The organism is Paenibacillus sp. SEL1, from assembly GCF_054602535.1.
In genome coordinates this window covers 519,043-607,500 of the sequence record NZ_CM137723.1, presented here as the reverse complement: position 1 = coordinate 607,500, position 88,458 = coordinate 519,043, and the positions used below count along the sequence as shown (strand labels likewise).

Sequence of the window (88,458 nt, the reverse complement as noted above, 5' to 3'; positions counted from 1 at the left end):
CAATCGAACCCGGAGATAGCTGGTTCTCCCCGAAATAGCTTTAGGGCTAGCCTCGGAAAGAAGAATCGTGGAGGTAGAGCACTGATTGGGTGCGGGGCCCGCAAGGGTTACCAAGCTCAGTCAAACTCCGAATGCCATCGATTTAGTTCCGGGAGTCAGACAGTGAGTGCTAAGATCCATTGTCGAAAGGGAAACAGCCCAGACCATCAGCTAAGGTCCCCAAGTGTGTGTTAAGTGGGAAAGGATGTGGAGTTGCACAGACAACCAGGATGTTGGCTTAGAAGCAGCCACCATTGAAAGAGTGCGTAATAGCTCACTGGTCGAGTGACTCTGCGCCGAAAATGTAACGGGGCTAAACACACCACCGAAGCTATGGCTTGATGCTTGCATCAGGGGTAGGGGAGCGTTGAATGCGGGTTGAAGGTGTACCGTAAGGAGCGCTGGACTGCATTCAAGTGAGAATGCCGGTATGAGTAACGAAAAGATCTGTGAGAATCAGATCCGCCGAAAGCCTAAGGGTTCCTGAGGAAGGTTCGTCCGCTCAGGGTAAGTCGGGACCTAAGGCGAGGCCGATAGGCGTAGTCGAAGGACAACAGGTCGAAATTCCTGTACCACCGTAATCCGTTATGAGCGATGGGGTGACGCAGTAGGGTAGTGACGCGGACTGATGGATGTCCGTCTAAGCAGTGAGGCTGATGTGTAGGCAAATCCGCACATCGTAAGGCTGGGCTGTGATGGGGAGCGAAAATTATAGTAGCGAAGGTCATGATCTCAGACTGCCAAGAAAAGCCTCTAGCCAGGAGAAGGTGCCCGTACCGCAAACCGACACAGGTAGGCGAGAAGAGAATTCTAAGGCGCGCGGAAGAACTCTCGTTAAGGAACTCGGCAAAATGACCCCGTAACTTCGGGAGAAGGGGTGCCTCGGTAGGGTGAATAGCCCGAGGGGGCCGCAGTGAAAAGGCCCAAGCGACTGTTTAGCAAAAACACAGGTCTGTGCGAAGCCGCAAGGCGAAGTATACGGGCTGACGCCTGCCCGGTGCTGGAAGGTTAAGGGGAGTGGTAAGCCCTTCGGGGCGAAGCTATGAACCGAAGCCCCAGTAAACGGCGGCCGTAACTATAACGGTCCTAAGGTAGCGAAATTCCTTGTCAGGTAAATTCTGACCCGCACGAATGGCGTAACGACTTGGGCGCTGTCTCAACGAGAGATCCGGTGAAATTTTAATACCTGTGAAGATGCAGGTTACCCGCGACAAGACGGAAAGACCCCATGGAGCTTTACTGCAGCTTGATATTGAATTTGGGTACGATCTGTACAGGATAGGTGGGAGCCGTAGAACTTTGAGCGCCAGCTTGAAGGGAGGCATCCTTGGGATACCACCCTGATCGTATCTAGGTTCTAACTTGGTACCGTAAACCGGTGCGAGGACAGTGTCAGGTGGGCAGTTTGACTGGGGCGGTCGCCTCCTAAAGAGTAACGGAGGCGCCCCAAGGTTCCCTCAGAATGGTTGGAAATCATTCGAAGAGTGCAAAGGCAGAAGGGAGCTTGACTGCGAGACCTACAAGTCGAGCAGGGACGAAAGTCGGGCTTAGTGATCCGGTGGTACCGCATGGAAGGGCCATCGCTCAACGGATAAAAGCTACCCTGGGGATAACAGGCTTATCTCCCCCAAGAGTCCACATCGACGGGGAGGTTTGGCACCTCGATGTCGGCTCATCGCATCCTGGGGCTGAAGTAGGTCCCAAGGGTTGGGCTGTTCGCCCATTAAAGCGGTACGCGAGCTGGGTTCAGAACGTCGTGAGACAGTTCGGTCCCTATCTGTCGTGGGCGTAGGAAATTTGAGAGGAGCTGTCCTTAGTACGAGAGGACCGGGATGGACGTACCGCTGGTGTACCAGTTGTTCCGCCAGGAGCACCGCTGGGTAGCTATGTACGGAAGGGATAAGCGCTGAAAGCATCTAAGCGTGAAGCCCCCCTCAAGATGAGATTTCCCAGTATGTAAGACCCCTTGAAGACGACGAGGTAGATAGGTTGGGGGTGGAAGTGCAGTAATGCATGGAGCTGACCAATACTAATCGGTCGAGGGCTTATCCTAAGATAAAACGCAAATAAGTTTCGGATCCAGTTTTCAGGGTGTAACCTTGAAGGTGTGTAGAAATACATACAACAAGCGCATGGCTATTCATTCACACGATAAGTGATGAACTGAATAACCGTACGGTAGAATTTACGATGTAAATTCATGTTTGGTGGCGATAGCGGAGGGGTTCCACACGTACCCATCCCGAACACGACCGTTAAGCCCTCCAGCGCCGATGGTACTTGGACCGCAGGGTCCTGGGAGAGTAGGACGTCGCCAAGCAGAGCTTTATGATTAATATTCCCTGATAGCTCAGTTGGTAGAGCACTCGACTGTTAATCGAGTTGTCACAGGTTCGAGTCCTGTTCGGGGAGCCATATGGAGAGGTGTCCGAGTTGGCCGAAGGAGCACGATTGGAAATCGTGTAGGCGCCAAAAGCGTCTCGAGGGTTCGAATCCCTCTCTCTCCGCCATAATTATTTTATTGTATGGCCCGTTGGTCAAGGGGTTAAGACACCTCCCTTTCACGGAGGTAACAGGGGTTCGAATCCCCTACGGGTCATAAGTAGTATGGAGGCTTAGCTCAGCTGGGAGAGCATCTGCCTTACAAGCAGAGGGTCGGGGGTTCGAGCCCCTCAGCCTCCACCATTTATTTAAAAAGCAGTACCTAATATTATCGCGGGGTGGAGCAGTTCGGTAGCTCGTCGGGCTCATAACCCGAAGGTCGCAGGTTCAAATCCTGCCCCCGCAACCAATTAACTTTTGAATGTAAACTGCTATGGAACTGTGGTGTAGAGGCCTAACATGCCTGCCTGTCACGCAGGAGATCGCGGGTTCGAATCCCGTCAGTTCCGCCATTTTTACAAAGTTATATTACCCTGTTGGGAGCCATTAGCTCAGTTGGTAGAGCACCTGACTTTTAATCAGGGTGTCGAAGGTTCGAGTCCTTCATGGCTCACCATTCATGAACTTATATGTCATGGATATAATGATATTGCGGACGTGGCTCAGCGGTAGAGCATCGCCTTGCCAAGGCGAGGGTCGCGGGTTCGATTCCCGTCGTCCGCTCCATATTTGCGCCCTTAGCTCAGCTGGATAGAGCGTTTGACTACGAATCAAAAGGCCGGGAGTTCGAATCTCTCAGGGCGCGCCATTAACTTCATAAGCCGGTGTGGCGGAATTGGCAGACGCGCGCGACTCAAAATCGTGAGGGAAACCGTGGAGGTTCGAGTCCTCTCACCGGCATGTATTTCGGGATGTAGCTCAGCTTGGTAGAGCACCTGGTTTGGGACCAGGGGGTCGCATGTTCAAATCGTGTCATCCCGATTCAAAAGGAAAGTCGCTGGAAGCAGCGGCTTTTTTTTATATTCATATCTTTTTGTATAAATCAGTAATCCTCAGGTCACACTAACACAAAAAGTGGGACGGAAGGGATTACTGTGAAGCGATTAAGTTGGAAAAAACAGATGAAACGGCGCTGGAAGCAGTGGAGAAGAACAGTGTGGGCATGTAGCATTTTTGGTGCGGCTTGTTTGCTGGCAGGGTTGGGTATTCTGTTTTCGAATTATTTGCAGGCTATGTTGTCACAGCCACTCGCTACTACCGTCATGGCAGAGGAGAGCTTGGAGGAGGCTTCACATCTGAGTCCAACTGGAGATCACTCCTCACAGATGCAACTATTGCAAAGTCTTCGTGCTTCCGGTATAAGCAGGAAGACCCGTCTGTTAACCACCTACGTGTGTGGTACGGAAACACTTTCCTTGGGAACGCTAAGTTCACAGCAGCTAGAGACCTTACTGAAGCAACATCCCGATTGGAAGGGACGACTTAATACCAAAGGAGAGATGTGGCTGGAGCGCAGGGTGGAAGACTTGTCAGAGTCATGCAAAGAGCATGGATACATGGGGTTAAGCACTGACGGGCAGCTTACACTGTATGAAGGGCTACCTAAAAAGGAAAAAGTTATCCGCACTTTTTTTCAATTGGATGTGGGTTCCATGGAGACGGCCTTGCCAGAAGGGGTATATAAACAACTTCAGCAGGGAATACGTGTACAGGATATAAATGAGTATAACAGTGTAATCTCCACTTTTAGTGACTTTGCCCTGGAGCGAACACAAAGGGTATTAAAGCAGCACTATTGATTACAACTACGAGACGTTAGGCATTGCCCATGTGGTGAGGCTTGAAGCGTCTCTTTTTATGTTTTTACTCTGTTTAAATTTTTTCCTCTATTAGATACAAAGTTTTGTTATAATGAAAAGAACGACACATATGTTCGCTTTATATGGTATTTGGCCATGATTATATTCAGAATAACGCTGGCTTTTGGTTAGGTACGCCATGTTTGAGCGATAGGGGAGAGATTTTTTTGCGTTTTTTAGGAATTGATCCGGGTATTGCCATTGTGGGCTTCGGATTTGTAGACAAGATTGGCAGCAAGGTGGTTCCTGTGCAGTATGGCTGTATCCAGACTGAGGCTCATACACCGGAGGAAGAAAGGCTGCTTCATGTGTATGAAGGCATGTTGCAATTAATAGATAAATATAAGCCTGATGCGGTAGCACTGGAAAAGCTCTTTTTTAATCGCAACGTTACAACCGCTATGTCTGTAAGTCAGGCACGTGGGGTGCTGGTACTAGCTGCAAAACAACGTAATTTGCCTATAGGTGAATACACGCCGATGCAGGTAAAGCAGGCTATTGTAGGGTATGGTAAGGCTGAGAAGAAACAGGTACAAGAAATGGTTAGAATGTTCCTAAAGCTTCAAGTTGTGCCCAAACCGGACGATGTAGCGGATGCTTTGGCGGTGGCTATTTGTCATGCGCATTCCTATGGACTAAATTCAAAATTAAATGAGGTATTGCGAAAATGATAGATTTCTTGCGTGGTTCTGTGGCCCATTTGGAAAATGAATATGTTGTTTTAGATGTGCAGGGTGTAGGGTATAGGGTATTTTGTCCGAATCCTTACGCGTTCGCCAAAACTGAAGGTCCAGTGGTTATTTACATTCACCATCATGTAAGAGAAGATGCTATTTTACTGTTCGGTTTTGCGACCCGTGAGGAGCAGCAGCTTTTCCGTAAACTGATTGATGTATCTGGTATTGGGCCGCGTGTTGCGCTTGGTATTTTAGGAGGCGGTACGCCTGCTCATGTGGTAACGGCGATTTATCAGGAGAATATCACATTTCTCACCAAGTTACCGGGGATCGGTAAAAAGACGGCACAACGTATGATTCTGGATTTGAAAGACAAGCTGGACGGTATTGGCTCGTTGGGGATGGCAACCGGATTGTTTGCTGAGCCTGTCGTAGAAGAAGGCGAAGGTTCATATTGGGGCGAGGCCCGTGAGGCGCTCAAGGCGCTCGGTTACACGGATGCTGAGTTGGATAAGGTATGGAGCAGAATGAAGAAAGATGCGAAACCTGATGAATCTGCCGATATTTTGATGAAGCGGGCTTTGCAACTGTTGTTTGCCGGATAGGACGATGATGTCCGTTAACAAATGTCTGGTGAAAAGAGGAGCGATGGAACATGGATGACCGGATTATTTCCGCCAATTTGATGATGGAAGACCAGACGGCGGAGCTAAGCCTTCGCCCCCGTTATCTAAATGAATATATCGGGCAAAATCAGGTTAAGGAAAATCTGAAAGTATATATTGAAGCGGCCAAAATGCGTAAAGAAGCGTTGGACCATGTACTGTTGTACGGGCCGCCTGGGTTGGGTAAAACAACTCTTGCTAACATTATCGCCAATGAGTTGGGGGTTAATTTGCGTACGACTTCAGGTCCTGCAATTGAAAGACCGGGAGATTTGGCAGCATTGCTGACCAATCTTCAAGAGGGTGATGTTTTGTTCATTGATGAGATTCATCGCCTTCATCGTACGGTGGAAGAAGTCATGTATCCGGCGATGGAGGATTTTGCGCTGGACATTATGATTGGCAAAGGCCCGAGTGCACGTTCGGTTCGTCTGGATTTGCCACCCTTTACCCTTATAGGGGCCACTACGCGCGCTGGGCTGCTCTCTGCGCCATTGCGTGACCGGTTTGGTGTTATTAGTCGATTAGAGTTTTATACGACAGGCGAGCTGGCTTACATCGTGTCCAGGAATGCGGATATTATGGAGATTGAGATTGTTGGGGATGCGGCGGAGGAAATCGCATTGCGTTCACGGGGGACCCCGCGTATTGCTAACCGACTGTTAAAAAGGGTGCGTGATTTTGCCCAGGTTGCGGGAGACGGTATTATTCATTCTGAGTTGGCTGCAGAGGCGCTAAAGAGACTTCAAATAGATCCACTCGGGCTGGATGAAATTGATCATAAAATGCTTAAGGCCATGATTCATTCATTCCGGGGCGGGCCTGTAGGATTGGATACCATTGCTGCAACCATTGGTGAGGAGAGCCAGACAATTGAGGATGTGTACGAGCCCTATTTGTTACAAATTGGCCTTTTACAAAGAACACCTCGGGGACGAACAGTGACTCCGGCGGCATATGGCCACCTTGGAATCCCGATGCCAACGGATCCACGGTGAGTAGGAAACATGATGCACTTTTCAAAAAATCATTGCATGGTTACACGCAAGTATGGTGAATACGATATCGGCTGACGGATGATTGAGGGAAGTGAGAGTGTAAGTAAGATTCGAGCGGGTTCATATTTTGGTTTATTCCGCCGATGTATTTAAAGGGATAGACAAGGGTCGAGATCCCGATAAATTACGCAATATAAGTGCTAGACAGCTAGATTGGGGGAGCCAGAAATGAGTGGAGAAGCATTTAACCGAAAAAGTATTTTCGGTGCATGGATGGGCCGGGCCAAACGAGCAGCAGCGATTATGGTATTAGCTACAGTGTGCATACCTTGGTCTTCGGGCGTTCACGCTGCTGCCGCCCAAGAGGATATTCGTGTAGTGATTTTTGCGGATCTAGGTAGCAAATATAAAGCGACAGTCCCCGCTGTAACCTTGAAATCATCAGGAGGTCTGAGTGTTGGACAGAACAGTGGGGGCAGTTTTCAAACTTGGATGGGACTGCCAGACAGTACGGCTCGTTTTAGTGTAGACAGCTATCGGGTGAAGGTACTTGAAGGAAATGAAGCAGCGGCGATAAAAGCGGCCCAAGCCCTGCAAAAGACTAATGATAAACCTACGGTTTTTATCGGTTCAAAAAATGGTAGCTCAGTGTATCAAGTGTACGCGGGAATATATGCTAGTGAGCAGTCTGCGCAGGCTGCTGTACAGCGGATTTCCTCCGCAACCGGAGCGCAGGCCGAGGTTAAGGGAAACAAGCATTGGTCCACAGGAAGCTACGGAAGCGAGCAGGAAGCTAATCTCGTTCGAACGACAATTGCTGCGGCAGGCTTTGATGCTTTTACTGTAATTCAATCAAGAGGCCAGTATGCTGTATGGGTTGGAGAAGAAAGTAATGACAGCAAGCTGTCGGCTTTGAAAACAGAGCTGGAGAGCAAGCAGCCGAGACTCACGCTGTCTAAAGTTAATGCTACTCAAACCGGCCTCATTATAAGACAGGAAGCAGGAGTTACGACTGGCTCGCAGGTGATGTCTCATTACATGCTAAGTGGTTCTGATCATAGCAAGGTAATTGTCAACGGCGGTAATGATGGAATACAAGTGATGGAAAGATCACAGCGTACATATCGCGGCGAGATGGAGATTGGCATGACGTCAGGCCAGCTGGCGCTTGTGAATGAAGTTCCTTTGGAGCAGTATTTATATTCCGTGGTAGGAGCAGAGGTCTATTCCTCATGGCCAGATGAAGCGCTCAAGGCTCAAGCGGTAGCGGCTCGTAGCTACGCGCTTGCCCAAGGCAATCGGTTTCAGATCGGCAATGTAGTAGATGGCACGTTAAGCCAGGCTTACAACGGTAAGAGCTCGGAACATGCCAATGTCAATGAGGCTGTAGATGCAACAGCTGGTGAAGTCATTAAAAGTGGCGGCAAAGTGATCGAAGCTGTATTTTCATCTAATGCGGGCGGTGTGACAGCAGATGCTTCCGAGGTGTGGAACAGTGGTGGCGAAGCCTTTGCCAGCGTAGACAGCTCGGGAGATACTTCGGCGCTAAAAGGAGCACAGGAGTGGTATCATGTACTTCTCTCCAGTGGCAAGACAGGGTATATTCGTGAGGATAATGCTAAGGAACTGGAGGGTGTCACAGAAGCGGGGTTAGACAAAATCACCGTCACTGCGGAAAATACAAATGTGCGTCCTATTCCCCAAATTCAATCGACGGTTACCCCAATAGCCAAGGCGCAGCCGGGCGAAGAGATCATTGTATTAGAAAAGGTGCCTCAGTCCGGAGACTATGCATGGGTGCGGGGGCCCTTTACGTCAGCTCAGCTTGCTAAATCCCTGCAAGGGAAAGTAACGGGCACTGTGCCATCCTCTATTGATCACCTCGATGTCACCAAACGTGGTCCATCAGGGCGAGTGTTGGAGGTTGAAGCGAACGGATCCCCTTTGAAAGTGAAATACCCGGATATGTTTCGCTCAGCAATGGGCGGACTCCCGAGCACACTGTTTGATATTGCGAGTACCGGAAGTTATACTGTATTAGGCGCTGATGGGGCTACTTCTCATGTAAGTGGTACACAAGGCACTCAAATCCTGTCCGCATCTGGCAGCAGTACTTCAAGTGGTAACGGGGTGATCGTCATGAATGAAGATCGTCATGCACGAGTCATTGACAAAACACAAAGCTTTATTTTTACAGGTAAAGGAAATGGTCATGGTTTGGGCTTATCCCAATGGGGTGCCAACGGTTTGGCCGAGCAGGGGTATGATTACAAGAAAATTTTGCAACACTATTACAAAAATGTGGATATAGTTAAGGACTGACCAATATATGAATGTAAACGACTACGATTTTGAACTGCCTGAAACATTAATTGCACAGACACCTTTGCTTGATCGGAGCGCTTCCAGATTACTGACGTTAAATAAAAATAACGGTGAAGTGGGTCATCATACGTTTTCGGATATTGTGCAGTATCTCCAACCAGGGGATACGCTGGTATTAAACGATACGAGAGTGATTCCTGCACGCTTGTTTGGCATCAAGGAAGACACGGGAGCTAAGGCTGAGGTTTTGTTGCTTAAGCAACTGCAAGGGGACCGATGGGAAGCATTGGTGAAACCCGGTAAAAAGCTAAAAAAGGGTGCTGTTATTGTTTTCGGTGATGAGCTGAAAGCAGTAATTGAGGAAGAAGGAGATATGGGCGGAAGGGTGCTTTCATTTTCATATGACGGTATTTTTCAGGAGATCTTGGACCGTCTGGGGCAGATGCCGCTTCCGCCGTATATCAAGGAACAACTGGATGACCGCGAGCGTTATCAGACCGTTTATGCTCGACATGAAGGTTCGGCTGCGGCTCCAACGGCAGGGCTGCATTTTACAGAAGAATTGCTGGACCAGATTAAAAAGAAGGGCGTTACCGTTGCCTTTATCACACTTCATGTTGGCTTAGGGACGTTCAGACCGATGTCTGTGGATACGATTGAAGAGCATGTCATGCACGAAGAGTATTATTCATTATCACAGGAAACGGCAGATGTACTTAATGCAACCAAGGCGCGCGGTGGGAGAATCGTGGCAGTGGGAACAACCAGTTGTCGAACGCTGGAGACGGTGGGCAATACATTCGCAGATGGAGTGCTGCAGGCCAGCAGTGGCTGGACACAGATTTTTATTTATCCAGGCTACGAATTCCGTGTGGTGGATGCGATGATTACGAATTTCCATTTGCCTAAATCCACCTTGGTTATGCTGGTCAGCGCACTGGCGGGCAGGGAGAATATTATGCATGCTTACCAGGAGGCGATTGACCGACAATATCGGTTCTTCAGCTTCGGGGACGCAATGTTCATTTATTAATTAAGGATGGTAGAGAAAATATGGCACCAGCAATAAGATACGAACATATTAAAACCTGCAAGCAATCGGGAGCTCGTCTCGGGCGTGTACACACACCTCACGGAGTTATTGAGACACCAACCTTTATGCCGGTGGGAACTCAAGCGACTGTTAAAACGATGAGTCCTGAGGAACTGAAAGCGATGGATGCTCAAATTATTTTGAGTAACACGTACCATTTGTTTCTTCGTCCCGGCCACGATATTATTCGTGAAGCGGGTGGACTGCACAAGTTTATGAATTGGGATCGCCCTATTTTAACAGACAGCGGCGGATTCCAGGTGTTTTCTTTAAGTGAAATGCGTAAAATTTCAGAGGAGGGTGTTCATTTCCGCTCTCATTTAAATGGAGATAAGAAGTTTCTTTCACCAGAAGTGGCAATGGAAATTCAAAACTCGCTTGGCTCAGATATTATGATGGCCTTCGATGAATGCCCGCCGTTTCCTGCTGAATATGAGTATGTGAAAAAGTCACTGGAACGCACCAGCCGTTGGGCTGAGCGTTGTCTAGAGGCACACGCGCGTCCTCATGATCAAGGTCTGTTTGCCATTGTTCAGGGAGGCATGCATGAAGATCTGCGCAAGCAAAGCGCTGCGGATTTGACTTCCATGGATTTCCCGGGGTATGCTATTGGTGGACTGAGCGTAGGTGAACCGAAACATTTGATGTATGAAGTGCTCGATTATACGGTTCCTCTGCTTCCCACCAACAAGCCACGTTATTTGATGGGCGTGGGTTCGCCTGATGCTTTGATTGAAGGCTCTATCCGTGGTGTGGATATGTTCGATTGTGTACTTCCAACCCGAATTGCTCGCAACGGGACAACGATGACCAGCCAAGGTCGTCTTGTCGTTCGCAATGCCCAATATGCAAGTGATTTTGGCCCGCTCGATCCCGCTTGTGATTGTTATACCTGTCGCAATTATTCACGTGCTTACTTGCGACATTTGATTAAAGCGGATGAAACCTTCGGGCTCCGACTGACAACGTATCATAACTTGCATTTCTTAATACAATTGATGCGTAATGTCAGACAAGCGATTATGGATGACAGGCTGCTTGATTTCCGAGATGAATTTTTTGAGCAGTACGGTCTTCATGATAATGATAAAGGCTTTTAAGTTTTAGGGAGAGTATACGAAAGGGGGATTTAACATGTTTCATTTTGCTACAGCCGCTACTGCACCCGGTGGAACTGGCGGACTTTTCCAAATGATCTGGCCACTGGCTCTGATGTTTGTAATCTTCTATTTCTTGCTGATTCGCCCGAATCAGAAAAAACAAAAGCAGCGTCAAACGATGCTTCAAGCTTTGAAAAAGGGAGATAAAGTAATTACAATCGGAGGTCTTCACGGTACAATTATGGAGATTACGGATGATGTAGTAGTTTTGCGTGTGAATGATGTCACGAAGCTGACCTTTGACCGCAGTGCAATCAGCAATGCGATTGCAAAAGACACGGCATCTGAGGAAGTTGTTTCCAAATCGTAAAATGCTGGTGACCGTTATGCAAAAACCGAGCCTTTGAGGAGGCTCGGTTTTTTTGTGTTGTTTTATTACATGGATACAAACATTTTGATTACTTGTTGAGATTAATGCCAAACATCCCACCACCTGCGCCTATGACAAACGCGAAACCTAAGTGTAACAGGTCCTTGCCGTTCATGCCCGCATCCAATGCCAGAAAACCGACCAGAAGAACGATTAGTCCATACAGGATGCCTGTAATACCGCCTTGATACCAGCCTTTGTTTGTGGATCTTTTACCGGCGACGAAGCCGCCAGATAGCATGGCGAATGCATGGACGATGTACGTATACAATGATAAGTCCTGTTCCTGCATCTGTGTCAGCCACAAGAGTAGTGAAAGAATCAATGCGCCAAGCAGCATCCATGCAAAAGCATAAAATAAGCCGGATAAAATGGGATGGGCCAGACGAAACGAACACCAGCGGCGAATGAGCTCCATTGATAATTCCTCCTGTACCAAGGTTTGAACTATTATCATTCTATGGCCAAGCCTCCCGGCTTAGTACCAAGTCGCAAGCAGTCTTTCTCTTTATTTCAATAATTTAGCCTTTTGTTTTTTGTATGAGCCAACTGAGGAACGGTCAGAATACGTGTACAATGAACGACTAATGTCTTATTGCAAGTACAGGGGAGGAGGCGAACATATTGAGTCACGATATTTTTGCTCATATTTTTCGGACGCTGCTCATGTATTTTATTGTATATCTGGTGATGCGCTTGATGGGTAAAAGGGAGATCGGCAAATTGTCTGTTTTCGATCTCGTCATATCCATTATGATTGCAGAAATTGCTGTATTCAGCCTGGAGGATATAAAACGTCCACTTTATGAAGGGTTGATTCCTTTAGGAGTGCTGTTAATTTTGCAAATAGGTATTTCATTTTTCAGTCTGAAAAGTCGGCGACTGCGCTTACTATTTGATGGTAGGCCCAGTGTATTGTACTCTAATGGACAATTAAACAAGGATGAAATGGTAAAACAACGTTATAATTTAGATGACTTGCTGTTACAACTTCGCGAACAAAATATAGAAAGTCTGGACGAAGTTGAATATGTTATTTTGGAAACGACAGGTAAGCTAACGGTTATAGGTAAGGATGATAATAATGGAGTGGAGCACGAAAAAATGAAGCAGGAATTAAACGGAACAGATTTGACAAACAAAGAGCAACAGGTGAATAAAGTCCATCCTTCTCCACAAATCGGTGGAAAGTTTAGATATGAGGGACTGCCTATTCCATTAATCATGGATGGCAAAGTGCTGGATAGAAATTTGGAACGGATGGATATGAACCGTTTTTGGCTTAAGAATCAAATTCAAGCGAAGGGACACAAAGATTTTAAGGATGTTTTTTTATGCTCGGTTAACCATAGAGGTGATGTGTACATTACACCACCGGCCTATGGAAAATCTTCAGATTAGGTTTCTTATGCTTTAAACCATCTTCTCAGGATTGGAATGCGTGTAAGGTTGTCCCAGTCGATCATTTTGATTAAGGTCATCAGGAAAAGGTACAGTATAATTCCCAATCCTGCGGCAAAAATAAACTGAAGCCACATTTGGTTGAACATCGTTAGATGTCTGTAGGTATATAATACTGCTGCTGCCATGATGATCATGCCTATCCCGGTCTTCCAGAAATCGAGCAAACGTACGCGGAAGCGAAGCAGTCTGCTGACACTGAAGCCGTGAAGGAGAGTAACAATGGCACTGTTAATACAAATGGCGATGACAGCTCCATAGATACCATACTGAGGTTGGGAAGCAAGCCAGACGATCAGTACAATTTTGATAACGGCTCCGATAAAGGTATTTAATAAGGCACTTCCAGGACGGTCTAATGCCTGAAGTGCTGCCTGAAGCGGGGCCTGAATGTACATAAAAAGAGCAAAAGGTGCCATAAGCTTAAGCATGCCTCCAATATCGCCATTATTGTAGAGTAGCAGACACAGAGGTTCTGCCAATACATACATGATAACGGCAAATGGGGCTCCTGCAACCAAAGCGAGCCGAAGCGATTGATGTAGACGTTTGTGAATGGCTGTAATATGTCCCTTAGCTGCTGCTTCGGATAACGAAGGAACGAGTGAAACTGCTAGCGAACTGGTTAGAACCCCAGGTAGTAATAACACAGGAATGACCATGCCCTGCATGGCTCCATATTGTGCGGTTGCCACGCCAGTTGCGATGCCTGCTACGGCAAGGCTGCGCATGCACAAGATAGATTCGAGCAAATAGGATAAGGAACCGACAAGCCTTCCAGCAGTAACGGGAACGGAAATAGACATAAGACGTGACAAAACGGATGATTGCTCGGGATGAACTTCAGAGGAGGGGACAGGCGACTTTGGCTGAAGGATGCGATCTTTTCGCTGGTTACACACGTATTGCCATAGCAGTACAATCATGCCAATGAATTCGCCTGCCAGAGCACCGAGCATGGCACCTGCAGCAGCGTATTCTACCCCATGGGGAAGTAACAAGTAAGCAAACCAAATGACGCAAAAAATGCGTATAACGGTCTCCGCAATGGAGGAGCTGGCGGAAGGGATCATATTTTGCTTTCCCTGAAAATAGCCCCTATAAGCTGAAGAAACAGCTACAATGACAATCATTGGGCTCATGCTCACAAATGTATAATACACGCGACTGTCGGTCAGGAGATGGCTTGTGATCCAAGGCGCGAACACAAGACAGAGCACCATGGCGATCAGACTGAGTATAATGGTGAAGCGCAGGCTGGTGTGCAAAATACGCCGCGACATTTCGGGCTGTCCAGCCGTTTCAGCTTCGGCTACAAGCTTGGCTACCGCAAGAGGGATCCCCCCTGTAATAAGCGTCACCAGAACGATAAAAAAGGGATACCCCTGTTGGTATAAGCCAACTCCTTCGGGGCCGATGATACGCGGGAGTGCGATTCGGGGAATAAAACCAAGTATCCGGTTAATAACTCCCGCTGCCAATAAAATGATTGCTCCATGGATGAAAGTCTGCTTTTTCAATCGCAACTCCCTCTTCCCAAAATGTAATTCTGCGTCTATGCATTACTTTAGAAGATATGCTGGACCTGTCCATGTTCATGACAAGCTTTTCCGTTCAGAAACAAAGTGATTTAGACAACAAGAGGGCGAGTGGTGAATTCTGCTATTGACGAGCGAAATGAATGCATATATTGTTGATTTAAGGCTATTTTCAACGAAAAGAAGGGTTTTCCAGGATCAGGACAGAAATGTTCTACAAAGCAGTCAATAACCCCGCTAATTGCTGATCTGCGGAACCGGTAGTCGCTGGGAGGAGGAACGGCCATCGTGGGTATGGAAGAGCTGGATGAGCAGGATTGGGATGACGCAATTGAGATGCTCTGTCAAAGTAAGGCGGACGAGTTGATTCTCGTAGGCTATGAGCATGTCACAAGTAAGGACGTGTGGAATTGCGTCAGCCATAAATATGAAAAGGAGGGTATCCCTCCGCTGCACAAGCTCGTTAATGATATTCTTTCCCTTAAAGCGACGAGCTTTATGAACTATTTGACGATGTCCGCATTACGGGGCTCCACTTTCGAATAGAAGGGGGTCTTTTTTTGCGTTCAAATTGACTGCTTTTTGAGGGGTAGCTATAATAGGAATATTGAGAATGAAAGGGGAACATGGGACGGAATGAAGAGAATTCTAAGTTTCATCGTGGTCGTGCTCATAACTACTGGTGTTATGATCGGGACAAGCCCGGGCCTACTGAACAGTTTAAAATTAGGCCTCGATTTAAAGGGAGGCTTTGAAATTTTATATGAAGCCCAGCCTTTGGAAGCCGGGCAGAGTGTAACCAGCCAGTCTCTTATACAAACAGCTCAAAGTCTGGAGAGACGGATAAACGCGCTTGGTACAACTGAGCCGGAAGTAACAACAGAGGGTACCAACCGTATTCGTGTGCGGCTTGCTGGTGTCTCTAATGAAGCAGAAGTCCGCTCTATGCTGAAAAAGCCTGCCGAGTTGACCTTCCGCAGTGCAACGGCAGCGGATGCTAAAAAGCCAGGCCAATACAGCAAAATTGAGCTCCGCGGTAATGATTTTGTGGAGAATGGCGCTGTTGTCGGCTATGATCAGCTGAACCAACCTGAGATTAGTATCAAAGTGAAGGACAAAGCTAAATTTGCAGAAATCACAAAGCGACTTCTGAATAAAGAATTGGCTATTTTCCTCGATCAGGAATTGCTGTCTGCACCTACAGTACGTGGGGAATTAACGGACGGTAGCGCGTCAATCACAGGTAGCTACACTCGTGATGAAGCGAATAAACTGGCGGATACGATTAATCTGGGTGCCCTTCCGCTCAAACTGACGGAAAAATATTCTCAGAGTGTAGGTGCTACGCTGGGTCAATTGTCACTGGATCAGACGATTCGTGCTGGATTGATCGGCTCGATCATTATTCTGGTATTTATGATTGCAATGTTCCGTGTACCGGGATTAGTGGCCAGTTTCTGTCTCATCGTTCATACCTGGGTAGTGCTTGCCATCTTTTATTTGGGTGGATTCGTGCTTACGCTTCCGGGTATTGCAGCCTTCGTGCTCGGGATCGGGATGGCGGTCGATGCCAATATCATTACGTATGAACGGATTAAAGAAGAAATCAAGTCAGGCAAAACGATTCGTTCTTCTGTCATTGCAGGTAGTAAGGCCTCGTTCCGTACCGTTATGGATGCCAATGTTACGACAATTATAGCAGCAGCGGTGATGTTTGGTCTGGGGACAGGCTCCGTTAGAGGTTTCGCTCTGGTGCTCATCGTTGATATTGTCACCAGTATTTTGACGAACATCTTCTTCTCCCGCTTCTTGCTAAATCTGCTGGTTAAAGCGGATGTTGTGAAGAAGCCAAAGTATTTTGGTGTGAAGGAGAGTGATATCAGTGCGCTTTAATTGGAACTTGAAATATATCAAGATGAGCAAGTGGTTTTACACGTTCTCGATTATTATCACACTGCTTGGTATTCTGAGTTTGTCGATATTTGGCTTGAATTACGGAGTAGACTTTCGTTCCGGTTCCAATGTGGATGTCAATTTGACTAAAGTTGTTACACAGGAACAGATTCAAACTTTGCTGGATAAGCAGGGGATCGGCAAAGAGGTGGATTATACACCGGGTAAAGAGCGTTTCGGCATTCGCTTCTCACAGGTTTTGACGGATCAGCAAGTGAATGACTTTAAGATTTCTTTTAACAAACAGCTGGATCCGAAGGCTTCCTTTGAGGTTAATACAGTGGATACGGAAATGGCGCAAGAACTGGAGCGGAATGCAATATGGGCGATATTGCTAGCATGTGTAGCCATCGCGGTCTATATTTCGATCCGGTTTGAATGGCGGTTTGCCATTGCAGCAATCGTTTCGTTGTTGCATGATGCCTTCCTCGTTATCAGTATTTTCTCGATTTTCCGTCTTGAGGTGGATTTGACCTTTATTACGGCAATTCTGACGATTGTCGGTTTCTCCATTAATGACACTGTCGTTATTTTTGACCGTATTCGGGAAAATCTACGGTTTGCGAAGAAGAAGTCCAGGGACGACTTAGAGCAGGTAGTTGATCACAGTATTGCGCAGACAATGACTCGTTCACTTGCAACTGTGTTTACGGTGTTTATTGCTTCCTTATGTTTGTTCATATTTGGCGGCGAATCGATCCGTATGTTCTCACTTGCGATGGTTATTGGTTTGTTGTTTGGTGCTTATTCCTCCATTTTCATTGCCAGTCCGCTGTGGGTAGCTTTGAAAGGAAAACAAAAATCTCCGACAGCTGGCGGGGGCGCGGTCAAAACTGCAAAGTCTTAAGTTACGCAAATACCAGTAGTATAAATTAAAGAGAAAGCCGCGTCTGCTTGGGCGCGGTTTTCTAAGGTTTTGAGATTTACCTTGAGTAAGGCACAATAGTGGGCACTTAATGTGAATGGTTTTTGCTTTTAAGAAATTCGGTTATTTTAGAATGGAGCTTTATTGGAAAAGGGTTAGTTCAGGATTGAGGGGGAAACGTTGTGAATAGCGAACGCAGCCGATCATTGGAAACTGCGGCGTTGAGCGGGATTGTAGGCAATCTCGCGCTGGCTGTTCTAAAGGGAACCGTCGGTTATGCGGCAAACAGCAAGGCGTTGTTGGGGGATGCACTGCACACGGCTGCGGATAGTGCTTCCCGTTTGCAGGAGCTTCTGTTTTCCAAGGGTGCTACAGGGCACGGAATGCTGGCACGGTTGCGGAACGGTGAAAAAGTTCGGACGGTCATATCTGTGGTGCTGGCTATTTTAGTGCTGATGAGTGGTCTTCAGCTAGCTATTTCGGCGGTTCGTTCATTAAGCAGTTCGGAACCGCAGGCTCCCGGTCTGTATGCATTAATTACCGTATTTATTGCGTTGGTGTTGAGAGAGGCGTTATTTCAGTTTCAATATCGCTACTCGATTAAACATGGTCATAAAGCGGAAGCAGATCGGTACGCTAACCATGAACGTTACTCGCTGTATGCATCGTTGATTGCATTGATCGGCATGATCGGTGCAATGACTGGCGAAGCAATGGAATGGCCTGCATTATTATATCTTGATCCAACCGCAGCTTTGCTGGTAGCCTGTCTGGTGCTGCGCAAAGGATATTTGATGGTAATGAATACCGCTTACCAGGTTCCTGCACAGCCCTTGCAGGAGGAAGACTCCCGACGCTTTATGGAGACGATTCAACGGGTGTATGGTATTGTAACGGTTGAGCACTTACATGCCCAGGAAACAGGCCATTTCATAACAGTGGATGTAACGATAAGTGTGAACCCGCGGATTACGGTACAGGAAGCGCAGGAAATCGCCGATCGAGCCAAAAATCTACTGTTAGCCCGTTTTCCACAGGTGACCCATGTACAAATGCAGTTCATTTCTTATCAAGCCGGGTATCCTTACAAATCCAATCATGAACTGCCAGATAATGATGTGTCGTCGTTGCTTCAATAGAGTAGGACGACTATGAAAGAAAGGTGAACAGGATTGCTTCATTCGCAGTACAGATGGAAGACCCCAGAGGCTAACCTGGAAGCGGCTCAGCTGTTGACAGAAGAGCTGGGGATTTCACCATTGTTGTCCCGGCTTTTAGTGAACCGGGGCGTCACTACCGCCGGGGAAGCAAACCGCTTTTTGTACGGAAGTGTGGACGATGTACACGACCCTTATCTGCTTCTTGGTATGAAAGAGGCCGTACCGAGAATTCGCCAGGCTCTGGAACGTGGCGAGCATATATTAATCTATGGCGATTATGATGCGGACGGCGTGTCCAGTACATCATTGATGATTCAGCTCATGCGTTTTCTCAAGGCTTCTTATGATATTTATATTCCCCATCGTTCTAATGAGGGATATGGTCTGCATAACCATGCCCTTGATTGGGCTCATCAGCAGGGAGTTACGCTGGTCATTACGGTAGATACGGGAATTAGTGCAGTCGAGCAAATTGCTTATGCAACTTCCTTGGGGATAGATGTTATTGTGACGGATCATCATGAGCCGCCTGCTGTACTTCCCGAGGCATATACTTTGATTAATCCAAAGCTACCCGGTTGCCCATACCCATTTAAAGGTCTTGCAGGTGTTGGTGTTGCCCTGAAGCTCGCTCAGGCGCTGTTGGGTGAGGTGCCAGAGGAATGGTTTGAAATCGCTGCTATCGGCACGGTAGCCGATCTGATGCCACTACATGGTGAAAATCGGACGATGGTACGCAGAGGGATTCAATCCATGAGAAACTCTGCATTTCCGGGTATCCGTGCGTTGCTCCATGTAGCGGGCGTGGATATATCTACAGTGACTTCAGTCAACATCGCATTTGCATTGGCTCCGCGGATTAATGCCAGCGGGCGCCTGGATCATGCGGGACGAGCAGTTTCTCTGCTGACGACAGAAAAAGAGGAAGAAGCAGACCAACTTGCGCATGCGCTGGACCTGCTCAATCGTGAGCGTCAACAGGTGGTCGAACGTATTGTGGAGCAAGCCGAGCAACAATTAGCATCCAAACTGAATGGAGGCAAGCTACCGTCAGTTATTGTGTTGGCTGGTGAAGGCTGGAATGTCGGCGTTGTCGGAATTGTGGCATCCAAGCTATTGGATCGCTATTATCGACCGACCATTATTCTTGGTATAGATGCTGAGACAGGCACGTGCAAAGGTTCTGCCCGGTCTATTCCTGCATTGGATATTTACAGTGCTCTTACGGACGCCCATGAGCTTATGGAGCATTTTGGTGGTCATCCTTCGGCTGCGGGTATGACGCTTTCCCGTGACAATCTGAAATTGTTTGAAGAGCAGCTGAACCGCTATGCGGGTTCCATTCTGACACCAGAAGATCTCATTCCTGTAGCTGAAGCTGATATGGTCTGTCGTTTGGACGAGGTATCTTTGCAAGTGGTTGAAGAACTGGAATTGCTTCAGCCTTTTGGTATGGGGAATCCTTCTCCACGATTCGTATTACAGGGTCTGCAATTGCGCGAGGCTCGTAAAATGGGACGTGAGAAAAATCATGTGAAGCTCCTGCTGGAGCAGAACGGTATATCGCTGGACGCGATTGCCTTCCGTCGTGGCGATTTGGCTGATTTTTTACAGCAACAAACGGAGATAGATCTGCTGGGTGAATTGTCAATTAACGAATGGAACGGTAGACGGTCTCTTCAGCTAATGATGCAGGACATTCGAGTGCAGGCGCCACAAATTTTTGATTATCGTGGAGCGTCGGACCCTTTTGCCGAATTAGAGCGGGGACTGAAGATTTTTCATCCACGTATTGAGGAAAGAAAGAAAGACGTTGCGGTGTTGATTCATCCGTCATCCAGGCTTCGTCCATCGAGCTCCGTGGACGCTGAATCCTTATGGTTATACGATAAAGATGGCAGCGTTATTCCCAGTGATGGTCAAAGAGATGCACAGCACTCTGTAAAGTCGCTGTTCGTACTGGAGCCGCCGGATACACCGGATCAGTTTCAGGCATTATGGTCTACCTTTGAGAATGTAGAGAACGTATTTCTCCTTCATTCGGTCAGTGAGCGTGGCGGTCGACTCGTAAGCCCCGACAGAGAGCTGTTCAAGCGCATTTACGTTGTGCTTTCCCGAATGGGAACACAGCCTATTGATGAAAAGGCAATGCTGCCTGCTCTTAGCCGACAGTGTTCCTGTTCAGTACGCATGTTATCCAAAGTATTGGACATCTTCGAAGAGCTTGAGTTTATGACGCGTACAGATGGTCAATTCCGTTTTGTATCCAATCCGCCTAAGCGGGATTTAACCGCTTCTCCACGCTATCAGGAATTGTATAATATGGCTGAAATGGAGAAGTATTTGCTGGATGCGGACACTACCCAGATGACGAGCTGGATTATGTCGCTTATGAAGGGTGCGTCTTGAGATACTATTTCGCAATTTATGTTGTAAAATGTATATACTAATTTGAAGTTACAGTAGGAGGAACTAAGTTGGACTACAAAGAATATATTCGGGTGATTTCCGATTTTCCACAACCAGGGATTAGTTTTAAGGACATTACGACTCTGATGAAAAATGGTGAACTGTATCGCAAGGCTATCAACGATATGAAGGAACTGGTATCGGATTTGAAAATTGATTTGATTGCAGGGCCAGAAGCACGTGGGTTCGTTATTGGTGCTCCTTTGGCTTATGCGCTTGGTGTTGGTTTTATTCCCATCCGTAAAAGTGGCAAGCTCCCTGGGGAAACCATTGAGGAAGCATACGGTTTGGAGTATGGTAAAGATACACTGGCGATGCATAAGGATGCTATAGAGCCAGGCCAAAATGTTCTCATTGCTGATGACCTGCTTGCTACAGGTGGAACTATTGCTACATCCGTGAACTTGGTACGCCAGCTTGGTGGCAATGTGGCAGGGGCTGCTTTTCTTATCGAGCTGTCTGATCTAAACGGTCGGGCGAAACTGCCTGATGTAGATGTATTCACTCTGATTACGTATTAAGTATTTCGAAACCTGGGTTTCCCGGGAAATAATTATGAACGGATTGCCTAAATAGTCCGATGGAACATCTCTTTATCTAAAGAGTTGCTCCATCGGACTATTTTGTTTAGCAGTGTTTTAAGTTTGGGCTTTGTTTAATTGGTTCAAAATACCATGTATTTTATTGGAAATAGTAATAAAAAATCTAAAAATAACTGTCGATAAATAGTTAAAAGGGAACAGGGGGGGTCATATTGGGTTTATTTCGATTTAAGAGTTTACAGGCACGGACATTTTCTACCTTGATTCCGCTTGTACTTATAACGCTGATTTTAATCAGCTTTTTGTCTTATTTTTTTGCCAAGCAGAAGCTGGATACGGAAATAAGCCAAAATGCTGCTCATTCCTTGTCGAGGGTTAAAGCGGATATTGCAGCTAACGTAGATCGTCATGCTTTACTTGTTTCGATGCTGACTAAGAGTGCGGAACAACTGGGAGCAGGAATGAACATTGAGGGTTATGGACGTTTTTTGAACAAGAGCTGGCTTTAAATGATATGTCATACGGGTTGGGCATTTATTTTGCTAAAGGTGCGTATGATCCGGGAGTGACTTACCGTTCCATATATGTGCATAGAGATGGCCAGCTAGTGAAGCAAACGATTGAATATGATGATCCACAATATGACTACTTAACACAGCCATGGTATACAGAAGCCGTGGAACGTGGTAAGGATATAAATTTTACGGAGCCTTTTTACGATAGCAGACTGAAAATCAATATGATTACTGCAGGGAAAGCATTTTATGACAGGGAAGGGAAGCTGTTAGGTGTCATTACTGGCGACCTGAACATGACAAACATTCAAACGTTTATTGAAAAAATGAAGTTTGGTGCTAACGGTAGTGCGATCTTGATGGATAAGAATGGAGCCATTTTGTCATCCGGTCTTCCGTCCTTAAAAGCAGGCGAGCCGTTAACAAACACGATGAATGCGGAAGCAGCACAATCTGTTCAAAGTGGTACGTCCAGGCAACTATCCGTATCCATTGATAATGAGGAGTACCGGATAATGTACGAAACACTCCCACAAACCGGTTGGAAAATCGGCGTATTACTGCCAGAATCCGATTTGAACCGCTCTGCGAACGAAATGCTTACACTTCTTCTTATTGTTAGTGTTATAGGCATCTTGCTAATTATGGGAGCGTTATTACTTAACAATTCAGGTATGATCAAAGAGATTAAAAAAATTATGCACATAACCAATCGTATGGCTCTTGGGGATTATAACGTTGAACTAACACATCAACGTAAGGATGAATTTGGCCAAATGGCTGACGGGATCAATAAGGTGATTGCGGCAACTAGAGGAATGGCATCACGTTTGAGCGAAGAGTCAGATGTTATCTCAGGCGTATCTATAAAAATTTCCCAAGAGATTTCTGGGACGACTAAAGATGCGCAGCACAATGCAGGAGAACTGGCTAAGGTGAAGGAAGGGGCCGAGCTTCAGTTGGCTGCCGCAGCCGAGAGTGCGACAGCGATGGAGGAGATGGCAGTTGGCATACAACGTATTGCTGAATCTATCCAGCATGTATCCGAGGATACCACTGAGATTGAGCATAAGGCACAACAAGGAAATGAACAGTTGACCGTGGTCAACCAAGGAATGCATAAAGCGAAAATGTCTATGGATGAGGCAGGCAGGGTAGTAAGCTCATTGAATGAGCGGTCCGCCCAAATTGGCAGCATAATTGGAATGATTCAGGAAATTAGTGGGCAGACCAAGTTGCTATCACTGAATGCTTCCATTGAAGCCGCACGTGCAGGGGAGCATGGCCGAGGGTTCGCTGTGGTGGCTTCAGAAATCGGCAAGCTGGCTGTAAACGTGAGCGAGTCTGCGGAACAAATTACGAGTCGAATCCGATCCATGCAGGAAGAAACCAAATTAGCTTTGGAAGGAATGCAGCAGGGTGCTCTGGAGATGGATGAAGGAGTATCTATTTTACTTGAGGTGGAAGAACGTTTTATTGCGATGAATCAAGATATTCAGCAGGTGGCGATAGAAGTGCAGGAGGTTTCATCTGTCTCAGAAGAAATGTCGGCAGGTTCAGAGGAAGTTGCAGCCTCTATTGGATATCTTGCAGACATTGCGAAAGCTTCAGCTAAACGTACAGGGCAAGCCGCGGAACGATCCGAACGGCAGCTTAAGGATCTGGAAGGTATGGACAGCTCTGTCAAGACGCTTACAGGTGTTTCTGATACGCTTAATCAGGTCGTATCTCGCTTTCGTGTGTGATATCTTTAGAAAAAAAGGCCGTGCATAAAAAAAACGCCGCTCCATGAGATATGGATCTTTACACGCTTGTCTATACAGCCTAAGCGTATTGATCCGTGACCTCATGGAGCGGCGTTCTAAAGTTTAAGAACAGATATCAATCGGGTGTTTTCTCGGTTAAAGGTTCCTGCGATTTATCGTTGGACCAGCCGAGCACGTCAATCAGCTTAAAGAACAAGCTGAGGATGATGCCGATGATTGTAGCCAATGCCATACCTTTCAAGGTTACAGCGCCCCAAGTGAGCGTAGTACCGCTGATTCCGACAACAAGCACGATGGTCGCAAGCAGCATGTTGGTTGGCTTGGCGAAATCAACCTTTTGCTCAACGAAGATTCTTAGACCGGAGGCAGCGATGACACCGAATAATAGTAAGGATACGCCACCCATAACTGGAGCTGGAATATTAGAAACAATAGCTGAGAACGTGCCTGAGAAGGACAATAGGATGGCAATGACAGCCGCTCCGCCAATGACCCATACAGAGTACACTTTAGTTAATGCCATGACACCAATATTTTCACCATAAGTCGTATTAGGTGTAGAACCCACAAAACCGGAAATGACGGTGGAAATACCGTTACCTAGCAGAGAGCGATGGAGACCAGGATCTTTGGACAGTTCGCGCCCGACAATGTTGCTAGTCACAAGCAAGTGACCAATATGCTCTACGATGACGACCAGAGCAACAGGAAGAATCGTCAGCATAGCAGAGGTATTAAAAACGGGAGTGGTAATTGCAGGATGTCCGAAAAAAGGAGCGTCTGCAATGGCTTGTGTATTGACCATGCCCATAAAATAAGCAAGTACATAGCCCACTACGATACCGATCAGAATATGAATGATTTTGGCAAAGCCGCGAAACAATACCGCACCCAGAACAGTGACCCCGAGTGTAACGAGCGAAAGAGTAATCGTTTTGGGATCTGGAGTCCAGGCCTTAGTAGGATCGGCATTGATAATGCCTGCCATACCTCCTGCAACCGGAACCAGTTCCAGACCGATTAAGGCTACGATGGAGCCCATAACAGCTGGAGGAAAAACGACGTCCAGCCAACGGGTTCCGGCATATTTGATCACCAGTGCGACGAGGCAGAAAATAATACCTGTAACGATGAAAGCACCGAGGGCCATAGCATAGCCGTTGCCGCCGGGATTGTTTTTAAGCACAAGACTGACGGGAGCGATAAAAGCGAAGCTGGAGCCGAGATAGGCGGGAATTTTGCCGCGGCAGATCCATATGTACAACAATGTGCCAATACCGTTCATTAGCAAAATCATGCCGGGATCGACGCCGAAAATATTCGGCACCAGCACAGTGCTACCAAACATGGCAAACAAATGCTGTACGCTGAGCAGGAACCCAGGTCCTGCCGGTAGCTTTTCATTAACTTGAATTTCGCGTTGCAACGCAGTTCACTCCTTAGTTCTTTCAATTATTCTTATATACATTAATTACTTTTCGTAATTTTTTCAATATAATTCGTTTCATTTCGTCAACAATCCTGATTTTACTTACCATGTGTGACAGAATAATGCGACAATGCCAAACCTGTAATAGTTGACGTGTGACGTGCTAACCGTCATAATTGTAGGAAATCACTTTTAAAAGGGAACCTTTGCGCGACATTGATCGGCGGGTTCCATTTTGCATAGAAAGGACACGGAATAGAGCAGAATGGGGATAGAGCAATTACTTAAAAAGGCCGGGACCTATACCAGAGAAGCAGATCTTATCCGCATCAGGGACGCCTATGATTTTGCCGAGCAGGCCCATTCCGGCCAGACTCGTAAGTCCGGTGAACCTTATATTCTGCATCCGCTTGCGGTTGCTGATATCGTCGTTAATATGCAGATGGATACCATCTCCATTATCGCCGCTCTTTTACATGACGTTGTGGAGGATACAACGGTGTCTTTGGCGCAGATTCGCGAGCATTTTGGCGATACATGTGCGATGCTTGTCGATGGTCTGACGAAGCTGGAGCGTATTCAGTTCCGTTCCAAGGAAGAACAACAGAACGAAAATTATCGAAAAATGTTTATTGCTATGGCGCAGGACATTCGTGTCATCGTCATTAAGTTAGCAGATCGTCTGCATAACATGCGTACTTTGAAATATCAGTCAGAGGAAAGCCAGCGTCGGATTGCTTATGAAACGTTAGAGATTTTCTGTCCGGTTGCAAACCGACTGGGTATTTCAGCCATTAAATGGGAAATGGAAGATATTGCTTTACGCTATCTGAATCCCCAGCAGTATTATCGCATCGCCAATTTGATGCATAAAAAGCGGGCAGAGCGGGAGCAGTTTATTGATAATGTCATACAGCGTATCAGAGAAAAGCTGGAAGAGATGGGTATTCAGGCTGATCTGTCCGGACGCCCTAAACATATTTACAGTGTGTTTAAAAAAATGACGACGAAGAACAAGCAATTCAATGAAATATATGATTTGCTGGCGATTCGAATTATTGTGGATAACATTAAAGACTGTTACGCCACACTGGGGATTATCCATACGTTGTGGAAGCCGATGCCGGGGCGGTTTAAAGATTATATCGCTATGCCTAAGGCCAATATGTATCAGTCCCTTCATACGACAGTAGTAGGTCCCAACGGGGAGCCTACCGAGGTACAAATTCGCACAGTGGATATGCACCGTACCGCTGAATTCGGGATTGCGGCCCATTGGGCCTATAAAGAAGGCAACGGAGCAAACAACACTAACTTTGAGGATAAAATCACCTTTTTTCGAGAAATTCTGGAGCTGCAAAATGAAGCGAAGGATGCGTCGGAATTTGTGGAATCGCTCAAAATGGACTTTTTCTCAGACCTTGTGTTTGTGTTTACTCCTAAGGGAGAGGTCATTGAGTTGCCGGCCGGATCCGTTCCGCTGGACTTTGCTTTCCGTATTCATACCGAAGTTGGCAATCGAACGATTGGCTCTAAGGTAAATGGAAGAATCGTACCTTTGGATTATCGGCTTAAAACCGGTGATATTGTCGAAATTATGACGTCCAAGCATTCTTATGGACCTAGTCAGGACTGGCTCAAAATTGCTCAGTCCTCTCACGCGCGCAGTAAAATCAAACAATGGTTCAAGAAAGAAAAGCGTGAGGAGAATGTTGAAAAAGGCCGCGAAAGTCTGGAACGTGAACTGAGAAAACGTGATATCGAGCCATCGGTGTGGATGAGCGACGACAAGCTTCAGGAAGTGGCACAGAAGTTCTCTTTTAACGATTCCGAAGATATGCTGTCTGCGATTGGCTTTGGTGGTATAACCGCAGCGCAGGTCTGTACACGTTTGACAGAGAAGCTGCGTAAGGAACAAGAAGAGGCACGGTTGATCGAACTGACGACCGAGGTCAAGGAGTACAAGCCGCAGGGCGAACGGAAAAAAACACCGACCAACGGTGTCAGCGTCAGAGGCGTCGATAATTTACTCGTTCGTTTTGCACGATGTTGTAATCCCGTACCGGGAGATGACATCATTGGCTATGTAACACGTGGACGCGGCGTATCCGTTCACCGGACGGATTGCCCGAATATTCCTTCGGGTACGGGCGAAGACCAGGCACGTGTGATTGAAGTAGAGTGGGAAGAAGCAGCGGAAGTCAACTACAGTGTCGATATTGAGATTACGGGGCATGATCGCAACGGTTTGCTGAATGAAGTGCTTCAGGCCATTTCTGAGAACAAAACCAGCTTCTCGGCCGTTACAGGTCGTACAGATAAAAATAAAATGGCGATGATTCACATCACGATTCTCATTCGCAACACGGATCATTTGCATTCTGTAGTCGAACGGATCAAACGGGTGAAGGATGTATACACTGTGCATCGGATTATGCAATAACCTTATTAAGCGTACAGATAGGTTTATAACCTTTGTAACACATCTTGGGTAGAAAGACCCATGGGTTGCTAAAAGAGCCATAATACGGCTGTGAGCACCTTTTAAAAGGGAAGGTTAAAGGAGATATCGGATAGGCGATGAAGATCATTATTCAGCGCTGTAAAGACGCTCAGGTAACGGTAAATCAAAAGGTGGTCGGCAAGATTGGAACCGGATTAATGCTGTTGGTTGGTATTGGTCAGGGAGATACAGCAGCTGATGCCGTTTATTTGGCGGATAAAACAGCAGGATTACGTATATTTGAGGATGCTGAAGGTAAAATGAATGACAGCGTTCTGGATGTCGGTGGAGCCATTTTGTCTGTCTCTCAATTTACGTTGTATGGTGACTGCCGTAAAGGAAGAAGGCCTAACTTTATGGGGGCGGCCAAACCTGAGGAAGCGGAAAAGCTGTATGATTTCTTCAACAGTCAGCTTCGAGCCAAGGGCCTGAAGGTCGAAACGGGAATTTTTGGGGCTATGATGGATGTTTCATTGACGAACTGGGGCCCAGTGACACTGATTTTGGATACCGAACGTTCGTAACTATACATTCACGGCGTGGTCTGAGTAGAATAAAATAGCTGTTCAGAGGGACCATAATGTCATCCCGATTGGTGATTAACCAGGCGGATAGCCTAAGGGTGACAGGAGAGACGAAGCTATGCGTCAAACCCCAAAAATGGACGGGCCTCGAAGCACTGTGCTGCTTTTTCCCGGTAGCATGCAGGAGGCAATCAGCCTTACTCGTAATGCTGATACGTTATTACAGCATGTTGCAGCAGCCATCGACAAGCCGGGACGCGGTGCCTTGCCACGCAGGTAACATCGGGTTAAATGTAGCGTTATGAGGTGCTACCCGAAAGTAGCACAAAGAGGCCAAAAATAAAATATGTAGCATTGAATTAGTGCAGGAGCCGAAAGGCTCCTTTTTCTTTTCCGCCGCTGCGATTGTTATAAAAACAGATCAAGCGGGTAATAACAAATCGTGGTAGACAAACAAACTTAATTTTAACTTGTTTCGAGGATAACCGGAAAGGAGATCTGAACATTAATGAGTAAAATTGCATTTTTATTAGCTGACCAATTTGAAGATTCTGAAATGAAGGTACCTTATGATGAATTAAAAAAGGCTGGACATGAGGCAGATATTGTTGGGCTGAAGCAAGGTGAGAAAGTGAGCGGTAAGCAAGGTAAAGCAAGCTACACTATTGAAAAAGCCATTGCAGATGTGAAATCAAGTGACTATGATGCAGTTGTTATTCCCGGCGGATCCTCCCCGGAAAATCTGCGATTGGATGCACATGTTCTGAAATTTGTGACTGAAATTAACGAGGCCCAAAAAACGATTGGCGCTATCTGTCACGGGCCACAAATTTTGGCGAGTGCCGATTTGTTACAAGGCCGGACGATTACTGCTTATCCTCCGTTGAAAGATGACTTGATTAATGCGGGTGCTCATTTTGAGGATCGAGAGGCGGTTGTGGACGGTAACTTTATTACGTCTCGGACCCCTAAGGATGAGCCTGCCTTTGTGCGTGAGTTATTAAAAGCGTTGTAATTTGAACGTGAATATTTCCTTAGATTAATGCCAGTACAATTCCCAAACGAGGAGGATTTGATATGGCAAAACAGATTCAGGCTTATTTTCGCACAGAAGATGAAGCTGAGGGTGCCAGAGCCTCGCTTCAAGCTTATAGAACCGAACATTTGGAAGTAGGTGCCTTGGATGATACGCTCGGTCGGGAGACGAGAGTTTTAATTCCGTTGATCCCCTATAACAATACAGGTTCTGTGAGCACAGGAGGCTCTGCAGGTGCGGCAATCCCTGCGGCGGGTGCTTATGGCGAGAATATTCTACCAGATGCGAAGGATGACCAGATTAACTCTGGCTCAGCCCAAAGGGATCTGAATGAAGATCGGGGTGGAACAACGAATCATGACGGAGGGTTGCTCCGTGCGACAGATGTGTATATTAACGGTGATCAAGATGAATTACGGTATGTATTATCAGCAAAGGTGAATGATGCCGATTATGATGAGGTCATTTATAAGCTACGTTCCAATCGTGGATATGTATCGCAGTTGGATTAAAGCTGAGAGCGCGACACAAGAGATTGTCGATACTGGAGAAATTCAGCTACAAAAGAGTGACTGTAATACAATTGTAATATTCGAAACATCATTCCTTAATATTCGTTGTTTATAATAACAGCATGACCCCCTTTTGATATATCTTTTTGAACCTGCGGACCGTTTCCGCAGGTTTTTTCTTTTTATAAGCCTTATTTGTCCGATTATAGGGAGAATGTCTTGACTTTGTCGAAGCGGTTCATTAAAATCATAAAATAATGAAAAATGATTTGATGACGGGACCAAGTACTCCGAACCCACAAGCGCAGAGAGGAATTTCCAGGCTGTAAAAATTCCCTTGATGAGCGGATGAATGACCTCCCCGAGAACAGGCGGCGAACAATTGAGGAAACCCTACTGAAAGTACATTGCAACTGTGCCGACAGTGGATGGTCCTGCATAATAGCCGTACTGCGCGTTACGGGCGTTATACGTATGAGCGGAGTCAGTATAATGCTGACGGGCAATGAGTGATTCTTATGCTGGTTGTCTGGGTAAACTCCGGAATGTGGGTGGTACCACGGGTGATTTGTAAACGACAATCCCTCGTCCCTGTTAATGTTAACAGGACGAGGGATTTTTTGTTTTATTTGAAAGTGGAGCAATAAGAAGTGCACAATACGAAATACAACGATGGGGGGATACGTTAATGGCCTTTCAAAAACCGACGGGAACACAGGATTTGCTGCCGGGCAGTGTAGAAAAATGGCAAGTTGTCGAGGAAAAAGCCCGTGAGATTAGCCGCCGCTTTAATTACCGAGAGATTCGTACACCCATGTTCGAACAAACGAATTTGTTCGTTCGAGGTGTGGGTGAAACGACGGATGTGGTGGAAAAAGAAATGTATACTTTTGAGGATAAAGGAAAGCGCAGCATGACTTTGCGTCCAGAAGGAACAGCAGGGGTTGTCCGCTCCTATGTGGAGAACAAACTATACGGGGAGCCGGATGTAACTAAGCTGTATTATATCGGCCCGATGTTCCGGTATGAGCGTCCACAGGCTGGGCGTCAGCGCCAGTTTCACCAATTTGGAATTGAAGCATTTGGTGCGGTCGATCCGGCGTTGGATGCAGAAGTTATTGCTTTCGGGTATCAATTCTGCCGTGAACTGGGCTTGAAAGGAGTACAGGTGGAGATTAACTCCGTCGGTAATGCAGCCAGCCGGGCAGCTTATCGTCAGCATCTGGTAGACTTCTTGATGCCAATTAAGGATACGTTGACCAAGGAGAGCCAAGCACGCATTGAGCGTAATCCGCTACGAGTGCTGGATAGCAAAGATGACCAGGACAAATTTGGAGGTGCACCTTCGATTTTGGATAGCTTGGACGAGGAATCCCGCACACACTTTGAGAAAGTGAAGCAAAATTTGGATGCCATGGGCGTGGAATATACAGTTAACCCTCGCTTGGTACGGGGGCTGGATTATTATACGTTGACAGCGTTCGAATTCAAAGCCGAAGGAATTGGTGCCATAGACACGATCGGTGGAGGCGGCCGCTACAACGGATTGGTTGGGGATCTGGGCGGACCGGATCAGCCGGGCATTGGTTTTGGCATTGGACTGGAGCGAATTCAGCTGATCTTGGAGCATCAAGGTGTCAAACTGAACGAAGCCAAGCCGTTAGATATCTATATGGTAGCGTTGGGAGAAGCAGCAGAAACGGAAGTAACTAAACAACTATTCAAGTTGCGTCAAGCCGGATTTTCCGCAGAACGAGATTATCTGGGGCGTAAAATGAAGGCGCAGATGAAATCAGCCGATCGCTTTAAAGCAAGGTATACTGCGATTCTGGGTGAGGATGAGCTGGTTCAGGGTGAAATTGCACTGAAAAACATGGAAACCGGCGAGCAGCGTACCGTTAAGCTGGATCAGCTGGTGGAAGAATTAGGATAAACAAAATAATGTAACATCAGTCAGGGGAAGTTTCCCTCTGGCTGTCATATAGCATTAACTACTAAACATAAACAGGAGTGTGTATTATGAAAAGGAGTCATCAATGCGGCGCATTGACTCATGCGCATATCGGAGAAACAGTTACATTGAACGGTTGGGTACAAACTCGTCGTGATTTGGGGGGCGTACTTTTTATAGACCTACGTGACCGTAGCGGAATTGTACAAATCGTGTTTAATCCGGCATATTCCGGTGACGCACTGCAAATTGCGGATCGTGTCCGTAGTGAATACGTGCTTGAGGTTACCGGTACTATTGTTAAGCGTGATGCAGAAACGATTAACCCGAACCTGCCTACAGGTGAAATTGAGGTACGCGTCACTGAAATCGAAGTATTGAATGCATCTAAAACACCTCCGTTCTTCATTGAAAATGGTGTAGAAGTGGACGAGTCTCTGCGTTTAAAATACCGTTATTTGGACCTGCGTCGTCCGGAAATGTACCAGACCTTGAAACTGCGCTCTAAAGCAGCAAAAATATTCCGTGACTTCCTGGACGGAGAAGAGTTCGTCGAGGTGGAAACACCAATTTTGACGAAAAGCTCCCCAGAGGGCGCACGTGATTATCTGGTACCTAGCCGGGTGCATGAGGGTGAGTTTTTCGCCTTGCCGCAATCGCCACAACTGTACAAGCAATTGCTGATGGTGGGTGGCCTGGAGCGCTACTACCAAATTGCACGTTGTTTCCGTGATGAAGACTTGCGTGCTGACCGCCAGCCTGAATTTACGCAGGTCGATATTGAGACCTCCTTTATGCAACAGGATGACTTGCTGCCAATGATGGAGCGTCTTATGGTGAAATTGTTCAAAGAAACCGTTGGGGTAGAACTGGAAACACCGTTCCAACGGATTACACATGCAGAGGCAATGGACAAGTATGGTTCTGACAAGCCTGACCTGCGTTTTGGTCTTGAGCTGATAAATGTTAATGATATCGTGGCGACCAGTGGTGTGAAAGTATTTGCTTCCGTAATTGAAAAGGGTGGCGAAGTTAAAGTCCTTAATGCCAAAGGATGTGGCACGTGGAGCCGTAAGGACATTGATGACCTGGGTCCTTTTGCAGCGCGTTATGGAGCAAAGGGCTTGGCTTGGATTCAAGTGAAAGAAGGCGAATTCAAGGGGCCTATCGTTAAATTCTTCACACCGGAAGAAATCGAAGCATTGAAGGAGCGCACAGGAGCCGAAGAAGGCGATCTGTTACTATTCTCTGCGGATAATAAAAAGGTAGTTGCTGATGTATTGGGCGCACTTCGTCTGAAAATTGGCCGTCATTTGGGACTGATCGACGATAACAAATTCAAATTTGCCTGGGTTGTAGACTTCCCGCTTCTGGGCTATGACGAAGAACAAAAACGTTATGTAGCGGAGCACCATCCGTTCACTCGTCCGAAGGAAGAAGACCTGGCCCTTTTGGACACAGATCCAGGTCAAGTTCGTGCTCAGGCCTATGATATCGTGCTGAACGGCTACGAAGTGGGTGGTGGCTCGATGCGGATTTTCAAACGTGAAGTTCAGGAAAAAATGTTCAAAGCGCTCAACCTGCCGCCTGAAGAAGTGAAGGATAAATTCGGTTACCTGCTGGATGCATTTGAATATGGTACGCCTCCACATGGTGGTATTGCCTTCGGTTTTGACCGCCTTGTGATGCTGCTTGCAGGTCGTACAAATCTGCGTGAAACTATTGCATTCCCGAAAACAGCCAGCGCGACAGACCTGCTTATGGATGCACCAGCCGAAGTGGATCAAGCTCAATTGGATCAGCTTCATATTCGTCTTGCTCCGAAGCCTGTTGCGCCTAAAGCTTAAGACGAACATTTGGCTTAGCAAGTGCCATCCATTGGCATGAGATAGCTTATAGAATGCCATGAACCCGTTACCCTCATATGGATAATGGGTTCGTGGTTTGTATGCTGGAGTTCAGGCATAGAGTTTAAATCAGTGAGGGAGGATATACCATATTGTTGCATCAATTTTCACGAACGGAACTGGCCATTGGAACTGAAGGTCTAGAGGTTATGAAAAATAGCACGGTGGCCGTGCTGGGTATTGGCGGTGTCGGTTCGATTGCAGTGGAAGCACTGGCGCGCACGGGTGTTGGACGCATCATTTTGATTGATAAAGATGTTGTAGATATCACCAATATTAATCGCCAGATTCATGCGTTGACAACGACGGTAGGTCAAAAAAAGGCTGATCTGATGGTAGAGCGTGTGAAGCTGATTAATCCTGAATGTGAAGCGATTGCACTGAACATGTTTTATACAGAAGAAACATATGAGGAACTGTTCAAGTACGAATTGGATTATGTGCTGGATGCTTCGGATACGATTATATATAAAATTCATTTGATTAAGGAATGCCTGAAACGGGGGATTCCGATGATCTCCAGTATGGGCGCTGCGAATAAAATGGATCCAAGTCGTTTTCAAGTTGCGGATATTTCCCAGACGAGAATGGACCCGATTGCCCGTGTCATCCGTACCAAGTTGCGCAAGGAAGGCATTACCAAAGGCGTCAAAGTTGTGTTCTCCGATGAGGAACCGATGAAGCCACGTGAAGAAATTACAAAAAAAATTGTACCTGCAAACGCGCCTGAAATTCGGAAGGCGAAGCAGCCGCCTGCAAGCAATGCATTTGTACCTCCTGTAGCAGGACTGATCATGGTTAGTGTAGCCGTGAAGGATTTGTTAGAACACGCTGGTGTGTAAGTTGCAAAAATAGCATGGCAGTGCATTCGTAGATTTACATCAGTATGTATTCACTTTAAGACCTGTAGTTCTGTGCATCACATCCTTTGTGTCACAGTTGCTACAGCTCTTTTTTGTTTTGAAAAAGCGCAGCTTACTGCAAAAAGATTGAACAACTTGCTGGAGGGTTTTGGTATGAAGGATGGACTATGGTCCAGAAGTCTCGGTTTCAAGCCCGAGCATCATTGGAAAAAGGAATTAGCCGCTGGGGCCATTTCTTATTTTTCCGTTGTATACATTGTTATGGTTAATGCAACTATTTTGGCAGATGCCGGGATTCCCCTCCAAGGGGCGATGCTCGGGACGCTGCTGACATCGATGATCGGCTGCCTGCTTATGGCTTTTGGTGGGAAATCTCCAATGGTCGTTGTACCCGGGATGGGAATTAATGCTTTTTTCACATATACGCTCGTACATTCTATGAAGCTGAGCTGGCAGGAAGCGCTGATGGTGGTTGCCGTCACAGGGATTTTATTCGCCATTGTGGCTTTTACATCATTGTACAAGCTGATTAGCCAAGCGATTCCCCATAATTTGCAGCACGGAATTACGGTGGGCATTGGGTTGTTTTTAACCTTTATCGGATTGCAAAAAAGCGGCATCGTGATTGCTCATCAGACGACTTTTGTGGCTATTGGCCATTTTAATGATCCCAAGGTAATTACGGCTTGTGTAACGTTGCTGCTCGCTATTGTATTGTTTGTGCGTAACGTTCAGGGAGGTTTACTAATTAGCATTTTGGCGGGAACTGGCCTTGCTTATATACTAGGAGCTGTAGAGCCTACAAGCACGGTACGAACCTCTGAAACGGTGCGACAGTATGGGCAATTGTTTGGAGAGCTTTCCTTTTCAGGCATTGTCTCGGTAGCTTTCTGGATTGCTGTCTTTTTGCTCCTACTCATTGTGCTATTCGAGAATATTGGTATGATTACTGCACAAACCAACATGATTGGAAGACCGGATTTATTTAAAAACAGCTTGCGTGTGTTGGCTGTAACCAATATCTTTGCCGGTATTTTGGGTAGCAGTCCGGCGGTAGCCGCTGCGGAATCGACGGCTGGCATTGCAGCAGGGGGACGCTCGGGAATGACACCGCTGGTAACTGCTATTTTATTCGGAGCGACGTTTTTCTTTATTCCTCTGTTGGCTTATATTCCTGACAGTGCCATTGCGCCCGTGTTGATCATCATTGGGGGGCTAATGGTGCAAAATGTGCGAGAGATGGATTTCAGTGATTTTACTGAAGCGTTTCCTGCATTTCTGATCATGGTGATGATGCCCTTTACTTACAGTATTGTAGACGGGATGGCCTTTGGTTTTATTGCATACCCCGTAGCCAAGCTGGCAGCAGGACGGGGCAAGGAAGTGCCTGTTGCATTATATATCATTTCTGTACTGTTTGTGGCTAACTTTGTGCTTCATTCTCTGGTGTAGTAAACTCGAAGATAGATTGTACTGTTCATACCCGCGCAGAGCGCGGGTGTTGTTGTTTGAACAAGAATGGTCAGACAGGAAGCGAGGTTGATGGCATATGGAAAAAGAACATCATACACACCAAGATGAGCAGGAGGACCAGATGAAGGAAAAACCGGGTAAAAGACCGGATAAGGCTGGCATGGGGCGGTTTATCAAATTGATTGCGAGTGCGCATCCGCCCAAGGCAATTCTGATCATCGCCCTGATTCTGACGCTGATTCAGACCATTGCTGGTTTAATCGTACCCATGATGACCAAAGGGTTGATTGATGGCTTGACCTTTTCTTCACTAAACCGTATGGTCATTGTTGGTCTGCTTGGCGCTTTTGTGCTTCAAGCGGTGGCTTCGGCGGTTTCTATCTATATGTTGAACTATGCCGGGCATAAGATTGTGGCTAATTTGCGCAAACGTTTATGGCATAAAATCTTATCTCTACCTATCCCTTACTTTGATCGGAATCGGTCAGGAGATACGATGAGTCGCGTCACCAATGACACAAGCCTGATTATGAACTTAATTACGGAGTATCTAGTCAATCTGATTTCTAATGTGATCGCAATTATTGGTGGTATTGCATTGTTATTTTATCTGGATTGGGTGATGACGCTCATTATTATGGCCATTGTTCCGCTAACAGCCCTGATTTTATTTCCGGTAGGCAGAAAAATGTACCGCATCTCCAAAAAACAGCAGGATGAGATGGCAGATCTGACCTCAGTGTTGAGTCAGGTTATCGGCGAAATCAGACTGGTGAAGGCCTACGGAACCGAAAGCAGAGAGGCTCAGGCCGGTGAGGATCGTATTTACCGGATGTTCCGCTTCGGTTTGCAAGAGTCACGTATCCTGGCCCTTGTAGGTCCCATTTCTACCTTCTTGCTGACTGCAGTGCTGGTCATTATATTGGGTGTTGGTGGTGTTCGTGTCGCATCGGGTGTGCTGACCGCTGGGGATTTGGTGGCTTTTATTTTGCTGCTGTTTCAGGTGATCACACCGATGGCACAATTCACGACCCTGTATTCACGTCTGCAAAAGGTGGTTGGGGCTACTGAACGGATTCAGACGATTTTAGATCATGAAGAAGAACCGCTCGAGTTGAAGCAGGAAGCGGCAAAAGAGAGCAGAGATATTATACTTCGTGATGTTGCCTTTTCTTATACCGAAGGGGAAGAGGTTCTTCATAATGCGAACTTGGTCATTCCGGCTAACCGGACGACAGCATTCGTGGGACCGAGTGGAAGTGGGAAGTCCACCTTGTTTTCATTGTTGGAACGCTTTTATGTGCCAGATACAGGTGAAATTCGTTATGGAGACGAACCGATATCGTCATATACACTTTCCTCCTGGCGCTCCAAAATTGGTTATGTATCGCAGGAAAGCTCAATGATGACCGGAACGGTCAGAGATAATATTACATATGGCTTGGGGCGCGAAGCTGACTTGGAAGAAGTGAGACGAGCAGCCACGATGGCGTATGCGGATACATTTATTATGGATCTACCTCAAGGCTACAATACTGAGGTGGGAGAACGGGGAATGAAGCTGTCCGGAGGGCAGCGTCAACGGATCGCTATTGCGCGTGCGCTTCTTCGTAGCCCTGACATTCTCATGCTGGATGAGGCTACATCTAGTCTGGACAGCTCATCTGAGCATGAGGTACAGAAGGCCCTAGCGAACTTGATGGAAGGACGCACGACAATTGTCATTGCTCATCGTTTGTCTACAGTGGTTCACTCCGATCAAATTATCGTGTTGGACAAGGGCAAGGTGACCGGTGCAGGAACTCATACGGAGTTATTAGAGTCCCATCAGGTGTACCGTGAGCTGGCTCAAAAGCAGTTTGTGGAGATGGGGGAGAGGAGTATGGAGCATTAGAGGCCGCTGCGCGTGTGATTTGATCCTCCGATCGCTGTTGCCTCTGAATTCCTCTCATTGTAATGAGGACAGGGGGGAATTCAGAGGCAAAGGCGAACGCTCCGCTTCTTCGGATTCAAATCACCCGCTCCACTGGTGCCGCAAAGCTTCATACTTTTGTGAAAGAGTAGGGAAATAGGCGTATTAGGAAATAAGGTTGGATTTTTATGGTTAAATGTGTTACGCTTACTTTCCTTTTTTTGTGTCGGAGCAAGTGAATGCGATGCAGAAATCGAGACTTGATATTCTTAGGAGGTAACTGAAATGGAGAATGAGTTTCAAAGTGCCTATCAAGAAGAACAGCACAGGCTGTCGCTTGCTATGGAGGAAATTGATCGGAGATTGGAACGGCTTCGCAATACGCCGGTGTACACCGGGCATGATTTTACGGAGCAAGTGCTAGAATCGGCACGGGAGGAAAAACGTCAGGCTTTGGCCAAAAGCTCGCAGGAGCCTTATTTTGGTCGTATGGATTTTGACGAACGTGGCAGAGGGCAGCGGAAGCCACTTTATATCGGTAAAATTGGAGTGGAGCGTGAAGAAACGTCAGCGTATCCGCTGGTGATTGATTGGCGCGCACCGATTGCCAGCTTGTTTTATTCATTTACAGGTGGTGAAGAAACTGCGTCCTATGAGGCTCCCGAGGGAACCATTGAGGGCTTGGTCTATCTGAAGCGCAACGTTGTCATTCGGAAAAGAATCCTGGAACGGGTAGCCGATACGTATAATCGTGAAAGCGACGAGCCGGCCGTTTCCGATGAGTTTCTCGTTTATCGTTTGGGAGAAAACAAGGATAACCGTTTACGGGATATCGTATCTACCATTCAGGCGGAGCAGGATCAGATCATCCGTGCGGCTAAAAATACAGCCCTCGTTATTCAGGGGGTGGCGGGTAGTGGCAAGACGACGGTAGCGCTGCATCGGCTCGCATTTTTGCTGTATCAATACAAGGATCAGGTATCGGCCGACAAAATGGTAATTTTCGCACCAAACCATATGTTCCTTGACTATATTTCAGATGTACTTCCAGAGCTGGGGGTCGGGAATATTCAGCAAAGTACATTTGCAGACTGGGCGCTGGATTTGTTGGGTTTGGATTTACCTTTGGCTGATCCTGCCGAAACATTATCTTATTGGTTTGAGAGTGGCAGTCTGAGAAAGGAATCCATGGATGAGGCGCCGGGAAGATTCAAGGGTTCGGTTCATTTTATGGAGCTGCTTCAAGCTTTTGTTGAACGACTGGAGCCCATTTCCGTGCCAGAGGATGATTTTTCACCATGGGATGGGGCGGTGCTACCGCGAGCTGAGATTTTGAATTGGTTCAATGAGGAATATAAGCCTTATCCGCTCGCGAAGCGGAAGGAGCGTGTGCTCGCAAGAGTGCACCGCTGGATTGAAATGGAGCTGAAAAAGTCGCCTTCGGCGGCAGCGCTCAAGGAACGCAAAAAAAAGGCAGGGGCACGTGAAAAGGCATATGCTAAAAAATGGCCACAATATGACGCACTGACGCTCTACAAGCAGCTTTTTCAGGCAGCTAAAGGGTTACCCGCAGATAAGGCTGCGGAGATGAAGGCTTCTCTGCCGCCTGCTATTTTTAAGACCACACAGTCGGATTTGCGAAAACAGATTATCCGTGAAGAAGATCTGACTGCGTTAGTGTATCTTCACGTGCTGATTCATGAGGTAGAATCATCCCAACGTTTTGACCATGTGGTCATTGATGAAGCCCAGGATTTTTCACCTTTTCATATCGCATTGCTGGATTTGTTCGTGAAAGGGCATTCCTTTACGATATTGGGCGATTTATCGCAGGGCATTCATGAATACCGTGGTGTGCATGCGTGGGAGGAAATGAGTTCTCTTTTTGCGCCGGAACATACCGGGTATTTTGCACTTACGCGGAGCTACAGATCAACCTTGGAAATAATAGAATTTGCAAACACGATTTTGGAGCAGGGAGTTCGCGGCGGTATTACGGCAGTTCCGGTATTTCGTAGTGGCGATCCGGTGCGCACCTTGTCTTACGACTCATCCGTGCGTGAGCAGAGTTTGCTCACCGCTCTAAAAGAGCTGTCCTCCAAGGAGTATCGTACTGTTTCTGTGCTGACACGCACCTTAAAAGAGGCTGTGGAACTGCATGAGGTTTTCATAAGCGCGGGGTTGGATGTGAATTTGATTGACGGTGGTAAAAAGCAATATGAAGGTGGTTTGTCGGTACTGCCTGTGTACCTATCCAAAGGTCTGGAGTTCGATGCAGTTATTGTGGCGGATGCCGACCATGAGCATTATGGAGAACGGGCATGGGATGCCAAGCTGCTGTATGTAGGATGTACCCGTGCGCTGCATGAGCTGTGGCTATTGCATGATGGCTCACTTCCTAGTTACGTACAGGCACAGACGGAGTAAGCAGAAAAAGCGTTGTAAAGCATCGCCTGAGTTGTTGTATTCCTTTTTGTTTACTGTTTATCTTAGTGATGGAAATTATGAAGTTATGCCAGTCGAAGAACAGCCACGAAATTCATCTTTCGTCTAAGGCTGTTCTTTCTTTTTTGTAGGCGACTGACTTGTAGATCTACAGCCGTGCCGTGACCATGCTATCTGCAAATTGTTAACGGATATGGTAGAATAAGAGGCGGTTTACACCGTATCAGGATTATAGATGACTTGAATTTTCATGATTTTCAACCGTATGAGCGAACATAATATAGTATATTTTCAAAGAAAAAGAGAAAGTGTTCGTTCATAAACCATAAGGAAGTGAATGAAATGGACTTATTTTCATATTCCCAAGAGTCAACGCCAAGCAATCGGTTGCTTGCGGATCGCTTGCGTCCGACTTCGCTGGATGAATATATTGGACAGGAGCATGTTGTGGGTCCGGGTAAGCTGTTGCGAAGAGCTATAGAGGCAGATCAGGTTTCTTCTATTTTGTTGTACGGACCACCAGGGTGCGGCAAAACAACGCTGGCACATATCATCTCACAACACACGCAAGGCGATTTTGTACGTCTGAATGCTGTAGAAGCATCTGTGAAAGACGTAAGAGAAGTCATTGACCGTGCACAGACGAATAAATCGATGTATGGCAAAAAAACCATTTTGTTTCTCGACGAGGTGCATCGTTTTAACAGTTCACGTCAGGATGCACTGCTGCCTGCGGTGGAAAAGGGCACGATCGTGTTTATTGGCGCCACCACTGAAAATCCCTTTCACTACGTCAACGGCGCTTTAATGAGCCGTTCTACGTTGTTCCAGCTTGAAGCGCTAACGCAGGAGCATTCGCTGGCTGCTATGCGCCGTGCCTTGAGCGATGCGGACAAAGGGCTCGGCTACATGCAGCTTCAGGTAGATGAAGCTGCACTGGCTCACATCGCGTCCATGGCGAACGGTGATATCCGCCGCGCTTTGAACGCGCTGGAACTGGCGGCGCTCACGACGCCTCCGCTGGCAGACGGCACGATTCACGTGACACTGGAAGTCGCAGAGGAATCCATCCGTCGCCCGATTGTCAAAGCAGATGAATCCACGCAGTATGACGTGCTGTCGGCCTTTCACAAAAGCATTCGCGGCTCCAGCGATGCTGCGCTGTTCTGGTTCCTGTACGCCGTAGAAAAGCTCGGCATGGACCCGATGACCTTTATCCGCCGCCTCATCGCGGCAAGCAGTGAGGACATTGGCCTGGCGAACCCGCAGGCAATGGTGCAAGCGGTGAGTGCGCTTGAAGCCTATCGCAATAACGGCTGGCCCGAGGCCAAACTGAACATTGCACAGGCCATTTTGTTCGCTGTGGAAAGCCCCAAATCGAATGCCGTATATACGGCAATTTCACGGGCCATGTCGGCTATGGACGATATCAAATCGGCCGAGGTGCCACTCCATTTGCGTGACGCACACTACAAAGGCTCGGAAAAGCTCGGTCATGTTGGCTATCAATATCCACATAATTATCCGAATCATTATGTGAAGCAGCAATATTTGCCCGATTCGATAGCAGACCAAACCTTCTATCAGGCTACTGAGCAGGGGAATGAGTCCAAAATCAGGCAAAACCAGCGCTGGCGGGATTCACAGTCTTAATATATGTGCGACTTCATATACAGAGTGTGTACGAAATCGTCACGTTACACCATGATCGTGCAAGAGCGAAGAAGGGGATAAGAAGATGAAAGACGTGCTATTCGTTGCCGCGGGCGGAGCGCTTGGAACCTCTACCCGTTATGGCCTGCAATCGCTGCTGCCTGCGGCGGGTGCGGATTTTCCACTTGGTGTGCTGCTAATTAATTGGATCGGCTGCCTGTTTCTTGGTTGGTTCTTTACGGTAACCTTGCGATCATGGCGGATCAAGCCGCGATTGCGACTTGCCATCGGAACAGGCTTTACAGGGGGCTTTACCACCTTTTCCACTTTTGCAGTAGATGCTGTACGCCTCACGGTTCATGATCGTATGCTGACGGCTGTGTTGTACCTGCTGCTTAGCGTAGGCGGAGGGCTGTTTTTGACATGGACAGGTATCCGCCTAGGTACAAAAATGACGCAGGCTGCTCCCAAGGAGGAACGCTTATGATCTGGTGGGCGGCGGCAGGCGGGATTATGGGTACACTGGCGAGATACGGGCTTGGCATGTGGGCCGGAAAGAGGTTCGGTACCGTATTCCCGTGGGGGACGTGGATCATTAACGTCAGCGGTTCATTGCTGCTAGGCTGGCTCTATGGTCAGTTTACGCAAAACCATTTGTCTCCTGCACTCTGGATGCTGCTAGGAACAGGTTTTTGTGGCGGCTACACCACCTTTTCCACATTCGGCTATGAATCTCTTCAACTGATGGAGCGTAAAGAGTACCGACGCATGGCTATGTATGTACTGTCCTCCGTCGTGGTAGGAGTTGTAGCTGCGGCTATCGGATACAGAGTAAGTTAAACTCTATACATTTTCGAAATAACACGTAAAAATGCAATAAAAAGCTTCCAATCTCGACTCAAGGCATTCTCAGCCGTGATACGATTTTGGAAGCTTAGTGCTGTACCTATACAGCTAATTTTTATCTCGTTCTTTATACAATTCAGGTAAAAGGGATTCAAGTTCAGGTCTTGGTTCAGGATCAGACAACTTCATTTCCTCCAGCGTTTGGATGGCAATCCGTAGCACAGTGTAATCCCTATACCAACGGTTGTCTGAAGGAACGACATACCAAGGAGCTTGTTTGGTTGCACTTAGCTCTAATACATCCTCATAATACTGGGTATATTGCTTCCAAAATTTTCGTTCCTGCAAATCACTTGGATCGAGCTTCCAGTTTTTGTGAGGCTTTTCAATTCGATCGATCAGCTTTTCTAACTGAAATTGCTTTGAAATATGTAAAAAGATTTTAACCACCTTTACACCATTATCCAGCAACAACTGTTCAAAATGTTTGATATGCTTAATATTCCGTTTGGCCTGCTTATCGGATATCTGTCCGTGAACACGTGTAATCAGCACATCCTCATAATAAGAACGGTTAAATGCTGCAATATACCCACGTCCTGGGGTAACGGTATGAGCACGCCACAAGAAATCATGACTTAATTCCTCAGCCGTAGGTGATTTAAAGCTGTGGACAGTCACCCCCGCAGGGTTAAGGTTGGAAAATACCTGTTTGATGACGCCATCTTTGCCGCTGCAATCCATACCCTGAAATACAAACAAAACGGATTGTTTTTTCTCTGTAAATAATTTGCTTTGTAATTCCATGAAGCGTTCCTTCAATTGATCTGTTTCCTGTCGGATTTCTTCTTTATTTTTGATATTCTTCGTATCCTTGGGGTCCCATTCTTTCAAAGAAACTTTTTTACCCGGTGTCAACATTCCTAATGAATCAGACATAAAGGCACGCTCCTTTTCAATTGAAGTATGATCTTGTCTACATCATATACCCAAATGAGGATGTTATCAAAAGTTCCTTATGTATTAATGATCTTTCAAGTTAATTCCAAAAGGATTAAATAGGGAATAAGTTAGAGGTCCATTGTAGCGCTCTTATTTAAATATGACGATTCCTATTTAAAATGGGAAGTATATAATTGATTATAAGAGACGTGTATACACCACACCATGGGAAATTTTTTTGCAAGGAATGTTTGCTTAGCATGACAGACATCATAAAGAGCAGATTATGAACTCTTTTTCAATCATTAAATAAAAACATCTTTCATAAAAAAAGTCGCCCCTTCCAAATCTGGAGAGACGACTTTTTTTTAATTCCTACTATATCAATGAAAAATGGTCATTCATTTAAACTGTTTCAGGCTGAAGTTTTTCAACCTTATCAATGGTTCCTCCACCCAGACAGCGTTCCCCATCATAAAATACAACAGCTTGTCCAGGCGTAATGGCCTTTTGATGTACATCGAATATGACATGCACGGTTCCATCGGCAAGCCATTGTAAAGTTACTTGCTGATCAGGTTGGCGATAACGGAACTTGGCTGTGCAACGGAATTCGCCGGACGGACGAGTATCTGCACCTTCAATCCAGTTCACATCTGTTGCAATCAGGCTGGTAGAATACAGGCTGTGATGACGATCACCTTGTACCACATACAGAATATTCTTCTCCAGATCCTTATCCGCTACAAACCACGGTTCACCTGAACCTGAGCCGCCAATGCCCAAGCCTTGTCGTTGACCCAGTGTATAGTACATCAGACCATCGTGGCGTCCTTTGACTTCACCAGTAGCGATATCCACCATGTCTCCACCTTTTGCAGGTAGATATCCACTCAGAAACTCCTTGAAATTACGCTCGCCGATAAAGCATACGCCTGTGCTGTCTTTCTTCTTGGCCGTATACAGTCCCGCAGCTTCCGCAATTTTACGTACTTCTGGTTTCGGCAGATGACCGATGGGAAACATCGCTCGGGACAACTGTGTTTGGCTTAATGCATTTAGGAAATAAGTCTGATCCTTGTTGCTATCCACACCTCGCAGCAAAGTAAAGTGGCCGTCTTCTTCCACAACCCGTGCATAATGTCCAGTAGCAACATAATCTGCTCCCAAATCCAGCGCTTTATTTAGAAACTCGCCGAACTTAATTTCACGGTTACACATGACATCCGGGTTGGGTGTGCGTCCAGCTTTATATTCATCAAGAAAATAGGAGAATACTTTATCGAAGTATTCTTTCTCAAAATTGACGGTATAGTAAGGAATGTCGATCTGTTCACAGACGCGGCGCACATCCTCCGCATCCTCCTCAGCCGTACAACGGCCAAATTCATCCGTGTCATCCCAGTTTTTCATGAAGATGCCGATTACGTCATAGCCCTGCTCCTTCAGCAGCAGCGCGGTAACGGATGAGTCGACGCCACCGGACATCCCGACGACGACACGGGTTTCATGATTGGCTTTAGCCATGGTCATCACCCAATTCTTTCAATATTGTTGTAGAACCCACCTATTGTAACATAAACGATAATAAGATACGATGTTTGGACGATCAAACGACACGGCGAACGATGGAAGAAAGCTATATAAAATGGGCTAAAGCTGTTCCAAATCGCCCGAAAGCAACTTTTTTTAAGATTGTTACCGTAATGTTTCCCTTTACCTGCCCTAATATGTTAACATAAGCTGAGGGTTAGGATCGGAATAGAGAGGTTTACAACACCAGTTATTCCGCGTGTTTAACGGAATTGTTACTATAAGTGAGGTGGCACAATTGAAAATATCAACGAAGGGCCGTTACGGCCTGACCATTATGATGGAACTTGCAGCCAGGTTTGGCGAAGGTCCAACTTCTTTGAAAAGTATTGCCGAAAAAAATCAGCTGTCAGAGCATTATCTGGAACAGCTCATCGCGCCTTTGCGTAATGCAGGTTTGGTAAAAAGTATCCGTGGTGCTTACGGCGGTTATATTTTGGCGAATGAACCGGCAGGAGTAACAGCGGGAGACATCATTCGTGTACTGGAAGGTCCGATTTCTCCGGTAGATTTCACGGAAGAAGACGATCCGGCAAAACGTCAGCTGTGGCTGCGAATTCGTGACAGCATCGCTGAAGTGTTGGATTCTACTACACTTAAGGACTTGATCACATACCAAGAACATGATGAATTGGACAATTACATGTTCTATATTTGAGGTGGATTAACATGAACAGAATTTATCTGGATCATGCCGCATCGACTCCTATGCATCCTGAGGTTGCGCAGACTATGATGGACATCATGATCGGCCAATTTGGCAACGCTTCGAGCGTTCATGCCTTTGGTCGCGATGCCAAGCGCACCGTCAGCGCTGCTCGGGATGCCGTTGCGGCCTCTTTGGGCTGCAAGCCTGAAGAAATTATATTTACGAGCGGAGGGACAGAAAGCGATAATCTGGCCCTGTTTGGGACGGCTACGGCAGACGGCCGTACTTCCGGGCATATGATTACAACCGCAGTTGAACATCACGCAGTGCTTCATGCTTGTGATGAGCTGGAAAAAGCGGGGTATGAGGTGACTTATGTCCCGGTCAACGGTTTTGGACGCGTGAACCCTGCGGATATCGAGGCTGCCATTCGACCGGACACTTTTTTGATCAGCATGATGTATGCCAACAATGAGGTGGGCGTCATTCAGCCGATCTCAGAAGTAGGGCAGATTGCGAGAGAACATGGCATTGTATTCCATGTAGACGCGGTTCAGGCTTTCGGTCATATATCCATCGACTGCCGGAATCTCCCGATTGACTTACTGAGTGTGTCGGGTCATAAGATTAACGGACCACAAGGGGTGGGTGCATTATATATCCGTCAGGGTACACGCATTCAGCCGCTAATGCATGGGGGTCTTCAGGAGAAGAAACGCCGTGCCGGAACAGAAAACATCGCTGGTATTGCGGGTCTGGCTAAAGCCGCAACTCTTGCTAATACTTCCATTGAGGAGCGTGAGGCGCACGATACGGTTCTTCGTCAGACATTGCTTAAAGGGTTGGAAGACACTCTGGGTAGCCAAAATTTTGTGATTAACGGTGACCCTGAACATTCTTTACCTAATGTCCTCAATGTTAGCTTTCCGGCCATTGGTACAGAGACCATGTTGATGAACCTTGACATGGAAGGAATCGCAGCAGCAAGCGGATCAGCCTGTACTTCCGGATCTCTAGAGCTATCGCATGTATTGCAGGCGATGGATCTTCCTGAAGATGTTTTACATTCAGCGATTCGGTTTAGCTTCGGATTGGGTAATACTACGGAAGAAATGGAATACACGGCCAAGAAAATTGAAACCATATGGAAGCGGCTACGTACTAGGTACTAGGGATTTCTCCGCATTTTAATAAGAAGGGAGGGGCGGTTTTCCATTTCATTGCATGAACGGAAGCAAGGTCTGACAGGCATGTAGGAAAATGACCGCACCTTCGTTCGGATTGCAGAATGAGGAGGTACCCTATAATATGAAGCTTCAAGATATGATCGGACTTGCCGTTTTCGATGTGGAGGACGGGAAGCAGATTGGCAAAATACATGACTTTATGGTGACAGCTGATTGGCGAATCACAGGGATCGAGTTGGAAGGAAAAGGGCTTTTTTCTTCTCACGTGAAAATGGTTGCTTGGGATGACATTGTTGCTTACGGTGAGGATGCGATCATGATTCGCAATCAGCAGGCTGTCCGTAAAACGGAGGCCCATGATATACAACATACGTACTTGCTTGGACCCGGTAAACTGAAGGATCTATCCGTGCTAACAGAGGAAGGGCTTATGCTCGGGCACATCTCGGATGTTTATTTTGACCAGGAAATGGGCAATAACATAATAGGCTTGGAAATCAGCGATGGTTTTGTATCGGATATTATAGAAGGGCGGAAATGGCTGCCCTGCACCGAAGATATGTCCATCGGGGAAAATGCCGTTATGGTTCCCCCGTTAAGCGAGCAGCGTCTGGAAAAAGCCATATATTCTGTTAATGGATAGGGTGAGTTTATTGAGATGTCCGAATTGTAATTCCAAAGATATCGGCAAAATCGGCTCCCATCAATTTTATTGCTGGGGATGCTTTATCGAACTTCAGGTGAATGGTGAAAAAATGTCTGTCTACCAAGTGGAAGAGGATGGAACGCTCAGTTCGCTGGACGACCTATTCTTTGGAGACGAGATGGCACAACAGGACTTGCCGCAAATTCATGCTTCTTCCTAAGCTTGACACCGGAAGTGGACAGGCTGCTACTAAGAGGTGTGATCTACATACGGCTTAGTAGGTTGGATAATGCTTGATAAAAAACAACGAAGAGGGTGCCCCGAACAGCCATATGGCCGTTCGGGGCACCCTCTTTTGTATACCATATTTATGAAGATGGTTAGTTTTACAATTTAAAGCGTTTGACCTCTTCCAATAGAAGATCAGCGTGAGAATCGAGTTTGGCAGAAAGGTCGGCAATATTGTTCATGGCATGACCTTGTTCTTGTACAGAAGAAGCCACTTCCTCTGTAGATGCTGCACTTTGTTCAGAAACAGCGACAACGCTGGAAATGACATCGGAAATATGTCCAGCATTCACACGGAGATGATCTGCGGCGGCGGTAACGTCCTCAATTTGGGCAAGCATATGCTGAGAAGCCCCACGAATGGATTCAAACGCCTGTCTCGTTGCAATGGCAGCATGCTCCTGTTCTACAGTTACAGCAAGTGCTTTCTTCATTTCCTCTGCGCTTTGAACTCCTGCAATTTTAATTTCTTCCAGCTTCCTCATGATACTGTCACTGGAACTGCCCGCTTGCTCAGCCAGCTTTCTCACTTCTCCCGCGACGACAGCAAAACCTCGTCCGTGTTCCCCGGCCCGTGCTGCTTCGATAGATGCATTGAGGGCCAGCAGGTTTGTTTGTGCGGCGATATTGTGGATGGCCCCGGCCAGCCGCTCAATATCCTGAGTTTTCAGCGCGAGCGAATCTACAGCTTCTCCTGCCGCAGTCGTCGTTTGTCTGGACTCGGCGGCCAGTTTCGCTTGACGTTCTGCTGTTTCATACCCTGCAAGCACGGCAGAATCTGTTTCGAACACGGCAGTTTGGGTGCGTTTGACACTTTCGCCGATCTGGTCGATGGAGCCTGTCATGTGAGTCAGCTTCTCAGAGCCGGAATATACAGCCTCAGCTTGATCGCTCGCTCCTTGGGCAAGCTCCTGAACTGCACTGGAGATTTGTGACGCGATGGTTCCAGTATCTTTGGCGTGTTGATGCATATCATGGGAAGCTGAGCTGACATCACCAGCAGTATCTGATACCTTGCGCAACAGGTGAGAGAGATTATCAGACATGATATTAAAATCTGTTCCCAGGCTGGCAATTTCATCTTTACCCTTAACATCTACACGAGCGGTCATATCACCTTCAGCTATACGTTTGACATTCGCTTGGAGTCTGCGAATCGGCTTAATAAAGTTGTTTGCCGCCCAGATTGCCAGCAGCATAGCGACGACCAAGATGATAGCAACCGTAATAATCAACGTATTACGAGTGGAGTAATACTCCTGAAAAGCAATATCTTTGGAAATAGACAACCCTACAATCCAGCCTGTGCTAGGCATTTTTTTAAAATAAAGCTGACGGTCACTACCATTATAGCTATAGTCTGTTTCTCCCGAAGCTGCGCTCAGCAGGTCCGCGGTCGATGAGCCCAACTCGGGGGTGTCCTTGAGGTTTTTGCCAGCCAGCTTGTTGTCTGGGTGCGCGATCACGGCTCCATTTTGGTCAATCAGAAATGCGTAGCCCAATCCGTTCAGGTTTATGCTTTGAATCATTTTTGTCATATCGTTGAGCATAATATCTTCGCTGACTACCCCGGTGATAGAATCGTTGGAATCCTTAAGAGGCTTAGCAATGGAAATGGTAAAGTCCTTGCTACCTGCATCAATGTATGGGGACGAGTAATACATTTCCCCCTTGGTTTTGGCATCCTTGTACCACGGTCGAGCGCGAGGATCATAACCTGCTTCAAACCAGCCAGATCCATCCCAGTAGGATCCATCTTCAAAGCCTGCGTAAATATTAGAAATATTTTGATCTTTATAGTTTTGAAAGGCTGCTTTCAGGGATACGGCTTTGGCATCTGATGAAATATCCGTGGATTCCAGGCCTGCAGCCAATGTTTCAATAATTTTGGCGTTGCCACCTATCCATCCGTCGAGCTGATTGACGGTTTCGGAGGCTTTGCTGTTCATAAGCTCTTGGATATCATGGTTGGCCTGATTTTTAACGCTTGTCATGCTAATGATCGACAATGGCCCAGCTGCAACGATAACAATACAAGTAAAAAGGAGAATAAGCTTGATTTTTAAGTTCATGTTACGACCCCCGATGTTTCAGAAATGTGAAAGCTTAAAGTAGTGCTTTGTACTTATATCGTCAGATGGAATGACTTTGTTAATTGTTTTCATCCGTTTTCATCATTTTTTTACAATGGTAATCTATAGGGCATTCCAGACTCGCGGGAAGGATTAAAGTAGAGGTACAGGCATATACTTAAAGGAGGCTAGTCCGGTAAGGGGGCACGAAATGGAGCAATTAACGAAAAGTAGACTGTTCCGGTACGGAATATGGACGCTGCTGGGACTTGTCATTCTATATTTTATCTGGCTGCTGCGACCTTTGTTTTTGCATTTGTATGAATTTCTGAAAACAATCATTGCTCCGTTTGCGGTAGCGATGATCATCTCCTATGTACTTAATCCCGTTGTTAGTATGATGGGCGGTCGCAAGGTGCCTCGAAGCGTAGCTGTGCTGCTCATCTATGCTGTGTTTTTAGCCAGTCTCGTTGTGATTCTGATGAACCTGATTCCGATGTTCATTGAACAACTGGATGAGCTGAATGAGCATCTGCCTGAGCTGACCATGCATGCACAGGGATTAATGACGACTATGGATAGCGGTATTTTGCCCCAAGGGGTGCGAACGGGTATGAATCAATGGTTTTTCCAACTAGAGAATCGGATGGCAACAGGGATTTCTACCTTTATGGATAATATCGGCGGGATGATCAACATGCTGTTCAATGTGTTCATTGTACCGTTCCTCATTTTTTATATTTTGAAGGATTTTGATGTGTTCGAGCGGACGATTGTGTCTTACCTCCCGCGTTCTCGTCGCAAGGCGATTGTAACGGTACTTAAAGAAATTGATCAGGCGCTTGGCAACTATGTCAGGGGACAATTACTGGTATGCGTCATTATTGGCGTGCTGGCTTATCTCGGCTATATGCTGATTGGCATGCCTTATGCGCTGTTGTTGGCAGGAGTGGTTGCGGTTTTTAACATCGTTCCGTATTTGGGCCCCTTTTTGGGAGCCGCTCCGGCAGTAGTCATGGCTTCTACGGTCTCCTTAAAAATGGTGCTTTTGGTCGTGGTCGTTAACACCTGTATTCAAGTGTTGGAGAGCAATGTCATCTCTCCCCAAGTGGTGGGACGAACGTTGCATCTGCATCCGATAGCCATTATTTTCGCTCTGCTAGTGGGTGGGGAAATTGCGGGAATTACCGGCTTGATTTTAGCGGTTCCCGTGATGGCGGTTTTAAAGGTAGGACTTCAGCATTTTTTTGCTTATTATGTGAAGCGGAAAACAATCTGATTTTGTCCATACACCGTATGTATCTTGTCTGAAATCGCGTTGACACGGCTAAATGACACGGATATACTGAATTGAGTATGTTTAAATGTGTTTATCCAGTAGGGAAAGCTCATTTCGAAGTGCGGGCTGAACCCGCCGGGATGCTCCCGTTACCAGTGAAAACAAGGCGATCGATCGTCCGTTAAGCAAATGTTGGTGTGCAGCTTGCGCATGGGCATTTCGTACAGAGGGGACGGCGTTAACCAGGGTGGTACCGCGATACAATCGTCCCTGATCCGTTCAGGGGCGTTTTTCTGTTTTTTTATGGCCAGTGCCAGGAACCAGTGACACCATAATTAGGAGGCTACTTATATGAAAGCTAGTGAAATCCGCTCCAAATGGCTGGAGTTTTTTGAAAGCAAGGGACATGTGATTGAACCAAGCGCACCGCTTGTTCCACATAAAGATCCTTCCCTGCTGTGGATTAATGCGGGTATGGCGCCGCTTAAGCCTTATTTTGACGGACGTGTGAAGCCGGAGAATCCACGTATTGCTAATTCGCAAAAATGTATCCGGACGAACGACATTGAGAATGTCGGTAAAACGCGCCGTCATCATACTTTTTTCGAAATGCTCGGCAACTTTTCCATTGGTGACTATTTTAAGGAAGAAGTCATTACATGGGCATGGGAGTTTCTGACGGACCCGAAATGGATTGGTTTTGATCCGGAACGTCTGGCTGTAACTGTATATCCTGAGGATGAGGAAGCGTACAAGTTGTGGAACGAAAAAGTTGGACTTCCTGCCGAACGTATCATCAAACTGGAAGATAACTTCTGGGATATCGGTGAAGGCCCTTGTGGACCTTGTACGGAAATCTTTTATGATCGTGGCGAAGCCTACGGTAGCGACATGACGGACCCTGAAATGTATCCAGGGGGAGAAAATGAGCGTTATCTGGAAGTGTGGAACCTCGTATTCTCACAATTCAACCATAACAAAGACGGCAGCTATACGCCGCTTCCAAACAAAAATATTGATACAGGGGCTGGATTAGAGCGTTTTGCATCCATTTTGCAAAATGTGGATTCCAACTTTGATACGGATATCTTCCAGCCACTAATCCAAAAAACAGCGGCGATGGCAGGAGTCAAATATAACGAAAATGTGGACAGTGACGTGGCTCTTAAGGTTATTGCTGACCATGTCCGCACCGTAGCTTTTGCAATTGGTGATGGTGTGCTGCCTTCTAATGAAGGACGGGGTTACGTGATCCGCCGTTTGCTGCGTCGGGCTGTGCGCTATGGAAAAATGCTCGGTATGAACCGTCCATTTATGTTTGAGCTGGTGGAAACCGTTGGGGATGTCATGGGTGTGTATTACCCTGAGGTAGTGGACAAGCGTGATTTCATCATCAAAGTGATCAAAACGGAAGAGGAACGCTTCCATGAAACACTGACAGATGGATTGGCCATTTTGTCCGATATCAGTGCTCAGGCGAAAGCCGAAGGTCGCAATGTCATTAGCGGAGCAGATGCCTTCAAACTGTATGATACGTACGGGTTCCCGTTCGATCTCACAGAGGATTATGCGGACGAGCAAGGCTTGAAAGTAGACCGTGAAGGTTTTGATGAAGCGATGCAGGAGCAACGCAAACGTGCCCGTGATGCTCATCAGGACAGCGCCAGCATGAAGATTCAGGGCGGAGCTTTGTCCGATCTGGCGGTTAAAAGTGAATTTGTTGGATATAATGACCTCATAACTGAGTCTAAAATAGTGGCGATTGTATATGAAGATGTACTGGTGGACAGTGTTAGTGAAGGGCAGTCTTGTCAGGTCGTGCTGGATGTGACTCCTTTCTATGCCGAAAGCGGAGGACAAGTCAGTGACCAAGGCTTGCTGCGTGGAGGTACGGTAACCGCGAAGGTCGAAGGGCTGTTTAAGGCGCCACAAGGTCAGCATGTGCATCAGGTTGTTGTAGAAGCCGGTGAGCTGAACGTTGGCGATACGGTGAAAGCAGAAGTAGATCAAGCTTCACGTGGAGAAATAGAGAAAAACCATACGGCTACACATTTGCTTCACAAAGCGCTTAAAGAAGTGCTGGGTGACCATGTCAATCAGGCGGGTTCTTTGGTAGAGCCTGGGCGTCTGCGTTTTGACTTCTCCCATTTTGGAAGCATTACACCAGAAGAACTGGCGGATATTGAACTGCGTGTAAACCGTGCCATCTGGAGCCAACTAGACGTTAATATTGAACTGAAACCGATTGATGAAGCCAAGGCTCTCGGAGCAATGGCGCTGTTCGGTGAAAAGTATGGAGATATCGTACGGGTCGTTAAGGTAGGCGATTATAGCATTGAACTATGCGGTGGCTGTCATGTCAGCAATACTTCGCAAATTGGCTTGTTCAAGCTTGTCAGCGAGAGCGGCATTGGATCAGGTGTACGTCGTATCGAAGCGGTGACCGGACGTTTTGGCTTTGAATATATGGAAGGTCAATTAGAGCTGTTGAAGGTGTCGGCTGGGCTTGTAAAATCCAAGCTCTCTGAGGTGCCAAAGCGTATCGAATCTTTGCAGCAACAAATTAAAGACCTCAGTCGTGAAAATGAATCGCTGCAAAGCAAGCTGAGCGTTATTGAGGCGGGCCAACTGACTGATCAGGTCGTGCAAGCAGGCGGGGTGCAGCTGTTGGCTGCACGCGTGCAGGCTTCCAGCATGGACGCGTTGCGTGCGATTGCTGATGAACTGAAAGGAAAACTTCCGGCTGCTGTGCTGGTGCTCGGCGCTGCAATGGACGACAAAGTTAATTTTGTCGTAGCAGTTCCGGCAGAGTATACCAAGGCTGGACTTCATGCAGGCAAGCTCGTGAAAGAAATTGCTGCCGTATGCGGTGGCGGTGGTGGCGGACGACCTGACATGGCGCAAGCCGGTGGTAAGGATGCCAGCAAGCTGGACGAAGCACTTCAACGTGCGCATGAACTGGTGTCGGCAGCCTCACAAGGATAAAGTTCGATAATTTTTGCGGATTTTTGGGAAAAAACGGGCTTAGATATTTCCTTGTAGGGCTTTGCTTATGGTATGATGTAAAAGAATAAGCTGGCATAAACATGTACACATGTTTTGTGGAAGCGAGGTGTCAACAATGGATTCCATGGACAAAACGGTCAAATTTAATGTCAAGGCAGATGAGAAGGAAGCTTCTGCTCAGGAGATTTTGTTGACCGTATATGATGCGCTGGTGGAAAAAGAATACAATCCGATCAATCAAATCGTCGGCTATTTGCTATCCGGTGATCCGGCTTATGTGCCACGGCATAATAATGCCAGAAGCCTGGTACGTAAAAAAGAACGCGATGAGTTGATTGAAGAGTTGGTTCGTTTCTATCTCGCCAAGCACCGTTAGGAGACAGGCATGAAAGTAATGGGATTAGATTACGGGGATCGCCGAATTGGGGTCGCCGTAAGTGATGCCTTCGGCTGGACCGCCCAAGGATTGGAAGTCATAGAACGACGCGGTGACGACAGCGAGTTCGGTAAAATTGCAAATTTGGTTCGTGACAATGAGGTCGGCGAGATTGTTGTAGGCTTGCCGAAAAACATGAACGGAACCGTGGGTCCACGCGGTGAGATTTGCATCGAGTTTGCGAACCGACTCAAGGAGTTACTGGGTTTACCCGTTCACCTTTGGGATGAACGGCTGACGACGCGTTCGGCGGAGCGTGCGCTTCTGGAGGCCGACGTCAGCCGAAAAAAACGCAAGCAGGTGGTAGATAAACTGGCCGCAAGCCTGATCTTGCAAAACTATTTGGACGCACACAGTACAAGGTGAGGGGGATTTCGTAATGGCTGAAAATCAAGTGGGTATGGAAGAAGAGCCGGAAATTATTTATATTGCCGATGACGAGGGCAACGAGGAAGAGTTCGAGGTCATTATGAAGTTTGAGGTAGATGGTTCCGAAGCGAAGTACATGATGGTTGCGCCAGTGGACCCTGAAGCTGATGAGTCCGATGTGTACGCCTTCCGTTACGAGGAAGAAGGCGATGATATTAAATTGTTTGTGATCCAAGACGATGCCGAATGGGAAATCGTCGAAGAGACCTTTAATACATTTGTAGAAGAAGAGGAAGAGGAAGACGGGAAATGACGAGCTATTCACGTGAAGACCTGAGTTGGACCTCTGATTTGAAGGAAACGTTCGACGGCGATGTAGAGTTACAGGATGAACAGGGCCATGCAATTCGCATGGAATTGGAAGCAGAGTTCAAGGTAGGTGAACAACGGTACGCTGTATTGCGTAGACCTGGGGCTGCTGTTGGCGAACATGAACTATACCATGTAAGCTCATCCACAGACGGCGAAATCTCCATCACCACCATTGAAGATGATGATGAGTGGGAAGATATTTCCGAACTGTACGATGAATGTACGTTGCCGGAAGAACTGTAAGTCTGGATAGCGATGAGATCAAACCTGAAAGGGCGGACCAGTCCGCCCTTTTTGGCTGTGAAGGAGTTGGGTGGATGTGAAGCGAAGGACGAGGATGTTTACGTTGTTTCTACTGCTTATCATTATAGCAGGAGGGGCAACCCTCTATATTTGGAATGCCATGCAGCCTGTTCAGCCCCAAACACAACCCGTTGCTTTTACGGTGGTGCAGGGAACAGGAACATCGGCAATTGCAGATACGCTGGAGCAGAAGGGACTTATACGTAATGCGTTCGTGTTTAAGGCTTATGTGAAATTCAAACAGCAAGGAAGCGCATTTCAGGCCGGAAAATATGAAGCGCAGCCTGGCGCAACCTTTGATCAGTTGATTACTAAGTTATCGGCCGGAGATGTTGTCAAAGAGGAAATGATTCGGTTTACAATTCCGGAAGGTTTTACGATTAGACAGATGGCTGATAAGCTGCAAAAGGAAGGATTGGCAGATCGGCAGCAATTTTTGCAGCTGGCCAACGATCCGTCCGCTTTTGACGTCGCGCTAGTGCGGGACATTCCAAAGCAGGCGGGGCTTCGCTATGCGCTGGAGGGCTATCTTTTCCCGGAAACCTATGAGCTGAAAAAGGGCAGTACGGCCAAAGATATTATACAGGTGATGCTAGAACAGACACAAAAGCGGTTAGAAACTGTTTCCGATTTGGATGCCAAGTTGAAACAGCGGGATGAAACGCTGCATCAACTGCTGACAGTTGCTTCTCTCGTAGAGCGCGAAGTGGTTGTGGAAGATGAGCGGTCTGTAGTAGCTGGCGTCATTTATAACCGGCTCAAACAGGGGAAGAAGCTGGAAATTGATGCTACGGTTCAATATATGCTGGACAAGCAAAAAGAACGGCTGTATTACAAGGATTTGGCTGTGAAAAGCCCTTATAATACGTATTTGCATCTGGGACTTCCGCCAGGGCCGATTGCAAGTCCCAGTCTAAACTCAGTGATAGCGGCTTTACAGCCAAAAGCTACAGATTATTTATTTTATGTGACCAAAAAAGATGGGACACATGAACATTTGTTTGCCAAAACGTATAAAGAACATTTGCATAACATTCAGGTAAGTAACCGTAAGACAAATTAGGAGGTGAGCCTATGGCTTACAAACCCGAACTACTGGCAACTGCCAGCTCTCTGGAGGATGCCCGCCATATGCTGGAGGCTGGAGCTACTGCATTACTTATTGGAGATGACCGCTTTGGAATGCGGCTGCCGGGACATTTTACCCCTGACCAAATCCGTGAAGTGGTGGAAGAGGCACGCAAGCATACGGCACAGGTATATGTATCCATGACGAATTTGATGACGAACGAGCTATTGCCGCTCCTTCCCGAATATGTGCAGACCCTAGCTGGATGCGGCATTGATGCCATTGAGTTTAATGATCCCGCAGTGCTCATGGCCGTGAAGGAGTATGCTCCGCATCTTAAGCTGTTCTGGAACGGTGAGATGATCTCCACCAACTTCGCAACCGCCAACTATTGGGGTGAAAAAGGGGCTTCCCGGGTCATTTTGGCTCGTGAGCTCAGTATGGATGAAATTACCGAAATGATACCAAAGTTGAACATAGAAGCACAGGTTCAGGTACATGGTATGACCAATATTTATCATTCCAAGCGTAAGCTTGTTCAAAGTTATATGCTGCATCAGGGACGTAATGTAGAAGGCGATTTGGGCAGAGGGCGCGGCTTGTTTCTGATTGAAGCAGAGCGGAAGGAAGAAAAGTTCCCCATCTACGAGGATATTAATGGGACACATATTATGAGTTCAGATGATTTTTGCATCATGGAGGACCTGCATATTCTAATGGAGGCGGGCGTGCATAGCTTTAAGATCGAAGGCTTATTGAAACCTACGGCTTACAATGAGGCGGTTGTTCGTGCTTATCGTAAAGCAATAGATACTTATACAGCTGACCCGGATGCTTATGCTTATGATGAAAGCTGGCTGGATGAAGTTCGCCGTCTTCAAGATCCAGAACGGGAACTTTCCTTCGGATTTTTCTATAAAGAGCAGGTTTATTAATTTTAAAATGAATTGAATTCACAGAGGGGGGAACGTCATGGGGACGATAACCAAAACGAGAAAATATATAGGTAAACGGAATCGTCTGGATAAGCCGGAGCTGTTGGCTCCTGCCGGAAATCTGGAAAAGCTGAAGTTTGCCGTTCACTATGGCGCGGATGCTGTATATATTGGTGGACAAAAATATGGCCTGCGTTCTAACGCCGATAATTTCAGTTTTGAAGAAATGCGAGAAGGTGTAGAATTTGCCAACAAGTACGGTGCTAAGGTGCTTGTGGCTACCAATATCTATGCCCACAATGAAGATATTGCCGGAATCGAGGAATACTTGCGCAATCTGTACGAGGCAGGAATTCATGCCGTTATTGTCGCTGATCCGGCTATTGTATCCGTGGCATTGCGTGCTGTTCCTGGATTGGAAGTGCATTTGAGCACACAGCAGTCCACGCTGAACTGGCAAGCGGTAAAGTTTTGGAAAAACGAAGGACTACCGCGTGTGGTACTGGGTCGTGAGACCAGTCTGGAGGAAATCGAAGAAATTAAAAAGCATGTGGACATCGAAATCGAAGCTTTCGTCCATGGTGCGATGTGCTCTTCATTTTCCGGCCGCTGCGTGTTGTCCAATCACTTTACAGACCGTGATTCCAATCGTGGGGGATGTTGTCAGTCTTGCCGCTGGAAATACGATTTGTTTGAGGATGCGCGCCCAGGTGAAGTTTGGATATCTGAGGAAGAGGTACAGGACAGCAATGCACTGAAACAGTTCCAACTCGGTGTTAACCAGCTTCCACTGTTTGAAGAGAGCGATAATGCTTTTTCTATGGGTTCCAAGGATCTGTGTATGATTGAAAATGTCCCTGATCTGATTGATGTAGGTGTAGACAGTTTTAAAGTAGAGGGACGTATGAAGTCTATCCACTATGTGGCTACGGTCGTGAATGTCTATCGTCAAGCGATTGATTCCTATATGGCTGATCCTGAAAATTATGTGCTCAAACCAGAATGGATTGAAGAAATTAACAAGGCAGCCAATCGCCCGCTGAATACAGGATTTTTCTACGATACACCGGATCATGAGGATCATATTTATGAGCCAGAAGAAAAAGCAGTCCCTTATGATTTTGCTGGACTGGTTATGGATTATGATGCCGCAAGTGGCATCGCAACTATTCAACAACGGAACCATTTTAAACCCGGTCATGAAATTGAATTTTTCGGCCCGAACGGAACATTTTTTAAACAAACGGTCGAAACGATCTGGGATGAGGAAGGCAACGAATTGGATGCTGCTCGTCACCCGCTTCAACGAATTAGAATGAAGGTAGATCAACCCGTATCGTATTTTGATATGATGCGTAAAAAGAAGTAAATAAGCCTTAAGTCACAGACAAAAAGATTCAAAAGCCTCTCCTATCGGTTGGAGAGGCTTTTTTTTGAATAGTTTTCTAGGAAAAAAGTTTCACTAAATTTAGTTGATACTCAAAGGAAAGCTACATTCCTTGTCGAATAGTTCCGATAGAAGTTATATAGATAATAGATACATAATGGATGACGTGGAATTAGAAACTAATTATATGGTGGTAGGTGAGAGGAATGGGTTTACGGAAAAAAGAGGGGAATACAGTAAAAAGGCAACCCAAGAAAACGGATCAAATGCAGGGTTTGAAAGGCAGTAAAGTGACCACGGAAAAAGGGGAAAAAACGGGTGCGGCGTCTTCGAAGGTTGCCCCCTGGGTAGCTAAAGCGACTCGTAAAGGTACACACAATTTAAAGCGTTTACTTAAGCCGGAAAGGTACAGTAAAGATTTCATGCATTTGGTCAAAAACTATAATCCGATACGTTCGGTTGGAATGAAGTTGTTTCTGATCTTTTTTGCGGCAATTATGTTATTTGTGGTCAGCCTGGGGATGCTCTCATACTACAAGGCTAAAAGTACGATTGAGCAAAATGCAGCTACGGCTTATCAGCAGACCGTCCAGCAAACTTCAGAAAAGCTTGATATTATTCTAGAGCGCTTTCAAGACACATCGACACAGGTATTTTTCGATACTGAATTAAGTGATCAGTTGCAAAAGGCAGTAAAGCAAGATAAAAATCCCTTTGCATCTTTTGTTGCTATGGGCGAAGTGAATAAGAAGCTAACGAATCTTGCTTTTACGAATAAAGCGATTGATTCAATGTACTTGTACCCGGAAGAAACCAATTTAGCTGCTATGGGCACCGGAACACAAAAGGATGTACGGCAGGAAGCGTGGTTTAAGGATATTTTGAAAAACAAGGGAATTGTTTGGCTACCTACGCAGGTGAATGACAATGGTAGCAAGACCTTTCGTCTGGCACGCTCCATGAACAGCATGTCCGGGTTGGGAGGGACTTATGTTCTGGTTATGGATTTAAAGTCCAGTGCGGTGGAGGACGAATTGAAAGGTATTAATTTGGGCTCAGGCAGTATGATTAGCCTTGTGACAGACAAGGGTGAGTTTGTAGGCTCTAACAATGAGAGCTTGACAGGAGGGAAGACAAAGCTGGATTACGTTTCCAAGCTTGAAGGAATCGAAGGAAATCAAATTATGGAGCAGGAAGCAGACGGCAAAAAGCAAAGTGTGCTTGCGGTTCATAATACGCTGGGAACTTCCAAGTGGATTCTCGTGGGTGTAGTACCTGTATCTGAGCTGGTGAGAGACGCTAAGGGGATTCTAACCACAACCTGGATATTTGCTGCAGTGGCTGCACTCATTGCATTGTTCATTGGCCTGTGGATCGTGCGCCTCGTGGCTCGTCCATTGACACATCTGAAGGATTTAATGGTCGAAGGCGCCAAAGGTAACTTGCAAATCCGAACGAACTATAAGGCTCAGGATGAAATTGGGCAGTTGTCAGAAAGCTTTGATATGATGATGGAGCAAATTACATTGCTGGTACAACAGACGAATGCCTCAGCTCAGGAAGTTCTGAATACAGCGACAGAACTAGGCGATGCCTCGAAGAAGACAGCCATTTCAGCCAAAGAAATTGCAGCAGCAACGGAAGAGATTGCTCACGGCGCCGCCAGTTTGGCAACAGAGGCTGAACGTGGCAGCGGACTAACCGGGAATATATCTCAGCAAATGGATACGGTGATGGCTTCCAATTATGAAATGAGTCTGGTCGCACAAGAAGTTGAACAATCCAGTGAAAAAGGGACCATTCAGCTGAAAAATCTATTAGGCAAGACTCGGGTTACGGAAGAAACTACGCATGCTCTGGTGGGCAAAGTAGATGAACTGAAGCAGACAACTTCGGATGTATTTAAGGTGCTGGACGTACTACAGGATATTGCGAAACAAACGAATATTCTATCACTGAATGCGACGATTGAAGCGGCACGAGCGGGGACAGCGGGGCGTGGTTTTATGGTGGTAGCTAATGAAGTTCGGCAGTTGGCTGAACAATCACGTCAAGCTATTCGTACGGCTACAGGCATTACTAACAACATCGTCAATGAAATGAATGAAACGGTACAGGCATTATCTGAGGTGTACCCGCTGTTCCGGGAACAGATGGGAGCCGTGCAGGAAACAACGGACATTTTCCAATCGGTGCAGCAGCAAATGGGAGAGTTCGCGCTACGATTGGGAACGGTCACCGCCTCCATTCATCATCTGAGTGAATCGCAGACCACTTTGTCCGAGGCAATGACCAATGTAAGTGCGGTGGCCGAGCAATCCTCGGCTACTTCGCAGGAAGTCGCTTCGCTCAGCACTGAGCAGGCCAATATCGGTAATCAACTGGTAGGTTTGTCGGATAAGCTGGAAGGAGTATCGGTGAATTTGAAGGAACAGCTTTCGCGGTTTACGGTGTAGATATAACCAAACCATGGGAATCAGGATTGTCACTGATCTCCGTGGTTTTGTACTTTTTATTAGTGGATGTGCTTAAAAATCCCTCAAGAAGGAAAGCAAAAGATGAATACAAACACAAAGGTAGCTTGGGTTGTGCTGGCCATTACTATTTTTATTACGGTTTTTTATTAAATTCGGAAACCCATTCACGTTAAAAGTTGAGTGGGTTTTCTTTTTCAACTACAGGACATACTACTGGAAAAATGATGAAAGAAGGATGGGTGTGCCGAGGCGTGGTAGCAGTTTCATACGAAAACGTCGAATTGCATATATGGCCTTGGGGGTGATGGCGCTACTGCTGATTTTATTATTCCGACTGGCTTGGATTCAGGGGACAGCGGGCATTCATATGTCTGTTTATGGAGGGCATTCGCTTAAGGAAATGTCAGCACGTCAGCGACAGGAGGGCATTTCTATCGACTCTGGACGTGGACAGTTTACGGACCGGCATGGGCAAACCTTGACTGGCGGAGTCGTATGGGCGCCATTGCTTTTTCCCGATGTAGATGGCAAAGCGGCTATACATGGCGAAGAACTGGCTAAGCTACTGCGTACGGACAAGAATCAACTACTGACACGATGGAAAGGACTGCAATCCCCGCTCATATGGCGTGATGGGGGCGGAGAGCCCGTACAAATCAATCCGCATGAAGCAGGCAAGCTGCTGAAGCTAGCCCCTTCGCTTATCGAGCTTGTACCTTATGCGAAACGTTACAGGGATTTGCCCAATGGCAGGCAATGGCTTGGCTTTCTGTATAATCGTGCCGACCGAGCGAGTGAACTGCCAATGGGGGCAGCCGGGCTGGAAAGAACGTTGGAGCCGCTGCTGAGCGGCGTCGGTGAAACGTTCGTCTCCCGATTTGTAGATGCGCAGCGTCGTCCATTGACTCATGTACCGCTGCGTGTCAGTGCTCCATCCAATGGTCACTATCCATTACAGGTACAGACTACAATTGATCTACCTATACAGGAACAGATTGAAAAGCTGACGGAATCTAGTCATTTGGCAGAAGGAGCCGTGGTAGTGCTCGATGCAGGCAACGCGGATGTACTGGCGATGGTGTCTCGCCCTTTTTATAATCCCGGTCATGTTGATCCCCAGAAAAAAACAGACTGGTCTAATCGTGCACTTAAGGCGATAACGCCTGGTTCCATTTTTAAGTTGGTTACGGCTGCTGCTGCACTTGAATCAGGTGTTGTCCAACCGCAGGAACAATTCCATTGTCATGGAACTTATGGCAAGTACGGTTTGGCTTGCTGGAAAAAAGAAGGACACGGTACCCTGAACCTGGAGGAAGGGCTTGCCGTATCCTGTAATAGTGTGTTCGCTCATCTCGGTGAACGGCTTAATTCTGAGCAAATTCAGGCCACAGCCTCTGCACTGGGATTGGGCCGAACTGTGGGCTGGCAGGAGCGGAATCTTGCAGGGCTACCTCAATTCAGACCGCTGGATCACGAAGAAAAGGGAGCCGTATTCGGCTCCCATACAAACGCGTCTGATCCGGGCGTACGTGTACAGACAGCTATCGGTCAGCGCGATGTGCTGGTAACGCCTCTCCAAGCTGCTAATCTCATCGTCACCTTGCTGCACGATGGTCAAGTACATGCACCACGCATTGTCAAACGCATTAGCTACGCAGACGGAAACACCTTACTGGAACTACCTACTCATGCTGTACCTTCATCCGAGGGTAGTCGCTCGATTCACACATCGACGGCTCGCATGCTTCGTGAAGCAATGGAAAAGGTTGTGACACAGGGGACGGGTGCCTCCTTGCGTAGTAAATCATGGAATCTGGCCGGCAAATCAGGTACCGCCCAAGCTTTGAAGAACGGTCACCCTATCAATCACCAGTGGTTTATAGGGTATGGTCCGATAGAGCGGCCCCGTTATGCGGTCGCCGTCCTTGTGCAAAATGCTTCAACACATTCTACAAATCAAGCTACAGCACTGTTCGGTCAAGTAATGGATATACTAGCTCAATCTTCCTCAGTTCCACGAGTAGCTACACGATCTTCCTCCTGAATTTTGACGATAAATGGAGGCTCATCAAATTCCTCTGTCGGAAACCGAATCCATTGCTGCAGATAACCTTGCTGCCACAATTCCTTGAGCAAAATGATCAGAATTGGGGACAGGATTAATCCGGCCAATCCGAAGATGGATAACGATATAATGGCAAAGGAAAGCATCAGATAGGCAGATGAAACACCGATGGAGTTACCAGTAATTTTAGGCTCTGCCAGCTGGCGGACGATCACCGTGACAGCCATGACAATAAGCAACCCTACAGCCAGGCCAGTATTACCTGTGATGAACAAATACACTGCCCACGGAATAAAAATAACAGGCACACCCAACAAGGGCAGGATATCAAACAAAGCTGCCACGAGCGCCAATGAGAGGGCATTATCCACTTGCAAAATGAGTAAACCTATAAATACGAGAACAAAGGTAATCCCTACCAGTAGAGCTTGAGCCTTGAGAAAAGCGGAGATAGCTTTAAGTACGTGATTTTTCAGAAAAAGGTAAGCCGTTTTTAGTGTCTTGGGTGTTTTACTACGGGCAATTCGCTTCCAAAGATTAATTTCCATACTTAAAAAGAACGCTAAAATGATCGCAACCGCAAAGTTGCCCATAAAAACAGTGAAAGAGCTGAGGAATTGTATGAAAAAGGATAACCCTAGCTGTGCCCATTTCGTAGCAATGGTGGTGGCAGTCGCAAAATAATCATTTACACGTTCGGTAACACCCGGAGGTAAAGCAGCAATTTTATCTTGAGAAAGATGAAGATACCGCGTGAATTCCGTTTGGATAATCTGCGTATAATGTGGGAGGTTTTGCGCGACTTTCGTAAATTGCGTAACCAGAATCAGGCCCAATCCGAAAAAAATAGCAAGTAAAAGGATGATAAACAGCAATACGGAGAGCGCTGAGGCGAAGGGCTTCTTCATTCCCTTGCGATGAAAATAACGAGCGGCAGGTTCAATGCACCAGAACACGACGAACGAAAGGAACACAGGTGCCGCCAGCTGGTACAGTTTGCTGGATACGAACATAATTAAATACACGGTTAATACGATCAGTCCGATATCAAAAACGGTACGCCAATATTTTTTGTACAATGGAAGCATATGTATACAACGACTCCTTTAAGATTTTTACTTATTGTACACTAAATTGGACCTCAATGCTGACCATATACAATAGTGAAATCTCGGCATGCTTACGTCTTTATGCTAACATATAAGTAAGTGAGTTTTCCTCAGGAAGCCTGCTTGGGAGTTCAGAATAGAAAAGTGGGGATAAAACGTGCAGACTTTGCTGTTATGGATGTTTTACATTTCAACTTTTTATGCTTTTATTCCGGCGCTGGTTAGTCGTATATTTGGGTTCCGGGTGTTCCGGCGCGGCAAAAGTGAGCAAGAATATGCGCTCACCTTTGATGATGGTCCTGATCCAGTGTATACATCACAGTTGCTTGATTTACTAAAGCGTTTTGATGCCAAGGCTACTTTTTTTGTTGTAGGGATGAATGCGGAAAAACACCCTGAGCTTCTGAAACGCATGCATGATGAAGGTCATCTGATCGGTATTCATAATTATGTGCACAAATCGAATTGGCTGATGCGGCCTGTTACCGTCAGAAGACAAATTGCCCAGACAGAGTCAGTTATCCGTCGAGTAACTGGCGAAGGAACGACCTTTTATCGTCCGCCTTGGGGGATTGTGAATTTTTTTGATATTTCCAAAACCAATGGTCGTCGAATCGTATTATGGTCTTCCATGTTCGGGGACTGGAAGGCCAGCATCGGAGCGAAACAATTAGCGGAGAGAATGCTCAAAAAGCTGAGGGGTGGCGAGGTGATGCTGCTCCATGATTGTGGTACGACATTGGGGGCAGACGTAGAAGCGCCACAGAATATGCTAATCGCGCTGGAGAAGCTACTGATGGTCGCGCAAGAACGGCAATTACGTAGCGTACGGGTGGATACATTGTTTTGCCGTCAGTCTGTCAATAAACCCACTGCCTCCGAGATGTCCAGTACGGGCTGGTTTAAAAGAACGCTGGTATTCGGATGGCTACAGTACGAGCGGTTATTCCACGCTTTGTTCCGTCTTCGTCCCGTAAGCAAGGAGGATACGATCTTTTATTATCGTCGCCGTATCTATCATGGGCCAAATGTAAACTTGGAGAACGGCAGGTGGCTAGAAAAAGGGGACCCGGTAATCGAGCTTCATTTTGATAATAAAATGTTGTTTCAATTGGGTTCGACGGCAAAGTCGATGGTACATCTAGCTATTCAATTGATTCGGATTGTAAAAAAACAACTTCCTGATCTTGCCCAACGGATTGTACATGATTCTGGAATGAATGGTGTAAAGGCGGTCTATGCAGTAAGTATGATTCATCGGGGACCAGAGAAGTTGGGATTTCAAGTTCGAGAGCTTCCCCAAGGACTGTTCAAGCATGTGTCCACCGTATATTTAAAGCTGTTATTTAGTGTCATCCATCCTTTGGGTTCAGAACAGTTGAGTGAAAAAAAAGATGTAATGGTACCGAAACTGATTGTGATGCCAATGGATACCTTGTTTGACCGTTTCCATCAGGGAGGCTCACTCCGCTCAGACCAAGCTCTTGATCAAACTGATCAGAGGGATGTTGTCCATACACTCAACTGTGAAGTGACCGAAGAGTCTAATCCTGTTCAGACATCAGTCAGGGCTTCACAAGCAGCGGATACAGGATCAAGCAATTGACCTAATAAAAAAAGCCTCTCGATCCTTTGTTAGGGGTCGGGAGGCTTTTTAGCCGTTCATAAAGCATATCTTAGCAAAGCTTTAGATTTTCATAATTCCGCCGTTACTTGCGTTCGTCACCAGCTTGGAATAACGCGCCAGGTAACCCGTTTTCACCTTCGGCTCAAAGCCTTTCCAGTTGGCGCGACGACGTTCGAATTCTTCGTCCGTAATGTGGAGCTCAATCTTACGATTGTTCAAGTCCAGCTCAATGATATCGCCGTCCTCAACAAAAGCGATAGGTCCCCCTTCTGCGGCTTCGGGGGAAATATGACCGATGGAGATACCACGGGAAGCACCTGAGAAGCGTCCGTCTGTAATCAGACCCACCTTGGCACCAAGCCCCATGCCCACGATTTGTGAAGTTGGAGCGAGCATTTCAGGCATACCAGGTCCGCCCTTTGGACCTTCATAACGGATAACAACAACGTGTCCTTCATTAATTTTACCGTTGGCGATACCTGCCAGTGCATCTTCCTGTGAATCAAAGCAGATAGCAGGACCTTTGTGATAACCACCAACCGAAGGATCAACTGCACCGACTTTAATGATGGAGCCTTGCGGTGCCAGATTACCGAATAATACAGCCAGACCGCCACGTTCGGAATACGGGTTGTCCAGTTTATGGATAACGTTAGTGTCCAGAATTTCCTGACCCTCTACGTTTTCACGAATGGTTTTTCCGGTTACTGTAATACAGTCACCATGCAGTGCGCCCGGTTTCTTCAACAATTCATTCAGGACTGCGCTTACGCCGCCTGCATTATGAACATCCTCGATATGATAGTCGGAAGCAGGTGCCAATTTGGACAAATGAGGTACGCGGTTTGCGACTTCATTAATACGTTCGATAGGGTAGTCTACTTCTGCTTCATGGGCAAGTGCCAATGTATGCAATACGGTATTCGTGGAACCGCCCATTGCCATATCCAATGCAAATGCATTATCAATAGCTTCTTTAGTCACGATATCACGTGGTTTAAGATCCAGCTTAATCAATTCCATTAATTGGCGTGCAGATTGTTTAACGAATTCTTTACGTTCTTCTGCTACAGCAAGAATGGTGCCGTTACCCGGCATAGCCAGACCCATCGCTTCTGCGAGACAGTTCATGGAATTCGCTGTGAACATCCCTGAACAGGAGCCACATGTCGGACAGCCATATTGTTCTAATTCAAGCAAGCTTTGATCGTCGATTTTACCAGCCTGATATGCACCTACGCCTTCAAAGACGGAGGTCAGGGAAATAGAGCGTCCGTTCTTGTCTTTACCAGCTTTCATAGGACCGCCGCTGACGAAAATAGTTGGAATGTTAACGCGCAATGCGCCCATCATCATGCCAGGGGTAATTTTATCACAGTTAGGAATACAAACCATGCCGTCAAACCAGTGAGCGGAAACGACAGTTTCCAGAGAGTCAGCTATAATTTCACGGCTCGGCAGAGAATAACGCATACCGATGTGCCCCATGGCAATGCCGTCATCTACACCGATGGTGTTAAACTCGAAAGGTACACCGCCTGCCTCACGAATGGCTTGCTTGACAATTTTGCCAAATTCCTGCAAATGGACGTGGCCCGGTACGATATCAATATACGAGTTGCATACCGCAATAAACGGTTTGTCAAAATCTTCTTCCTTGACACCCGCTGCGCGCAGCAAGCTGCGGTGAGGAGCGCGGTCAAAGCCTTTTTTAATCATATCGGAACGCATTTTCGTCTTAGCTGTCATGATGCTGGTTTCCCCCCAAAGTATAAAAATAGTATGGCGTTCAATGGACGCCGTGATAGCGCAGATGTTTTCTAAAGAGTCTATCATAGATGTGAGCTTTTTTCTACATATATGAAGATTTTGAAAAAGTACAAGAAGTGTTCTGTAATCAACAATATATAGATATGACCAGTTTTATTTGTCTATATATTGCATTTAGAAGAGGTTAGAATGTGATTCTATTAGAAATATGTATACTGATAGGTTTGCGTATCAGGTAAAATATGAAAAGCCCATTTCGCAATAAAGCGGATGGGCTCAGGCTTGTTTTTATGTTAAAGGAGGGCGGAATATGACACTACAGCTTAATTTCTGCCGCCTTTACGACCGATGTCTCTGTAGAAATTTTTGTCATGCGACTCAGCTGTAGCATCGCCGCCCTTTTTGCCGATTTCCTGATAAAATTCTTTATCATGAGAGTTTGCGGTTGCTTCCCCGCCTTTTTTACCAATCTCCTGATAAAATTCCTTATTGTGCTTCTTGGAAGTAGCTTCTCCACCCATACGACCTGCTTCTTCGCGACTCATTTTCTCCTGATTTTGATTACGTGCCATTACAAATCACTCCTTAATAAAAAAGTTGTTTTTTGTTGCGCGCATCCTTTACTTACCACATCACGCCTGTATGAAACAGGCTCTAAGTGGAGTAAAGAGAGGGTAGACTCGCTTACATGTTCGTCTGTAAGTGGGTTGTCGCGTGTTCAATGTTAAATAAAAAAGGGATAAAAAGATTACGCGGACCGTCTAAAAGGATAAGGAGCTGGCTTTAGCATCCACTCTACCTGTGGCTCAATCAGAGGTCTTGTTGCAGTTCGAACCCAAGGCGTGGTCAACATACAGCACAGACCTGCAGCACACACTACAATCAACATGACTTCCACTGGAGTATCTATATATTCGTAGACTCCCTTTGCAACGACGGTACGGACGATCAAGCCATGGAGTAAAAAGACATATAGTGTCCGTCTTCCCATCTCGGTTATACGTCCTGTCACGGTCGGAACAAAGCTTAGAAACGCCATCGATGCTATCCATTGAACTCCATAAATGCCGATGCGGTAAATTCCTGCGTACCATTCGGTATGGCCCAATTCCCCGTAAGTCATATTGCCATACAGCCAGCCTGCCGGGATGCCGAAATACGACGTTCCCGCCAGTACCATAAGCAGAAGAGATACAATGCCAGCGATTATGCGGACTGGTGTTGTGAAGAACCGTCGAACGTCCGCATAATTCATATGATAACCTGCTACAAAGTAAGGCAAATAAACAAAGGTTCTGCATACGCTCAGCCATATACCATCCACAGGGAGATACCCGACAAGGATACCCAGCAGCACGGATATACCCAATTGGAGGACAGGTGGTATTTTCTGAAAAGTCAGCATCAGCAGTCTCCAACAGATATGGCTGGCAAGGAACCAGAGTAGCAGATAAGGAGCAAAGAACGAATGATGGATATGGGGAACGTGGAAGAGTGCAACATCCAAGATCGAATAGAGCGATTGAAAAATAAGATATTGCATACCGATCTGAAGCAGAACTTTTTGGCCTGCGGGTCCGGTCAAAGATGATTTGGCAAAGTAGCCTGTAACGAGTACAAACAACGGCATATGGAACATGAATATCCAGCTGAACCATTGTTGGGCAATATGAAGTGAACCGACTAGAGGCTCCAGAGCATTTCCTGCAAATACGCATATGATCAACAGAAATCGCAGATTGAGAAAGAAGCTTTCCCCTTGTACATCATGGCTTGTCGTCATGTGTTTCCCTCCGAACGGCTTCTGCCGACTAAACTATTTAAAAAATAATTCTTTACAAGGAACAAGGTACGATACTCTGGACCTTACCATTGTGATTTTTTTCACAACAGTAAGCGCTACCATGTCCTTATTATGTGGCGAAAGCTTGAACACGGGACAAAGATGGGCTAATACCTGGAAATGTATGCTGATTTGACCCTGTATGTACAACGATGTTACCCTAACAAGGCTATAGTTACGCTGATGAATACAGCGACACATTTTATATTCAAATTACGAATTTCGAGGTACAAAAGGCGAAAGGAACTTTTACAATGAGAAGAAGAACAAGAAGATCATACAATTCATATGGGACACGTGGTCCTCGGAAAATATGGAAAATTCTCTTAGGCATCCTGATTGTCATTGTACTGATCGCAGGGTGGGGGGCATGGAAGGTATTTACGCCTTATCAGCCTGATGAGACGGCTGCTGCTGCATTAGCCGAAGTAGCGGATGCTGTGAAAGTAAATGAACAAGAACATTGGGTTGGTTTTGAGCCTGTAAAAAGAAGCGGAGCCGGAGTCATTTTGTATCCAGGGGCGTTGGTGAAGCCCGAAAGTTATGCGCCCTTGGCACGCCGTCTGGCGGAAAAGGGTCATCATGTGGTCATTGCAAAAATGCCACTGAACCTTGCTTTGATCTCCCCGGATTTAGCGAATGAAGTGCTAAAGGCATATCCGAAAGAAGCGTTTGTTATTGGAGGCCATTCGTTAGGCGGTGTGATGGCGGCCCGATATGCAGCTGCACATCCTGATCAGGTCAAAGGTGTATTTTTCCTCGCCTCCTACCCGGATAACAAGGGTAATTTAAAGGATAAAAATCTGCCCGTTATTTCTCTACTGGGAAGTGATGATGGAGTCGTCCAGATGGAAAATGTTCAAAGTGGAAGAACTTATTTACCAGCCAACACGCTGTATTTTACAGTTGAAGGGGGGAATCATGCCCAATTCGGCAGTTATGGTGTCCAAAAAGGGGATAATCCTGCAAAAATTAGCGCTGCCGAGCAATGGAATCAGACGGTAACGGCTTTACAGGACTGGATGAAAGAGAGTGTGGATGTGGCTGCTAAGAATCAGTAAAGGAGGTGTGCTGCATGTCTGAGCTGATCGTGCAGGGGGAGCGGTACCCATGCCGTGGTATTTTATTAGATAAAGATGGAACGTTGCTGGATTTTATTCAGTTGTGGGGCCCCTGGGCTCGTTCTATACTGGATATGATGGAGCAGCATCTTACCGTGGCAGGTGCCGGTTTTACGGTGGAAAAAGGTACCGTTCTAGGTACTGTTCACGATCAGGAGGGACGTGTGATCGGTTACGACCCTTCTGGCCCGCTGGCCATGGGGACGGTGGACGAAAGTACGGGGGTACTGGCTTGGCAGCTTTATACTGCTGGTGTACCGTGGAATGAAGCTGTGCGGCTTGTCCGCGACTTTAATAAAACGGCGATGGCTGATATTCGGCGACATCGGGCAGCGAAGGTGTTTCCAGGGTTGCGGACATTGCTGGAGCAAAGCCGCCATGCCGGGCTGAAGCTAGCGGTTGTAACCTCTGACAGTACAGAGGCTGCACAGGAGCATTTGGAGTGGATGGGGCTGACATCCTATTTTGATGAGATTATCGGACATGATAGGGTTACATATGGTAAGCCTGACCCGGAAATGGCTGAAAAAGCCTGCGCATTACTAGGTTTGTCGCCGGCGGACGTGGTAGTCATCGGAGACAGCAATGGGGACATGCAGATGGGAAAACGTGCCGGAGTGCGGCTCGCTATTGGATTTGCGCCAGAAGCAGAACGTTCTGGTCATTTGCTGGATGCCGATAAGGTTGTTCGTGGATATGAAGAACTGGAGGTGCGTAGGGTATGAAAGTTAATACGTTGGCGGAATGGATACAGCAATCGCAGAATATTGTTTTTTTCGGCGGAGCAGGCACATCGACGGAAAGCGGTATTCCAGATTTTCGTTCGGCAGCAGGCCTGTATCAAAGTGAGGAGAAATTGCCTTATTCCCCTGAGGTTATGCTGAGCCGTTCATTTTTTGTGAAGCATCCTGAAGTGTTCTTTGACTTCTATCGCAGCAAAATGCTGCATCCCGATGCGGAGCCAAACGGTTGTCATCATTTCCTCGCGTCATTGGAAAAGCAAGGCCGTCTAAAAGCGGTTGTGACCCAAAATATTGACGGCTTACATCAGGCTGCCGGCAGTGTGAATGTATTGGAACTTCACGGCTCGGTGCATCGGAACCAATGTATGGAATGCGGACGCTTTTACAGCCTAGATGAAGTGATGAACAGCTCTGAGGTTGTACCTAAATGTCCAATAGATGGAGGAATTATCAAACCGGATGTCGTTTTATATGAGGAGGAGCTGAATCAGGATACCATTATTCAATCCGTTCAGGCTATTTCGCAGGCTGATCTGCTGTTAATTGGAGGAACGTCGCTGACAGTACATCCTGCTGCGGGCTTGATTACTTATTTTCGTGGTAAACATACGGTGCTGCTGAATACAGATCCCACCTCGTATGATCATAAGGCGGATCTTTTGATCACCGATCCAATCGGTAAAGTTATGGAAAAACTTGCTCATCAATTAGGTCTGTAATCGTTTTCTTGTCAACGCCTGGATAAAAGCGCTATGATGATGTTGTGATGGACATTACAATGTTTCGAGAGAGGCTGGGATAGCATGGTTTATTTAGCTGGCGAAGATCGTTATGAAACTATGAAATATAACCGTACAGGGAGATCAGGTCTAAAACTGCCCGCTATTTCGCTGGGCTTGTGGCACAATTTTGGCGGGATTAACAACGCGGAGAATGGCCGTAGCATGATTACTCGCTCCTTTGATCTGGGAATTACGCATTTTGATTTAGCTAATAACTATGGCCCTCCTGCGGGATCAGCTGAGGAATTTTTTGGACAAGTATTAGCCAGTGATATGAAACCGTACCGGGATGAGTTGGTCATCTCCACCAAAGCGGGCTACAATATGTGGGCAGGGCCTTATGGTGACTGGGGATCTCGCAAGTATATGATATCTAGTCTGGATCAGAGCCTGAAGCGGATGGGGCTGGACTATGTCGACATATTCTACTCTCACCGATTTGATCCTGATACGCCGCTGGAAGAAACGATGGGAGCACTGGATCATATCGTACGATCCGGCAAAGCGCTGTATGTGGGTGTGTCCAATTATAGTGCGGAGCAAACAGCAGAAGCAGCTCGCATTCTGAAGGAGCTGGGAACACCGCTTCTGATTCATCAGCCGAAATACTCCTTGCTCGACCGCTGGATTGAAAACGGATTACAAGATGTACTGGACGAAAACGGGGTAGGCAGCATTGCCTTTTGCCCGCTGGCGCAGGGATTGCTGACCAATAAATATTTGAACGGAATTCCCGAGGATTCACGTGCAGCGAGTACTTCGGTTTTCCTGAATGAGAACCATGTGACGCCAGAGACACTTCGCAAGGTACGCGCCCTGAATCAGATGGCTGCTGCACGCGGACAAAGTTTGGCTCAATTTTCGCTGGCCTGGGCTCTGCGCGGCGAACGTCTGACCTCTGTCTTGATTGGGGCAAGCCGTGTAAGCCAAATTGAAGAAAATGTTGCTACCTTATCCAATCTGGACTTTTCTCAGGAGGAATTGGATCGGATTGATTCGATTCTGAATGCCGGGAACTGAGAGGACGGCGGCACAGCCTAATGGCGAAAGTTAATTTGTAGTCATCGGCCTAATTTCGTGTTCTCTTATACAATATAAATTAACAGCCCGTATCCGTTTGAAGGATGCGGGCTGTTTAAGTCTGCTTTACGACTGTGGATACTGCTTAACCTTGCTTCGGTACTCGGTTGGAGACTGACCACAGAAGCGTTTGAATTGACGTGAGAAATATAAGGCATCGGTTAGTCCGACCGAAGCGGCCACTTGCTCTACCGATAGTTCCGGACGCTCACGCAGCAGTTGACGTGATTTGTCGATTCTTAGCTTAAGCAGATAGGTGACGGGGGAGATCCCCGTTTCCTTTTTGAATATCCGTGACAAATACGCACGATTATAACCAAGTCCTTCAGACATTTGCTCAATGGAAACGGGGTGTGCGTACTGAGTGGACATATATTGAACCATCTGCTTGACTGTACGTTGAATTTGCGAATCCGCCCCGGACGGATCAGTCCAGTCACTCAGGTAATTGCCTGCTTCCCCCATAATCAGATACAAATACCCCAAGGCTGATAGATGAGAACTAGATTTTCTGCTATAAAAGGCCAGTTGCATTTGCTCCAAATAACCGGGGATGGGACTTTGATCGGAAGCATGAAAGACAGGCTGGTGAACACGTAACCCGGCCTCTTGCACCACCTGCTCAGTATGGTGTCCGGTAAACGCAGACCAACGATAACGCCACGGTTCCTCATCATCAGAGGTATAGCTCACCAGCTGACCGGGATGAATAAGGAAAAAATCGTTTTCTTCAAGCTGATATGTGTGCTGTTCCGTTCGGAAGATACCTCTGCCCGATTCTACAAAGTGTAGCAGATAGTAATCATAGATTTTCGGCCCCACGGCATGACCGGATTTGGTCTGGCTCTCTCCTGCAAAAAGCACATGCAGCGGGCTATTTTCATAAAACACCGGATTAGAGGCGACGGCATAACTATATGAATACGCTTGCAAAATAGGGTCATCCTTCCTGCATTTGTGAATGGTTTAGCGGATGCGGTATACTTACATTGTACATATCCAAGTCACATTTATCCATAGCTTAAACACATGGATGCATTACATTGTGTGACGCTTTCATTTATACTGAAATCATAAGAGATGTCAACCTGATTAAGATGTTACAGGGAAATCAGGAGGGCCTTTACTAACGGTATATGAGGTGGATGCGGATATGAACTCTACTGAATTAAAGAAACATTTTATTGAAAAATATGGTGAAAGCAGCAATGAACTGCGGATATTTCATGCACCTGGACGTGTCAATCTGATTGGAGAGCATATCGACTATAACGGTGGTTATGTACTCCCGGCTGCGCTGGAATTCGGAACGACGCTAATCCTTCGTGCGCGCAATGATGATGAAATTCATTTTGCTTCGACAAACCTGTCGTATGAAGTGTCTATCCCCCGTGGAGAAATAGGTAAAAACAAAACGGATGAGTGGGTGGACTATCCGGTGGGTGTGCTGGTGGAGTTGGCTGAAAAGGGAGTTCATCCGTCTAACGGATATGACCTGCTCTATCATGGAGAAATACCGAATGGTGCTGGATTATCCTCCTCAGCCTCCATTGAGGTTGTTACAGGATACGCGTTCCTCACGATCGAAAAACAGGAAACAGATACGGTCGAAATCGCTTTGTTGTCCCAGCGGGCAGAAAACAATTACGTTGGTGTCAATTGCGGTATTATGGACCAGTTCGCTGTAGCGAACGGAGCAGCTGATCATGCAATTCTGCTGATGTGCGATACGTTAGAGTACCGTAAAGTGCCATTCCGCACGGGGGCTTATAAGCTCGTGATCGGCAATACAAACAAGCGTCGCGGTTTGGTGGACTCAGCCTATAACGAGCGTCGTAGCCAGTGTGCCGAAGCACTGTCCATTTTACAGCAGCAGGAGCCATCACTGGAATACCTCGCTCAGCTGGATGAGGCACGTTTCGGAGAGCTTCAGCATCACATCGCGGACCAAACAGTGCGTCGGCGGGCACAGCATGTGGTGGAGGAAAACGCTCGTGTGTTGGCCTCTGTCGATGCTCTCGCAGCGAATGAACTTGCAGCTTTTGGTCAGTTAATGAATGCTTCTCATGATTCATTGCGCGATTTGTATGAGGTCAGCTGCACGGAGCTGGACGTCATGGTTGAAGAAGCACGACGCATTCCTGGCACGCTGGGTGCTCGTATGACAGGAGCCGGATTTGGAGGTTGTACGGTTTCATTGGTTCATGAGGACGATGTGGAACGTTTTGTGAAGGAAGTCGGCGAAGCTTATCAGACCCGCACAGGGCTGGAAGCCAGCTTTTATGTATGCAAGGCAGGAGACGGAGTAAAAGAACTGAAGGAGGACGAATAACATGGCCATTTTAGTCACAGGTGGAGCTGGATATATCGGTTCACATACCGTAGCAGAACTGTTGGATCTGGGAGAAGAAGTTGTGGTGCTGGACAATTTGCAAACCGGGCACAAAGCAGCATTGCTTGGAGGCAAGTTGTATGAAGGGGATTTGAGGGATAAAGAACTACTGTCCAAACTGTTCTCTGAAAATAGTATCGATGCAGTTATCCATTTTGCAGCCAATTCGCTGGTTGGAGAAAGCATGCAAAATCCTGGTAAATATTACGACAACAATGTATTTGGCACGCTGAGCTTGCTGGAGGCGATGAAGGATGCTGGAGTGCGCCGAATCGTGTTTTCCTCTACTGCGGCTACCTACGGCGAACCGGAAAAGGTGCCGATTGAAGAGGGAGACCGTACAGAGCCAACCAACGTGTATGGTGAAACAAAGCTGATGATGGAGCGCATGATGTCGTGGTTTGATAAAGTTTTAGGCATCAAATATGTGTCTTTACGGTATTTTAATGCGGCTGGTGCACATGAGAGCGGCAAGATCGGTGAAGATCACCGACCAGAAAGCCATCTGATCCCATTAGTGCTCCAGACAGCCTTGAAGCAACGTCCACACATCGCTGTGTTTGGTGAGGATTATGCGACACCTGACGGCACGTGTGTTCGGGATTACATTCACGTGAGTGACCTGGCGGATGCTCATGTGCGTGCAGTAAATTACTTGCGCGAAGGCAATGACAGCAACGTATTCAACTTGGGCAATGGACAGGGCTTCTCTGTGAAAGAAGTTATTGAGACGGCACGCAAGGTCACTGGACTCGACATTCCAGTTGTTACAGAGCCACGCCGCGCAGGCGATCCAGCGATATTGGTTGCATCTTCTGACAAGGCTCGTTCGGTGTTGGGCTGGAGTCCAGCACGTACCCAATTGGAGGATATTATTAGCGGAGCATGGGGATGGCATCAGTCGCACCCTCACGGCTACGGCGACGAATAGACGGGAGACGATGACATATGAGCGAGCGCCAATCCGCAGATAAAGGCCAAGGCCGGGAACTTTCCCGGCATCTGGCCCATGACATCGACGAAACTGTGCAGCAATCGGCTCTATATGCGGTGGAGCAACTGGTTGCATTCGCACAAAACAAGGGCTTGATCGGTCCGCAAGATACAGATTACAGCCGTAATCTGCTGTTGGAGCAGTTTGGGTTTTCGGAGCCTTATTCAGGTGGGGAGGCAGGGGGCGTTATGGCCCCCGATGCTCTCCAGCCTGTGCTTAATGTATTGATAGATTATGGTTTTGCCATAGGACTTATCCCTGAAAACACAGATACGTATCGCGATTTGTTGGATTCCAAAATCATGGGACTGCTGATGGCGAGACCGTCTGAAGTCATCCGTGACTTTCATCAAACGGAGGATGAACGTGGTATAGAGGCGGCGACAGATGCTTTTTATCAATTATCCATCGATTCGAACTACATTCGAATGGATCGGGTTTCCAGCAATGTGTACTGGAATCAGTCGACATCTTACGGAGATATGGAAATCACGATTAATTTGTCCAAGCCAGAAAAAAGTCCTAAGGAAATTGCGATGGCGAAGCTTTTGCCGCCGCCAGTTTATCCCAAGTGTCAATTATGCCGTGAAAACGTCGGATATGCAGGAAGAGTAAATCATCCGTCCCGTCAAAATCTGCGTATCATTCCGGTGGAATTGAATGGGGAGCCGTGGTTTTTTCAATACTCACCCTATGTGTATTATAACGAGCATTGCATCGTGTTCCATCATGATCATGTACCGATGAAGCTTACGAAGGATACACTGCGGCGTTTGCTGGCCTTTACGAAAGCGTTTCCGCATTATTTTATTGGCTCCAATGCGGATCTGCCGATTGTCGGCGGATCGATCCTGACCCATGATCATTTTCAGGGTGGTCGTCATACATTCCCAATTGAAAAAGCGGGTGTGGACGGTGTATACCATAATGAAGCGTTCCCGCAGGTTACAGCAGGGATTGTAAAATGGCCGATGTCGGTCATCCGTTTTACGTCAACAGATGCCGAGGCGCTGTTGGAGGCGGGAAATGCTGCTTTTGAAGCCTGGAAAGTTTATAGTGATCCTGTAGCTGATGTCCTCTCTCATACAGAGCAGGAGGGGGAAACGATTCCACATAATACTGTGACGCCGATTGTGCGCCGAGATTCCGAAGGCAGGTATCAGATGGATCTCGTACTGCGTAACAATCGAACGAGTGAAGAGTATCCGGAAGGTATTTTCCATCCTCATCGCGAGATGCATCACATCAAGAAGGAAAATATCGGTCTGATCGAAGTTATGGGACTTGCCATATTACCGGGGCGGCTCAAGGATGAACTGGATGGGATTGCAGATATTTTGTGTGGGGATGACAAACTGGCTGTGGCTATGCAGCAGGAAGGACACCCACTGTTTAAGCATGCAGACTGGATTTATCAGTTAAACACTCGGTTCGGTCGTTTGCCTGACAAGGAAACGGCTGTTCGTACCGTACAAAATGAAGTTGGACTGAAATTCAGTGAAATTTTAGAGCATGCAGGAGTGTATAAACGGAATGAGACCGGGCAGCAGGCGTTTGGTCGTTTTATGAAACAATTGGGATATACTTTGGGAGAATAAAATCGCTGGTGCAGCACATAATACACTACGAGAACCCTCCCAAGATATGACATGGAACCATACTCCTCAAGGAGTGTGGTTTTTTTCTGAAAATAAAGCAATTTGTTTCCTGTAACCGAAAAGGTTATAATAGAGTAGTTTCTTAACATTAAACTTTAGAACTATTGGAGGCGAGCGTTTGCGATGAAAGCATTCGAATTTTATAATCCTACACAATTGATCTTCGGTAAAGGACAATTGGAGGCTCTCAAGCGTGAAGTTCCTAAATATGGTAAACGTGTACTGCTTGTATATGGCGGCGGCAGCATTAAGCGCAGCGGTTTGTACGATAATGTAATAAGTTTGCTTGGTGAAATTGGTGCAGAGGTAACGGAACTGGCTGGTGTAGAGCCGAATCCTCGCTTATCTACAGTACATAAAGGCGTGGAATTGTGTAAAACACATCAAATCGACCTCGTTCTGGCTGTAGGCGGTGGTAGTGTGCTGGATTGTTCCAAAGCCATTGCTGTTGGTGCAAAATATGATGGCGACATGTGGGATTTTGCAGAGCGTAAAGCGGCCCCACAGGCAGCATTGCCATTAGGTACAGTTTTGACCATGGCAGCTACCGGTTCTGAAATGAATGCGGGTTCTGTTATTACAAATGAAAAAACACAGGAAAAATTGGGATGGGGTAGCGTATTTGCGTTCCCTGCGTTTTCTATTCTTGACCCTGTAAACACATACTCACTGCCACAAAATCAAACCGTTTACGGAATCGTAGATATGATGTCACATACGCTGGAGCATTATTTCCATTTGGAATCCAATACTCCGGTTCAACTTGGCTGGTGCGAAACGATTTTACGTACGGTCATGGATGCGGCTCCAGGTCTGATCAACGATCTGGAAAACTACGAGCTGCGTGAAACGATTATGTATTGTGGTACGATGGCGCTGAACGGCTTCCTGAACATGGGGCTGACAGGTGACTGGGCTACTCACAATATCGAACATGCTGTGTCTGCTGTTTATGATATTCCACATGGTGGAGGACTGGCTATTCTGTTCCCGAACTGGATGAAACACAATCTGCATGTGAAGCCTGAACGCTTCAAACAACTGGCCGTCAATGTGTTCCATGTAAACCCAGAAGGCAAGAGTGATGAAGAAGTGGCGCTGGAAGGTATTCAGGCGTTGCGTGATTTCTGGAACTCGATTGGTGCACCAAGCCGTCTGGCTGATTACGATATTGATGCGTCCCAGATCGATGTTATGGCTGATAAAGCTGTGAAATTCGGATCTTTTGGTGGTTTTAATAAGCTCAATCGCGAAGATGTAGTCGAAATTTACAAAGCATCTCTGTAAACTGATACTTGTATCATTTTAAGCACGTTTGTGCGTCATTCGACGTACGAACGTGCTTTTTTGGGTTCAACGTGGGATTTTGGAGGAAAATTTTGAAACTTTTTAAGGTTGAATACGTAAACATAGTTATAGACTGGAAACCAGACTGAAAAGGTACATGGAAGGAGGAGTCGCATGGAAACCATATTTTGGTGGTTATTGGCAGGGGGCGCTATCTTTACTGTAGTCAGTGTGCTGATTGGAGATGTACTCGGTGGTTGGCTGGATGGTGCATTGGAGCTACCGAGCCTCGATTGGTTCAGACCTGTCGTTTTACTTGGAGCCATGACCGCTTTTGGCGGAGCTGGAGTACTGCTGACAAAGTATACTGGGCTGAGCATGGGGTGGGTCGTCGTGCTTGCTTTAGGGATTGCGTTTGTCATCGGAATACTCGTGTTCTTTGCGTTTATTAAACCCATGGCGAATTCGGAAGTATCCAGCGGCTTCTCCATGCGTGAGCTGACTGGCCGGATCGGTGAGGTCACCATTCCTGTACCTGAGGTTGGTTACGGGGAGGTTATGATCCGCTTGGGTGCAGGCAACACCATACATACAGCATCGAGCTTCGATCACAAACCGCTTGCTGCGGGAACCCGTATCGTCGTGGTTGAGGTCGCAGAGGGCGTCGTCCGCGTAGCGTACCTGGACACATAGACGGCGCATTCGCTTAACTTGAAGGGAGCGTGATCGGGAGTGTCAAATTTGCAAGATATTGTGTTGGTCCCTGGGATTGTTGTCATCGTTATCGTCATATTAGGGATCGCTTTTTGGGCCCGTTACAAAACGGTAGGACCGGATGAAGGGATGATCGTGACGGGCTCTTTTCTGGGAAATAAAAATATTTCCGAGGATGACTCTGGACGCAAAATTAAAATTGTACGCGGCGGGGGTGCCTTCATTTGGCCTATTTTCCAGCAGTCCGAATTCATCTCTCTGTTGTCCCATAAACTGGACGTAACCACACCGGAAGTGTATACGGAGCAAGGAGTTCCCGTGATTGCGGATGGTGTGGCGATTATCAAGGTCGGCAGTTCCATTGAGGATGTGGCTACAGCAGCCGAGCAGTTCATCGGGAAGCCATTGGAGGCTCTTAGAGGAGAGGCTCAGGAAGTGCTGGAGGGACATTTGCGCGCAATCCTCGGTTCGATGACAGTGGAAGAAGTTTATCGTAATCGGGATCGGTTTGCGCAGGAAGTACAGGGCGTGGCTGCTCGTGATCTGAAAAAGATGGGCTTGCAAATCGTTTCATTCACCATCAAAGACGTGCGTGATAAGCACGGATATCTGGATGCGCTTGGTAAGCCGAGAATTGCCGCTGTGAAACGGGATGCTGAGATTGCAGAAGCCGAGGCTGTGCGGGATGCCCGGATTCAGAAGGCGCGTGCAGAACAGGAAGGCCAGAAGGCCGAACTGCTGCGAGACACCAACATTGCCGAGGCCGCCAAGGAGAAGGAACTGAAAGTGGCATCGTTTAAGAAAGAACAGGATACAGCGAAGGCAGAAGCCGATCAGGCTTATCACATTCAGGAGGCCCGTGCCAAGCAGACTGCTGTCGAAGAGCAGATGAAGGTCGAGCTGGTGCGCAAAGAACGGGAAATTGATCTTCAATCCAAGGAAATACAGGTACGTGAAAAGCAATATGATGCGGAAGTGAAAAAGAAGGCAGAAGCCGATCGGTATGCGGTCGAGCAAGCGGCGGAAGCAGATAAATCGCGTAAAATGCGTGAGGCTGAATCGCTGCAATACTCGATTGAGACACAGGCTAAAGCGTCAGCTGAACAAAAACGTCTCAACGGGCAAGCAGAAGCAGATGCAGAACGCGCCAAAGGTACGGCAGACGCAGATGTCATCCGTTTGCGTGGACTTGCAGAAGCGGAGGCCAAGGAAAAGCTGGCGGAGGCGTTCCAAAAGTTTGGAGAGGCTGCCGTGCTCGATATTATCGTAAAAATGTTGCCTGATCTGGCTGGACGTATTGCCGAACCGATTGCGTCCATTGATAAACTCACCGTAGTTGATACGGGAAAGGGAGAAGGAGCAGCGCGTGTCAGCAATTATGTCACCGAACTGATGGCTACGGCACCTGAGATGCTGAAGAGTGTATCCGGTATTGATGTGGAGCAGTTAATCAAGGGGTTGACCACGGGGAAAAAAGGCATTCATTCCGTGCCGCCTTCCGGTGAAGCGAATAAGCAGCCTCTTCCAGCCTCGGTGGAGGTAGCGCTAACAGATAAAGAATAACGATAAGTCTTTGGGGAGCATCTTTCCCTAACCAAAAGACCGCTTTTCATCACAGCATTTCCCGGCAATGTGATGAAAAGCGTTTTCTTTTTATTGACCTTTAGCCGAATATTTGGTACTTTAACGTGGATTCCTCTGAGCTTCATGCTATAATTCTTAGGATCAAGGTTCTGATAAAAGAGGTGCGGATGTGAGCAGCCTAAAAGTGGCCAAAGCGCTGAATAACAATGTGATTATAGGGATGCATCCCGAGCATGATGAGGTTGTCGTGATTGGAAAAGGAATCGGTTTCAATCGCAGACCCGGCGATCTTATGCCGTTGGATTCAGTTGAGAAATTATTTATATTAAAAAGCCATGAAGAACAGGAGCAATACAAACGGTTGCTTCCTGAGCTGGATGAGAAGCTCATTGAGGTCATCGGTGAGGTGCTTCATCTTGTTCAGCTTCAAGCAAAGAAGCCTCTAAATGAGCACATACTGATTGCTTTAACTGACCATATCGCTTTTTCCATCAACCGTCATAAACAGGGAATTACGATTCATAATCCGTTTTTGTATGAGACTAGGGAAATATATCCTCAGGAATACAAGATGGCTGAGCAGGCTGTTGCTTTAATCAGGGATAAGATGGATGTAGATCTGGGAGAAGATGAAATCGGATTCGTGGCCCTGCATATTTATAGCGCCATGACAAACCAGCATATCTCCGAGGTTAGGAAGGATTCTCGTCTGATTGCTGATATGGTTCAGGTTGTCGAGACGACACTGGATTATCGTATTCCTCTTCAATCCCTTGATTATTCTCGACTGCTGACTCATCTGAGGTTTGCGATTGAACGTGTGCGCCGGGGGGAAATTGTGCAGGAGATTTATCGATTGGACAAGCTTTTGAATGAGGAGTATCCGGAAATGTATATGCTGGCCTGGAAGCTCACGAAAATTATGGAGAAAAGACTCCGTAAATCTGTGTACCCGGCTGAGGTTAGTTATTTGACAATGCATCTGCAACGGTTGTCCCAACGCAAAGAGCAGGGGGAGCAACAAAAGTGATAAAACCGGAATAAAAAAGTATTGCCTCGCATTTAGCGGGGTGCTATAATCAATTCTGCAATGAGGAAGACAACAACTGAACATTTAACGTGTTACTGATTCGATCAGGCATGAGTTGTTTTAAGTTATGATTGTTTACAGCCTACTGGGGCAAGCTATACCCCAAGGTTGTTTTCAAACATACTTAAATCGGCTCATGCCTTTTTTGTTGTTTTGCCTCTGTTCTAAATTTCAGAGAAGGATGTGGAAGGTATGTTTAAAAAGCTTTTCGGCGTTTTACAGCGTGTCGGTAAAGCATTAATGCTTCCTGTAGCGATTTTGCCAGCTGCGGGGCTTTTATTGGGTATCGGTAACATGCTGGTCAATCCTGATTTTCTCCAGTACATTCCGGCATTAAATGCGGGCTGGGTTCAATCGGTAGCGACGATCATGATGAATGCCGGACAAATCGTTTTTGATAATCTGGCCCTGTTGTTCGCAGTCGGCGTAGCCGTCGGTCTGGCGGGCGGTGAAGGTGTAGCAGGTTTGGCTGCCATCATCGGTTACCTCGTTATGAACATTACTTTGGGTACAGCCGTGGGTGTCACACCTGGTCTGATTGCTCAAAAAATACCGGGTTATGCGAACGTGTTGGGTATTCCAACGCTTCAAACCGGGGTGTTCGGTGGGATAATCATCGGTATACTGGCCGCGGCCATGTACAACCGCTTTTTCAAAATTGAGCTTCCTTCGTATCTGGGCTTTTTCGCGGGTAAGCGTTTCGTTCCAATTGCAACGGCGGTGTCCTCACTGATTGTCGGACTTGCGCTGGTTCTGATCTGGCCTCCAGTTCAACAAGGACTTAACGCAGTATCTCACTTTATGGTGTATTCCAACCCGACTTTGTCGGCGTTCCTGTTTGGGGTTATCGAACGCGCGCTTATTCCATTTGGTTTGCATCACATCTGGTATTCACCGTTCTGGTTTGAATTTGGTGAATATGTTAACAAAGCAGGTCAAACCGTTCACGGTGACCAGCAGATCTTCTTCAGCCAGCTTCGTGATGGAGTGGCGTTGACAGCAAGTACGTTCCAAGTGGGTAAATTCCCATTCATGATGTTCGGTTTGCCAGCAGCAGCGCTTGCAATGTACCATGAAGCAAGACCAGAACACAAAAAATATGTAGCAGGTATCATGGGTTCAGCAGCATTGACTTCGTTCTTGACAGGTATTACGGAGCCACTGGAATTTTCCTTCCTGTTCGTAGCTCCACTGCTGTTTGCAGTACACTGTATATTCGCAGGTCTGTCATTTATGACCATGCAAATTTTACATGTCAAAATCGGTATGACCTTCTCAGGCGGATTCATTGACTTCCTGATTTTCGGGATTATTCCAACCCGTACGCCTTGGTGGTATGTAATCATCGTCGGTCTGATTTTGGCAGTGATTTACTACTTCGGATTCCGGTTCATCATACGGAAGTTCAACTTGAAAACACCAGGACGTGAAGAAGCTACAGAAAATGTGGATGGTGCAGCAGCCGGTAGTAGTGATGAGCTCCCGCACAACATTTTGGCAGCTTTCGGTGGTTCATCAAATATCAAGCACCTGGATGCTTGTATCACACGTCTTCGGATCGAGGTTAATGAGAAATCGAACGTTGACAAAGCTCGTCTGAAACAACTTGGCGCATCGGGTGTCCTTGAAGTCGGCAACAACGTACAGGCAATTTTCGGTACACGTTCCGACACCATTAAAACTCAAATGGCTGATATCATGGCTGGACGTACACCTGCACCAGCTCCGGCGCAACCTGCTCCACAAGAGGAGAAGGAAGCTGGGGAAGAACAACAAACCATTATTGTAGAAGATATTGTAATGCCTGTTAACGGCGAATTGGTTGATATCTCGACGGTTCCCGATCCGGTATTTGCAGAACGTATGACAGGTGACGGCTTTGCGGTCGTGCCAAATGATGGAACGATTGTGTCCCCTGTTTATGGTAAAGTATTCAATGTATTCCCGAGCAAGCATGCGATTGGTATTCAATCCGATGGCGGTAAAGAAGTGCTTGTTCATATCGGGGTGAATACAGTGAAGCTTAAAGGCCAAGGATTTGACGTTTTGGTGAACGAAGGCGATCTTGTGTCAGCCGGCCAGCCTATTATGAAAGTAGACCTGGAATACGTGAAGGCAAACGCTAAATCCATCATTTCCCCTGTCATTTTTACCAACCTTCCAGAAGGTTCTTCGGTAACTTTAAACAAAACTGGAGTACTGAAGGCTGGCGAAGATGGTATAATTACGATAAAATAAACTCTATGTGTTTCGGATTAGTTGATTAGGCGGCTTAGGCCGTCTGATCAATGATCTGGTATACTGCGTGTAAACAAATATTATCTTTAGGAAAGTGGGAGGAACAAATTATGCAAACAACTTTTAGAATTACGGATGAAGACGGTATTCATGCACGTCCTGCAACTGCACTGGTAAATACAGCTAACAAATTCAGCGGTGCTGAATCTTTTGCCGAAGCTAACGGTAAAAAAGTAACTTTGAAATCCATTCTGGGTGTATTGTCTCTGGGTCTGGAACAAGGTGATACTATTAACATTATCTGCGAAGGCGCTGAAGCTGCCGAAGCACTGAAAGCTCTTGAAAATGTAATCGTTAACGAAGGGCTGGGCGAAGTTCATGCTTAAAATTTCCGGGATTGCCGCTTCGGCAGGCATAGCCATTGCCCGGGCGTTTATCTTGGAGCATCCGAATTACGCTGTAGAGAGACGCGCGGTTGGTGATGTTGAGGCTGAAATCGCGAGATTAGATGCGGCTTTGGTACAATCTCAAACCGAATTGGAATCGATTAAGGAGAAAACGCTTCAGGAGCTGGGAGAGAAAAAAGCAGAAATTTTTGCATCTCACCTGCTCATCCTGAATGATCCTGAATTGATCGATCCGGTTAAAGCTAAAATCAGAGACGAGCAGCTTAATGCTGACTATGCTTTGAATGAAGTAGCTACACAGTTCATTTCCATGTTTGAAAACATGAAAAGTGCCTATTTGCAAGAACGCGCATCGGACATGCGTGATGTAACCAAGCGGATCCTGAATCACCTGCTTGGTGTTCATTTTGTTAGTCCTGCAGAAATTGCCGAAGAAACGATTGTGCTTGCAGAAGATTTGACACCTTCCGACACAGCTCAGCTGAACCGTGAATTTGTTAAAGGTTTTGCAACGAACATCGGCGGACGTACTTCGCATTCGGCTATTATGGCTCGCTCACTTGAAATTCCTGCAGTTGTGGGAACGAAAAATATATTGTCTCAAGCTAAAAGCGGCGATTTGATTATCGTTGATGGTTTGGATGGTCACGTATTCGTGAACCCTACCGAAGAGATTGTTGCGGAATACCGTGCTAAACAGGTGGCATACGACAAGCAACGCGAAGAGTGGCGCAAGCTGCGCGGCGAAGCTACAGTTTCTGTCGATGGTGTCCATGTCGAACTGGCAGCCAATATTGGTACGCCTAATGATGTAGCTGGTGTTCTGGACAACGGTGGTGAAGGCGTTGGCTTGTACCGTACGGAATTCTTGTACATGGGACGCGATAAGCTTCCATCCGAAGAAGTACAGTATACGGCGTACAAAACCGTTCTGGAAAGAATGGAAGGTAAGCCGGTTGTAGTCCGTACTTTGGATATCGGTGGCGACAAAGAACTTCCTTATCTGGACCTGCCGAAAGAAATGAATCCGTTCCTCGGATTCCGTGCTATTCGTCTGTGTCTGGATCGCCAGGATATTTTCCGCACTCAATTGCGTGCTTTGTTGCGTGCGAGTGTGCATGGTAACCTGCGCATCATGTTCCCGATGATTGCTACGCTGAACGAATTCCGTGAAGCTAAAGCTGTTTTGTTGGAAGAAAAGGAAAAGTTGGTAGCCGAGGGTGTATCCGTATCTGAAGAAATTCAGTTGGGCATCATGGTAGAAATTCCTTCTACAGCGGTATTGGCTGACCAATTCGCAAAAGAAGTGGATTTCTTCAGTATCGGTACAAACGATCTCATTCAATACACAATGGCAGCGGATCGCATGAACGAGCGGGTTTCTTACCTGTATCAACCATACAATCCATCCATTCTGCGTCTGGTGAAAATGGTTATTGATGCCGCTCACCGTGAAGGACGTTGGGTTGGTATGTGTGGTGAAATGGCAGGAGATACAACAGCAATTCCGTTGCTGTTGGGTCTTGGACTTGATGAGTTCAGTATGAGCGCAACTTCCATTCTGCCAGCACGTAGCCAAATCTCCAAGTTGTCCCGTGCGGACATGGAAAAACTGGCTACAAAAGCTCTGGACATGCAAACAGCAGAACAGGTTGTTGAATTGGTTCAAAGCATCGAAGGCTAAGGAAGGGTATTACATTTCAAAGGTTATATCTTTTTCCAACAAAAAAATTGCTGTGTACATACAGCAGCCGGTATCTATTTAGATACCGGCTTTTTTGCATCCTTTAAGTAGAATTTGTTTTTAACTGCATGAGCAATTCAGTACAGGTTTGCGGGCCGCGGTAGTTTCGTCCAATCGTGTGACTGGAGTAGTATACGGTGCATTGAGCACCAGCTCAGGGTTCTCTTCCGCTTCCCGCGCAATATGAATCATAGTGTCGACAAAAGCATCAAGTGTTTCCTTACTTTCCGTCTCCGTGGGCTCGATCATGATGCACTCCTCTACATTCAGCGGGAAGTAAATTGTAGGCGGATGGTAGCCGAAATCAAG

At 46.8% G+C, this 88,458-nt stretch carries 73 protein-coding genes, 11 tRNA genes and 2 rRNA genes (2 of these 86 cut by a window edge); 74 read left to right on the top strand and 12 right to left on the bottom strand.

All coding sequences use genetic code 11. The features are described from left to right. The 21 genes from ACYCSE_RS02755 to yajC all read left to right on the top strand — a co-directional run. Positions 1-2,092: ribosomal RNA gene (locus ACYCSE_RS02755) — 23S ribosomal RNA — on the top strand; it begins 837 nt to the left of the window's first position. A gap of 150 nt (positions 2,093-2,242) precedes the next feature. Continuing rightward, positions 2,243-2,359, top strand: a 5S ribosomal RNA gene (gene rrf, locus ACYCSE_RS02750). Positions 2,360-2,378: 19 nt separating this feature from the next. Further along, positions 2,379-2,454 (top strand) — tRNA-Asn (locus tag ACYCSE_RS02745). A 3-nt stretch (positions 2,455-2,457) separates the two neighbouring features. After that, positions 2,458-2,549, top strand: a tRNA-Ser gene (locus ACYCSE_RS02740). Positions 2,550-2,566: 17 nt separating this feature from the next. Next, positions 2,567-2,638 (top strand) — tRNA-Glu (locus ACYCSE_RS02735). A gap of 10 nt (positions 2,639-2,648) precedes the next feature. Next, positions 2,649-2,724: transfer RNA gene (locus tag ACYCSE_RS02730), tRNA-Val, on the top strand. A gap of 29 nt (positions 2,725-2,753) precedes the next feature. After that, positions 2,754-2,830: transfer RNA gene (locus ACYCSE_RS02725), tRNA-Met, on the top strand. Positions 2,831-2,856: 26 nt separating this feature from the next. Then, positions 2,857-2,933 (top strand) — tRNA-Asp (locus ACYCSE_RS02720). A gap of 28 nt (positions 2,934-2,961) precedes the next feature. Beyond that, a tRNA-Lys gene (locus ACYCSE_RS02715) sits at positions 2,962-3,037 on the top strand. Between the two features lie 35 nt (positions 3,038-3,072). Further along, positions 3,073-3,147, top strand: a tRNA-Gly gene (locus ACYCSE_RS02710). 5 nt (positions 3,148-3,152) lie between these two features. After that, positions 3,153-3,229 (top strand) — tRNA-Arg (locus tag ACYCSE_RS02705). A 12-nt stretch (positions 3,230-3,241) separates the two neighbouring features. Continuing rightward, positions 3,242-3,321 (top strand) — tRNA-Leu (locus ACYCSE_RS02700). 7 nt (positions 3,322-3,328) lie between these two features. Beyond that, positions 3,329-3,402: transfer RNA gene (locus ACYCSE_RS02695), tRNA-Pro, on the top strand. Positions 3,403-3,515: 113 nt separating this feature from the next. Then, on the top strand, positions 3,516-4,220 hold the full coding sequence (locus ACYCSE_RS02690; protein ID WP_459701266.1) for a BofC C-terminal domain-containing protein: 705 nt from the start codon (positions 3,516-3,518) through the stop codon (positions 4,218-4,220). A gap of 227 nt (positions 4,221-4,447) precedes the next feature. After that, the gene (gene ruvC / locus ACYCSE_RS02685) at positions 4,448-4,951 is read left to right on the top strand and encodes a crossover junction endodeoxyribonuclease RuvC (RefSeq protein ID WP_013311580.1); all 504 of its coding nucleotides are present in this window, start codon (positions 4,448-4,450) and stop codon (positions 4,949-4,951) included. Further along, positions 4,948-5,562, top strand: a complete 615-nt coding sequence (gene ruvA, locus ACYCSE_RS02680) for a Holliday junction branch migration protein RuvA (RefSeq protein ID WP_061829382.1) — start codon at positions 4,948-4,950, stop codon at positions 5,560-5,562. Before ruvC ends, ruvA begins: the two co-directional genes overlap by 4 nt. A 50-nt stretch (positions 5,563-5,612) precedes the next feature. Beyond that, positions 5,613-6,620 carry a Holliday junction branch migration DNA helicase RuvB gene (gene ruvB, locus ACYCSE_RS02675; protein WP_459701263.1) on the top strand — a complete coding sequence of 336 codons (1,008 nt, stop codon included), beginning with the start codon at positions 5,613-5,615 and terminating at the stop codon, positions 6,618-6,620. A 228-nt stretch (positions 6,621-6,848) separates the two neighbouring features. Further along, the gene (locus ACYCSE_RS02670; protein WP_459701260.1) at positions 6,849-8,942 is read left to right on the top strand and encodes a SpoIID/LytB domain-containing protein; all 2,094 of its coding nucleotides are present in this window, start codon (positions 6,849-6,851) and stop codon (positions 8,940-8,942) included. 7 nt (positions 8,943-8,949) lie between these two features. Continuing rightward, a complete protein-coding gene (queA, locus tag ACYCSE_RS02665) occupies positions 8,950-9,978 on the top strand; it encodes a tRNA preQ1(34) S-adenosylmethionine ribosyltransferase-isomerase QueA (RefSeq protein WP_061829380.1) in 1,029 nt (342 codons plus the stop codon). Between the two features lie 20 nt (positions 9,979-9,998). Then, entirely contained in the window at positions 9,999-11,138 is a 1,140-nt protein-coding gene (tgt, locus tag ACYCSE_RS02660; RefSeq protein WP_039275028.1) for a tRNA guanosine(34) transglycosylase Tgt, read from the top strand. Between the two features lie 34 nt (positions 11,139-11,172). Beyond that, complete coding sequence (gene yajC, locus ACYCSE_RS02655) at positions 11,173-11,508, top strand: preprotein translocase subunit YajC (protein WP_069290201.1); 336 nt, start codon at positions 11,173-11,175, stop codon at positions 11,506-11,508. Positions 11,509-11,596: 88 nt separating this feature from the next. On the opposite strand, the gene ACYCSE_RS02650 is transcribed toward yajC, so the two are convergent. Continuing rightward, positions 11,597-11,986, bottom strand: coding sequence for a TIGR04086 family membrane protein (locus ACYCSE_RS02650; RefSeq protein WP_061829378.1), 390 nt, complete (start codon positions 11,984-11,986; stop codon positions 11,597-11,599). 206 nt (positions 11,987-12,192) lie between these two features. Here ACYCSE_RS02650 and ACYCSE_RS02645 point away from each other — a divergent pair, with 206 nt between their 5' ends. After that, positions 12,193-12,969 (top strand): DUF421 domain-containing protein, encoded by a 777-nt coding sequence (locus ACYCSE_RS02645; protein ID WP_348620387.1) that lies wholly within the window; start codon positions 12,193-12,195, stop codon positions 12,967-12,969. 5 nt (positions 12,970-12,974) lie between these two features. On the opposite strand, the gene spoVB is transcribed toward ACYCSE_RS02645, so the two are convergent. Then, positions 12,975-14,549, bottom strand: a complete 1,575-nt coding sequence (gene spoVB / locus ACYCSE_RS02640; protein WP_459701256.1) for a stage V sporulation protein B — start codon at positions 14,547-14,549, stop codon at positions 12,975-12,977. Positions 14,550-14,855: 306 nt separating this feature from the next. Here spoVB and ACYCSE_RS02635 point away from each other — a divergent pair, with 306 nt between their 5' ends. The 8 genes from ACYCSE_RS02635 (at position 14,856) to ACYCSE_RS02600 (ending at position 23,816) form a co-directional block, all read left to right on the top strand. Next, positions 14,856-15,113, top strand: a complete 258-nt coding sequence (locus ACYCSE_RS02635) for a post-transcriptional regulator (protein WP_013311570.1) — start codon at positions 14,856-14,858, stop codon at positions 15,111-15,113. A gap of 90 nt (positions 15,114-15,203) precedes the next feature. Then, on the top strand, positions 15,204-16,460 hold the full coding sequence (gene secD, locus ACYCSE_RS02630) for a protein translocase subunit SecD (RefSeq protein WP_061829375.1): 1,257 nt from the start codon (positions 15,204-15,206) through the stop codon (positions 16,458-16,460). Then, positions 16,450-17,367: a protein translocase subunit SecF gene (gene secF / locus ACYCSE_RS02625; RefSeq protein ID WP_013311568.1), complete on the top strand. Its 918-nt coding sequence runs from the start codon at positions 16,450-16,452 to the stop codon at positions 17,365-17,367. The genes secD and secF overlap by 11 nt, the downstream gene beginning before the upstream one ends. Before the next feature lie 200 nt (positions 17,368-17,567). Beyond that, entirely contained in the window at positions 17,568-18,524 is a 957-nt protein-coding gene (locus ACYCSE_RS02620; RefSeq protein ID WP_023989928.1) for a cation diffusion facilitator family transporter, read from the top strand. A gap of 33 nt (positions 18,525-18,557) precedes the next feature. Beyond that, the gene (recJ, locus tag ACYCSE_RS02615) at positions 18,558-20,954 is read left to right on the top strand and encodes a single-stranded-DNA-specific exonuclease RecJ (protein WP_459701252.1); all 2,397 of its coding nucleotides are present in this window, start codon (positions 18,558-18,560) and stop codon (positions 20,952-20,954) included. Positions 20,955-21,022: 68 nt separating this feature from the next. Next, positions 21,023-21,535, top strand: a complete 513-nt coding sequence (locus ACYCSE_RS02610) for an adenine phosphoribosyltransferase (protein WP_029514814.1) — start codon at positions 21,023-21,025, stop codon at positions 21,533-21,535. 233 nt (positions 21,536-21,768) lie between these two features. After that, positions 21,769-22,065: a hypothetical protein gene (locus tag ACYCSE_RS02605; protein WP_459701249.1), complete on the top strand. Its 297-nt coding sequence runs from the start codon at positions 21,769-21,771 to the stop codon at positions 22,063-22,065. 5 nt (positions 22,066-22,070) lie between these two features. Further along, on the top strand, positions 22,071-23,816 hold the full coding sequence (locus ACYCSE_RS02600) for a methyl-accepting chemotaxis protein (RefSeq protein WP_459701247.1): 1,746 nt from the start codon (positions 22,071-22,073) through the stop codon (positions 23,814-23,816). A 136-nt stretch (positions 23,817-23,952) separates the two neighbouring features. Here ACYCSE_RS02600 and uraA read toward each other — a convergent pair whose 3' ends face one another. Next, on the bottom strand, positions 23,953-25,263 hold the full coding sequence (uraA, locus tag ACYCSE_RS02595; RefSeq protein ID WP_459701245.1) for a uracil permease: 1,311 nt from the start codon (positions 25,261-25,263) through the stop codon (positions 23,953-23,955). 268 nt (positions 25,264-25,531) lie between these two features. On the opposite strand from uraA, the gene ACYCSE_RS02590 reads away from it, so the two are divergent. From ACYCSE_RS02590 to crcB (ACYCSE_RS02525), 14 genes are all read left to right on the top strand, one after another. Continuing rightward, positions 25,532-27,709: a RelA/SpoT family protein gene (locus ACYCSE_RS02590; RefSeq protein WP_452567379.1), complete on the top strand. Its 2,178-nt coding sequence runs from the start codon at positions 25,532-25,534 to the stop codon at positions 27,707-27,709. A 137-nt stretch (positions 27,710-27,846) separates the two neighbouring features. Then, the gene (gene dtd, locus ACYCSE_RS02585) at positions 27,847-28,293 is read left to right on the top strand and encodes a D-aminoacyl-tRNA deacylase (protein WP_459701242.1); all 447 of its coding nucleotides are present in this window, start codon (positions 27,847-27,849) and stop codon (positions 28,291-28,293) included. Positions 28,294-28,411: 118 nt separating this feature from the next. After that, a complete protein-coding gene (locus ACYCSE_RS02580) occupies positions 28,412-28,573 on the top strand; it encodes a hypothetical protein (protein ID WP_165178728.1) in 162 nt (53 codons plus the stop codon). A gap of 228 nt (positions 28,574-28,801) precedes the next feature. After that, entirely contained in the window at positions 28,802-29,308 is a 507-nt protein-coding gene (locus ACYCSE_RS02575) for a type 1 glutamine amidotransferase domain-containing protein (RefSeq protein WP_061829371.1), read from the top strand. Between the two features lie 62 nt (positions 29,309-29,370). Then, entirely contained in the window at positions 29,371-29,841 is a 471-nt protein-coding gene (locus tag ACYCSE_RS02570; protein WP_061829370.1) for a hypothetical protein, read from the top strand. A gap of 688 nt (positions 29,842-30,529) precedes the next feature. Beyond that, positions 30,530-31,774: a histidine--tRNA ligase gene (gene hisS, locus ACYCSE_RS02565; RefSeq protein WP_023989920.1), complete on the top strand. Its 1,245-nt coding sequence runs from the start codon at positions 30,530-30,532 to the stop codon at positions 31,772-31,774. An 86-nt stretch (positions 31,775-31,860) separates the two neighbouring features. After that, positions 31,861-33,639: an aspartate--tRNA ligase gene (gene aspS, locus ACYCSE_RS02560; protein WP_061829369.1), complete on the top strand. Its 1,779-nt coding sequence runs from the start codon at positions 31,861-31,863 to the stop codon at positions 33,637-33,639. A 152-nt stretch (positions 33,640-33,791) separates the two neighbouring features. After that, a complete protein-coding gene (locus tag ACYCSE_RS02555) occupies positions 33,792-34,541 on the top strand; it encodes a tRNA threonylcarbamoyladenosine dehydratase (RefSeq protein WP_013311554.1) in 750 nt (249 codons plus the stop codon). Positions 34,542-34,715: 174 nt separating this feature from the next. Further along, entirely contained in the window at positions 34,716-36,014 is a 1,299-nt protein-coding gene (locus ACYCSE_RS02550) for an NCS2 family permease (RefSeq protein WP_061829368.1), read from the top strand. 97 nt (positions 36,015-36,111) lie between these two features. Next, positions 36,112-37,929 carry an ABC transporter ATP-binding protein gene (locus tag ACYCSE_RS02545; RefSeq protein ID WP_250260598.1) on the top strand — a complete coding sequence of 606 codons (1,818 nt, stop codon included), beginning with the start codon at positions 36,112-36,114 and terminating at the stop codon, positions 37,927-37,929. 303 nt (positions 37,930-38,232) lie between these two features. After that, positions 38,233-40,374: a HelD family protein gene (locus tag ACYCSE_RS02540; protein ID WP_452567376.1), complete on the top strand. Its 2,142-nt coding sequence runs from the start codon at positions 38,233-38,235 to the stop codon at positions 40,372-40,374. A gap of 360 nt (positions 40,375-40,734) precedes the next feature. Further along, entirely contained in the window at positions 40,735-42,045 is a 1,311-nt protein-coding gene (locus ACYCSE_RS02535) for a replication-associated recombination protein A (RefSeq protein WP_023989915.1), read from the top strand. A gap of 85 nt (positions 42,046-42,130) precedes the next feature. Next, the gene (crcB, locus tag ACYCSE_RS02530) at positions 42,131-42,532 is read left to right on the top strand and encodes a fluoride efflux transporter CrcB (RefSeq protein ID WP_023989914.1); all 402 of its coding nucleotides are present in this window, start codon (positions 42,131-42,133) and stop codon (positions 42,530-42,532) included. Beyond that, complete coding sequence (gene crcB / locus ACYCSE_RS02525; protein WP_235308656.1) at positions 42,529-42,885, top strand: fluoride efflux transporter CrcB; 357 nt, start codon at positions 42,529-42,531, stop codon at positions 42,883-42,885. Before crcB (ACYCSE_RS02530) ends, crcB (ACYCSE_RS02525) begins: the two co-directional genes overlap by 4 nt. A gap of 114 nt (positions 42,886-42,999) precedes the next feature. On the opposite strand, the gene ACYCSE_RS02520 is transcribed toward crcB (ACYCSE_RS02525), so the two are convergent. Together ACYCSE_RS02520 and mnmA are read right to left on the bottom strand one after the other, a co-directional pair. Further along, positions 43,000-43,830, bottom strand: a complete 831-nt coding sequence (locus tag ACYCSE_RS02520; protein ID WP_250266494.1) for a PPK2 family polyphosphate kinase — start codon at positions 43,828-43,830, stop codon at positions 43,000-43,002. Between the two features lie 408 nt (positions 43,831-44,238). Further along, positions 44,239-45,360 carry a tRNA 2-thiouridine(34) synthase MnmA gene (gene mnmA, locus ACYCSE_RS02515; protein ID WP_165178721.1) on the bottom strand — a complete coding sequence of 374 codons (1,122 nt, stop codon included), beginning with the start codon at positions 45,358-45,360 and terminating at the stop codon, positions 44,239-44,241. A gap of 304 nt (positions 45,361-45,664) precedes the next feature. On the opposite strand from mnmA, the gene cymR reads away from it, so the two are divergent. The 4 genes from cymR to ACYCSE_RS02495 all read left to right on the top strand — a co-directional run bounded on the left by cymR (position 45,665) and on the right by ACYCSE_RS02495 (position 48,128). Further along, a complete protein-coding gene (gene cymR / locus ACYCSE_RS02510) occupies positions 45,665-46,084 on the top strand; it encodes a cysteine metabolism transcriptional regulator CymR (protein ID WP_013311532.1) in 420 nt (139 codons plus the stop codon). Positions 46,085-46,095: 11 nt separating this feature from the next. Further along, positions 46,096-47,247, top strand: a complete 1,152-nt coding sequence (locus ACYCSE_RS02505; RefSeq protein WP_459701232.1) for a cysteine desulfurase family protein — start codon at positions 46,096-46,098, stop codon at positions 47,245-47,247. 136 nt (positions 47,248-47,383) lie between these two features. Then, the gene (locus ACYCSE_RS02500; RefSeq protein ID WP_013311530.1) at positions 47,384-47,905 is read left to right on the top strand and encodes a PRC-barrel domain-containing protein; all 522 of its coding nucleotides are present in this window, start codon (positions 47,384-47,386) and stop codon (positions 47,903-47,905) included. Between the two features lie 10 nt (positions 47,906-47,915). After that, complete coding sequence (locus ACYCSE_RS02495) at positions 47,916-48,128, top strand: hypothetical protein (protein ID WP_013311529.1); 213 nt, start codon at positions 47,916-47,918, stop codon at positions 48,126-48,128. 166 nt (positions 48,129-48,294) lie between these two features. On the opposite strand, the gene ACYCSE_RS02490 is transcribed toward ACYCSE_RS02495, so the two are convergent. After that, the gene (locus tag ACYCSE_RS02490) at positions 48,295-50,268 is read right to left on the bottom strand and encodes a methyl-accepting chemotaxis protein (RefSeq protein WP_459701228.1); all 1,974 of its coding nucleotides are present in this window, start codon (positions 50,266-50,268) and stop codon (positions 48,295-48,297) included. Positions 50,269-50,479: 211 nt separating this feature from the next. Here ACYCSE_RS02490 and ACYCSE_RS02485 point away from each other — a divergent pair, with 211 nt between their 5' ends. The 11 genes from ACYCSE_RS02485 (at position 50,480) to ACYCSE_RS02435 (ending at position 63,945) form a co-directional block, all read left to right on the top strand. Next, positions 50,480-51,547, top strand: coding sequence for an AI-2E family transporter (locus tag ACYCSE_RS02485; protein WP_459701226.1), 1,068 nt, complete (start codon positions 50,480-50,482; stop codon positions 51,545-51,547). Between the two features lie 351 nt (positions 51,548-51,898). Next, positions 51,899-54,532, top strand: a complete 2,634-nt coding sequence (alaS, locus tag ACYCSE_RS02480) for an alanine--tRNA ligase (protein WP_459701224.1) — start codon at positions 51,899-51,901, stop codon at positions 54,530-54,532. A 136-nt stretch (positions 54,533-54,668) separates the two neighbouring features. Further along, complete coding sequence (locus ACYCSE_RS02475) at positions 54,669-54,929, top strand: IreB family regulatory phosphoprotein (protein ID WP_007431624.1); 261 nt, start codon at positions 54,669-54,671, stop codon at positions 54,927-54,929. Positions 54,930-54,938: 9 nt separating this feature from the next. Continuing rightward, positions 54,939-55,355 carry a Holliday junction resolvase RuvX gene (ruvX, locus tag ACYCSE_RS02470; RefSeq protein ID WP_013311524.1) on the top strand — a complete coding sequence of 139 codons (417 nt, stop codon included), beginning with the start codon at positions 54,939-54,941 and terminating at the stop codon, positions 55,353-55,355. A gap of 13 nt (positions 55,356-55,368) precedes the next feature. Next, on the top strand, positions 55,369-55,671 hold the full coding sequence (locus tag ACYCSE_RS02465) for a DUF1292 domain-containing protein (RefSeq protein ID WP_013311523.1): 303 nt from the start codon (positions 55,369-55,371) through the stop codon (positions 55,669-55,671). After that, positions 55,668-55,973 (top strand): DUF1292 domain-containing protein, encoded by a 306-nt coding sequence (locus ACYCSE_RS02460; protein ID WP_013311522.1) that lies wholly within the window; start codon positions 55,668-55,670, stop codon positions 55,971-55,973. The genes ACYCSE_RS02465 and ACYCSE_RS02460 overlap by 4 nt, the downstream gene beginning before the upstream one ends. 94 nt (positions 55,974-56,067) lie before the next feature. Continuing rightward, positions 56,068-57,096 carry an endolytic transglycosylase MltG gene (mltG, locus tag ACYCSE_RS02455; protein ID WP_061829279.1) on the top strand — a complete coding sequence of 343 codons (1,029 nt, stop codon included), beginning with the start codon at positions 56,068-56,070 and terminating at the stop codon, positions 57,094-57,096. A gap of 11 nt (positions 57,097-57,107) precedes the next feature. Continuing rightward, positions 57,108-58,037, top strand: coding sequence for a peptidase U32 family protein (locus ACYCSE_RS02450; RefSeq protein WP_459701217.1), 930 nt, complete (start codon positions 57,108-57,110; stop codon positions 58,035-58,037). A 37-nt stretch (positions 58,038-58,074) separates the two neighbouring features. After that, positions 58,075-59,406 carry a peptidase U32 family protein gene (locus ACYCSE_RS02445; protein WP_459701215.1) on the top strand — a complete coding sequence of 444 codons (1,332 nt, stop codon included), beginning with the start codon at positions 58,075-58,077 and terminating at the stop codon, positions 59,404-59,406. A 224-nt stretch (positions 59,407-59,630) separates the two neighbouring features. Beyond that, positions 59,631-61,880, top strand: coding sequence for a methyl-accepting chemotaxis protein (locus ACYCSE_RS02440; RefSeq protein ID WP_459701213.1), 2,250 nt, complete (start codon positions 59,631-59,633; stop codon positions 61,878-61,880). 256 nt (positions 61,881-62,136) lie between these two features. Next, positions 62,137-63,945, top strand: coding sequence for a peptidoglycan D,D-transpeptidase FtsI family protein (locus ACYCSE_RS02435; RefSeq protein ID WP_459701210.1), 1,809 nt, complete (start codon positions 62,137-62,139; stop codon positions 63,943-63,945). On the opposite strand, the gene ACYCSE_RS02430 is transcribed toward ACYCSE_RS02435, so the two are convergent. Continuing rightward, positions 63,900-65,054, bottom strand: coding sequence for an AI-2E family transporter (locus ACYCSE_RS02430; RefSeq protein ID WP_459701208.1), 1,155 nt, complete (start codon positions 65,052-65,054; stop codon positions 63,900-63,902). The genes ACYCSE_RS02435 and ACYCSE_RS02430 overlap by 46 nt on opposite strands. Before the next feature lie 178 nt (positions 65,055-65,232). On the opposite strand from ACYCSE_RS02430, the gene ACYCSE_RS02425 reads away from it, so the two are divergent. Next, complete coding sequence (locus ACYCSE_RS02425; RefSeq protein ID WP_459701205.1) at positions 65,233-66,681, top strand: polysaccharide deacetylase family protein; 1,449 nt, start codon at positions 65,233-65,235, stop codon at positions 66,679-66,681. 81 nt (positions 66,682-66,762) lie between these two features. Here the strand turns inward: ACYCSE_RS02425 and ilvD are convergent, their stop codons facing one another. The 3 genes from ilvD to ACYCSE_RS02410 form a co-directional block, all read right to left on the bottom strand. After that, positions 66,763-68,451 (bottom strand): dihydroxy-acid dehydratase, encoded by a 1,689-nt coding sequence (gene ilvD / locus ACYCSE_RS02420; protein ID WP_023989895.1) that lies wholly within the window; start codon positions 68,449-68,451, stop codon positions 66,763-66,765. 344 nt (positions 68,452-68,795) lie between these two features. Then, positions 68,796-69,044, bottom strand: a complete 249-nt coding sequence (locus ACYCSE_RS02415; RefSeq protein WP_029515716.1) for a KGG domain-containing protein — start codon at positions 69,042-69,044, stop codon at positions 68,796-68,798. A gap of 176 nt (positions 69,045-69,220) precedes the next feature. Further along, on the bottom strand, positions 69,221-70,255 hold the full coding sequence (locus tag ACYCSE_RS02410; protein WP_459701201.1) for an acyltransferase family protein: 1,035 nt from the start codon (positions 70,253-70,255) through the stop codon (positions 69,221-69,223). Positions 70,256-70,569: 314 nt separating this feature from the next. Between ACYCSE_RS02410 and ACYCSE_RS02405 the strand changes: the two genes are divergently transcribed. From ACYCSE_RS02405 to mgrA, 4 genes are all read left to right on the top strand, one after another. Further along, positions 70,570-71,376, top strand: coding sequence for an alpha/beta fold hydrolase (locus ACYCSE_RS02405; RefSeq protein ID WP_459701199.1), 807 nt, complete (start codon positions 70,570-70,572; stop codon positions 71,374-71,376). Between the two features lie 14 nt (positions 71,377-71,390). Next, entirely contained in the window at positions 71,391-72,161 is a 771-nt protein-coding gene (locus ACYCSE_RS02400) for an HAD family hydrolase (protein ID WP_254325049.1), read from the top strand. Further along, positions 72,158-72,898, top strand: a complete 741-nt coding sequence (locus tag ACYCSE_RS02395) for an NAD-dependent protein deacylase (RefSeq protein ID WP_061829269.1) — start codon at positions 72,158-72,160, stop codon at positions 72,896-72,898. Before ACYCSE_RS02400 ends, ACYCSE_RS02395 begins: the two co-directional genes overlap by 4 nt. An 84-nt stretch (positions 72,899-72,982) precedes the next feature. Further along, positions 72,983-73,981 (top strand): L-glyceraldehyde 3-phosphate reductase, encoded by a 999-nt coding sequence (mgrA, locus tag ACYCSE_RS02390; RefSeq protein ID WP_061829268.1) that lies wholly within the window; start codon positions 72,983-72,985, stop codon positions 73,979-73,981. 126 nt (positions 73,982-74,107) lie between these two features. Here mgrA and ACYCSE_RS02385 read toward each other — a convergent pair whose 3' ends face one another. Further along, positions 74,108-74,974, bottom strand: coding sequence for an AraC family transcriptional regulator (locus ACYCSE_RS02385; protein WP_061829267.1), 867 nt, complete (start codon positions 74,972-74,974; stop codon positions 74,108-74,110). A 220-nt stretch (positions 74,975-75,194) separates the two neighbouring features. On the opposite strand from ACYCSE_RS02385, the gene ACYCSE_RS02380 reads away from it, so the two are divergent. The 10 genes from ACYCSE_RS02380 (at position 75,195) to ptsP (ending at position 88,089) form a co-directional block, all read left to right on the top strand. Next, entirely contained in the window at positions 75,195-76,373 is a 1,179-nt protein-coding gene (locus tag ACYCSE_RS02380) for a galactokinase (protein WP_069290182.1), read from the top strand. A gap of 1 nt (position 76,374) precedes the next feature. After that, positions 76,375-77,364 carry a UDP-glucose 4-epimerase GalE gene (gene galE, locus ACYCSE_RS02375; RefSeq protein WP_023989887.1) on the top strand — a complete coding sequence of 330 codons (990 nt, stop codon included), beginning with the start codon at positions 76,375-76,377 and terminating at the stop codon, positions 77,362-77,364. Positions 77,365-77,381: 17 nt separating this feature from the next. Then, positions 77,382-79,025 (top strand): UDP-glucose--hexose-1-phosphate uridylyltransferase, encoded by a 1,644-nt coding sequence (locus ACYCSE_RS02370; RefSeq protein WP_250266482.1) that lies wholly within the window; start codon positions 77,382-77,384, stop codon positions 79,023-79,025. Between the two features lie 183 nt (positions 79,026-79,208). Beyond that, positions 79,209-80,372, top strand: a complete 1,164-nt coding sequence (locus ACYCSE_RS02365; protein WP_452567365.1) for an iron-containing alcohol dehydrogenase — start codon at positions 79,209-79,211, stop codon at positions 80,370-80,372. Positions 80,373-80,546: 174 nt separating this feature from the next. Then, positions 80,547-81,065: a protease gene (locus ACYCSE_RS02360; RefSeq protein WP_061829262.1), complete on the top strand. Its 519-nt coding sequence runs from the start codon at positions 80,547-80,549 to the stop codon at positions 81,063-81,065. 48 nt (positions 81,066-81,113) lie between these two features. After that, positions 81,114-82,649, top strand: a complete 1,536-nt coding sequence (locus ACYCSE_RS02355; RefSeq protein WP_254351109.1) for a flotillin family protein — start codon at positions 81,114-81,116, stop codon at positions 82,647-82,649. Between the two features lie 190 nt (positions 82,650-82,839). Continuing rightward, positions 82,840-83,700 (top strand): glucose PTS transporter transcription antiterminator GlcT, encoded by an 861-nt coding sequence (gene glcT, locus ACYCSE_RS02350; protein WP_023989882.1) that lies wholly within the window; start codon positions 82,840-82,842, stop codon positions 83,698-83,700. Positions 83,701-83,952: 252 nt separating this feature from the next. Then, positions 83,953-85,998, top strand: a complete 2,046-nt coding sequence (gene ptsG, locus ACYCSE_RS02345; RefSeq protein ID WP_061829260.1) for a glucose-specific PTS transporter subunit IIBC — start codon at positions 83,953-83,955, stop codon at positions 85,996-85,998. Positions 85,999-86,108: 110 nt separating this feature from the next. Beyond that, entirely contained in the window at positions 86,109-86,384 is a 276-nt protein-coding gene (locus ACYCSE_RS02340; protein ID WP_013372579.1) for an HPr family phosphocarrier protein, read from the top strand. After that, on the top strand, positions 86,377-88,089 hold the full coding sequence (gene ptsP / locus ACYCSE_RS02335; RefSeq protein WP_103049341.1) for a phosphoenolpyruvate--protein phosphotransferase: 1,713 nt from the start codon (positions 86,377-86,379) through the stop codon (positions 88,087-88,089). The genes ACYCSE_RS02340 and ptsP overlap by 8 nt, the downstream gene beginning before the upstream one ends. Before the next feature lie 120 nt (positions 88,090-88,209). Here the strand turns inward: ptsP and gcvPB are convergent, their stop codons facing one another. After that, positions 88,210-88,458, bottom strand: the 3' end of a protein-coding gene (gcvPB, locus tag ACYCSE_RS02330) for an aminomethyl-transferring glycine dehydrogenase subunit GcvPB (RefSeq protein WP_459701189.1). It continues 1,248 nt past the right edge of the window; the window shows 249 of its 1,497 coding nt (coding positions 1,249-1,497); its start codon lies beyond the right edge, outside the window; its stop codon occupies positions 88,210-88,212.

Coding starts and splice junctions, on each gene's coding strand:
- tgt (WP_039275028.1), top strand. CDS start 9,999: ATGGCACCAGCAATAAGATACGAACATATTAAAACCTGCAAGCAATCG.
- ACYCSE_RS02575 (WP_061829371.1), top strand. CDS start 28,802: ATGAGTAAAATTGCATTTTTATTAGCTGACCAATTTGAAGATTCTGAA.
- crcB (WP_023989914.1), top strand. CDS start 42,131: ATGAAAGACGTGCTATTCGTTGCCGCGGGCGGAGCGCTTGGAACCTCT.
- ACYCSE_RS02490 (WP_459701228.1), bottom strand. CDS start 50,268: ATGAACTTAAAAATCAAGCTTATTCTCCTTTTTACTTGTATTGTTATC.
- ruvB (WP_459701263.1), top strand. CDS start 5,613: ATGGATGACCGGATTATTTCCGCCAATTTGATGATGGAAGACCAGACG.
- aspS (WP_061829369.1), top strand. CDS start 31,861: ATGAAAAGGAGTCATCAATGCGGCGCATTGACTCATGCGCATATCGGA.
- hisS (WP_023989920.1), top strand. CDS start 30,530: ATGGCCTTTCAAAAACCGACGGGAACACAGGATTTGCTGCCGGGCAGT.
- ACYCSE_RS02405 (WP_459701199.1), top strand. CDS start 70,570: ATGAGAAGAAGAACAAGAAGATCATACAATTCATATGGGACACGTGGT.
- ACYCSE_RS02440 (WP_459701213.1), top strand. CDS start 59,631: ATGGGTTTACGGAAAAAAGAGGGGAATACAGTAAAAAGGCAACCCAAG.
- alaS (WP_459701224.1), top strand. CDS start 51,899: ATGAAAGCTAGTGAAATCCGCTCCAAATGGCTGGAGTTTTTTGAAAGC.
- ACYCSE_RS02410 (WP_459701201.1), bottom strand. CDS start 70,255: ATGACGACAAGCCATGATGTACAAGGGGAAAGCTTCTTTCTCAATCTG.
- ACYCSE_RS02365 (WP_452567365.1), top strand. CDS start 79,209: ATGAAAGCATTCGAATTTTATAATCCTACACAATTGATCTTCGGTAAA.
- ACYCSE_RS02395 (WP_061829269.1), top strand. CDS start 72,158: ATGAAAGTTAATACGTTGGCGGAATGGATACAGCAATCGCAGAATATT.
- queA (WP_061829380.1), top strand. CDS start 8,950: ATGAATGTAAACGACTACGATTTTGAACTGCCTGAAACATTAATTGCA.
- ACYCSE_RS02505 (WP_459701232.1), top strand. CDS start 46,096: ATGAACAGAATTTATCTGGATCATGCCGCATCGACTCCTATGCATCCT.
- ACYCSE_RS02540 (WP_452567376.1), top strand. CDS start 38,233: ATGGAGAATGAGTTTCAAAGTGCCTATCAAGAAGAACAGCACAGGCTG.
- ptsP (WP_103049341.1), top strand. CDS start 86,377: ATGCTTAAAATTTCCGGGATTGCCGCTTCGGCAGGCATAGCCATTGCC.
- yajC (WP_069290201.1), top strand. CDS start 11,173: ATGTTTCATTTTGCTACAGCCGCTACTGCACCCGGTGGAACTGGCGGA.
- ACYCSE_RS02545 (WP_250260598.1), top strand. CDS start 36,112: ATGGAAAAAGAACATCATACACACCAAGATGAGCAGGAGGACCAGATG.
- ACYCSE_RS02650 (WP_061829378.1), bottom strand. CDS start 11,986: ATGGAGCTCATTCGCCGCTGGTGTTCGTTTCGTCTGGCCCATCCCATT.
- ACYCSE_RS02485 (WP_459701226.1), top strand. CDS start 50,480: ATGGAGCAATTAACGAAAAGTAGACTGTTCCGGTACGGAATATGGACG.
- mltG (WP_061829279.1), top strand. CDS start 56,068: ATGTTTACGTTGTTTCTACTGCTTATCATTATAGCAGGAGGGGCAACC.
- ACYCSE_RS02460 (WP_013311522.1), top strand. CDS start 55,668: ATGACGAGCTATTCACGTGAAGACCTGAGTTGGACCTCTGATTTGAAG.
- ACYCSE_RS02415 (WP_029515716.1), bottom strand. CDS start 69,044: ATGGCACGTAATCAAAATCAGGAGAAAATGAGTCGCGAAGAAGCAGGT.
- ACYCSE_RS02475 (WP_007431624.1), top strand. CDS start 54,669: ATGGATTCCATGGACAAAACGGTCAAATTTAATGTCAAGGCAGATGAG.
- ruvX (WP_013311524.1), top strand. CDS start 54,939: ATGAAAGTAATGGGATTAGATTACGGGGATCGCCGAATTGGGGTCGCC.
- ACYCSE_RS02550 (WP_061829368.1), top strand. CDS start 34,716: ATGAAGGATGGACTATGGTCCAGAAGTCTCGGTTTCAAGCCCGAGCAT.
- ACYCSE_RS02360 (WP_061829262.1), top strand. CDS start 80,547: ATGGAAACCATATTTTGGTGGTTATTGGCAGGGGGCGCTATCTTTACT.
- ACYCSE_RS02400 (WP_254325049.1), top strand. CDS start 71,391: ATGTCTGAGCTGATCGTGCAGGGGGAGCGGTACCCATGCCGTGGTATT.
- ruvA (WP_061829382.1), top strand. CDS start 4,948: ATGATAGATTTCTTGCGTGGTTCTGTGGCCCATTTGGAAAATGAATAT.
- ACYCSE_RS02670 (WP_459701260.1), top strand. CDS start 6,849: ATGAGTGGAGAAGCATTTAACCGAAAAAGTATTTTCGGTGCATGGATG.
- ACYCSE_RS02535 (WP_023989915.1), top strand. CDS start 40,735: ATGGACTTATTTTCATATTCCCAAGAGTCAACGCCAAGCAATCGGTTG.
- ACYCSE_RS02590 (WP_452567379.1), top strand. CDS start 25,532: ATGGGGATAGAGCAATTACTTAAAAAGGCCGGGACCTATACCAGAGAA.
- secD (WP_061829375.1), top strand. CDS start 15,204: ATGAAGAGAATTCTAAGTTTCATCGTGGTCGTGCTCATAACTACTGGT.
- ACYCSE_RS02435 (WP_459701210.1), top strand. CDS start 62,137: ATGGGTGTGCCGAGGCGTGGTAGCAGTTTCATACGAAAACGTCGAATT.
- ACYCSE_RS02570 (WP_061829370.1), top strand. CDS start 29,371: ATGGCAAAACAGATTCAGGCTTATTTTCGCACAGAAGATGAAGCTGAG.
- ACYCSE_RS02380 (WP_069290182.1), top strand. CDS start 75,195: ATGAACTCTACTGAATTAAAGAAACATTTTATTGAAAAATATGGTGAA.
- ACYCSE_RS02430 (WP_459701208.1), bottom strand. CDS start 65,054: ATGCTTCCATTGTACAAAAAATATTGGCGTACCGTTTTTGATATCGGA.
- ptsG (WP_061829260.1), top strand. CDS start 83,953: ATGTTTAAAAAGCTTTTCGGCGTTTTACAGCGTGTCGGTAAAGCATTA.
- ACYCSE_RS02500 (WP_013311530.1), top strand. CDS start 47,384: ATGAAGCTTCAAGATATGATCGGACTTGCCGTTTTCGATGTGGAGGAC.
- mnmA (WP_165178721.1), bottom strand. CDS start 45,360: ATGGCTAAAGCCAATCATGAAACCCGTGTCGTCGTCGGGATGTCCGGT.
- ACYCSE_RS02450 (WP_459701217.1), top strand. CDS start 57,108: ATGGCTTACAAACCCGAACTACTGGCAACTGCCAGCTCTCTGGAGGAT.
- ACYCSE_RS02580 (WP_165178728.1), top strand. CDS start 28,412: ATGCGTCAAACCCCAAAAATGGACGGGCCTCGAAGCACTGTGCTGCTT.
- dtd (WP_459701242.1), top strand. CDS start 27,847: ATGAAGATCATTATTCAGCGCTGTAAAGACGCTCAGGTAACGGTAAAT.
- ACYCSE_RS02445 (WP_459701215.1), top strand. CDS start 58,075: ATGGGGACGATAACCAAAACGAGAAAATATATAGGTAAACGGAATCGT.
- ACYCSE_RS02370 (WP_250266482.1), top strand. CDS start 77,382: ATGAGCGAGCGCCAATCCGCAGATAAAGGCCAAGGCCGGGAACTTTCC.
- ACYCSE_RS02600 (WP_459701247.1), top strand. CDS start 22,071: ATGTCATACGGGTTGGGCATTTATTTTGCTAAAGGTGCGTATGATCCG.
- crcB (WP_235308656.1), top strand. CDS start 42,529: ATGATCTGGTGGGCGGCGGCAGGCGGGATTATGGGTACACTGGCGAGA.
- galE (WP_023989887.1), top strand. CDS start 76,375: ATGGCCATTTTAGTCACAGGTGGAGCTGGATATATCGGTTCACATACC.
- mgrA (WP_061829268.1), top strand. CDS start 72,983: ATGGTTTATTTAGCTGGCGAAGATCGTTATGAAACTATGAAATATAAC.
- ilvD (WP_023989895.1), bottom strand. CDS start 68,451: ATGACAGCTAAGACGAAAATGCGTTCCGATATGATTAAAAAAGGCTTT.
- ACYCSE_RS02340 (WP_013372579.1), top strand. CDS start 86,109: ATGCAAACAACTTTTAGAATTACGGATGAAGACGGTATTCATGCACGT.
- ACYCSE_RS02465 (WP_013311523.1), top strand. CDS start 55,369: ATGGCTGAAAATCAAGTGGGTATGGAAGAAGAGCCGGAAATTATTTAT.
- ACYCSE_RS02520 (WP_250266494.1), bottom strand. CDS start 43,830: ATGTCTGATTCATTAGGAATGTTGACACCGGGTAAAAAAGTTTCTTTG.